Consider the following 111160-nt stretch of genomic DNA (forward strand, 5'->3'; position numbering starts at 1 on the left):
GACGGCAGTCAGAACATCCCCGTCTACGGCGACCTCCGACGTGGTGACGAGACCGAGTTTCGGCAGTCGCTGTCGAAGGTTCCGAAGGGGAAGACGGTTGTCACGGTCTGTAAGGCAGGTGTCGTCGCGAAGAAGGCAACAGCGGTGCTCGAGGCGGAAGGCTACGATGCCGTCACACTCGCCGGCGGCATGCGGGGCTGGAACGGCTACCAGAACGGCTCAATCGGCTATCGGCTCTCGTCGCTGCTCAGAGGGTTGCTCCCGTAACGACCGTTATGCCACCCGGAGTCGGATCGTGATGCCGTCCGGGTCCGTGAGTTCGATTCCTGCTGCAGCGTCGTCGACCGCCACGGTAGCGTCTTCGAGACGCTGCCGAACCGTTGTGAGCGTCGAGTCGTCCGGGACGATGAACTCGAACCAAGCCAGTCCACGACCGCCAGCGGGCTGTGACCGACCGTTCCACGTGTTCACGCCGAGATGGTGGTGGTACGTCCCGGCCGCGAGAAACACCGCTGAACGCACTTCCGTCTGGACGGTGAGTCCCAGGGTGTCGACGTAAAACGCCCGTGTCGCCTCGAGCGAGGACGCTTCCAGATGGATGTGGCCAACCGTCGTTCCGGGAGGGGCTTCCGTGCGTCCGTCTGACTGTGCCGCAATGTCGTCGAGATCGAGGGCCACGGTCCCGATCTGTACCGTGCCGTCGTCTGCACGTGGCCACTCCGCCTCCGGTCGGTCCGTATAAATCTCGATGCCGTTGTCTTCGGGGTCGGTGAGGTACAGCGCTTCGCTCACGTAGTGATCAGATGCCCCGTCTAACTGCCAGTGGGTTCTGATTCGCTCGAGTGCACTACCTAACGCAGTGTGCGAGGGGACCGTGAACGCGTTGTGAAAGAGCCCTGCCTGCTCCCGGCGTCGAGGTGGTGCGTCCTCGTCCTGTTCCAAGACGAGCAACGGCGTCCCGTCGACGCCGAGTGTTGCCGTCGTTTCCTGTCGCGTCTGTACCGCGAGGCCGACGACGTCTTGGTAGAATTCGATCATCGCCTCGAGATCCGTGACGACCAGCGCAGTACGGCCGATTCGTGCTGTCTCGGGAATAAGCGGGGACTCGGTCATTGACGGCTCAATGTTGGCGCGTGGCCCATATGGGCCTTTGCGGACAGTGCGTTTACCAGCTAACAGCCATGTTATCGGCTCGAGGGCTCGACGCACCGTCGACCGCCCGGCCCGGAGAGCACGAGCGCAGGACTTGGCTCGCGTGGGTATCCACGAACGTGCATGACAGACGCAAGGCGAAAGCGTTTTTGAGCACGGTTACGGGGTATCAGATAATGACTGGCTACACCGCGACGGTGACCGTCCGACTCAAACACGGCGTGCTCGATCCCGAAGCCGAGACCACACAGCAAGCCTTAGAACGGCTTGGCTTCGAACTCGAGGATCTGCGCGCTGCGGACCGCTTCGAGGTCGACCTCGAGGCCAAGTCGGCTGACGCCGCGAGCGAGCGCGCAAGCGAGATGGCAGAACGACTGCTCGCGAACCCGACCATCCACGACTACGACGTGGAGGTCGCCGAGCGGTAGATGACGGTTTCGATCATCCGCTTTGGCGGCTCGAACTGCGACCGCGACGCCGAACGCGCCCTCGAGCACCTCGACATCGACGCCGAGATCGTCTGGCACGAGGACGGCCTCCCCGAAGATCCCTCGGGGATCATGCTGCCCGGCGGGTTCTCCTACGGTGACTACCTGCGTGCGGGTGCGATGGCCGCGCGCTCGCCGATCATGGCGGAGGTTCGCGAGGCCGCCGCCGACGGCGTCCCCGTGCTCGGCGTCTGTAACGGGGCCCAGATCGGCTGCGAGTCCGGCCTCACCGAAGGCGCGTTTACGACCAACGAGAGCGCGCGCTTCCAGTGTGAGCACGTCTACCTGCGCGTCGAACGCGACGACACGCCCTGGACGGCCGCCTACGAGGAAGGCGACGTTATCGAGATCCCGATCGCCCACGGCGAAGGGCGCTACGAGATCGACGACGACCGACTGGCCGAACTCGAGGACGACGACCGCGTCATCTTCCGCTACTGCGACGAAAACGGCGAGACGGGGCCGGACACGAACCCGAACGGCTCGAAACACAACGTCGCCGGCGTCATCGGCGACCGCGAGACCGTCGCCGTGTTGATGCCCCACCCCGAGCGCGTGACGCTGCCCGACGTCGGCCCGACCGACGGACAGGGCGTGCTGCAGGGCTTCGAGTCGGCCTAGCACGGTCGCATCGCCGCGATATTTTTCGGTGTCTGCTTCGCTCAGCAGTCGTTCTAATCAGCTATCGGGACCGTCCGCGAGCCGTCGCTCCGCTCGAGATCCGGTAGAACCGTTCGAGCGCGAATCAAAAAGTGGTTGCAGACTCCGCGCGTTCGAGCGCTTTACCGCGTCAGTGGCTGGTTGAAGCTGCGTTCGCGTTCCAGCACGACCTCCCAGGTTCCTTCACACTCACAGGAGACCTGTTCGAAGACGGTGGGGTCCTGTCGGAGGTCGAAGTCCTTGATCGCCTTCTGGACGCGGTCGTCACAGTCTTGGCAGTTGTGGGGGCCGCGGTCGGAGCCGTGGCCGACGGGGTCCGAGACGACGATGGCGTCGACGTCGGCGGTCTGTTCGAGGACGTGGGCGACCGACCACAGCCACGGCGGCCGGTAGCCGTCGCGGAAGTAGAGTTCGTCAACCATCGTATACCGCTGGACGTTACACGGGTTCATCGAGACGGTGTGACAGCCATCGACGTCGGCACAGCGCTCGATCGAACTGATCATGTCTTCGACCGCTTCGGACTCTGTGAGAAACGGCGGCTTCATCAGCAGATACGCCTTGATCCCTGCGTCGGCGTCGTCACCAGCTTCTGCGTTGGCCTCGGCGGCTTCCGCGCAGGCATCTTCGAAGTCCGCGAAGTCGAAGTACTTGTTCACGCAGTCGTGTCGGACCCGGTCAGTCGCCGTCTCGAGGCCGATCGCGATGTCTGTGTCGATACTGTGGCGGGTGAAGTCGGCGATCTTCTCACGGTCGACGAAGTCGGGCAGCGACTCGAGGACGATGCGCTCGCGGTCGGCGAACGTCTCGCCGATGGCGCGGCGGGTTTCGGCACCGACCTCGCGCTCGTCGAGGAAGGAGCCGGAGGTGTAGATCTTGATGAGCTCTGCTGGCTCGTCTGCGTTGTCGGCCTCGTGCTCGAGACAGACGTCGATCTGGTTCATCAGGGCCTCGTGGGAGACGGAGCCGCCGTCGACGCTCTCGGCGACGTAGCCACACATCGTACAGCCGCCGGCGCGGGCCCAGCGACAGCCGCCGGTGTTGAGAATAATCGTCAGACTCCGTTTGACGCCACCGGGGGTGTTGTCCTCGTCGAGCCAGACGCGGGTCGGCTCGTGGGGGTCGTAGCTCGCCTCCTTGCGAGAGCGGATCTCTCGCATGACCTTGTTGTGGGCGTCCATGCCCTTGCCCTGCTCGTAGACGTCGGGCGTGGGTTTACTCATTGTGGAGAGAAAGCGGTCCAGCGCCTAAAGCGCCTTCGTCTAGCGACCGGCACCAGCGGTGCCGTCCTCGAGGTTTAGTCGATCACCTGTCGTCATCACTCACGAGACTCGTCACTGCTCGACAAGAGCGACGCCATTAGAGCCGCATCTCACGCGTCTCGATGGCGTCGCAGGTGGGACAGATGAACTGATACTGGACGCGGCTGCCCGCGGCGCTGACGCGCCAGCTTCCGTCGTCGTCGATGTACCCACAGGCCGAGCACTCGAGGTCTGTTTCGTTGAATCTGTCTCGGAGTCGCTCAAACGGTGATCGTGAACTAGACATGTGACAACATATGTCATGATCTAACATAATAGTTCGGGTCACGTAGCCGACAGGTCACTCGTCCGGATGATCCCCGTGGTTCTTAGGATGATGCCGCCCGAAGGACTGGGCATGGAACATGCCGACACGGAGTATGAGGGTGGCGGCGGTCGTCCGACGGCCGCGGCCAGCGCGCTCGAGACAGTCGTCGATCCGGTCGTCGCCGTCGCTGACGGGACGATCACGTACGCAAACGAGGCCGCGAGGGATGCGTTCGGGCTGTCGACCGACGAACGGACCGGTCACTGGGACCCAGCAACCGTCTTCGAGTCGTGGTCACAGCTCGAGGCGGCGATCGGCGAGACGACCGTCGGAACGGTTCGGACGAGCGTCCTCGAGGACGAGCAATACAACGCACGCATCCACCGATCCGCAGACGGTGCGACGATCACGTTCGAACACAGCGACCGCGAGACTGGCGAGACGAGTCGTGTAACCAACGAGTTCACGCCCATCGGCGAGAGCGACCGCGCCGTCAAGGATCGTGCGATCAACGAGGCCCCGGTCGGGATCACGATCTCCGATCCCGACCTCGAGGACAACCCGCTAGTCTACGTCAACGACGCCTATCGGGACATGACCGGTTACAGCTTCGACGAGGTCGTCGGCCGGAACTGCCGATTCCTGCAAGGTGAGGACTCGAGCGAGGACGCGATCGCCGAGATGGCGGCCGCAATCGACGAGGACCGTCCGGTCACCGTCGAACTCAAGAACTACCGCAAAGACGGCACCGCGTTCTGGAACGAGGTCACGATCGCCCCCGTCCGCGACGACGAGGACACCGTCACACACTACGTCGGTTTCCAGAACGAAGTGACGGCTCGCAAGGAGGCCGAACTCGAACTCGAGCGACGAACCGCGGAACTCGAGTATATCTTGGATCGCGTCGAGGGGCTGATTCAGGACGTCACCGACGTCGTCGCGGGGTCGACTACCCGATCCGAACTCGAGGCCGAAGTCTGTGACCGGATCGCGATGGAGTCGGCCTACGACGGCGCGTGGATCGGCGAACGCAACCCTGCAACGGGGAGCATCGACGTCCGAGCGAGTGCGGGCGGCTGTCCCGAAACGGGTGTTCCGGCTGACGCCGACCATCCGACTGCGGCCACACTCGCCGAAGACGCTGCAACGACCGAGACGCGCGAGGGGGTGACACACGCCTCGTTTCCGCTGACGTACAACGACATCGAGTACGGCGTGCTCACCGTCTGTGCCGGCGACGGTCGAGCGATCAACGAGCGTGAGACAGTTATTCTCTCTGCGCTTGCCCGCGCGGTCGCAAGCGGCGTCAACGCCCGCGAAACCAGTCGCGTGCTCGAGACCGACGCCGTCGTCGCTGTCGAACTCACGCTGACCGATTCGGCCGTCGCCTCGGCGGCCCTGTCGGACGCGGCGGACTGTCGACTCGAGTACCGCCGTTCGGTCCACCGCACCGACGACGAGACGGCATCGCTGTTTACTGTCACCGGGCCCGACGCCACCGCTGCCGACCTCACTGCCGCCGCCGACGAAATTCCCGATCTCGACTGTCGTATCCTCGTCGAACGCGATGACGAGTGTCTGGTCGAACTCTCCGGTGGCGACGATCTCGTCGGGTGGCTCTCCGAGCGTGGCGTTCGCACACAGTCGATCGAAAGCGAGGACGGGCACACCGACCTCACACTCGAGATCCCCCGCTCGGCCAACGTCCGCTCGGTCGTCGAAGCGGTCGAGGACCGCTACCCCGGGACCGACATCGTCTCGTTCCAACAACGTGATCGCGACCGCGAGACCCGCCAGGAGTTCGCCGCTCGGCTCGAGCGTGATCTCACCGAGCGGCAGTTCGCTGCGTTGCAGCGAGCGTACCTGAGTGGCTACTTCGAGTGGCCCCGGCCGACGACCGGCGAGGAACTCGCCCAGTCGATGGGCGTCTCGCGGCCGACGTTCCACGAACACCTGCGGACGGCGGAGTCGAAGCTGTGTCAGGCGTTCTTCGGCGACGAGTAGGCCGTGATCTGAAACGATCGGGGCGGCCTACTCTCGGCGTTCGACCGAGTCGTCGACCGACGCCGCTGATACGGTCTGCTGGAAGTCAGTTCCGGCGCGACCACGAGTCCGTCCGTGGTCGCAGGCTGAATGCCGGTCTTAACCCGCTGTAGTCCGACGTTAGGGACTGGACGGTCGCCGATGTTTATTTACCCCTCGGTGATAGTCCGGGCTATGTTCGAACACGTCCCGTCGGTGCCACTTCAGATCGGCGGCAGTGATTTCTTGTACTGGGCGGTGATATTCTTCGTGCTCGCGATCATCGCCGCGGCCGTTGGTGCTCGTGGGGTTGCCGGGATTTCGATGGAGATTGCTCGTATCTTCGTGTTGATCTTCATTATTCTCGCGATCGTTGCCTTGCTGCTGTAGGGCCGGGCTCGGCCAGCGTCTCGGTTCTCGATCACGACCGACATCGGTTACGAGTTGGCAGTATTTGACACGTCGATTCCCATCGGTCGTTCGATACGATTCGCCTTCCGACCGGACTGTCGGTGAGAATTTCCCTTGGCGTGGGTGTAACGGCATTCGGTTACATCAGGGTGGGAACGATTAACAGGATAGACGTCTAATTAAAGAGTGAGGAGTTATCATGACAGAACTCGGCGGTTTCCAAGACAGGGTTGCACGGGTCGATCTCTCGGAGGGGTCGGTCGCGTACGAGTCGATTGACGAGGAGGATGCGAAAAAATACATCGGTGCGCGCGGACTCGGTGTCAAGTACGTCTTCGAACAGGGGCCGGACGTCGACCCGCTCGGTCCCGATAACTTGCTTGCGTTCATGAACGGGCCGCTGTCGGGGACGCAAGTAACGATGAGCGGTCGGATCGCCGTCTGTACGAAATCACCGCTGACCGGTACCGTTACCGACAGCCATCACGGTGGTTGGTCGGGCGCTCGGCTCAAATGGGCTGGCTTCGATGGCCTCCTGTTCGAGGGCGAAGCCGACGAGCCAGTCTACGCCGTCGTCGAGGACGGCGAACTCGAGCTTCGGGACGCCTCCCATCTCTGGGGTAACGGCGTCCACGAAACCCGTGAGACGATCGAGGAGGAAGTCGACGGCTCGTATGGCAAGAACCTCTCGATCATGGCGATCGGTCCCGGTGGAGAAAACGAAGTCAAGTACGCCTGTATCATCAACGAGGACGACCGCGCTTCGGGTCGTGGTGGGACGGGCTGTGTTATGGGATCGAAGAATCTCAAGGCCGTCGTCGTCAAGTCCTCGACGAAGATGCCCCAACCCGCGGATCAGGAGACGTTCAAGGAAGGCCACCAGCAGGCGATGCAGGCCATCCAGGAGTCCGACGTCACCGCACCCAACGAGGGTGGGCTCTCGATGTACGGGACGAACGTTCTGATGAACATCGGCGAGGAGATGGACGGCCTCCCGACGAAAAACGGCCAATACACCTCGACTGAAGCCATGCGCGATGCCGAAGGCGTCGACATCGACGCCGAACGCGTCTCCGGCGAGAACGTTCGCGAGAACATCCTCGTCGACGAACCGACCTGCCACTCCTGTCCGGTCGCCTGCAAGAAGGAAGTCGAAGTGCAGACGATGCACAAAGGCGAGGAGATGAACGTCCGGATGGAGTCCTACGAGTACGAGTCGGCCTACGCACTCGGCCCGAACTCCGGCCACACCGACCGCGACGCCGTTGCGCTCATGATCGATCGCTGTAACGACATGGGCGTCGACACCATCGAGACGGGCAACATGATGGCGATGGCCATGGAGATGTCCGATGAGGACAAACTCGAGGAAGGCGACCTCGAGTGGGGCGATGCCGAGACGATGGTCGACATGATCGAACGGATCGGTCGCCGTGAGGACGACCTCGCGGACCTGCTCGCGGAGGGGCCACGCCGCGTCGCCGATCGCAAGGAGGCCCACGACAACTCGCTGGCGGTCAAAGGCCAGACGATCGCCGCCTACGACCCACGCTGTATGAAAGGCATGGGGATCGGCTATGCCACCTCGAACCGCGGGGCCTGCCATCTGCGCGGGTACACACCCGCCGCCGAAATTCTGGGCATCCCGGAGAAGGTCGATCCCTACGAGTACGAGGGCAAGGGCGAACTCACCGCTGCCTTCCAGGATCTCCACGCGATCAGCGACTCCTTCGACATCTGCAAGTTCAACGCCTTCGCCGAAGGCATCGAGGAGTACGTCCTCCAGTACAACGGCATGACCGGCCTCGACGTCACCGAGGACGAACTCATGGAGGCCGGCGAGCGCGTCTACAACTTAGAGCGCTACTACAACAACTTGAACGGCTTCGACGGCGCGGACGACTCCCTGCCCGCACGCTTCCTCGAGGACGGCATCCGCGGCCAGGGCGCAAGCGAAGGCGAGTACTGCGAACTCGAGGAGATGAAAGACGAGTACTACGACCACCGCGGCTGGGTCGACGGCGTCGTTCCCGACGAGAAACTCGAGGAACTCGGCATCGACATCGGGCCGGGGACGGGCGTCAGCGCCGACAGCGGCGGTGCGGCGGCCCCGAGCGACGACTAATCGACGACCGATCCCCCGCGGTCGGCGCCGGGGGCGACGGGTAGCGGTCGTTTTTTTAGCCCGATCGGCTCGAGCGGTCCTGCCGACTGTCGAGAACCGATCACCGCCGCAACGAGGATATGGACCTGTATCGGTACAATTTCGGCGTCTATCACTGGCGGCGACGATTCGCATCGATCGGCGCCGCCCTCTCGGCGACTGTGATCGCTACTGCGGTCGGTCGCCGGACGGAGCGCCGTCGCCGAAAACTCGCCGCCGCGGCGGTCGGTGCCGGGGCGGCACTGGGAGGTACTCGAGTGGCGACTCGAGCGCTCTCACCGCCGCCCTGGAAGATCGATCGGGAGAAATACGAGGCGCTCGCGAGCCGGCTTCCGCTCGACGACGCGGCGCGGCTCCTTGACGTCGGCTGTGGGACTGGTCGGTCGCTCGTTGGCATCGCACCCGCCGTCCCACAGGGATGCGAGACGATTGGCCTCGACGTCTTCGACGACCGAATCATCCTCGGTAATGGCCCGAGACTCGCGCGGCGAAACGGGCGTCGCGCCGGACTCACCGTGACGCCGATCGCTGGCGACGCGACGCGGCTTCCGCTGAGTGCGGGGTCGTTCGACGTCGTCACCGCCTGCCGGGTCTTACACGACCTCGAGGCGCCGGCCGTCGACCGGACGCTCCGCGAGATCCACCGCGTCTGTACCCCCGACGGGTCGGTCGGGATTCTCGAACTCCCGCTCGTTCCGACCGACGTCTCAGCCGATCCGGAGACGTACTGGCCGGATCGCGTCTCGGCGGCGGGGTTTCGGATCGATGCGTACGAGCGCATCGAACGCGGTGGCGGTGGCGAACCGTATCTGTTGCTCGTGGCGACGCCGCGTTCCGATCGCTGACTGCCACCACGGAGTGTGTCCCTGATGACGGTCATACGAGGGGGACTGCTTAACGATATGTACAAATGTTTTATTTCCGACTCCGTGGATAGCTGCCGAATGTGAGAGGTAATGACTCGCATAGATCATGCGCGCCGGTGTTTCCTAGCGGCCACGGGAGGGACGATCCTCGCCGGCTGTATCGGTGGGTCCGGCGACGACTCGTCCGGTTCGACGGCTGACGGCGAGCCGGACGTCGGCTCCGTTACGCTGTTGCTCAACTGGCGGATGAGCGGGCTCCACGCACCGTACGTCGCAGCCCGAGAGAACGGGTTTTACGAGGACGAAGGGTTTCAGGAGGTGACGATCGAAAGCGGGGACGGCTCCGACTTCGCCGCGAATCAGGCAGGCCTCGAGAACGTCGAGTTCGCGATCACGAGTAGCGATCAGCTCCTCAACGTCAACAGTCGCGGGCTCTCACCCCGCTGTGTCGCGGTCGTCATGCAGCGAAATCCGAACGTCGTCTTCGCCACCCGAGACGGATTCGGTGAACTGACCGAGCCCGCGCAACTCGAGGGCGCGACCGTCGGCAGCGGTCCCGGAATGGTCCGCCAGATGACCCAGGCCTACCTCGAGCACCACGACGTCCTCGAGACCGTCGAGTACGTCGACACCGGGTTCGACACCGTTCAGCAGTTACTCGCGGGCGATATCGACGCTGCCGGCGGCGTCTTCGGTGACGTCGTCGACGCCGAACAACAGGGTGGCACTGTCGACACCCTGTCGATCGACGAGACGATCCCGTCGTACGGGCATCTCGTCGCGACCGGTGCGGAGTTCGCGACGACCAACGAGACGACAGTTCGGTCCTTTCTCCGGGCGACTGCCAGAGGCGCTGTCTGGGCGTCCAATAACCCAGATGCAGCGGTCGACCTGCTGATCGAGGTGCAGCCGGAACTCGAGACGGTACGGGAGAATCAACTCGACAAGTGGAACCGGATGCGCTCGGAGTACATGCAGTCGGACTCGGTGGCCGAACACGGCTGGGGCTGGAACGAGCCATCGCCGTGGGAACGGACCTACGACACCCTCGAGGCGGCCGACGTCTTCGAGAACGACGTCGATCCGGAGACGGTGTGGACGAACGATTATCTCGACGATGCAGACGAATACATCGCCGACTACGCCGAACTGGTCGAGACCTAACCGCCCGCACTCGAGTTTGCGGCTGCCGGTGTCGACGACCGAACCACACGCTGTCGATGCTGGCGGGAACGAAGCCGTGAGGGGGCGATGACCGACGGCCGCGGCGATCGGCACTGGAGACAGCACGTCTGGCCCCGCTCGCGACCGTACTCGCGGGGGCTCCGCGAGCGCCTCGTGGCGGTGAGCGAACGTCTCGTGCCACCAGCCGCCGTCCTCGCGGCGTTGCTCGTTGCGTGGCAGGCCGCCGTCGTCGCCACCGAGCTGCCGACGGTGATTCTCCCATCTCCAATCGATGTCGCGAACGCATTGCTCGAGACGTACCCGACGCTGGCAGACGCCGCGATCGTTACGGGCACCACCGCTGCGATCGGATTAGTTGGTGGCGGCGTCGTGGGGCTCGTGCTGGCGTTCGCAATGACGTACTCGCGAACCGCGACACGGACCCTGCTCCCCTATATCGTCGCGTTGCGAATCGCGCCCCTGATCGCCATCGCGCCGTTGCTGTTTCTGTGGTTCGGCCGCGGGATCCTCGCGCGATCGCTGCTCGTCGCAACCCTCACCGTCTTCCCGATGACGATCGCCACGCTCGACGGACTGCGGAACACGCCGACGGCCTATCTCGAGCTCGTGGAGTCGGTCGGGGCGTCACGAACCACCGCGTTCCTGTTCGTTCGAGTGCCAGCGGCCGCGCCGAGTGTCATCGCGGGGTTCAAAATCGCCACGACGCTGAGCGTCATCGGCGCCGTCGTCGCGGAGTTCGTCACCCTCCAGTCCGGCCTCGGTTATCTGGTGTTCGACACCGCGGCGTACCTCCGAACGGCCGAGACATACGCCGCACTGGTCGTCTTGACGGCGCTCGGCGTCGGCTTCTATCTCGTTCCGGTCGCCCTCGAACGAGTGCTCTGGTCCGATTCGTGAACGCGCTACCGTCGTCCCGTCGAGCCGAATCCGAGCCACTGCTGGACGCCGCGCTGGGCGAGCACGATACCGCCGTACAGGGCGATTCCCTCGAGCAACAGGACGACGAGTGCTGCGAGCATGACATCCGGTCGGACGTTTTCCGAGCCGATCAGGACGAGAAAGCCGAGCCCGTCGTCCGCGATCACCCACTCCGCGACGACGGCGCCGACGACGGCGAGCGTCACTGACTGTTTGAGCCCTGCGAACACGTCCGGAAGCGCGTACGGGAGGTCGACGAACCAGACCCGCTCGAGGAACCCGGCGTCGACCGACCGCAGCAGTTCGTGGTGCGCCGACGACGCCCGGTCGAGACCCGCTGCCGTGTTCAAGACGAGTGGAAAGAACGTAATGAGCGCGATGAACACGACCGCCGTCGTCGTGCCCGTCCCGAGATAGATCAACAGCAGCGGTGCGATGGCGAGTTTCGGCAGGACCCGGACGGCTACGAGGGAGGGATACACCGCGGTTCGGAACCACGGGAGGTACGCGACGAGCACTGCCAGAACGAAGCCGGCGAGAACGCCGACGCTGCCGCCGTAGACCACCTTCTCGAGCGTCCGGATGGCGTTTTCGGCGTACAGCGCCGAGTTCTCGAGCAACTGTGAGCCAACGGCTGTCGGTGACGGTAACACGAACGACGGCACGTTGCCGAGAGCGGCCACCGCCCACCAGCACAGGAGCCCGATAGCGAGGGCGACGGCTGGATACACCACGTCGCCCACGATGGCGAGGTGTCGACTACGCATAATTTTCGTGAAGCGTCTGTCGGACCTGCGCCACCTGTTCTTGGAACGATCGGGTGCCGAACACGTCTTCCTCGCGGGGTTCGGGAAGGTCGACATCGAACGTCGCTTCGATCCGGCCCGGTTGGCCACACATGACGAGACACCGATCGGCAAGAAACACCGCCTCGGGAACGCTATGAGTGACGAACACCACTGTCTTCCGTTCCCGACGCCATAGATCCCGGATCTCGACGCCGAGTTCGTCCCGCGTGATTTCGTCGAGTTCCCCGAACGGTTCGTCCATCAAGAGGACGTCCGCGTCGAGATGCAGGGCTCGAGCGATCGACACCCGCTGTTTCATTCCGCCGGAGAGTTCCTTCGGGCGGGCATCCTCGAATCCCTCGAGCCCCATCGATCGGAGCAACGCCCGTGCGGCGTCTGCCTCCGGCGCGTTTCCGGCCGTCTTTCGAAGGAACGTGACGTTCTCGAGCGCGCTTTTCCAGGGAAAGAGTGTGTGTTGCTGGAACACGAAACCGATGTCCGCGTTCGTCTGAGCGGCCTCCGGCGACCGTCCGTCGATCCGCACACGGCCGCTCGTCGGCTCCTCTAAGCCGCCAATCGTTCGCAAGAGCGTCGTTTTGCCACAGCCTGACGGGCCGACGATCGTGACGAACTCGCCCTGCTCTACTCGGAGATCGACGTTCGAAATCGCAGTAAACCCGTCGAACGCGACAGTGACGTCCTCGAGGGAAATCATGCGGGATCGGGGAGGAGACCGCCGTGCTCGAGTGCCGTTCGAAGCCGATCCCACGCTGCTCGGCGCTGCCATCCCCATCCGTGTTCGCGGACGGCCTCGCTCTCGCCGAACGCCGAGACGGCCCGATCGAACGTCTGCCGGATTCGCTCCGGGCTGTCGTCGCTCGTCGCGGCGAGCCGATCGACTGCCGGGGCTGGATCCCGACGCGCTTGGGCCCACCCGCCGGTCGTCCCCGCCAGAAACCCCTCGAGTGGTGCCCGCTGCGCCTCGAGCGTCGACTCGTGGACGACCAGCGCCGGTCCGGCGACCGGAAAGTGGTCGGCGAGCCGGATGGTGTCGACGGTCCGGTCTCGCCGCTCCAGCGCGTCTGGATCCGAAAACGAGCCCGTCACGACGTCCGCCGTTCCGTGGCTGAGCGCCGCCCGCTCTTCGCCGTTCGTATCGACGATTCCGACGTCGTCGAACCCGGTCTGGGAGAGAAAGAGTCGCCCGAGGAGTCTCATCTCGGAGTCGGGTGGCATCCCGACGCGTCGCCCCTCGAGTTGCCCGACGCTCTCGAGCGGTTCGCCGAAGACGCTCCGGATCGTATAGAGCACCGTCATCGCGCGCTGGTAGAGCAACGCGACCGGGACGATCGGTTCGCCGGCGGCCCGCGCGCGAGCGACCGTCGCAGCCCCGACGACTGCGACATCGGCCACACCGGAGCGGACCCGCTCGAGCGCCCGTCGAGAGCCGTCGTGGTGGTCGAGCCGAACGTCGACGTCGAACGCGGCGTACCACTCCGCCGCGATCGCGGCGTGAATCGGCACGTGGAGGGCGTTCGGCCGCCAGTTGAGCGCGACCTCGAGCGTGTGTGACGGTGTGGCCTCCGCCTCGGATCGCGATCGGCGCGTGTCCTCACGCTCGTGACGGTCGTGACACTCGAGCGCGTGGTCGATCAGCGCGCTCGCGTGCGTCCGATACGTTCGCTCGATCGTCGCTTCGAGGTCGTCGATCGGCCCCCACGCCGTCTGCGGTCGGCCAGGATCGTCCGCTCGAACGGACGATCGGTCGACTAACTCGCGCTCCTCGAGGGTCGTCGTGGCGTCGTTGATCGTCGTTCGATTCGACTGGGTGCCAACCTGCAGGTGCGTACTCGTCGCCGGCTGCTCGACGCGGCGGTCCCGCAAGAGGAGGTACGCGAGGACTCGTGCCGGCGAGCGGCCCAGACCGGCCGCGATCCTATCGACGACCGGCGCGTCGTCGTCGTCGAGTACCCAGTAGGAGCGCGCGTGCATTGGGTCGTGGTAACTACCTGCGTGATACGTATAATGGTTTCCCGGCGGCGCAGTCAGCGGTTCGACCTGCCTACACGGGAGGTTCCCCCTCTCGAGTGCCGGCTGCTGGAGTATGCACTGCCTGTCGTCGATCCAGTGGTTGCGTCGCCGCCGAAATCACAGCGAACGGAACCGTATCCGACTCCTACACAACGGATGTTTCGAGCCCGTCGTTCACGCGCGAGCCACGGCGAGAGTGGTGTGAGTCGTATTATATGAATTTAGATATTGATTGTGGTATTGGAATTCTTTGATAATCATTATCCAATTCTACGGTGTCGTAACAAGTGTGGTGTTAGCATGCACCAAATATCTACCCAACCGAACGCGACGGCTGCGGATAGACGCAGTTTAGCCGCGACACTCGGTGTCGATACCGCTGGCGACGAGGCGGTAACGTGGGACCGGTTGGCGGGAACGGTCGAACCAGTAGCCGACTCGACATTTGCTTCTCGAGGCGAGGCGATACGGGCAGACCTCGCGGGGAAACTGGACGTGGAGTTACTCGAGCGAGAACGACGCGCGCTTTGGACGGAGCTCGAACGGCTCGCGGACGTCCGCGCCGCTGGCGTCCCGGACGAGCCGGGCGAATTGTACGACGAGGTAGCAGCCCCGGGGTGGCGACTGTATGACCACTTCCTCGAGATCGGATTCTTCGAGAGCCTCGACGAGAACCTGCCGCGGTTCACCGCCGACCACATCGAAGCGACGGCGCGCGAGTTGATTCTGGCGGCTCCCCTCTCGTCGGCGCTCGACGACGTCGGATTCGAAGAGCCCGAAAAGCTGGCACTGTTGAGCACCGTGGCGAACAACACCGAGCGACTCGCCCGGTGGGTGCCGTCGAATCAGATTCCGGACGGCGTCGAGTTCGATACCACGAACGTGCCGCCGCTCCATCAGCGCGCGATGGGCGGGGCGCTGCTGTGGATCGACGGCCTCGACAGACACCTCTGGCAGAACGAGGTGCTCGTCACAGACGACATCCTCGACGACGCCGCACGACACGTCAAGGCGATGCTAGGCGGGCTGTTCGTCTCGACGACCGCGATCCACGACCTCGCCACCGACGAGACGTTCACAGACGAGCAGTTGACCGCCGCGCTCACCGCCGGCACGGCCGTCCAGATCGTCAGCCAAGAGGAGTTGCTCCACGATGTCTTCTACATCACGGACGACATGCGCGCGCCGAGCGAACTGAGGTGATCCCGTATGGCACTTCGCAACGATAGGGCCGTTCAGGCCGCACGCGACATCGAACTGGTAGAGATCGAAGACGGCTATACGCTGGTCGGTGGCCCCGAGGACTCGGTCACCGAACAACACGACACGGACCGCATTCCGGAGGTGGACGTCGATCAGGAGATGCTGAGCAACACAGGGGAAGACCCCGAGTCCTGGCTCATGTACGGCGGGAACTACGAACAACACCGCGTCACACCCGCCGACGTCATCACGCCCGACAACGTCTCCGACCTCGAACTCGAGTACGAGCTGTCGGTCGGGACGGGCTCGAGCATGGAGGGGACGCCCGTCGTGATTCCGGGTGACCCGCCGGTCATGTACCAGACGAACGGGCCCAATCACATGAAGGCGATCGACCCCCGCGAGGGGGAGGTCCTCTGGAGTTACACCTACGCGCCGCCGGTCGGCGTCGAACTCTGTTGTGACGACAACAACCGCGGAGCGGCCGTCTACGGCGACAAGGTGTACATGACGACGCTCGACTCGGGCGTCGTCGCGCTGGATCGGTACACCGGCGAGGAGGTCTGGTACACGAGCACGGCAAACCACGAGGAGGGGTACTCCGCGACGTGGGCCCCGGTGATCCACGACGGGACGCTCTACACGGGCAGCGCCGGCGGCGAGTACGGCGTCCTCGGTTTCGTTGCCGCCCTCGACGCCGAGAGCGGCGATATCCTGTGGCAGACCGATACGCTCCCCGAAGACGAGTGGATCGGCGCGAGCCGCGAGCACGGCTGTGGCACGACCTGGATGACGCCGACGATCGACGAGGAACGGGGCGTCCTCTACACGGCGGTCGCGAATCCCGGGCCGGACTTCGACGGGACGGTCCGGCCGGGGCCGAACTTCCCCACCTGCGGGACGATCGCGATGGATATGGAGAGCGGCGAGCACCTCTGGGGCTTCCAGAGCAGCCCGCACGACGTGTGGGACTACGACGCGGTAGCCCCGCGGGTGCTCCTCCGCGACGTGGAGACCGACGACGGGACGATGAACATGGTCGTCGGCTCGGACAAGACCGGCTGGGTGTACATGATGGACGCCGAGTCCGGCCGGCTCCACGAGCGCAGTGAGGAGATCTGCCAGCACATCAATATGTGGGAGATGATCCCCCACATTAGCGAGGACGAGCGGATCCCGTTCGTCCCCGGCGCGCCGGGCGGCAACGACTGGCAGCCACCGTCGTACAATCCGGCGACCGGATACGTGTACGTCATCCACCAGAACTACCCGCAGGACCTCGTCTGGCGCTACGAGGAGTACGATCAGGGCAACCCCTACTGGGGCGGCGATCTGGACGATCCGGCTTCGGAGTTCCCCGACGAGTGGAACGGCTCGATCACCGCCTTCGCCGCGGTCGATCCAGCGACGGGCGAGCGCGTCTGGCGCGATTGGATCGAAAGCGAGGACGATCACTATATGTGGGGCGGCTCGATGTCGACCGTGACGGGACTCGTGTTCAACGGCACCCAGAACGGCACCTTCGTCGCCTACGACGGCGAGAGCGGCGAGCGCCGCTGGGAGCACGAGTTCGACGTGCCGATCAGCGCCTCCCCGATGAGCTGGTACGACCCCGGCGAGGAGAAACAGTACGTCGCCGTGCAGGTCGGTGGCAGCGGCTGGCTCCGACAGGGGCCACGCGGGAGCACGCTTGCCGTGTTCTCGATAGACGCCTGACAATCACTACCGAACGACAGACCAATGAGCAACCAACACACGCGCGAAGACGTTTCGCGACGCGGTGTACTGAAGGGAACGGCAGCGGTCGCCGGGACGGCTGCGACCGCCGGCACCGCCGGCGCCTACCGCGATGCGATTGATTTCCGACTCCCGGCGGCACAGAACGACGGCGATGGCCGAACCTTCTCACTGCTCGGTATCGTCGGCGGCTGGATCGGGGTCTCGCCCGCGGAAATCGACGGGGCCTCGAACCCGACGCTGCGACTGATCGAGGGCGAAGAACACGAAGTCATCTGGACGAACGGGGACGGCTCACGCCACAACTTCGTCCTCGCGGACGAGGAGGGCGACGTGATCGAGTCGACGGACTTCCTCGCCGAACAGGGCGAATCGCTGTCGCTCGAGTTCACCCCCGACGAGGAGATGGCCCAGTACTACTGTATTCCACATCCGGTCCAGATGCGCGGCCCGATCGAAGTGGTCGACGCCGAGGACGTCCACGAACTCCGCGTCCGCGTCGAGGACGAGGCGGGCGATCCACTCGGTGCGGAAGTATTCGTCGGGGACCAACACGCGTTCTCCAGCGTGGCGTCGAAGCCGAGTCCGGACGCCGAGGAGGAAGAAGATCCGCCCGCGGTCGCCCGCTTCGACATGCTCGAGGACGGCGAGTACGAGATCGACGTCTGGACGTTTGGCCACGAACGGGTGACCGACACGGTGACGATCGACGGCGACGACGCGGAACTCACCGTCACGCTGCCAGCCGTCGAACCGGGCGAGCCGACCGAGACTGTCTCGCTTCGACTCGAGGAGGGGCAGTGGGTCGGTGGCGACAGCGACGAGGCGAACCCGACGCTCGAACTCGAGGCCGGCGAGACCTACGCAGTCGAGTGGGAGAATACGATTGGGCGGCACCAACCCGAGCGAGAGAGTCGGAGCTTCGAACCGCTGCCCGGTCACAACTTCGCGATCGCCAGCGACGGCGAGACGAACGAGTGGAACACGTACGTTCGGTCGGCCTTCACAAGCGAGGAAGGGGCCACGCAGACGGTTGAGTTCGTCGCGAACGAAGACATGGGTGTCTACCTCGATCAGGCCCAGTTAGACGCCGTCGGAGAGATCAGCGTTACCGGCGACAGCGGCGGTACGGACAACGGCGGTGCGGTTGAAAACGGGGACGAGGCGGGCGACGACGAGTCCGCGGAGACCGACGACGACTGAGACGAACGGACGCCGGCTCCGCTTCGTTTTTCGAGAGTAGACACCGACTCACCACGTGTAGTTCGCGATCCAGTAGACGACATAGAGGGCGACGAGTGTCGCGCCGCCGAGACGGGTCACGCGACTGCGAGCCAACATGGCCGTCACGACGAGCAGACACGCCGCGAAGAACGGCCAGTGGACCGTCATCACCGCGCCGCTGGTGTCGATCGGGTGGAGAAGCGCGATCAGGCCGACGTTCGCCGTCATGTAAAACATCGTGCTTCCGACGACGTTGCCAACGGCGAGGTGCGGTCGACCCTGTCGTACCGGCTCGACGGTGAGCGCGAGTTCTTCGATGGAGGCGATGAAGCTCAGCACTGTCGCCCCGAACGCGAGCCCTGAGATGCCGAACGCGACGAACATCCGCTCCGCGCTGACCACCGTGATCAGCGACCCGACGGTCATCCCGACGATCGAGAGGATCGCAACCCCGAGCGCGAACAGTCCGCTCCGGTGTTCGAGTTCGGGGACGAACTCGTCCGGATCGAGGTCGAGATCCAACTCGAGCGGTCCGGATCTGCGCTCGTCGCCGTCCCCACCCTCGACGGCGGCCTCAGTCGCGCCATCGCCGTTCGATGCCCGGGGCCGCTCGGACGCTTCCTCCACGAGGTCGGCGTCGACGACCTCCTGAACCGCTTCGGAGAGCAGATAAATCGTCTCCGACCGCCTCTCACGCCAGAAGATGTACGCGAGCAGCGGGACAAACACGGCGACGAGCACTGCCCCGTGCTGCAACTCGATCGTCCCGTCGAGTGACATCGCGAACACCGGGAGCGGAACGAGCAGCAACAGCAACAGGTACGCTCTCGGGACGTCGATCTCGAACGGGACGAACAGGCCCGCGATACCGACGGCGACGGCGAGGACGAACAGCGACTCGCCGAAGACCGTCCCGATAGCGAGATCGGGCAGCGCGACGAAAGCGGCAGTGACCCCCAGTACGGCGTTCTCGAGGTCGACACCGGCCAGGATAACCGCGAGGAAGAACCCGGAGATACCGAGCGAGACGGCACTCTGTGCGACCGCGTCGATGAAGATCTCCACACACCAGATGACCAGGCCGACACCCAGGAGAAACAGGCCGACGAAGAGGCCGATCTCCACCTCCGCTGCGACCATGGGTAGTCACACGACGGTGGATTACTTAATTCGACGACCGGCAAAGCGGCTCGTGTCGGCCGCCGAAATCGGGATCTCAGAGTGGATCCGGGATCGGAACGCCGCCGAAGACGAGGACGGCGAGCACCCAGTAGGCGACGTAGAGGCCGAGAAGCACGTACCCATGTCGCCGACGAATTCGTCCGGTAGAGATGTAGTACGCGGCAACGGCGGTCAAGATAATAACTGCGGGGAGATGGAAGACGAGGACGTCTCGCGGAACGACCACATCGGCGACGAACGCGATGATACCGACGTTCGCCGTCACGGAAAAGATCACGCTGCCGATGACGTGACCGATTCCGATCTCCGGAACGCCGCGGCGAACCGGTTCGATCGTCAACAGCAGATTCTCGAAAGTCAACACGAGCGTCAGGATCGTCGCGCCGAAGACTGTTTCTTCGATCCCCCACGTTTCGGCGATCACCTCCGAACTCGCCTCGAGGAGTGCCGCTCCCGCGACGAGACCGAGCAGCGCGACGAGCGACAGCCCGATCCAGAAGAGCCCTTCGTACGACCGGTCCGCGACGAATCGGTCTTCCGGAATGTCTTCGAGGACCGCTCGGTTGTCGACGTCCGTAACGGTGAGTTCGTCGATTGGGACGCCGCCGTCAGCCTCGATCCGCTCTGCAATCTCCGAATCCCTGAAGACGGGGACGTCGCGCTGAATTTCACGATAGATGATATACCCGAACAGAACGACGAAGATCGCAGTGAGCGCAAGCCCGTGAACGAACGTGAGCGTGCCGACGAAAATGAACGGAATCAAGACCAGCGGCGACAGTACGAGCAGTAGCAGATAGTCCGGCGGGATCTCGACTGGAAACGGCTTGTAGATGGCGGCGACGGCCAGCGTGATCCCCGTGATTGCGAGTGCGGTTCCCAGCGCCGTCCCAAGAGCGACCTGCTCGAGGCCGCCAGCACCGAAGACGAGTGCGACGGCGGTGTCGTCGAATTCGAAGCCGGTGAAGACGATCGCCAGGCCGAAAATCGAGACACCCAGCCCAAAGGCAGCACGTGTCAGGTAGCTAATTAGCTTTTCGACGCTGTAGGTCAGGACGACCGCCCCGACGAGGAGCATGAGATACGCCATCCAGACGCCTTGTGACTCGATGAACCCCTCGATGAGCTCTTCGACCATAGCACCGTATATGAGTCATGATACCATATATCTATCATGTCGTGTATACGATTCCGTTGAACTCGTATACACGGATCGAGAATCGGGGTGCCGACCGACCGCTCGCCGATTCCGTGTGACGGTGTCGCGGGTACGACCGGGCCCGGTCATCGTTGGGGCCGGTCTTCGCCATCGATCGATTCAGCCTGCAGAAGGAACGTCCGTTCCGGCGGCGGCGCGATCTGCAGTTCGATGGTGGCAGCCAGTTCGTAGTACTTGCGGTTCCCGCGCATGTACCACTCGACCAAGCCAGCCTCCTCGAGCGTCGAGAGATGGTGGACGGCAGTCTTCCCGTCCATTCCGGTCGCCTCTGCGAGTTCCGAGACGTACTTCGGTTCTCGGGAGAGTTCACGTAGAATCTCGAGTCGCGTCCCGTTCCCCAACGTCTCGATGAGTGACATGCGCTCGTCTTCGGTCCCGGCAGCAAGAAGGATTTCGCCGGGTCGCACCGCTTGACGCTCGGTCTCTGATGGGTGCTCCGGGTTTATGAGACTATGTGTGGTACTGTACAGCATGTCCGATCGAGTCACCCTTCCGGAAGATCGAAATCACGAACGTCGTACGATCACGGACGGCTTTTTCGAACGGGAGGTGTACCTCTCCCGCGACGAGACGGCCGCGTTCCTCCGTGATCTCGCCGATCAGATCGAGGCCGAGACGACGGTAACAGTCGCGGGATCGGGATGGGAAATCCCCTTCGAGTATCGCGATCCGATCGAGGTCGAGATCGAGTTCACGAAACAGCGCGACCGCGAACTCGAGATCGAACTCGAATTCAGCGAGCCACGTGGCGGATCGGATCTCTCCATCCGGTGATCGACACCGGTACCTGGCCGTCTGTCACTCGAGCGGCGACGATGATTCGCCGCATCGTCAGTCGTCGGCCTCGACTGCGGTTTCAGTCGCCCCAGCCAGTTCGAGCCACGGCTCGGCGTTCGACTCGGCGACGGCGAGGTCGACGAGCGGCTGCTCACATCCGTCGCAGATGGACCGAACGACGACCGCCGACCGTCGACAGCAGTGTTCGAGCCGGTCTACCGTCGTGTGCAGTTCTTCCCCGCAGGCTGGACAGCGGTCGCGGAGCAGTCGCACTCCCATCAGGAGGTCCCGACGCTCGCTCGTCTCGAGCCCGTCCCACCCCTCGAGTCGGGTTCGGAGGACGGCCACTGCAGTGGCGTCTGCCCGTAGCGCTGCAGTCGACTCCCAGCGAACCCGCTTGCGTCCGTCGAGAACGAACGCCGCGTCGTCGAGGCGCTCGATCTCGTCGGCAGCGAACAACGATTCGATCGCGTCTGGAATCGAATCGGCCTCGTCGCGATCGGTGAGTCGCTCGTTCCATCGCTCGCGAACGGACGGTCGCAGTTGGACCTCGCCGTCCCGTTCGGTCGCGACGTCGGCGGCGAGCAGCACGCTCTGTAGATCCGCGGCCGACACCGTCTCGATCGTCGGCCTACTCGGCACCGGTTTTCCAAGGCGTTTGAGGACCCTGGCGGGAAGATATCGACGGGTGATCGTCGGCGTTCTCGGGAGCAGGTAGCCCCGGAGGCGGATGATCGCCAGAAACGCGCCGAACGCGAGCGTACCGACGGGAACGGAAATCGCGATACCGATACCAGTCGCGAGCACGACCGCGATTACGACGTTTACCACCGTACACGGGAGACAGCGGTTTTCCCCGGTGTACTCGGGTTGCTCGAGCCGTGCGATTACGTCTGAGACGGTCACTGGTGTCTAGTGTCATACTAGTGGTGTCGAACGCCGAAAAACCGCCCCCTGTCCATCCCTCGCTCGACGTTCGCTCGAAGACGACCGTCTCCGACGCCAGTCTGTTTTACAAACCAAACGGATCGTCGGTAAATATTGTCCATCGAGCGTTCATACTCACAGTAAGATTTACATCGGTGTTTGTGGTTCCCCGAACGAGGTTTGATACCAAATGTCAATGGACGCAGTCGTCTATCAGGGACCGCACGACGTCGCTATCGAGGAGGTTGGCGAACCCGAAATCGAACACGAGAACGACGTTATCGTCGACATCACGACGACGTGTATCTGTGGTTCGGACCTCCACATGTACGAGGGACGAACCGCAGCCGATCCGGGAATCGTCTTCGGACACGAGAACATGGGAACCGTCACCGAGGTCGGCGACGCCGTAACGACGCTCGAGGAAGGCGACCGGGTCGTCATGCCGTTCAACGTCGCCTGTGGCTTCTGTCGGAACTGTGAGAACGGCTATACCGGCTTCTGTACCAACGTCAATCCCGGTTTCGCCGGCGGCGCGTACGGCTATGTCGCGATGGGGCCGTACAAGGGCGGTCAGGCGGAGAAACTCCGCGTCCCGTTCGCCGACTTCAACGCGTTGAAACTGCCGGAAGGCGACGAACACGAGGATTCCTTCGCGCTGCTTGCGGACATCTTCCCGACGGGGTGGCACGGCACCCGACTCGCCGATCTGCAACCCGGCGAGTCGATCGCGATCTACGGGGCCGGCCCCGTCGGCCTGATGGCCGCCTACAGCGCCAAGATCCAGGGGGCTGCCGAGATCTACGTCGTCGACCGCGTCGAGAGCCGCCTCGAGATGGCCGAAGACCACTGCGACGCCCACGCGATCAACTTCGAGGAGGGCGACCCCGTCGAGCAGATCGTCGACGCCCACGGCGACGAAGTCGACAAAGGGGTCGACGCCGTCGGCTACCAGGCGATCGACCCCGAGACCGATCCGGGTGACGACGCCTATGATCCGGCCCGGGAGAACCCCGCAATCGTGCTCAACCAGCTCATCGAGACCGTTCGACCGACGGGGCAACTGGGTATTCCGGGACTGTACGTCCCGTCCGACCCCGGCGCACCCGACGAGATGGCAGCCCAGGGCCGACTCGGCATCGACTTCGGCAAACTCTTCGAAAAAGGGCTGAAGCTCGGAACTGGCCAGTGTAACGTCAAAGAGTACAACCGGGAGCTGCGAGACATGATCATCGAGGGTCGTGCCGACCCGAGCTGGGTCGTCTCCCACCGCGTCGACTTAGACCGTGCACCCGAGATGTACGAGAAGTTCGACGAGCGCGAAGAAGGTGTCATCAAGGTCTTGCTCGAGCCGTAGCGCCCCTGCTATCGAAATTCGATTCCGTTTTTCAGTCCGATACCTGCACATCGAACCAGTTACGATCGACGGCTGTTTCTCGCTCGGCCGAACGAGCTGTCGTGTTAGCTTCGCACCCAGGCCATCGGGTGGTCGTCGCGAAGATGGTCGTGGTACTTTTTGACAAGCTTCGGGTACGAGCCCGCAACCGCATACCAGTCGCAGTGCTTACAGCCCCGTTCGACCGTGTCGCTCGCCCGTTGTACGTACCCGCCGGTTCGGTTCATGCCCAACGCGGGCCGTCGTGACAGCATAACCTTTCTGTATCGGCCGCCACGCGTCGGTCCTCGAGTTCGAGCCCCTCCCATCGGAGAAACAGGTATGCCACTAAGCGACATACTCCGATATATGTGCCAGTACTGCAGCTACTCCCTGCACGACGGCTGGACGCAACTGCTCGAGTACGACGACGTCTATCAAAACGCCCTTCCCGACCGGTTGACCGACCAGTCGACCCACGGCTTTCACGAATCCTGGGAGGAACTCAGCGACGAACTCGCGCCGTAGGCATCACAACGGGAACGGATCGACCGTCGCGTCCGCGTCCTCGAGGTCGTCGCCATCGATCACACACGCCTCGAGCGCCTCTCGAATGCGCTGTTCGTCCATCTCGCGGCCGATGAACACCAGTTGCGTCCGCCGGTCGTCGGTCGGCCGCCACTCGCCGATCGGGCCGGCTCTGACCGATGGCCCGGCCTGACTGACGCCGATCACCTCGTCGCGATTCGCGACGTAACAGACGCCTTTCGCTCGGATGATCGCACCGTCCCAGTCTTCGGCCTCGAGCCAGGCGGCAAGTCGCGTCGGGTGGAACGGTCGGTCGGCGCGGAAGACGAACGACGAGACGCCGTGACGCTCGGCGGCGCTCGGCTCCGCACCGTGGTCGTGCCCGACGTCTGCCTCTCCATCTCGGCTCTCGTCTTCGTGTCCGTGATCGTGCTCGCCGCGCAGGTGGCGTTTCCACCCTGGCGAGCGCTTTGCCGTCTCGAAGTCGAACTGCCCGGTGTCGAGGACGAGTTCCGGGTCCACCTCGCAGTAGCTCGTTCGGCGCCGCGTCGCCCGCGGCTGGAGTCGGTCGACGACGGTCTCGATCTCCGCTACGACGTCGTCGGGGACCATGTCGGTCTTGTTGAGCAACAGGACGTCACAGAACTCGATACCCTCGATCAGGACCTCGCTCAACGGGCGCTCCGCGTCCGGCTGTAGCCCCTCGGGCAACTGCGCGCCGGCGTCGAACTCCTTCCAGAAGCCGTACGTGTCGAGGACGGTGACCATGGTATCCAGCCGAAACAGGGTCGTCGGGTCCACGTCGCTCGCGTCCGTCCCGTCGGTGAACACCTGTGCGATGGGGATCGGCTCGCTGATCCCCGACGCCTCGACCAGCAGGGCGTCGAACTCCCGGCTTTGTGCCAGCCGCGTCGCTTCCTCGAGCAGATCACCGCGTAGTCGACAGCAGATACAGCCGTTCGAGAGGTCCACGATCCCGTCGTCCTCGGTGGCTCGCTCGAGTCGATCCGCGTCGACGTTGATCTCTCCCATGTCGTTGACGATCACCGCGACTTGCCGCCCGCCGGGGTTCGACAGTACGTGATTGATCAGCGTCGTCTTGCCCGCCCCGAGGTAGCCGCTGACGACGGTGACGGGAATCACACCGGAACCAGTCATATGCTACCGAGGACCACGATACGGACGGTACTAAGTGACCAGGGTTACTCTCACGGTGCGTCTCGAGCGCTCGCTCCCAACTGCCAGAGCGCCCGGTACAGCGTCCACATGTCACAGTCGAAGCGCTCGCCCAGTGAGCGGCAGGTCTCGAGGTAGCGGTCGTAGGCTGCGGGCGACAGCGGGTCCGGGTACGGGTCGGCCAGCTCTCCGGCGTCGTACAGCACCGTCCACTCGCGCTCGCCGACGACGAGACACGACTCGGGACCGACGAACAACAAAAAGGCGGATGCAACCGGGACGTCGACGCCCTCGAGGGCCGTCAACCGGTCGATGTGAGTTACCGGATCGTCCGCCGTGGCCACGTCGATGAGCGCGTCGCGGATGTCCTCGAAGTCGTTGCGGTCGAACTGTGCTTCGCGTTCGCGGCGCGTGGCGTTCGGAATCGCGCCGAGGAATCGTCTGTAGTGCCACCTGACGACCCACTTGGCATCCCGCCAGCCGAACTCACCTGTTCGGAAAGCCGTCGGCAACGTCTCGACTCCCTCCTGTTCGACGGGATACAGCGGGTGCTCGTCGCGGTACTCGTCGGCCGTCGATTCGACGAGCGACTGAGAGAGGTCCATCGTATGAGGGTATTTGACACATAGGCTGGTGAACGTTTCCCCGTCTGCGGCGTCGTGGCGCGCTGTGGAATCGCGTCTCGGCGTCTCACTTCGCTGAATGCTAGAAAGACTCATGCACGTGGACGAAGACCGTACACATGTCAGATCGGACTCCACTCCGAGATCACTACTCAGAACAATGTCCAGTGACAAACAAGACACAGTCAAGACGATCTGCCCGTACTGCGGCGTCGGCTGCGGGATTCAGGTCAGTCAGGGCGACGAGCCCGGTGATGTACAGTTCATGCCGTGGGGAGATGCTCCGGTCAACGAGGGGCGCGTCTGCATCAAAGGCGGCGCGGCGACGGAGGTCGTCGACCACGAGGATCGACTCACCGACCCACTGATCAGAGACGACGACGGTGAGTTCCGCGAGGCAACCTGGGAGGAGGCCTACGAGTACATCGTCAGCGAACTCGAGCGAATCCGCGACGAGTACGGCCCGGACGCGATGGGCTTTTTCGGCTCCTCGAAGACGATGAACGAGGAGAACTACCTGCTGCAGAAACTCGCCCGCCGGTACGGCACCAACAATGTCGACAACTGCACACGGATGTGTCACGCCTCGACGGTCTGGGCGCTGCGGACCAGTCTGGGCGCGGGGGCGATGACCAACAGCATGCGTGACCTCCGCGAGGCGGCCGACGTCTTCTGGATTCAGGGCGCAAATCCCGGCGAGCAACACCCCATCGCCAACAGCCAGTACTTCCGGCAGGCAGTGCTCGAGGGTGCGACCGTCATCCAGGTCGACCCACACGCGAACAAGACGACCCGGTCGTTCCAGATCGACGACACCGATCGCCACCAGCACCTCCAGTTGAATCCCGGAACCGACATTCCGCTGTTGAATATCGTCCTCAAGACGATCCTCGAGCACCACGCGGACCATCCCGAGGACGGCTGGGTGGACGAGGCGTTCGTCGAGGAACGGACGGAGGGGTTCGACCACCTGAAAGCGACGCTCGAGGAGTTCGACAAAGAGGCCGCGGCCGAGGAGTGTGGCGTCGCGCTCGCCGCCATCGAACTCGCCGCCGAGAAGTACGCGACCGCCGACAACGCGGCCATCTTCACCGGGATGGGGATGAGCCAGCACGCCTGCGGCGTCGACAACGTCCAAAACGAGATCAATCTGGCGCTGATCACGGGCAACCTCGGTCGGCCCGGCACGGGCGTCAACCCGCTGCGCGGCCAGAACAACGTCCAGGGAACCTGTGACGTCGGCGCGATGCCGAACGTTTTACCGGGCTACCAGCTCGTCGACGACGACGCGGCCCGCGAATCGGTCGAGGACGTCTGGGGATTCGAGGTTCCCGACGAGCCGGGGCTGACGAACGTCGAAATTTCCTACGAGGCGGGCGACTCGGTCAAAGGCCTCTACGTTATGGGCGAAAACCCCGTGATGAGCGAACCCGACGCCAACAGCGTCGCCGAGCGGCTCGCGGATCTCGAGTTCATGGTCGTCCAGGACATCTTCATGACCGAAACGGCGGAGTACGCCAACGTAATTTTGCCGGCCACCACCTGGGCCGAGCGCGGCGGCACTGTCACGAACACCGACCGCCGGGTCCAGCGCATGCGCGGCGTCGGGAAAGTCCACGAGAACACCAGACATGACCGCGAGATCCTGACCGAAGTCGGGACGCGCCTGTTCGAAGAAGGGTTCGACTTCGAGAATCCCGAGGAGATCTTCGAGGAACTCCGGCAGGTCTGTCCGAGCTACCACGGGATGACCTACGACCTGCTTGGCGAGGAGGGACTGCACTGGCCCTGCTACGAACTCGGCGACGAGGGCGATCCGTTCCTCTACGAGGACGAGTTCGACACCGAAAGCGGCCTGGGCCACATCGAGGGCGTCGAACACACCCCGCCCGCAGAGACGCCCGACGACGAGTACCCGCTGATCCTCACGACCGCGCGACTCGAGGAACACTACAACACCGGGACGATGAGCACCCGCTCGCCGACGCTCAACCGGCAGACGCCGGAGAACTTCGTCGACGTCCACCCCGACGACGCCGCCCGCTACGGGATCGAGGACGGCGAGTACGTGAAGCTGCGCTCGCGGCGTGGCGAGATCACCCTCGAGGCCCACGTCACCGAAGACACCAAAGAGGGCGTGGTGTGGACGACGCCACACTTCGCTGCCGCCTCGGCGAACAAACTCACAAACCACGTCCTCGACGACCGGGCGAAGATCCCCGAGTACAAAGCCGCCGCCGCGGAGATTGAGGTCGATGTCGAACCGCTGGGCGAGACTGCCGATCCCGCGGCCGACGACTGAGGTCCCGTCAGTCGGCCGTGTCGACCGGACGGCCGCCTCGCGTTCCGTCGGGCACGGACGGTTTCCCGTCGTGGAGATCGGTGGCTACTTTTCTCCGCAGTATGTTGGCTCTTCTATATGTCCCCGAGTCGGTCCCTTCGTCTCCAGATGGTCGTCTCGATCGGCCTCCTCGTCGGGCTCACGCTCGGTTTTCTCCTCGGTATCTGGCTCGTCAGTTACGGCCTCCTCGAACTGCTCGAGACCGGCGCACTCGAGGTCGTAACAGTCGGCTCCGCGGCGTTGTTGACCGTGGCTGTCGTCGCCGGCTCCGGGCGACTCGAGGCGCTGCTCGCCTTTCCCGTCGTATGGCTCGCTATCTACGCCCTCGCCGTGTTCACAGCACCCAGTTCGTGGGTGCTCGCGACGGTCGGGAGCGCCAGTCTGCTTGCCGCGATTGCCACCCTCGAGTACAGACAGGTCGGGACGATCGAGCGTCTCGGCGGCGCGGTCCCGATCGAGCCCGACGATGCCCCATACGTCCATCGGACGGCGACCCGGGTTGCGACGCTGTACGATGTCCCCGTTCCGACGATTGCGGTGTCCGAACGTGAGGCTCCCGAGGCGATGGCCGTCGGGCTCCGTCCCGGGAACATCCACCTCGTGCTCTCGCTCGGGACGCTTCGGGCGCTCTCGGACGACGAACTCGAGGCGGTAATCGCTCACGAACTCGCACACGTCGCCAACCGCGACGCGATAGTGATGACGGCCGCCTCGGTGCCGGTCGTCCTCGCCGAGGGTATTCGGACGCATCTCGACGACGATAGTTCGGGAACGGGTGTGGTCGTGACCGTCCCGCTGGTGGTCGTCGCCGGCGCAACGGCGCTGCTCGGTCGGGTCGTCACCGCGGGCCTCTCGCGGACCAGAGAGCGCGCGGCCGATCGGGCCGCAGCCGAGGCGACAGGCTCGCCAGCGGCGCTCGCAAGTGCCCTTCGGACCCTCGACGAGCGAATCGACGAGACCCCATCGCGGGATCTCCGGGCGGTCTCGAGTGTCTCCTCGCTGTCGATCCTGTCGCTCGAGGACGACACCGTCGAGAAACTGATGCTCGGCCCCGATGGCGACGTCGAACCCTCTTACTGGTGGCTCAGGAAGCGACTGCAGCGGCTGTCGAACTGGCTCGTTCGAACGCACCCGCCGACGACGGCCCGCCTCGAGTCGCTACGAGCACTCGAAGACAAGTACCGGTGATCAAACGGAGACAGAAACGCTCGAGAATCGTAGTCCGCTGTGGCCGCGTGGCCCTCCACAACACGTCCCTCGAGCAGTGCCGTGACGACACGTCGTGGACGCGTCGAATCGATCAGTCGTCGGCGACAGCGTAGGTGCCGGCGTCCGCCTCGGCGTCGGGTTTCGTGATTTCGATCGTGACGTCGCCGCCATCGACCGAGACGAGCACGTCGTCGAAACACTTGCGGTACTCAGTCGCGTGTTTGCCGGAGGTGTTGATCCGGACTCGTTCTTCGACGAGGTCGGCATCCGTCAGTTTCTCCACCTTGCGATAGGCTGTCGACATCGGAATCTCACACTGCTCGGAGAGTTCCGTCGCGGTCAGTGACTCCTCGCTCGTCGCCTCGAGGATGGCTCGACAGGCAGTGTCGTCCAGGGCGGCGAGTACCGCCTCCGTGTCGACGGCGTGGTCATCTGCCAGCCAGCCTCGCTTCGGAGTAGAGTTTGTCGCGGACATTGTGTTCACTCCAAGAGAGTGACCCTGCCCCCTCCAAATGAATCCCAATAAATATAGGGTGTTTTATAAGCAGTGTCGAGTCTCGGCCTCAAGGCGATGGTGAGACCGGTCGCGTGCGCGGCGAGGGTGGACTTTTATTGGAACGACTAAGCCGGGTGACACCCCATTGCAGAGCCGTCGGGCGATGGGCTGTGTCGCGATCGTGAGTGGCACGATAGCTCGTATCCGTCACAGGGTTTAGGAGGTCCCACTCCCAACAGTCGTTGATGACCTCGGGGATTCGCGCGGAAATAACGATCGACGATCCGGCTAGCTGTGTCGTCACAGCGGCTGCTGAGGCGGCACAGGGTCGTGTCCAATCGGTCTCGAAGAGTACGAATCCGAACGCGCCGACGCGTGTCTCCGAGGAGTTCATGCTCGAGGCCGAGGCGTATCCGGACACCTTCGACACCGACGTCGATCTGTCGCCGATCTTTTCGTATGGCTCGAGTCGCGTGTATCGATTCAGTCGCGAACTCGGCCGTGGCTGTCCCTGTGAGTGTATCGAACGCCACGACTCGCCGGTGGTCGACGTTCGAACGCGGGGCTCGTCGCTCTTTCTGACGTTCCATGCGTCGGATATGGAGACGTTACAGGCGATTATCGGTGACCTGCAGGACCAGTACTCGAATCTCGACGTGCAGCGACTGCTGCAGTCAGAGCAAGCCCATACAGAACAACAGCTCGTCTTCGTCGACCGGAACGAACTGACCGCTCGGCAACTGGAGGTGCTCGAGACGGCCCATCGGATGGGCTACTTCGACCATCCAAAGCGAGCCAACGCCGGCGAGGTCGCCGACGAACTCGAGATCGCCAGCACCACGTTCGCCGAACATCTCGCGGCCGCACAGCGGAAACTGCTCGATTCGATCCTCGAGTACGACGAGGGCTGACTGACGGGGTAACCGCTCGGCCATCCACTGAGATCGTGGGACAGTCCAGTGTCCGTGATCTTTCTAATGGGGTGTACAGTGACGAGCTGTGGCTACTGTAGCCTTCGTCCAGAGTGAAACAGGGATGGGTGGCAACGAGTCGCTCCCACTCCTGGGTCAAGAAACCTTCGACAACTACTGAATTTCGGATCCGAACCGTAACCCTATATATATTCCACACACAGCTATGCACGTAGACACACAACGTTTCACACGAATGTCGTCCCCCTCATGAGCAGATACGAATTTACCTGTCCCGACTGCGGACAAACAATCGAAGTCAACGAGTCAATGCGTGAGGCCACGTTGACACACGGGTGTCCGGTCTGTGGTGCCGATGTCTCCGCCGAGGATTTTGCCGCCGAACAACCAACGAACTGATCGCCGGACAGATAGGTACCCGTTCGAGACACAATCGCTAGTGTCGTTACTCCTCGCGATCGACGTCCGTTCGCCGACCGTTGAGCGAATCCGGTGTGAGTCGATAGAGTTCGATATCGAGTGCGTCTTTTTGCTGTGCCCAGATTTCGAACAGCGGTCGTCTTGCGTCGCCGTACTGGGCGATCTGCTCCGCCGTTAGCTCCGCCGGTGGGATGTTCTCGAGCGTTCCCGCCGCGATCACGCTTCGGTAGCTCGAGTCCTGTTCGTCGTAGACAACGAGCCGTGCCGACGGCGCGGCATCGAGAAACTGGCGTTTCTCGCTTTCCGGTGTCGATACGAGCCGCATATAGAACACCCGATTCTCGTCATCATATCCATACGAGATCGGAATCGCATAGGGATCGTCGGTGCGTGCAAGCGACAGTACCCCCGTCTCGTGACGAGCGAGGAACTGATCTATCGCCGCATCAGTCATTTCGGTCTCCTGATCGATGGCCATCGTCTCAGTGCATCGAGAAAGGGTGAACACGCTCTTTATAGTTGTCATCGACTCTGGGATCCCTATTCATCCGGTATCGGTACAGGAGTCCGTCTCACACGTCGCCGCCGTCGTCTCCATCGATCCCGATACAGATCGGCTCCCGAATCTCGAGTGCCGTCTCGAACGTCTCCTCACGGTCGGTTCGTCGGCCGATCCGTAACAGCTGTTCCTCGTGGGCACGGCGGATCGCCGACAGCTCACGGTCGGTAACGCCGAGTTCCTCACTGATCGACGACCAGTGGCCCCACTCCACGGCGAATACCTCGCGGTCGTCGTCCACAGCGAGGCGTTCGTACTCGCGACGGTAGCGCTCGAGTTCCGGCTCGAGCGTTTCCTGTGCTCGTTCGACGAGCGCTGGCAGCCGGGACGGCGGGACGCTGGCTTTCGCGGCCGTGAGGATGAGTACCTGCCCGTCGATCGGCTCGCCCGCCATCTAGCCACCCGCTCGCATCGCCTTCTGTGCGAACTCGTCGACGAGTGGCTCGAGGGTCTCCGTTTCGCCCTCGAACACGATCGTGATCTCGGTCAACGTCAGCGAGGGACCGATAGCGACCGTCTCCGAAGCGAACGTCGCCGTCCAGTTGTCGCCCTCGACGGTGTCGTCGGCGACCTGCTCGCCACCCAGATTCGTCAGATACCGAGCCGTAAGCCGCTCGGAGATGCCGCGAAAAGATCGTTCAATGTGTGTTGTCATACGTCGAATTCGACCGCCACACCAATAAAGTCGAGGATGACGGTATCCGGGCTGCTGGCGGTCACACGACGGTTCTTAGTATCACGACGGAGACGACACCGGCACACAGCGCCAGCAGGATGTTCTCAACTCGCCACATCACGGCCAGCACGACCGCCGCACCACCCCACTCCGCGGGACCGCCGGCCGCAAGCTCAGGCCCGATGACGGCGATTACGATCGCGCCGGGCAAGACGTCGAGACCGGCCTCGAGTCGATCGCTCACCTCGACTCGGCGGACGAGCCAGGTCCCGCCGACTTTCGCGAGGAGCGTGACGGCGGCCATCGCGAGGATAACGGCGATCACGAGCGGGTCGAGCGAGAGCGCCCCGCCGAACGGTGTCCCGAAAGCGAGCGGGTCAGTCCTCATGACGGACCACCTCAACGAGGGCCGCGGTGAGTCCGCCAAGCAGGATATACCACTGGCCCGGGAGGACACCTGCAGTGACGACGCTCGTCCCGAGCGCGACGACCCACGGCACCAGCGTCGACCGGCCGTCCCAGAGTTCGGCCACGAGCGCGACGAAGACCGCGACGAGGATGAAGTCGACGCCGTATCGGGTCGGATCGCCGATCGAGCCACCGGCGACGGTCCCGAGGATCGTCGAGGCGACCCAGAACAGCCAGAGCGCGATGCCGCTGCCGAGCAAGAACGCACCGCGTCCGTTGCCGGCTCTGAGATCACGCATCGTCAGCGCCCAGTTCTCGTCGGCCATCAGAAAGAGGCTACTGTAGATTTTCGCTGGCGAGAGCCGACCGATCCAGGGCTGTAACGCCACTCCCATCAGCGAGTACCGCAAATTGACGACGAACGTCGTCACGACGAGTGCGGCAACCGGAATCGGATCCGCCCAGAGTTCGACCGCGATGATCTGTGCGGCACCAGCGAACACCGCCGCACTCATTAGCGTCGCTTCCGCGACGCTCAGCCCGGCCTGACTGGCCAGGATGCCGAACGCGACCCCATAGCCCGCGACGCCGAACGCGATCGGGATGCAGGTGAGAAAGCCAGCGCGGATACCCGATAGCTCGAACGTCACGGGCTCGTTTTCGGATTGCCGTGTGGGGTCCGTTGGCTTCTCGCTGGTCGTCACGCCCGACTCTCGAGGGGGCTTCCTGCTCGATTCCTGTTCCATCACAACGCTCTATGTCACTCTCGGAGCGTCGTCGCCTAAATCGTTCTCGGAATCGCCGTCCGGCGGTCGGATTCCCGCGTTCCAAAACGGGAGTTCCCCGTCGGCACCATCACCCACCTGCAACCGGTGGAAACACCGACAGCGTATCCCCGTCCTCGAGTACCGTCTCGGGGCCCGCCATGTGGACCACGTCGCGGCCATTTTTCAGCACGCTCAACTGCGGTCTGATTGCCAGTCCATCCGCGCCGTCCTCGAGCAACTGGCCCTCGAGGCCCTCGTACTCGGTCTCGAGAGCGCCGAGCACGTCGCCGACCGTGGCCTCGTCCTCGAACCCACGTGTCCGTGTCTTTTCACCGACGGCCTCACGAAAGGTCGCGAAAAACCGCAACTCGATCTCCATACAGGATGCTCGGGGGCAATAGTGATAAGTTCGGGTGCTCGCTCGCCCGGTCATACGGTCTACTGTCCATCAGTTCCGGCGTGACCGCCATCCCGCGTGCGGTTGCGCCGGGACACAGGGACAACCCGTCTCAGTCCGCGGACGCCGCTGGCGAGGAGGTGTACGTAAGCGGGGTGACGTCGGCACGCTCGAGAACGTCGTCGATCGCGCTGGCACCGATCGACGCCGCTTCATCTGCGTCGTCGGCCTCGACGACCACGGTAATCGAGAACTCGAGCGTGATCGTGTACGGATCGAACGGGGCGGTCGGCTGTTCGTACACCGACGCATCATCGATCTCCCACGCGGAGATCGTGCCTTCAGCCTCGAGCCGCTCGAGGATCGCAGCGAGTTGCTCGGTAGCTTCATCGCGAGCGGTGGTATCACTGCCCCCGTGTAAGGTGATGAGCGTCGTTCCGTCCCGCGACACTGCAAACTCCATACCGTCTTCTATCAACTCGAGGGATTTGAACGCTTGGGATATATTCACAGTTCACGATCCAGTCTTTCGGATCGTCTCTTCCGACGAACGTCGTCGTAACACCGTCATGGTCGGGCCGCTACAGGTCCTGCATCCGAATCCCGTCTTCGACCAGCCGTGCGTTTCGCTCCCGATCGAGGTGCTCACCGAGGTCGTCGTGGGCGTAGAGTTGAGCGATCACGTCGGCATAGAGTGTCCGCCACGCGATGGCGTAGATCGGCGACTGCCCCCACGCGCGCAGTTCCGGCACCAGATCGTCGTACGTTTCGTGGCGCTGTTCGAACCGATCGATCGCCTCGAGCACACGGGCCGCGGCCTCCCGGTCGTCGTCGGCATCGTCGACCGCCTGGTTCAGCCGTTGTTCCCAGCCAGCGACTGCCTCTTGCATGTCCGTACCGGCAACCTCGTCGTCTGCTGGCAAGCGCTCGAGCACCGGTTTCGGCACGCCGAGTGATATTTCGTCCATACCGCGAGTAGGCCGCCGATTGTCAAGAAACTACGGCCATGTCGCGAGCATAATTTCGTCGACGAACGCGTCGTCGATGCGGTACTGGTCCTCGTGTTCACCCTCGCGTTGCCAGCCGTTGGCTTCGAGGAACTCGATCGCGCCCTCGTTGGTCGCGGGGACGTTCTGGTACACCTTCCGATAACCGGCGTTTTTGGCCCACTCGAGGCCGTACTCGAGGAGCTGCGAGCCGATCCCGTCGTGGCGCATGTCGGCCGCGACGCCGACGGTGAGTTCGGCGGTGTGGGATAGCGACGGGAGTTCGTTGGCATCGATGTGGAGCCAGCCGACGACGCGTGCGTCGCCGTCGGCGTCGTCCGCCGTTCCGTCCTCGTCGTCGGCCGCGGCCGACGGCTCGAACACCGCGACGAAAAAGACTCGCGAGCGGTCCTCGTTTGCCCGAACCAGCGCCGACTCGCCCTCGAGTTGGGTCGCGACGTTCTCGGCGACGATGTACGTGCCTTCACGTGCGACCGCACGCATCGTGTCGATGACGCCGCGTCGGTCTTCCTCCTGTGCCGCCCTGATCGTTACTGTGCCGTCCTCGAGGTCGACAGTAATCGGCGTCGTCGAGAGCGCAACCCGGAACTTCCCGTCGGATTCGGCCAGATAGCCCTGTGTCTGCAGCGCCTCGAGACAGGACTCGAGGTCGTCCATCGAGGGACAGATTGACTCGGTATACGACCCCGATCGGGCGGGTTTCGAGTGGGCTGGCTCCGACTCGAGTTGGATCGACCGCGCCAGTTCGTCGGGTTCGACGGCACCGTTTCGTTCGACGTACTCGTAGACCGCTCGCTGGAGTTCGGTGTCGAACGATAACGTTGGGTGAACGCTCATACGAGCCCCACCGCCGACGAACGACATTAGTATGGGCACTGTATCCGCAAGCAACGGTCGACGATGGATCTCCGCGAGGCCCCTCACTGCCGTTTGGACCGCAGCCCGGAACGTCGGATACCGCCACGCACGACACCGTACTGATACGAATCTTTTTACTCAGCGCCAACATTGTGAGATGTGGACACACATCATGTTAGTAGCCACTGGCGTTTTCATCGCCGAGTCGCTTGTTCACGGAGCGGTGTATCGATGACCGAACACGACATTACGCTGTCAGTCAACGGCACCGAACACGAGCTGACCGTCGAGCCGCGCACGCTGCTCGTCACTGCGCTCCGAGAGGACCTCGGCTACACTGGCGCGAACGTCGGCTGTGAAACCGCTCGCTGTGGCGCGTGTACTGTCCGCGTCAACGGCGAGGCGATCAAATCCTGTATGCGCTTTGCCGTCCAATCGGACGGGGCGGAGATCGAAACCGTCGAAGGACTCGCCGAGAACGGCGATCTCGCGCCGCTACAAGAGCAGTTCCAGGAGAATCACGGGCTTCAGTGTGGCTTCTGTACGCCCGGGATGCTCATGACGGCGGATACGTACCTGAAAGACGCCGACGACCCCTCCCGCGAGGAAATCCGCGAGGCGATCGAGGGCAACCTCTGTCGGTGTACCGGCTACCACAACATCGTCGACGCGATCGAGGCAACGCTCGAGCAACGGGAGGCAAGCCATGAGTGAGAGCGATCAGCCAGCGGACAAACGCGGCTTCGGCGATCCGATCGAACGTGACGAGGACGTCCCGCTGCTAACCGGCGAGGCGACCTATACCGACGACATCCAGCTTCGAGGGACGGCACATCTGGCGATTCGTCGCTCCGATCACGCACACGCCCGCCTCCTCGAGGTCGATACGAGTGCGGCCGAGGCGATGGACGACGTCGTCGCGGTCTACACCGGCGCGGATGTCGAGGACAGTGGCGTCCCGAACACCATTCCGACCGCCTGGATGTTGCCCGGACTGGTGACGCCGCAGTATCGCATGCTCGCCGTGGACAAAGTCCGCCATGAGGGCGACGGGATCGCCGCCGTCGTCGCCGAAACACCACAGGCGGCCCAAGATGCACTCGAGGCCATCGACGTCGAGTACGAGGCACTCGAGCACGTCACGGACCCCGTCGAGTCGGTCGATCGCGACGTGCCGCCGGTCCACGAGGAGGCCGAGGACAACGTCGCCTTCGACTTCGAACTCGGCGACGCGGACGCCGTCGACGAGGCGTTCGCCGACGCCGACCGGGTTGCGAGCGTTGACCTCCGCCAGCCGCGGCTGATTCCGAACGCGATGGAGCCGCGGTCGGCGCTGGCTGACTGGGACGTCGCGACCGAGAAACTGCGCCTCTGGATGACGAGCCAGAACCCCCATCTGCACCGAATGCTGTTGTCGGCCGGCACGCTCGGGGTTCCGGAGAACAAGATCCAGGTGATCGCCCCCGAAGTCGGCGGCGGCTTCGGGAGTAAGATCTACCACTACCCCGACGAGGCCGTCACGGCCTGGTGTTCGATGCAACTCGGCCGGCCGGTCAAGTGGAAAGCCAGCCGGATGGAAGGCTACGTCACCGACTGCCACGGTCGCGACCACACGACGAGCGCCGAAATCGCCGTCGACGACGACGGCACCGTCCGCGGGATTCGCGTCGAAACCCACGCTGGACTGGGCGCACAGCTCTCGCAGTTCGCCACCGCGACACCGTCGTATCTGTACGCGACGATCCTCTCCGGCGAGTACGCAATTCCGGCCATCCACTGTCGAGTCATCGGCGCGTTCACCAACACGACGCCGGTCGACGCCTACCGCGGGGCCGGCCGCTCGGAAGGGATCTACGTGATCGAACGGCTCATGGACGTCGCCGCGCGGGAACTCGAGATGGACCCTGCCGAACTCCGGCGGACGAACCTCGTCCCGCCCGACGAGTTCCCCTACGAGACCGCCGCGGCCGTCGTCTACGACAGCGGCGAGTACGAGCGGGCGATGGACACGGCACTCGAGCACGTCGGCTACGACGACCTCCGGGAGCGACAGGCCGAACTCCGCGAGGAAGGCCGCTATCTCGGCATCGGTGTCGCCAACTTCGTCGAATCGGCCGGGCTCTCGCCGTCGGGACTCGCCGGCGACCTCGGCGCGCAGGCCGGCGGCTGGGAGAGTTCGATCGTGCGCTTCGACTCGACGGGAACCGTCACGGTCCTCGTCGGCACGGCCGATCAGGGACAGGGCCACCGGACGACGTTCGCCCAGATCGCCGCCGAGGAACTCGGCGTCGACGTCGACGCTATCGACGTCGTCGAAGGCGACACTGACCAGATCCCACAGGGGTTGGGAACCTACGGCAGCCGAAGCGCCTCCGTCGGCGGCGGGGCCATCGCCCGCGGCGCACGCGAGGTCCGCGAGAAAGCCCGCGAGATCGCCGCCCACCAGCTCGAGGCCAGCGTCGACGACATCGAGTTCGACGACGGCGAGTTCCACGTCGCGGGTGCACCCGACCGCTCCTATCACATCCAAGAGATCGCCGCCGAGGCGTATCTCGGCCACGATCTCCCCGAGGAGATGGATCCCGGGCTCGAGGCGACGAACTTCTACGACCCGGAGAACTTCACGTTCCCCTTCGGCACGCACGTCGCCGTCGTCGAAATTCAACCCGAAACGGGTGAGATCGACCTCGAGCGCTACGTCGCCGTCGACGACTGTGGCGAGATCATCAACCCGATGATCGTCGAGGGGCAGGTCCACGGCGGGATCGCCCAGGGGATCGGCGCGGCGCTGTATGAGGGGGCCGCCTACGACGACGATGGCCACCTCCTGACCCGCCGGATGGACGAGTACGCCGTCCCACACTCGACGTACGTGCCGGACTTCGAGACCGACCACACGGTCACGCCCAGCCCGCACAATCCCATCGGCGTCAAAGGCGTCGGCGAGTCGGCGACCATCGCTGCCGCTCCGACCGTCGTCTCCGCCGTCGTCGACGCCCTCGAGCCATTCGACGTCGACCACCTCGATATGCCGATCACACCAGAAACGGTCTGGCAGGCCATGGGGGGCGAGGAGTGATGTACGCGAACGATTTCGAGTACTACCGCGCCGAAAGCGTCGACGAGGCCGTCGACCTGCTTGGCGACCACGAGGGGGCCGAACTGCTCGCCGGCTCACACGGCTTGCTCCCCCGAATGCGGACCGGTGAGGAGGCCCCGCCAGCGCTCGTCGACATGAACGCAGTCGACGGGCTCTCGAGTATCGAACATATCGACGGCGACCTCTCGGTGGGCGCGCTCGTGACCCACGCGGAACTCGCCGAGTCAGAACTCGTTCGGGAACACGCGCCAGCGCTTGCCGACGCTGCGGGCGAAGTCGGCGACATTCAGGTCCGAAACGGGGGCACCATCGGCGGCAACCTCGCCCACGGCGACGCCCGAACCGACCACCCCGCTGCCGTCCTCGCACTCGGCGGCTCGCTCGACGTGACGGGCCCCGACGGCGACCGCTCGATCGACGCCGCCGACCTCTTTACCGGCCACTTCGAGACCGCCGTCGGGGAGCAGGAAGTCGTGACTGCGCTTCGGGTTCCGCTCGAGGACGACGCCTCGAGTACGTATCACAAACACCGCAACCCCCTCTCAGGCTATCCGCTGATTGGGGTTGGAGCGTGGGCACAGACCGACGGCGAGACGATCGAGCGCGTTCGCGTCGCTGCAACGGGCAACCTCGCCCATCCCAAGCGGTTGGCCGCTGTCGAAGACGCACTCGAGGGCGAATCGCTCGAGGCGGACACGATTACGGCCGCAGCAGAACAGGCGACGTCGCTCGGCGACGACGAGTTCCGACCGGACGTGCAAGCGTCGCCGACGTACTGTCGTCACCTGCTGTCGGTCTACACCGAACGAGCCCTTCGGGACGTCCTCGGTGTCGACGGCGAGTAATCGTCCTGCGCTGAACCGCTGGATGCCGTCACGCGTACAAGCGGTCGGCTCGAGTCGTCCTTGACACCGGTTGCCGGTGTGTTGCGCTCTGTTTCTCACGATCTAAGTTTCGCTGCGGGATACGTTCGAATCGCCCCCGAACGGATTCGATTCAGACGAATCGTTGGGAGTTGCTGCAATCGCATATTTGATATCGCAATATATGATTTATCAGAGCCGCTCGTTGCCGATCGTTATGATGACTCACCCGATCGGTTCTCGAGCGCTCGACTCGAGCCGAATAATCACGGAAGAACGTTACCCGATCGACATGCAGCAACGATTGGTAGCGACACCGGATCTGGAGGCCGATCAGTGTCGGATGGATTCGCAACTGATCATGATGGTGAGTTCCCCGTCGCTCGAGGTCCGTGCACGTTCCGGCTCGGAATTGTGAGAGAAAAGAACACAATGGGTCGCTTGTCGGTCACCGAAACCGTATCGTCTCGGTACTCTCTCGTTGACGATGTGCCACGTTGGGTAATTCATCAGGTGGAATGTGGTTTTCTCAACTGCGAAGGCAGGGGTACAACCCCATCGGAGGACGGCCGGCAGCCGACAGGGTATCGTAACGACTGATATGGTTACACTCGGTCGCACGACAGCTGTTCGATCGGGTATGCACTGACTGTCAGTGGCTACCGCCGTTCGGACTCACCGATGTCGGATCAACCTCCAGGTGGCCCCGTTCGACGACAGATAACGCACGCGCCACGAGTGCAGTATCTCATACTGCCGGACAATAGTCAGTAACCACCTGATCGCGTCTCATGGCTCGTCGCCGAAGGCGATGCTCGTTCGCGTAGGTCGGTGCGTGAATCGTTTTGCCCGGCAGTATCACTGATCCACACCACTTTTGCATCCAGTGACGTCGTCGATATCCGACGCTAGCGTTCTCAAGCGAGACGCAGTCGTCCCAACTGTGTGATAGTGCCAGTCGGGAGGCAACCAAGTCGATAGCTGCGACTCTGGGTCACGGTCACAATGTTTTCGTGGTAAATCGGTGTCACCACTGTCTCAATCGTCTCTTTATCCCGCTTCTGTCCGTTTCGTCTCCTGCCGGATTCGCATCAATAAATTCTATACTGCGATATAGAATTTCGCTCAAACCGACCAGTGCGGACCTATGATCGAACGCGGACGGCGGAAGTGGTCTCTCAGAGTCGTCTCTATCGGTGTCATTGGCCGGCAGTATCCGAATGGAGGAATAGAGCTGTCAACGACGTGCCGTCGCTGCGGGCTCCCAAACAAAATGAGCGGCAACGAACGTTACGAGACAGCGGATTCGGTTGTCACTGGAAGCGCTCGATATTACCCTGAGCCATCACTTGAACGACCAGTGAGAATCGTCAGAGAACCCGAACTCGTCGTCGGCTGTCGTCGGCACCTCATCTGCCGACGTCTGGACGCTCTGATAAAGGTGCTCGAGGTGCTCGAGCGTGCGCTGGATGTCATACTGGTCGACGGCCGTCCGGGTGTCGCGGTCCGTCTCGAGACACGTTTCGATCGCGGCGGTCATCGCCTCGAGGTCGCCGTATGCGAAGCGCTCCCCGTTGTCCGCGTCGATTGTCTGGTCGAACGGGGCCGCGTCGGCTGCGGCGACAGGCGTCCTGCAGGCGTTGGCCTCGAGCGTGGAGAGGCCGAGCGTGTCGGCCGTCGAGGCGGTGACGAAGGTATCGATCGACGAGTAAAAGATCGGCAACTCCTCGCGGGGGAGGAACGGTCGCAACTCGACGTTGTCGGGGGCGTCGCGCTCGAGGGAGTTTCGGTAGGGCCCTTCGCCGACGATGACGAAGTCGTAGTCGGACAACTCTTCGGCGGCGCGCAGGATCTCGCTGACGTTTTTCTCCATACTGAGCCGCCCGCTGTAGCCGATGACCGTTCGATCCGGATACCAGTCCGCTGCGGTCGGCTGGAAGAACTCCATGTCGATCCCCACCGGGAGCTGGACGTGTTCGACGTCGCGTTCGATCCGTCCGGTCGAGGCGGTCACAATGTCGAAGCTTTCGAGGAACGCGTTTTCCAGCGGAACGTACAGTTTCGAAAGGGCGTTTGCGACCGACTCGAGTTTGACGCTCTGGTGGAAGTACTCCTCGATCGGCGTGTGGTGGGTGTAGATCGTCGGCAGGTCGTGTTTCTTGGCGTAGTAACGCCCGAGGATGCCGACCGGTGCAGGACCGTGACAGTGGACGACGTCGAGGTCCGGGAGCGTCGACGGGCGTCTGAAAAGCGGGATCCGATAGCCGGCATAGAACGGGTTCGGCAGCGATTGCACCGGAATCTCGCGGTCGCCGGGCTCGTAGTCACCGTCGGGGTAGACGACGTAGACCTCGTGGCCTTTCCGCTCTAATTCCTCGCGCCAGAGTTTGATCGTATACGTTACACCATCGATCTCGGGGAAGTAACTGTCTGTGAAGAATCCAATTTTCATTCAGATCACCTCCTCGTACAGCGATCGATACTGGTCTGTGACCGCCTCGAGCGAGAAGTCCTCGCTTCGAGCGGCCGCGTTCGATCCGAGTCGACGCCTGAGTTCCGGGTCTGTGAGCCGCTCGAGGGCCGCTTCGAACCCGTCCACACCCGACCCCGACACTTTCAGACAGTCCTCGCCATCCTCGAGCCACGAGAACGTCTCGATGTCGCGGACGAGGAGGGGTTTCCCGGCGGTCATCGCCTCGAGCAGCGCGATGCCCTCGTTTTCCTCGTGGGTGGGGAAACAGAAGATGTCGCCGGCCGCGTACGCACCGCGGATGTCGTCGACGTAGCCGGTGAACGTGCAGTTTTCGGGTGCGTCTTCGATCAGCGCCGTCGTCTCCCGCCCTTTCAGGGAGAGATCCAGCGGGCCGAACCAGGCGAAATCGACGTCGGGCAGCCGACGGGCCAGTTCGACGAACGTTTCGAGTCCCTTGCGCTTGATGACGTGGCCGACGAGGAAGACGGTCGGCGACTCGAGGTCGTATCGTTCGCGGTACTCGTCCTCGAGCGCGTCGAACCCGACGAGTTTCTCGCGATCGACGCCGTTCGAGATCACTGTCGTCGGCGTGTCCGTGTAGGTCTCGATCAGTCCCTGATTATACGCGGAGGGACAGACAAGCGCGTCGGCCAGTCCGTAGGCTCGCTCGAGATACGGCTTGAGCGGCTTCGCGAGGGTGTTCGTGAACCGAAAGCTGTCGCCGAAGTCTTCGGCGGTCACGTGCGTGTTCGCGACGACCGGGATGTCGCGTGCGCGTGCTCGTTTTGCGTACCAGACCGACCGCGGTCCCATGAGATTACAGTGAAAGATGTCGGCGTCGAGGTCCGGTTCGGTCGTGTACTGCAGGTCGAGTCGGTTCAGCATTTTCCGCTGGTGGACGACGGATTCACGAATGCCGCCGGTGACGTGGTCCTCGAATTCGAAGTAGTGGCTGATCTCCATCCGAGTGGGTTAGTCGCGAGTTCCGTTGGTGACACGATACGGCCGGACCGGTAGCGAACGCCGGGTGTGGCAGCGACCCCTTACTCGACTTCGAGCCACGGGACCTCCATGAGCGGCGAAATGTGTGTCTCGATGTGGTGTTCCCAGACGCCCTCCTCGCCGAAGGCTTCCCCGTGGTCGGCCGTCACAATGACTCGGCCGTCCAGTTTCTCGACCAGTTCGGCGACGGACTCGAGGGCGATTCGCAGGTTCTCCTCGTAGAGTGCCATCGCCGCCTCGCGGGTGCCGTTCGTGACGACGTCGGTGGGATCGAGTTCGAGCCAGAGGCCTGCCTTCTGGGCGAGTTCGCTGCCCTCGAGTTTGTCTTCGACTTTCGGGCGGAGCGTATCGCCGAGCGAAGCGAGTGCACCGCCGTTGTCTCCGCTTTCCTCGGCTTCTTCCTGTTTCCGAATCCCTTTCTGGATCTGTTTGAGCTTCTGGCCCTTGCCGCGGGCGAGGTAGGGGGCATGAGGTTGCATGTAGTGGAGGACCGTCCGATCGGCCTCCTTGACGGCGGCTTGATGGTCGTAAAACGCCTCCGTCAGTCCCTCCGGTGGAACCGTACCGAGGTCGTCGTCCCAGCCGCTTTTCCAGACGTCGAAGACGTTGCTGATGTGGTCGGAGGCCGTCCATTCGTAGTCGCAACTGGCCCCCCACTTGAGTTCGTTCAGCGGAATTCCGAGGTCGTTGATGAAGGGGTTCCCCGAAAAGTACGCGATGTCGTGATCGCCGGTAAACGTCCGGTAGGCCCACTCCGGCGTCGACGAGCCGGTGCTCCAGCGCTTTTCCAGCGTCCCGTCGAGGTAGTCGTCGTAGACCTCGCTGAATACGTCGTATCGGCACGCATCCAGCACCAGACAGTAGTCCCACTCCGACTCGAGGAAATGCTGGTCCTGCATTAATTGGCGATACCTTTCGAGTCTCCCTACGTATGCTTATTGGTTTTTGGACTTTCTCTGTGGCTGTCCGACGCGCGTCGAGCCGACGCGGCCGCGTTGGCGGTCACCCGTCGACCCGAGACCTTACTCGAGGTAGCCGAGTTCCCGAAGTCGGTCGCGGGTCTCCTCGTCGGCTTCGGCCAGCGCGTCGGCCTCGTCCGCGTCGGTCTCGGACGGATCGTCCCACGCACCGCCGGCGTGCTCCTCGAAGCGGGCGAGTGCCCGTTCGGTTGCGGCGACGACGTCGTCGTCGGTCGGGTCGACCGGTGACCGCTCTGCGGGGTCGTCGTCGAGTCGGTATCCCTCGTCGGAAATTCGGTCTGCGCGGACGTACTTGGCGTCCGTGCTGCGGGCTGCGCGCAGCCGCGAGTACGCGCGATGGTCATCCGAGAGGTCGATGCCGGCCTCGCTCGCTTTCTGTTCTAGGTGGTGGAGTTCGATGACCGGCTGGGCGTACTCGACGAACGCGTAGTCATCGGCTGTGTCCTCGCCCTCGAGGACGGCCCGTTGTCCAGCGTCGGGATCTGTGGCCCCCCCGAAAGTACGGTACTCGTCGGCGAGCAGCGACCGCGTCGAATCGCGAGAAACGGCACTATCACCGAACTGTCCGACTGTGTCAGGATCGACGTCCAGCGCGTCGAGTGTCGTGTGGTAGAGATCGAGCAACTCGACGAGGTCGTCGCGACGGTCGGCCTCGAGATCGGGATGTTTCACCAGCAGCGGAACGTTGATGAGCTGGTCGTAGAGGGCGAACTCGTGGCCGTAGAGGTCGTGTTCGCCGTGGAGTTCGCCGTGATCGGCCGCAACGACGACGGTCGTCTCTTCCCATTGCCCCGTTTCGCGCAGCCAGTCGAACAGGCGGCCGAGCTCGGCGTCCATGTGGGCGATCTCGGCATCGTAGAGCCCGCGGATGGCATCCCACTCCTCGTCGTCGATGTCTCGTGCGCCGGAGTTGTACTCCTTCGAATTCTGGCAGACGTCGTCCGGATCGACGCCGGGGGCGAACGCCTCGCGGTACTCCTCGGGCGGGTAGTACGGCAGGTGCGCGTCCATCAGGTTGATGAACGCGAACCAACCCTCGTCGCTGTCGCTGTCGTCGATGAAGGACTTCGTGCGGTCGATGACCGAGGGCGTCTTCGAGTCGGCACCCTCACCGCTGGCGAGTTTGGCGTGGGCCATCGCGCCGAGGTGAACGAGTTTCGACGCGAGTTCGCGGAGGTAGTCGTTGTCGTTGACTGCCTGCCACGCGCTCGCAAGCGGGCCCGAGAAGACGTCGCCGGGCAGCACCTCGAAAAACGAGTCCTGAGCATCAAAGCCCTCGGTAAGGCCAGTGTAAGGCGTGATCCACGCGTTCGAGGAGTAACACGCCGTATCGTAGCCGGCCGCCGACAAGACCGACGCGAGGGTCACGTCATCGTCGAGGTACGGACTCCCCTGATCGGCCCCGTGCTGACTCGGGTAGCGCCCGGTAAACAGCGAGGCGTGGACCGGCAGCGTCCACGGTGCGGGCGCGACCGCCGACTCGAAGACGGTCGCCTCCCGCGCAAACCGCGAGAGTTCGGGCGTCGTCTCCCGTTCGTATCCGTACGGACCGAGGTGATCCTTCCGAACCGTATCCAGAACGACGAAGAGGACGTTCGACTGCCGAGTTTCGTCCATTACTGGTGCCAACTAGGTCCATCCAGATAAAATGAGTTAACTGTTCCGTGTTACCATTCTACATTCCTCGTCCACCACGGGCCGAGGGAGTTGCCTCGAGTAACGGGCGAAACAGGCCATCGATACCCACTCTCGCTGGCAGCAACCAGACGTTTCAAGTTCGCTAACGATTCATATTCGCCATGGATACTCGAAACCGGCGCGCCTTTCTCCTCGGCGCCTTCGGGACGATTGCGGTCTTTGCCGTCCTCCTTTTCGTCGTCGGCGCGAGACGCGTCGTCGACTCGCTGCTGTCGGCAGACCCGTCGCTGGTCGCCGTGACGTTCGCGCTCGCGATCTGTTGGCTCGCCGCCTGGAGTTTGATGCTCCGGACCGTCCTCGTCACGCTCGGCGTCACCATCCCGGTTGCGAAGGCGTTTTTCGTTTACTCCGGAGCCGTGTTCGCGAACAACGTCACGCCGTTCGGGCAGGCCGGTGGCGAACCGGTCGCGGCGCTGCTCATCTCGAAAGTTTCCGATTCGCGCTACGAGACCGGGCTCGTCGGCATCGCGAGCGTTGACGTTCTCAACGTTGTCCCATCCATCTCGCTTATTTTCGTCGGTGTCGCGTACTACGCGACGACGGCCGCCATCGGTGAACGCCTCGAGACGGCCGTCAGTTCGGCTGTCGTGCTGATCTCCGCAGTTGTCCTCGTTATCGGCCTCATCTGGCGGTATCACGGGACGATTATCGACCGCCTCCCCGCCATCGTTGCCCCGCGACTCGAGCGACTCGGACTTGAGCGACTCGGACTCGAGCGATTCGACTCACAAACGCTGGAAGCAGATCTTGCGGACCGGTTGCAGCGGTTCTTCGAGAACATCGAACGCGTCGCGGTCGATCGCTGGCGGCTCGTCGCCGTGGTCGGCCTCTCACTGGCCGGTTGGCTCTTCCAGACGGCTGCACTCATGGCAGCGTTCGCCGCCCTCGGCTACAGCGTGCCGCCGTACGTCCTGTTGTTCGTGATTCCACTGGCCAACCTCGCCGGGGCTGCGCCGCTTCCGGGCGGCCTCGGCGGGATCGAAGCCGCGTTCGTGACGCTGCTCGTGCCGACGACCGGCGTCGAGGCGTCGGCTGTTACTGCGGCTGTCCTCATTTTCCGCGGCGCGATCTACTGGATGCCGGTGCTGATCGGCGGCGTGTCGGTGTCGGCCTTCGGCGTCCGCACGCTCCGGTGACTGCTCGAGCGATGTCGACCGAGAAGTTGATTCTCGTCCGTCACGGAGACGTACACTACGCGTCATGTATCGGGGAGGCCACGCCGGATTCAACGCGCTGTTGTACGCCCCGTTCGTCCCGCCCGTGAGCTACTACTGGTCGCTCAAGCTCGCGCTATTGGGTGCAGTGATTGCCGTCGGCGTGGCGAACCTGCCGGATGTCGACGAGCCGCTGCCGTGGCTTCGCCACCGCGGGCCGACGCATACGATCTGGTTTGCGGTCTTCGTTGGACTGCTCTCCGGCGCCGGTGCCACAGTTCTCGTGCCCGCGATGCCGCAGGCGTTTCAGTTTGGCTTCGTCGTCGGCACCGCCGGCATTCTCGCCCACCTCGCGGGCGACATCGTGACACCGATGGGAATCAGCCCCTTCGCGCCCCTCTCGAGCTATCATGTGACGCTCAACTGGTTCAAATCCAAGAACAGCCGCATCAACCGGGCCGTCCTGCTTGTCGGGACGGCCGCACTGGGCGCATCGCTGCTGCTCGCGGTCGGCCTGTCGACCGTGTTCGCCTCCGGCGGCTGATCGGACGGCATTCGACCGTCGATCGCTCGAGGCGTCCGTTATTGGGCCCGAGACAGCACGTCCGTCCGCCACGCGAGCACCCCGAGCGATAGCGTCCACAGCAGGATCGTCGCGCTCAGTCCATGAACGGCGAGTCCGGGACCCCACGTCGTCTCGAGCGGGAACAGCCAGGCGATCCCCGTCGACGAAAGCGAGTCGATCGCGAGGTGTGACCCCATCGCCAGCCCGACGGCGATTGGGACCGCTCGTTCCCGTCGGATCGCGTACGCACCGGCAACGATCCCCAGTGCGAAAAGCGGCGTGTGGGTGAGCCCGCGGTGAACTAGCGGCCAGTTCCACGCTGCGGGGAACAAAAAGTCCGCGTCCGGACACACACCGAGGACGACTCCGAGCCGCGGATCGGCGTCGGTGAACGCCCGAACGAGGGCGTACCCGACGACGGCATGGGTCGCGAACGCCCCCGCGAGATACAGCATCCGTACTCCCTCCATCGCGGTCACGTTCGACCGACGCCTCGACGTAGTTTGTGGCTGCTATCGCCCGGTTTGCGGCCCCGTGGCGCGTTCGTCCTCGGTCCCTCGAGCCGTCGCGTGGCGTTCGTTACCGCGGTTGACACCAACACTTACACTCGAGTCCATTGACTATCCACTAATGGTGCTGCTGCAACTCGAGGAAATGCCCTCCTGGCTCGAGTCGATGCTAACGTCGGAACTCGCCTTGCTCGTCCTGTTCGGGATCTGCATCCTCGAGGGCGCGATGATGTTGCGGTTCATGCCGAGCGAACTCGTCGTGCCGGGCGCGTTAGCGTTGATCGGCTCGTCGATGCCCGAACTGGTCACGATCGTCGCCATCGCGGTCGTCGGCACGACGATCGGGCAGGCCGTGCTGTTCGTTCTCGTTCGTCGTGCTGGCCGGGAGTACGTGCTCCAGAAGCGGTGGTTCCCGGTCACGGAATCGCGACTCGAGCGGTTCGACGGCTGGTTCGATCGTTGGGGGGCGATCGCCGTCGCCGGCAGCAACACGATGCTGTTCGTCCGCGGGCTGTTGACCGTTCCGGCCGGCCTCTCGGAGATGGACGCGCGGTCGTTCGTCGCCCTGTCGGCGATCGGCTCGCTGTCGTTCCAGTCGATCCTCACCGGGCTCTACCTCCTCGGTGGGCATCTGCTCGTCTTCGGATAATCACACCACGGTTTGGGACCGCAGCCGAGTTCAGTCGTCTCGCCGATAGACCGGCAGCCGGAACCGAATGCCGGCATCGCGGAGTTGCCACCTGAGCTCCGCGCCAGCCCATATCAACCCAGTCAGGAGGCCGATAGCGATCGCCGCGAACTCGGCCGATCCCATCCAGATCGGCGTCGCGTACAGCAGGCCGTTATACACGCGATGCGGGAGGAGTTCCTCGAGGAGGTCGCCGAAGAACTCGAGCGGGTTGACGCCGAAGCCGCTGTCGCTGGCTCCGCCGCCACCGCCGCCACTATCGGCTTCCGTGCGAGACTCGAGGCCGAGTTCGGCCGCGCTCTGGCCGCCCTCGCTTTCCTCGCCGGTCTCTAAGCGTTCCGCCTCGTAGGGGAGCGTCGAGCCGACTTCCCACACGATCTCGCCGGATTGGTCGACCTCCATCACGCGGTTGCCGTGGGAGTCGGCGATGAGCGTGTTCCCGTTGGGCAGGCGGTCGGCGTCTCTCGGCCACTGAATCTGGTCGTCTTCCCACTCCCAACTGCGGGTCCACTCGCCGTCCGCACCGCCCTCGCGCTGGAACTCTTGGACGCGTCCGTTCTCCGAGTCGGCGACGACGACGGCCGGGCCGCCCTGCGATTCGGGGATGTAGTCCGGGTTGTGCTGTTCGTACTGGACGTCGTAGTCGTTCTCGCTGCCGAGCGTCCAGTCGTCGACCAGCCCGTCTTCTTGATCGATGAAGACGACCTGATCCTGGTTTCGCAGACTGACCATGATCCGGCCGTCGTTCGGATCGCCCTCGGCTTCGATGTACGAGACGTCGTTGATGTGGGCCCAGTCTTCTGGATACGGGCCGGCCTCCTCGACGGGGAAGTCGCTCTGGGCATCCCAGAGCCACTCGACGACCTCCGTTTCGGTGTTCACGATGAACACTTGATCCGCGACGATGTCGGCGATCGCCACGCGCTCGTCGTCGATCCGCGTCGAGTCGTGCCACTCGCCCGCGGTCTCTTTGTAATCGTACCGTTCGTAGAGCACCTCGACCTCACCGGTCTCGAGGTCGACGCGCTCGAGGACGTTTCTCGCACACGGTGGATCGCTACACGTCGGTCCTTCGGAGTGAACGGTGTCCGTGGCCACGTACTCGATGGTCATCGGATCGTCTTCGACAGGATCGACGTCGAAGTACTTCGTGCGCGTGTTGTTGTAGTAGATCACCTCGCCATCGGGCGCGTAGGCGGTGATCGTCCCGGCACGGCCCGATTCAGTGATGACCGTGTGATTTTCGGTCTCCGGGGCGGTCGGCACGTCCGATTCGGACGCCGTCGAGAGACCGTCGTTCGACGACGCACTGACGACGGCCGCAGCCGATACGAGCAGTATCGCGACGAATACGATTCGGAGTCGGTTCCGCGAGATTGTCGAGCGAAGCCGCGCAAGCGACGGGCGAACGCGGTCGGTCACGGGGCGTTCACCCACGAGCGAGTTGACGCGGAGGAGACTGTTGAGTTCGACATATGGTTCGGCAGTTATGTTTGTATTCTGAGCAAGGCATTAGGATATTTGTTAATATATCTGATACGAATGGTGGCAGAACGGCTACCCGATGCCTGACATCCCTTCCAACGGACTGGTTACAATCCACGACTCGCTCCGCGGACCGGCATACACTGCTCGAGCACGAGACGTCGAGTTGTGGAGGCTGATTTGCTCGAGCGGCGACGTCTAGCTCCGATTGATCCGATCGGGCCAGCCGTCACACGTCTGTGCGTCCAGTCGGTCGTCGGTCATCGAGATCCACCGCACCTCGTTCCAACTCAATCGGTAGTGGCAGGTATCCGGTTGCAGTTGCTCCCAGTAGATGGTCTGCATCGACGGGACGTCCGCGTCGTCGGGCGTGATCGGGACGCTCCCCCCTGGCGTCGCCTCTTGCTCCATCGTCTGGAGCGTCGACTTCGGTGCCGGTGAGCCGATGTTCCAGGCTAACCCCGAGAGGATGAGCACACCGATCACGGCGACGACGATCCACCGATGGCGAGCCGTTCGGGTCACGTCAGGATCGGCGTGATCCATTTCAGTTCTCGTCGATTGCCACGCGATCACGCGCTCGACGGTGATGGCGACGCCGAGCGCGACGAACGAGAGCCACAGGACCGCATCGGTTGAGCCGTCCATGTCGATGTACAACACCTGAAAAGCGAGTATCGCGCCACCGACTGGCACCCACCACCGTACTCGAGGGTCGCAGACGGCTGCGTGTGCCCAGCCGTAGAATGCCACCGGAAGGAGCACCGAGCCGTAGCCGAACACCAGCAGTACCGTGTAGATGTGCTCGGCCCAACTGTGTGGCGAGCCGGCAACCAGCGGCGCAAGTATCGTCTGGACGACCATCGGAACGAGTGCGCCGGCAGCAGCGAACACGAGGACGACGATTCCGGTCACGACGCCACCACCTGCGACCGCCGAGAGGGCCCCGTTTCGGCCCCGTCGCTGATAGGCCATTCCAACGATCAGGAACGCGAAGACGGCCCCCGACTGCCACGAACCAGCGCTCAGCGCCGCGACAGCCCCGGCGAGAAACGGCCGGTCGCGGAGAACGAGTGCGAGCGAAGCGGTGCCGAAAAACAGCGCGTAGAACTGGGCCCGAACCCCTTGCAGCGGGAGGACGTAGAGTTCCGGGACGACGAGCATCGTGAGGCCGGCGGCGACCGCCGCCGCGTTCTCTTCGGTCACGAGATACGCTATCCACGCGACGAACACCACGCTCGCGGCAGCGACGAGCGATGTAAGCGCCGAACTGAGACCGTACAGGACGAGCATATTGCCGCCCGACAGCGCCGACAGAACAGCCGTAATGGCGAACGGAACGGGCGGGTTCACGTCCCAGACGTCGATGTACGGGACGCCGCCCTGGAGGACGTACCAGCCCGTGTGCTGGAAGAACGCTGGGTCGGTCGCAAGCGACGGCCACTCGAATCGGTAATACAGGGCGAATCCAGCGATGAACAGGACGACGACGATCGGACCGAGCGTGGTGAGCCACTCCGAACGCGATCGGAGGGATGTGCGTAGTGCCATGTGTGGGACTTACCGGCGTGCAGATCCGACCGATGGGACGTGACCTGATTCTTGGGGGTGCAGTGAAACGAGCATCATCGGGTTCGACTCCGTTTAGATGCGCTGTGAGACCTTCTTCGCGGCCGCGAGGGCACCCTGATCCCACGCAACGCGGTGGTCGAGACCGGTCTCGTCGGCCTCCTGGTCGGCGTCGTAGTGCTCCAGATACCACTTGTACGTCTCCACGAGCGCCTCCTCGTTCGAGTACTCGGGCTCCCAGTCGAGGCGTTTCAGTTTCTCGACGGAGACGTAGGAGTCCTCGTGGGCCGTCTCGTAAACCCACGGATATAGCGGGGAGAGGTTCAGCCGCTCGAGGACGCGAAGGACCGCGACCGTGAGGAACGCGGGCGTTCCGATGGTGCGCTTGTCCGTCCCCGCATAGTCGAGGGGGGCCTGAAAGTCCTCTTTCATCGTGCCGAACTCGTCGGTGCCGACGTTGAACGTGTCGTTCACGTCGGCTTCGTCGCCGGTGAGCATCAGTTCGATGGCGGTGACGAGGTCGTGGACGTGGAGCAACTGGTACTTGTTGTTCCCCCAGCCGACGAGCGGGACGTTCGCGCCGTCTTCGATCCAGTCGAACAGCACCTGGAAGACGCCGAGTCGCTGCGGACCGATGAACGTTTTCGGGCGGAGGATGGGGACGCACATGCCCATGCGCCGGAAGTCCTGGCAGATCTTCTCGGCCTCGATCTTGGCCTCGCCGTAGGGGCCGACTCCATCCAGCGACGACTCCTCGGTGATGGGGTGGTCGTCGTGTGTGCCGTACACCGCAGTCGAGGAGATGTAACAGACCCGCTCGACGCCGCGTTCGTTCGCCGCCCAGAGCACGTTTCGCGTCCCGTCGATAGTCGTCTCCCGGATGCGGTCGGCGTCCCACAGCGGAAGCGCGGCGGCCGCGTGGACGACGGCGGTCGCCCCGCTTTCCTCGAGCGCGTCGGCGACGGACTCCTCGCGCTGGACGTCGCCGCCGATGAAGTCGATACCGTCCGTATCGTCTTCCGGTTCGAAGGGTTTGAGATCGAATGCGGTGACGTCCCACCCCTGATCGCGGAAGTACTGGCACGTGTGCAGGCCGAGGAATCCGGTGCCTCCCGTGACGAGAACCGACCCGGTCGAGTCGTCGCTGGTGCGCTCACTATCGCTCATCGTGATGTCGGCCGTGACGTCAGTCCGATGCCTCAATAGTATGTCGACGTTTCACTGGGTGTATACCGTCCTTATTCTCACCGCCGAACGCAACGATCGACTGTCGCACTGTGTGATCGCGCGCCGTCGTCCTCACAGACACGGAACGGGTGGTCCCGTCAGCAAAGTCGTCGTTTACCCTGTAACAGTCGGCTCGGTGATCAATCGGCTCACCGACACGTACTACTCGAGTGGCCTCGACCTGTCAGCGCAGCCGAGCGCACATCTATACCAAAAGTTACCAGTCCCTGTATAAATGAATACTGCCGCGTAACGTTCTGATAACCCACTGTACCGAATAACGCAAGCCGGGTCTTTTTGCTATCTTCTCTGGAGGATGACAGATATAGATGGCCAGCGTCCACAGCACCCGGAATCGGGTCGTGGCGACCGCCTCCGGGCTGGTAAAGGAGATGCGTCCCTGGCAGTGGTACAAACAGAGCATTCTCCTTTTGGGGCTCGTCTTCTCCGGCAGCCTGTTCGATCCGGCTGCCGTCACGAACGTCGCCCTCGGCATCGTCGCCTTCTGTGCGATCGCGGGGACGACGTACATCGGCAACGATATCCTCGACGTCGAGGAGGACCGCAACCACCCGCGAAAGAAACACCGCCCCATCGCCAGCGGACAGGTTTCGATCACCGTCGCGGTGGTGTTTGCAGCCGTGTTGTTCGTCGGCGGACTCTCCCTCTCGTGGTATCTCGGCCCACTGCTCCTCCTCGTCGTGCTCACGTACCTCGCCCAGAACGCGCTCTACTCCGTCTTCCTCAAAGAGTTCGTCATCGTCGATGTGATGGTCATCGCGATCGGGTTCGTCCTGCGAGCGATCGCGGGCGTCGTCGTCATCGACGTCTATCTGAGCCCCTGGCTCGTCGTCTGTACGTTCCTCGGGGCGTTGATGCTCGCCCTCGGCAAGCGTCGCCACGAGATGGCCGTCAGCGACGATCCGGCCGCCTCGAGGGCCACCCTCGCCGAGTACACCGAGGAGATCCTCGATCAGCTCCTTATCGCCGTCCTCGCGGCGCTGATCGTCTCCTACTCGCTCTATACGTTCTTCCGCGGCGGGCTGTGGATGATGGCGACGCTCCCGTTCGCCTTCTTCGCGACCTTCCGATACCACTATCTCACGCACACCGAATCGCTGGGCGGCGATCCGAAGTTCCTCTTCGGCGACCGGCCGTTTTTCGTCAACTTCGTCGTCTGGGGCCTCGTCGTCGTCGCCGTCCTGTATCAGGTTCCGCCCCGACTACTCGAGGTGATTGTGTGACGACCCGCTTCCCGAGCCATCCATGACACGTCGATACGACCTGCAGGTCCACACGGACGCCTCGCCCTGCTCGAGTACCCCGCCCGAGCGCGTCGTTGCGGCGGCGGTCGACGCCGGCCTCGACGGCATCGCCGTCACCGACCACGACACGCTCGCCAACGTCGACGCCGTTCGTGCCGCTGCGCCGGCCGCCCTCGAGGTGATCGCCGCGGTCGAGGTGACGACGACCGAGGGCCACCTCCTGGCGCTCGACGTGACGGAGCCACCGCCGCAGGACGACCCGCTGACGGTGGTCGACCACGTCCACGAGCAGGGCGGCGTCGCCGTCCTCTCGCATCCCTTCGACACGTTGCGGCAGGTCTACGAGACGGACCTCGAGGCGCTCGCGACGGCCGTCGACGGCGTCGAGGCGATCAACTCCCGCTGTGTCCGCCGCCGGTTCAACGAGCGCGCGGCGACGTTTGCGGCCACCCACGGGCTGGCGGCAACCGGTGGCAGCGACGCCCACTTCCCGGTGGAGGTCGGCCGCGCGTACACCTGCGTCGAGGGGGACGGCTCGCTCGCCGACGCCATCCGCGACGGACGCGTCCGGCCGGGCGGTCGCGGCCGATATCTCTCGGGCCACGTCGCGACGAAACTCCACCAGTTTCGCACCGCCTCCGCTCGCGCCGTCTCGAACCTGTCGCTGGGGCGATCACCGTGACGATGAACGTCAAAGCCGTCGTCGACCGGAGTCGGGCGATCGTCCGCGACCACGGCATCTGGCTGACGGCGCTGCTGACGGTCGTCGTCTTCCTCGGCCTCGCCGCCTACACGGGCCTCGAGGATGTGACGAGCGCCCTCGTCGCGCTGGAGTGGACGACGTTCGGTGCCGTTGTCGGCCTGACGACCGTCGGCTACGGCTTTCGTTTCGCCAAGTGGCACTACTATCTCCGGCGGCTCGAGATCGACGTGCCGCTCGGTGCGAGCGCTATCACCTTCTTCAGCGGCCTGATGATGGTCGTCACGCCGGGCAAAGCCGGTGAGGTCTGGAAAGCGTGGTTCCTCCGCGACAAGCGCGGCGTGCCCGCGAGCACGATCACGTCCGTCGTCGGTGCCGAACGGATCACTGACCTCATTGCGCTCTGTGCGATGGCCGCGCTCGGACTGGTACTCTACAGTCGCTCGTCGCTGCCTGTCGTCGTCGTCCTCGCCGCTATCGTCGCCGTCGTCGGCCTGCTGCGGTGGCGAGCAGCCTCGCTCGCGGTGCTCGACCGACTCGAGTCGGTTCCGGTCGTCGGCGACTACGCAACCGAACTCGAGCAGTTCTACGAGAGCACGTACCGCCTGTTTCAGGTGCGTCCGCTGACCGTCTCGACTGTGTTCAGTCTCGCAGCGTGGGGGTTAGAGGGTGTCGCGCTCTGGATCGTACTCGAGGGGTTCGGCGTCGAAGCCAGCGTCGTGATCGGACTGTTCGTCTTCGGCCTCGGCTCGGTAATCGGCGCGATCTCGATGCTGCCCGGCGGACTCGCGGCGGCGGAGGCGTCGATGGTCGGCGTGTTGCTCACGTTTGGCTACCCCGAAGCCGTCGCGGCCGCGGCCACGATCGTGATCCGCGTCGGGACGCTGTGGTACGCCGCAGCGCTCGGGATGGTGGTGTTTCTCACGTACAAGACGACGCGCTGAGCGTCCGCATTCAGTGACACAGTGGGTCGTCTCGGGGTGGCCTTAGCCTCGTTGGCTGTGTTGTGCGCTGCATCGACTTCCGTCCCCAGTCCAGTATTCCTATATAAATTCCGTCGCAACCGGTTCGTATGCAGAACACTCGAGTGCTCGTAACCGGCGGTGCGGGATTCATCGGCTCGAACCTCGCAAACACGCTCGCTGCGGAGAACGAGGTTATCGCCGTCGACAACGGCTATCTCGGAACGGCCGCGAATCTCGACGATGACGTGACGTACGTGGAGGCAGACGTCCTCGAGGACGACCTGCCGACCGACGTCGACGTCGTCTATCACCTCGCCGCGCTCTCGAGTCGCCAGATGCTCGAGGAGAACCCGCGTCAGGGTGCTCGTGTCAACGTCGAGGGCTTTGTCAACGTCGTCGAACAGGCGATCGAAGACGGCTGTCGGACGACCGTCTACGCGTCGACGTCGTCGATCTACGGTAGTCAGACGACGCCAACAGCCGAAGACGCAGCGGTCGAGGCGGCGACGGGCTACGACGCCTCGATGCTCACCAGAGAGCGCTACGCCGAGTACTACAACAACGTGGCTTCCGAGATGTCCCTTGCCGGAATGCGATTCTTCTCGGTCTATCAGGGATACGGCGGGTCCGAGAAGCACAAAGGCGAGTACGCGAACACAGTCTCACAGTTCGCTGACAAGATAGCGAACGGCGAGTCGCCCGTGCTGTGGGGCGACGGCACGCAAACGCGGGATTTCACGCACGTCGACGACATCGTTCGCGGCCTCGAGTTGGCCGCAGACCACGACCTCGAGGGCGTCTACAATCTCGGTACGGGCGAGCCGTACTCGTTCAACGAGACCGTGTCGCTGCTCAACGACGTGTTGGGAACGTCGGTCGAACCAACGTACGAACCGATCCCGCTCGAGAATTACGTCCACGATACGTATGCGGACAGTTCGAAGTTCCACAGCGAAACGGGGTGGGAGCCCCAGGTCGACTTCGAGGAGGGTGTCAGGCGCGTCTGTCAGCCGTATCTCCCGGTCACGGAGTAACACTGTCGGGCAGAACGATTCGAAGGTCGGTGACCGGCCCCGCACGTATATCCGTGTTCACGGCGAAACACGACCAACAGTGACCACCCTTCGTTCGGGACGATGGGATCGGTATCGACCCCTGCGGAGTAGCTCGTCTCGTCGACGCGTTCGATCGGCTTTCGAACAGCACAACGGATGCCGGACCGGGACGGAGACAGTAAAACTGGCTCGACAGCACATCAGATCGCAATGAGTGATTCCAAACAGTTCGGACCGAAACCAGCACAGATCCTGTTAGTCGAAGATAATCCGGGAGACGTCCGACTGACCGAAGAAGCGTTCAAGCAGGGCCGTATCGAGAACGACCTTCACGTCGTGTCCGACGGCAACGAAGCGCTCGAGTTTCTCTACCAGCGTGGCGAGTACGCCGACGCGCCGCGGCCGGATCTCATCCTGCTCGATCTCAACTTGCCCCGGAAAGACGGCGAAGACGTCCTCGAGGAACTCAAAGATGATTCGGAACTGCGATCGATCCCGGTAATCGTCCTGACGAGCTCTCGGGCCGAAGAGGACGTCGTCAGATCCTATGAGCTACACGCAAACGCCTATCTCACGAAGCCGGTCGATCCGGACGAGTTTATCGAAACCGTCCGCGCATTCGAGAAGTTCTGGTTTTCCGTCGTTCGACTCCCGCCCGAGGATGAGCGCTCATGAGCGAAACGAACACACAGACTGAATCGAACGCTGATACCGAGACCTTAGCGATCCTCTTGATCGAGGACAACCCCGGTGATGCACGCCTGATCCAGGAGATGCTTCGAGGGACCGAAGAACTCGCCCAGCGTATTAGCTCTGACGAGTCGGCTGGACACGTCCCGGAGATCACCCGTGAAACCCGGCTCGAGGACGGCCTCGAGACGCTCGACTCGATGGCCGTCGACGTCGTCTTGCTCGATCTAAATCTACCCGATAGCGAGGGACTCAGGACGCTCGAGCGGGTTCATTCGGAAAGCGAGGAGACGCCAATCGTCGTCCTGACTGGCGTTCGTGACCAGCAAGTCGGCGTTCAGGCGATCCAGCGTGGTGCACAGGACTTCCTCGTCAAAGACGAGGTGACAAGCGAGTTGCTCGTGCGGACGATTCATCACGCAATCGAACGGGCCCGCCAAGAGCGCGAGCGCCGTCGACAACGCGAGCAACTGGAGGCGCTGAATCGTCTCAATCGGATCGGGCACGCGATCACACACGCCGTGATCACGACCGAGACGCGGCCAGACTTAGAACAGCGCGTCTGTGAGCGTCTTGTCGCGTCCGATGCCTACCGGTTCGCGTGGATCGGCGAGGTCAATCCGGGCAGCGATCGGATCGTGCCGAAGGCTGCGGCCGGCGTCGAAGAGGGCTACCTCGACGACGTCGAGATCAGTATCGATGAAGACGACGAAAGCGGGCAGGGGCCGGCTGGAATGGCGCTTCGAACCGAAAAAGTGCAGGTGATGAACGACGCGCAGATGGATCCCCAGTTCGAGCCGTGGCGTAAAGCGGCGCTCGAACGCGGCTACCACTCCTCGGTTGCGATCCCGATCATCTACGAAAATCTCGTCTACGGCGTGTTGAACGTCTACTCATCGTCACCGCGCGCGTTCGAGGGGGCAGAAACGACGATCCTCGCCCGGATCGGCGACGTCATCGCACACGCGATCACGGCCATCGAGCGGAAAGACGCCCTCGTCAGCGACGCTGTCATCGAACTCGAGTTCCGCGTCGATGAGATGGCCGAGCCATTGGTCGCGCTCTCGGCGGCCGAATCGTGTCTGATCGAACTCGAGCAACTCATCCGCGGCGATGAGGCGTTGCTCGCCTACGGGTCGGCACAGGGCGTCGATCAAGAGCTGTTTCGTGACGCAATCGCCGAGACTGACGGATTCAGCGAGGTTCGATTTCTCACCGTCAGACGCGACGAATTCGAGTTCGAACTCGTCGCCCCAACTGCGGTCTCGCTGTTCGAGACGATCGCGACCCATGGCGGCCGGGTTCAGTCCGCGACGATCGACGACGGCGAGTTCCGCTTCGTCGTCGAACTCCCGCGCGGCCGGGACACTCGCCAGATGATCGAACTCATCAACGAACAACGCGACGACGTCAGCTACCTCGCCCAGCGAACCAGCGAGCGTAGCGAGCACGAGGAGTCTGGGTCGTCATCGGTCCTCAAGGAGGAACTCACCGACAAACAGCGAGCGGCTCTCGAGACGGCCTACTTCGCGGGCTACTTCGACTGGCCCCGCGAGAGTACCGGCGAGGAGATCGCCGACCGACTTGGAATCGCGCCGGCGACGTTCAACCAGCACCTCCGGACGGCCGAACGGAAGTTCTTCGATTCGGTGCTGGGCGAGTAGCGCTCCACTCGGTCTCGAGGACCGAAGTCGGTCGCGCGCCTGGCGTCGAGGAACGAGAATGTGAGATCTCTCCTTCGAAGCCACTTTTCTGGTTTGATCGTCGAATTAATTCGACAACAGTACCAGATATGATTTACAACATCCCTGCGTTGGATGATGTATGGTGAAGCCAACTACGCCAGCGTACAGACGACGAACCCTCCTCAGTTCGATCGGCATCGGTACAGCAGTCGGTCTTGCAGGTTGTCTCGGTGGTGACGAGTCGGAACCCGAGGACACCGACGATGAGACTGCTGACAACGGTAACGGGGACGATACCGACGGTGATGGGGATGGCGACCTAGAACTCGAGGAAGCGGCGAGTTTTCCGGACGACCAGGAGTGTGCGGTGTGTAGTATGACTGCTGCCGACCACCCAGACTGGAACGCACAGGCGGTCCACGCCGACGGCCACCGAGAGTACTTTTGCTCGTCGGGCTGTCTGGCTGCCTACTACGCCGCACCCGAGGAGTTCGGCGGCCCCGACAGCGAGATCGAAGGCGTCTGGGTCACCGACTTCGAGACAGGGGAGTTGATCGACGGGACGGACGCGTCGTTCGTGCGCGTGACCGATCCCGATCACGTCGACGACATCATGATGCGGAATCCGACGCCGTTTGCCGACCGCGCAGACGCCGAGGCGTTCGTCGACGAGTTCGACGCCTACGACGAGGACGACATCATCACCCTCGAGGAGTTCGACATGGAACTGGCAGAACTGTATCGGAGTCAGTTCTTCGGCGACGACGATGGCCACGGTCACAACCACAATCTGAGTGCCGTCTAGCCCACCAGCTACCGAGTGAAAGGATCTCAAATGGTCGATGACAGCGGTATGGTGATTCCGGCTCTCGCTGAGCCGTTCGATGCTCGGTCACTCGAGACGTGGGATTTCCAGTTCTCGCTCTTTTCGTTCGGTGACTGGTTGGCACCCTCTCTGGCTCCGGTCCTCGTCGGTGTGATCGTCCTCGCCGTGTTGGGGACAATGATACTCTTTATCATTGGACTGTTCGGATACCTGCAACGACAGACCATGCAGTATCTCGTGTTGATGGTCGTCCTCGGTACGCTCGTAGCCCGATCGATCGTCGGCATGGGCACCGTGTTGGGTCTCGTACCGATGACCGCACATCATCTCATTGAACACAGTTCCGACGTGTTTATCGCGACGTTGTTGCTCTCGCTGATCTTCTGGTACGGGCCAGTTGGGAGGGGGATCGAGAGATCATCGGAGTAAGGCCACAGTCGGTGGTCAGGCCTTTGGGTGTGGACTGAACTCATCCTCACGATAGACGATTGCACCAGACGCTACTTGGGGACCTGCTCCATACCGTCCACCAATGACCCAACGCAGCGTTTCTGGGGGCGGGGCCACGGCCGAGCCGACCGCTGCTGTGGCTGTTCGACGGAACTGGGTGGGACCGACGCAACCGGAGTCGTGGCGTCAAGTCCACTGGAGGGTACTCGATATCGACGACGCGAACTGGTTGATTTCGGCGACCGGTAGCCCTGCGTTCGACCAATGAGTGATCGCTCCCTGACCTCGGCGCTCGAGCCCGTTTTACTCCAACAGTGTTACGACCCGTCGCTCGATCCGGCGGTGAGCGAGCCGGTGGGTCTGGCCGTCTTCGGGCTGATCGGGCTGCTCGGCGGTGCCCACTGTCTCGGAATGTGTGGGCCACTCGTGACGACGTACTCGGACCGACTGCGAGCACAAAACGACACCTCGACGAGGCGAAACGAGGTGACACTCGGCATGGTTCGCCAACATGCGCTGTTCAATCTCGGCCGAGCGGGGAGCTACGCCGTCCTCGGCGCAATATTCGGGCTCGCCGGCTCGGTCGTCTTCGTCACGCCACAAACGGTGACAGCGGTCGCCACCGACGTCCACGCAATCGCCGGCATCGTCGTCGGGACGATAATCATCGCGATGGGCCTCCACTACCTGTTGGGCCGCGGCTTACTCGGTGGGGCGGTCAGTATCCCATTTCTCGAGCCCGTGCTCAACCGCGTCCACGGATGGCTGATCGCCCACGTCGACTCGTGGGTCGGCAACACCCGGATCGCCGGGCTTGGGGCGGCCCACGGGTTGTTGCCCTGTCCGCTGCTGTACCCGGCGTTTCTGTACGCGTTCGTACAGGGCTCCCCGCGTGGGGGCTTTCTCGCGCTGGCCGCGCTCGGCCTCGGGACCGTGCCGTCGATGTTCATTTATGGCACCCTCTTCCAGTCACTCAGCGTCGAAACCAGAATCAAGCTCCACCGCGTTCTCGGGATCGCGTTCCTCGCGCTTGGCTACATTCCGCTCCAACACGGCCTCGCAACGCTCGGGATCTTTCTGCCCGCGATTCCGCTCCCACATTACCAGCCGCTGTGAGCGCTCGAGTGACTACGGAAGTCGAGCACTTCGGTAGATTCTCGCGGTATCCGTATCGACGTCCGAGAGGGTGATGATATCGTCTTCGTCGAGATCGTCGTACCGTTCGACGTACTCGAGTGCGGTCGACCGATCGTCGTACGGGCGCGGATCGATTCGCATCGGGTCGTCGGCACGCTGTTCGTTGTGTTCTAAGACGTAGACGGCGTCGTAGCCGTCGATGAGCCGCTGCATCTCGAACTCGGTGACCCAGACGCCGACGATCTCGGCTTCGGAACCGCCGAAATGGGTTGGTTCAGCGTAGTACGCAAACATACACCCGGGGCTACAGCACATCATGCCGACGCCGTCTTCGTGGGCGACCTGACAGTTCCGTTCGGGGTAATCGGTCACGGTCATCGAACAGACGCCACACATTTGATCGTCGCTGAACTCCTTTGGCTCGTCGACCGGGTGCTCGACGGTGAAATCGAAGCCCCTGTCCGGGTCAGCGACGTTCGGATCGGTCCCGTCGTCGCCGGAACAGCCTGCGAGTCCGCCCGTAACACCGACACCAAGTGCGGCGAGTAGCTGGCGACGGCTTCGTGGAGAGCCGTTCGACCCCATCATTTTCCGCTCAACTCACGCTCCGAGACTGTCAATCAGTTCCCGCGACACCGACTCGTGATCAAACCGCTCACCGCCGTACTCGTCGGCAAACGAGTCGGCGTCCTCACCCGACGTAAAGCCAATGAGTGACTCACCCATCGCACCGAAGACGTCGCTGTCGACGACGAACTCGAGGTCGGTCGCCGGGGCGTGAGCCTCGGCCTCGAGGTGGGCGCTAATGAACTCGATGCCCTGTTCGTCGGTGATTGTCCAGTCGACCGACGAGTAGTCGGTCAGGTACAACACGGTCGGTTCGTGGCCGGCCTCGAGCTGTTCGAAGTAGTACTCGTAGGCACAGGCGCTGCTGCAGTAGTGGACGACGCCGTCCTCGATACCGCGAAGGGTGTCGTCGTCGTAGAACGCGTGTCCAGACGGGCCGGGATGGTTCTCGATCACCATGTTACAGACGGCACAGTCGTGGTCACTCTCGATCGAAATCGGGTCGGGGACGTCGGTTTCGTCGTTGCCGCTACCGAAACAGCCGGCGACGACGACGGTGCCCGCGACGCCAGCCGATTGGAGGAACCGTCGCCGGGGGATGTCGGTCGTCGCGTTCGCCCAGCGGTCTGGTCGTTCCATGGTCGCGATTCGAACGCCGACACATTAGCGAATCTGGTACGATTGCCGTATCGAACCCTCCAAATGCTTCGATAACCGAACCAGATCCCCTATTGTTGGGTGTCACCCACGAACTGGTATGGCCGAGACCACGCGGTATCTCTTGCTCTCGCTTGCACTCGGCGTGGTGCTGGTCGGCGGTGTCGGGCTCTTCGTCGTCGATACCGGGTCGACGTCTCCTGATCCGGTCCTGTTCGAGGACACAGTCAAAATGGGCGTCACCTTGGAGAACGACCCCGACGCTGACGAGATCGAGATCCCGAAAGCGCAGGTGTTCTACTCCCAGTACGAGTACGTCGTCGGCTATCAGGGCCTCGAGCGGTTCGTCGACGACCGCCAGCAACCGGGCCACCAGGAACGGTTCGGGTATCCGATCACCGTCTACGTCTCCGATTTCAGCGAGACGACTGTCGAACTGACCGAAGACGGCTATCCGACTGCCGACGGACGGCTCGGCTGGACCGACGCCGAATCTGCCGCCTTCGTCGTCGGCAGTGACGCGGCTACACCCGCCGGCGAGACAGTCATGCCGTTTTCCGACCGGGACGACGCCGAGGCGTTCACAGCGGCCCACGGCGGCGAGGTGCTCTCCTGGGAGCAACTCCTCGAGTCGGACTTCGAGATCGATGACGCCGGGACCATCCGGGACCGCGTCGACGACCGCCATGCTCGTGCTGACGACCAGGTCGCGGCCTCGAGAGCCCTAGTCGATCGCCCCGAGGACGTCGTCGTCGGCGAGGACGCAGCCACGATTCAGGACGCAATCGATGCCGCGCCGGCGAACACGACGGTCGTCGTCCCCGAGGGAACCTACGAGGAACACGTTGAGATCGGCAAACCGATCACGCTCGCTGGCGAGGGGAACGCGACGATTCGGGGTGACGGAACTGGGACTGTCGTCGCCGTCAGCGCTGATCGGGCCGCCGTCACGGACCTCGAGATTACTGGTGTCGGAAACGCGACCAGTCCTACGGATCAAGAGACGACCGCAGACGGCAGCGAAGGCGTCCTCGAGATGGCTTACGGACGGGGCGACGCCGGTATCGAGGTCGACAGCGCGAACGAAACGCTGATCGAGAACGTGGTGATCGAGACGCCAGCCAATGGGGTTTTGCTCCGGGACAGTCCGGCGGCCGTCGTCCGAAACGCCTCCGTCTACGGTAGCGACTACTGGAGTGACGGCTACATGGGCGTCATGACGATGCGCTCACCCGACGGCGTCATCGAAGACTCACGGTTCGTCGACGGTCGGGATGGCATCTACACCCACCGATCACATGGCCTCGTCTACCGGAACAACACGCTCGATCGAAACCGAATCGGCGTCCACCTGATGTACACCTCGAACGTGTTGATCGCCGACAACCGGATCAGAAACGCGGGCTCGACCGGGATCGACGTCATGACCAACCCCGAACACAACGCCATCGTCGGCAACGAGATCCAGCACACGTCTCGAGGCCTCCTGATGGCGGGGTCGCGATCGTACGTCGCGGACAATCTCATCACCGATACGGACGTCGGGGTCGCGGCCGGTGCGGGCAACTCGATCTACGAGGACAACGTCATCGCCGGCAACGTCGACGGGATGCAGGCGAACCACCTCCTGCCGACAAATCAGGTCGTCGGCAACGACTTCGTCGGCAACTACCGCCACGCGACCGCGCGAGTGGGTGTCCTCCGAATCTGGACGGAAAACGGCGCGGGCAACTACTGGCACGGCGCGGTTGGACAGCCCGACGGAGCGGTCCTCCACCGGTCGTACTCGCCGACCGACCCCGTCGACGAACGGCTCCACCGCGTCGGCGGGACGCCCACACTCGCACAGGCACCCGCATCCAACGCCCTCGCCGCGCTGGAAGGCTCGGTCTCCGGGATGCGAACGCAGAGTATCATCGACACGGCCCCGCTCTGTGCACCATCGAATCCGGACTTGCTCGAGCGAACCGAGTGGGAGGCGCCCGAGCGCGAGTGTGGTGAATCGGCCGCAGAATAAGCGGGTGTCGCGAGGTCAGGCCCCGCGCGGTTCGGCTGCCGACGGACTTTCCTTCTCGAGCGAGCGGTTCGCGGCAGCGACGACGCCCATCGAGATACCGGTCGTCAGGAGGCTGATGCCGACGAGCAGGCCGATTGCCCACGCCGCACTGGCCGGGAAGCCGACCCAGAGCAACCCCGCGAGGAGCAACGAGAGGACGCCACTGACGGCGACCGCTGCACGGCCGGGGCGGTCGGTCATTCGAGTCGCCATCCACAGCTCTGCGACGCCGTCGACGAGCAGGTAGCCGACGAGCAAGAGCGTCAGACTCGCGAGTGCAACGACGGGATTGACGATCAAGAGGAGGCCGGCAACGATCGATACGATGGCAAGCGAGAGCTGCCAAAGTGAGCCGGACCAGCCACGGACGGTGAACGCGTGAGCCGCGTGGACGATCCCGCCGAGGACGAGGAGCACACCAAGACCGAGCGTGATCGAGATACCCGTCGCGAACGGGAACACGATCGCGAAGAGACCGATCAGTCCGAGGACACCACCGGCGATCGCGAGCGTCTGCCAGCTCTGTTTCTGGGGGTATTCATCGGCTGGGCTGTTTTCTGTTGTAACTGAACTCATTATTTGTCACCATTTACAAGGACGCAGTGTACGTATATAATAATAGTTTATATATTGACAGTAGTTCAGAACAATCGACCAGTCACGGGACGGGACGAAACCGGCAGGATACATCCTCGAGTCCGTCGTCAACGGCCGCGAGGATGGTCGAAACAGTTCGATTACTGGTTACAATAGTCGCCGGACTCGTCCGGAGAGGTTTTTTGCCAGCACCCGTCCCGAAAACGAGAGTGTGCGCCGCTGGTCTCGATAGTGGAACTCACCCAACTGCTCGTCGGGAACGGTTCGTGGCTCGAACGTTGGATCCTGCAAGTTCGTGATCCCCTCGGTCAGCAGCGTAATCTGGAGTGCCATGAGCCGATCGAAGACGTCCCAGAGGGTGTCACATCCCTCGAGTGAGACCTCGTCGTATGCGACAATTTCGCCGCCGTCGATCGATTCGTCCAGTCGCTGTAACGTCGCGCCGGCGCGGTCCCGCCCGTCGTGAAAGATGGCCGGGGGGCCCATGCCACGATACGTCCGGATATCTGCAGGATGGAAACTCAAGACGCCATATTTCGGGGCGGTCAGAACCGCTCCACGAACGAGCCCGAACCCGAAGCGGATCGCGACATCGCAGTCCGCCTCGAGTCGGTCGACGACATTGGCTGGGAACTCGGTCCACCCGTTTTTTGTCCGCGCCGCACACGGTACGTACTCGGCGTCGGCGAGACTGTCGATGGTCTCGACCGTGTGTCGATGCCAGAGTTGCTGGTCGTCGCCAAGCAACCGACCGAGATTGCGTTCAGCGAGGACGAGTGCCCACGCTCGTTCGCGTCGAACGACGTCGACGAACTGCATTGCCTCGTCGAGACCGGGCCGTGTTTTTGTGTTCCAGGACTCGGCCTCGGACTCCGTGTCGGCCGCGTTGTGTACGACCAGCGTCACGGTGACATCGGTCTCGTCCTGTAACCGTTCGATGGCGCGCACCTGCCATCCGTACAGAAACGGTTCAGTCAGAACACCAACCGTCGCTGGCTTGGCCTCGGACATGCCCACACGGATCGGACTGTACACCATAGTTACCGTCCGCATTCAGCGTGGATATCCAGCAAAATCGATACGCTACAGGCTGCCTACAGCAGGTGTTTCGACAATACAAGTCGGTCCGTCAACTATACTGTCTCTCCGGTTGTTCGTTCTTCGACACACCTGTGACCGAGAACACCGGCGAAAACCAAACGCACCGTGAATGCGAATACTGTGGCGAATCTGTCCCGGCAGCGATCTACCACGAACACCTGCTCAAAGCCTGTCCGGGCAAGTGAGACGCCACGTAGCGACGTCGACTCGCGCTGTCGTTACTTCTCTTCGACGTGGCGGATCTCACAGGCGATGCCGCGCGTACTCGATTGCATCTCGCGGCCGAACATCTCCGCGCGGCCAACGCCGAAGGCCTTCGGACCTTCGACGATCACTTCATCACCGACACGAATCTCCTCGTCAGCGTCGACGACGCCCGGTGCGAGCACGCTGCCGTGGGGAACGAAGCCGTCGATTTCGACTCGCTTGGTCGGGGCGTCGCTGTCAACCCACCGTTTCGCCCCCTCGAGCGTGAACGAAAGCGTCCCGTACTGGGGCACCATCGTGGCGAGCTGGGTGTCCTCGCGGTCGCGAACCTGGATCTTCGGGTAGCGACTCGTCGTCTGGATGTCGGTAAAGAGGTCATCACCCGCGCCGTCGCCGAGCAGGTAGTCCGCGATCGCGCGAACGGTGTTGTGTTCGCGTTCGCGCTTGGCGTACTTCAGTTCGCCCGACAACGCCGCCGAGAGGTTCGCAAGCGACTCGTCGTCGGTCGGGTGGCCACCCTCGGGAACAGTGTAGATAATCTCGAGGTCCAGTGCCTCCTCGACGCGCTCGACGATGTCGCGGTAGCCCTCGTCGGGGACGTGGGCGATAATCTTCGGGTACTCGTTGCGTTCTAGATAGCGCTCGAGGACCGAACTCACGAACCCTTTCTCGTCTTCGGACCAGCGGCCCGTGACGACGGTGTCGTACTGTTGGGCCGGATAGGTCGTCTCGAGTTCCTGTGGGACGACGCCGATCGGACTCGTCATCGAGACCAGGTGGCCACGCCACTGGACGGCGTCGTGGAACTGGCGGTGGCTCTGGGACTCGCTGTAGGGTTTCGTCGCCGAGCAGGGGACCAACACGAGCGGGTTCGAAAACCGGTTGCGATAGCGGGTCGTCACACGGTCGGCGAAGCGCTGGATCTCCACTCGACGAATGGTGTCCTCGGTCGCTGCGTTGATCTGGGCATCCCGGAGGATCGGCGTGCGCTCCTCGAGATACCCCCACTGGGAGTCGAGTTCGCGCATGGCGGCGGTGAGCCACTGGTCGTGACGGGCCTGCCCTTCCACGTAATCCCGGAGGCGGCCGTCACGGATGCGCCGACGGACGATGCCGAGTTCCGCTTCGAGGGCGTTGACGTTGTGTTCGGCACAGTCCTTGCGGGTGAACTCTTCTCGGGGCTGCTGGCAGGCCGGACACGAACAGGGGAGGTCCTCGAGGTCCTCGAGGAAGTAGGCCTCGTCGGTCGTCAGATAGCGGCCCTCCATCCCCTTGACGACGGCCGCGGTCTCGTCGAAGCAGTCGACGCCGGCGTAGGCGAGCACGGCGACGTTGCGCGGCGTCGCGACGCCGGAAAACAGCAGTGCAGTGTCGGCGGGAATCGCCTTGCGGGTGTTGACGACGGCCTCGACGAGCGCTGCGCCGTGGCCCGTGATCGACTGCACATCAGAGACGGCGTAGGCGTCCGTGCCGTGGTCTGTGGCGTGTTCGCTCGAGACGACGGCGACGCTCGGGTAGTCGACGTCGGGGTAGTCGACGGCGAACGACTCCTGGACCTCCGGGGCCGTGCCGCCGGGAAACGCTCGGTGAGGGAGGACGGTCAGCGTCGACTCGTCGCCCTCCGGAACGTCCCGGTCGGCGCTCCAGAGCGACCCCGCATCCTCGAGGACGTCGTCGACGAGTGCGGGCGTCGTGCGGGGCGACTCGAGGCGGAGTTCGCCCACGCGCGCGGCCCCGTCGCGAGCGTGTACTTCGAAGTAGTCGGTCATACCCGATATGACCGGGGAGCGCGAAAGAGACTGTCGATAGCGAGCGAGCGCGAGCAAGCGCTGGCGACGGCTTCGAGAGCTAAACCAGACCGCATACCACACCCGAACTCTGAGTGTTCGTATGGTCGCGATTTCACGGACGGGATGGCTGGTCGTCGCCATCGCCATCGTCCTGTTCGGGTCTGGCGCGCTCTTTGCCGCCGATGTCGGGACCTCCTCGCCCGATCCGGTCGAGTTCGATGACACCGTCCAAGTCGGCCTCTCGCTCGAGGAGCAGTTTGCACTCGAGGACGACGTCAAACTCCCACGAGCACAGGTATTTTACTCCAAGTATTCCTACGTCGTCGGCTACCAGGGCGTCGAGCGGTTCGTCGACGAACGCGCACAGTCGACCCACACCGAACGCTTCGGCTATCCGCTCGCGGTGTACGTCTCCGACTACAGCGCCGTCGACGTCTCCCTGACGGATGACGGCTATCCAGTCGCCGACGAAACGCCACCGTGGATCGACGCGGAGTCGGCCTGGTTCGTCGCCGGCAGCGATGCACGCTCGCCGGCCGGGGAGACGGTCGTGGCCTTCTCCGATCGGGACGATGCCGAGGCGTTCGCGGAGACCCACGGCGGTGAGGTCCTCGCCTGGGACGACGTCCTCGAGGCCGAGTTCGACGTCGACGATGCCGAGGTCGTCCGCGATCGACTCGACGATCGACTGGCTGAGGCCGACGAGACGGGCGAACGGGCCGAGACGCTCAGGGACCGTCCCGTCTCGACCGTCGTCGGCGAGGACACAGAAACCATTCAGGCAGCCGTCGACGCCGCGCCGGCGAACACGACCGTCGTCGTCCCGGCGGGACGCTACGACGAACGGGTCGAGATCGACAAACCGCTCACGCTCGCCGGTGAGGGGGACGCGACGATCGCCGGCCCTGGCTGGGGAACCGTTGTGACGGCGACGGCCGATCGGACCGCAGTCACCGGTTTCGATATCACCGGCGTCGGCGACGAAACGGCCGGAACCGATACGGTTCCGGATCACGGCCCCGAAGATCGGGAAGACCGAGGTGAGGGCTGGGACGAGGAACTGACCGACCACTACGCCGGCGGGGATGCTGGCGTCGCCATCGTCGGTGGGGCCGAGGGATTGGTCGCCGACGTCATCATCCGGACGCCCTCGAACGGCGTGTTGCTCCACGAAAGTCCGGATACCGTCGTCCGGAATGTCACCGTCGACGGCGCCGAAATTTCGCGCGAGGGGCGGGCGGGTGTCAACGCGATTCACTCGGCGGCAGTCATTGAAGACTCCACGATCCGCGACGGCCGTGATGGGATCTATACCCACGAATCCCAGGATATCGTTATCCGGAACAACACCATCGTTGGGAACCGCCTTGGTGTCCACCTGATGCACACCTCCGACGCGGTGATCGCCGGCAATGAGTTCCGCGAGCAGGATACCACCGGGATCTACGTCATGACCGGTCCCGAACGGATTGCGATCGTCAACAATACGATCCGAGACACTGAGACGGGCATTATCCCGGATAGCGACGACTCGTATATCGCCTCGAACGTCGTCGAAGGGACTCGTATCGGCATCCAGCAGAACACGGCTGCTTCGGTGATTGAACACAACGTCATCGCCGGCAACGCCGTGGGTATCGATGAACGGTCGGTGTTGCCGACGAATCGGATCGTCCGAAACGATTTCGTGGGCAACCGCGATCACGTCACCTCCTCGAACGGCCCCCTTCGAATCTGGAGTCAGGACGGCGTCGGCAACTACTGGCAGGGCGCGACGACACTTTCCGACACCGGCGAGCGCCCGCCGGCATACTCGCCGACCGATTCGGTCCACGAACGCCTGCACCTGACCGATGGCACCGCGATGCTCGCCCGTGCGCCGGCACTCGAGGCCGTCTCCGGCTTCGAGGGCATGGTCCCCGGCCTGCGAACCGGCGCAGTAACCGATTCAGCGCCGACCTGCGAGCCGAACAATCCGGAGCGACTCGAGCGCACGGCGTGGGCTGACCAGGCCTGGACCTGCGAATAGATGGCGAGATAGCCTATATCGCTTTGTGGGTTTTATACGGTCTGCTGTACCGATTTGCCACCGCTCACCAGAGGAGGGAGTCGGTGATCGGCGGTAAGTGACTACAGCAGTCCGTCTTAGACCCGATCGAGAAAGGTTGCTGTCGCGGACGTGTGGCCGCGGTTAAACGAGAGGACCTTGATTTCGATGACGTCGCCCACGTCGAGGCTGGCGGGAAGCGCTTCGACGAAGACGACGAAGCCTTCGATCTTGCACAGCGCCTGTTGCTCTCCGGAGTGGTGTTCGGTAAACTCCTGGATGGCGACCTGTCTGACGTCGCCGAGCTCGACCGGTGGCTCGCGCTGTTGGGCCTCCTTGTGGCGCTCGTATGAGGCCTGCGCTGCCGGCGATCGTGTCCCGCCTCGGAACCGCTTGAGCAGCCACGAGCCGAACAAGACGATGACGAGTATCCCGAGCAACAGCGACGTTACCCCAAGCATACTCGAATCAGATGTCGCCCAGACCTTTGGTGTTCTGGTGTCGTGACGGGCTCTCGTTGCGATGGCGTGTATGAACTGAGACGGTTGTTAGTAAGGGATACAGCCGATTTCGTCGCTATCCTTTTAGGCATTCGTCTGTTGGGAGACGATGTGAACAACCCTCCTATCGGTTCGGCTGACGGCGTGTCTGTAAGTGTCGCGATCGTGACTGCTGTTGCGTCCTATCGGAACGTCGTTTCGACCGAGCTGCCGCCGCTGTACGAGTGGATCGATCCCGACGCAGTGGATGCGCTCTTCGAGCCGACGCGAACTGGCGGGCCGCGGCACGGCCGACTCGAGTTTTCGTATGCTGGCCACGAAATCGTCCTCGAGTGTGATGACCGTCTCACGATTACGGTCGACGGGACGCCGGTCGTCGAACGGAGCTGCGCCACAGAACTCGAGTCAGTCAGTGTCTGAGACGGGCTGCTGTAATCGTATCACGGCGTATCCGCGACCCACCATGCAGGTGGGCTGGCACTGACTACTAGGTGTCCATCTGAACTCCGCCATCGCGACCGACGGATCGGTGACTGAGATCGTTTTGTAATGTACCGGAGAAAGAAACACCCTCAGCAACCCGTTCGTTCAGTTCGTGGCATCGATGACGGCTTCCAGATCCTCGCTGATCTGGTCGACGTTTGGATTCTCGCCGCGATAGCTTCGTTCGACGTACCCGTCGGGATTGACCAGGAACGTCACCGTAATATGCATGAACTCCGCCATCGGTCCCTCGCCCTCTTTTTCGAAAATGATTCCCAGGTCGTCGTTGACGACTGCCTTGGCTTCGTCGGCGTCTTCCGGCCGGAGATAGTGCCAGTTGCCTGCCTCGAGGTCGATGTTGACCATCTCGGCGTGGTCTCGGAGTTCTTCGGGTGTATCTCGCTCCGGATCGAACGTGATCGCCAGAAATCGGACCGAATCGTCGATCCCGCGCTCGAGGCTCCGGGCTTGGACCGACGAGATGGCGTTCATCAACGGGATACATTCAGCCGGACAGGTGGCATAGAAGGCCGTACAGACGAAACACTCGTCGTCGATCGTCTCGGTGTTGACGGTTGTCTCCGCCAGCGGATCCGGGAGTTCGATGGTCGGAAACGGGTCGCCGTACGTCGGATAGGCGTAGTCGTCGCTGTATGAGAGGTCGTCTTCAGGTGGCTCGAGCACTGCGTGTTCGGCCGCGTCGTCACCGCTGAGTCGCCCGGTCAGACAGCCGGCGACGAGTGCAGTGCTAAGCCCGGCCCCCGTAGCGAGAACGTCTCGTCGATGCATCACGCGGATGTATGGACGTGCCGATGAAGTACCGTCTGGTGCAACCGTCGAATACCGGGGGCTACTCCTGTTGAGACGCTATCACGAGCCCGGGGCGGGCGTTTTTGTTTCGTGAACTAAACCACATCTGGTTTACTCCGAGGCTTCCAAAGGCCAGTATGGACGAATCGACTGCAGGTACCGACCGGATCGCCACCCGCCGCGCCGTCTTGGGCGGCGTCGGGGCGGCCTGTCTCGGCGCGGTCGCAGGCTGTCTCGGTGACGATGGCGCGAGCGGCCCCGACCCGATCAGTATCGACGAGGATCACAGCTGCGATCAGTGTACCATGGTGGTCGGCAACCATCCCGGACCAGCCGGACAAGCTCATTACGAGAATCCAACGGACGTCCTCGACGAGGAGCGTCCAGCACAGTTCTGTAGCTCGCTGTGTGCGTACACATTCTCCTTCGACAACGAGTCCACCGCCGAACCAACGGCCATCCATCTGACGGACTACTCGACGGTCGACTACGAGGTCGACTCAAGCGGTGAAACCAACACGATCAGCCGCCATCTCGAGGCCGAGGCCTTCAAGAACGTCTCGGCGCTGACGCTCGTCGCGGACAGTGAGGTTGAAGGTGCCATGGGCTCGTCGCTTATTCCGTTTACCGACAGCGACGAGGCCGAGACGTTCCAGGAGGAGTACGGTGGGGAGATCTACGAGCATGACGATATCACACAGGAGTTCGTCATGTCCTTGATGTGACCGCTGTGTCGTCTCGCCCGTTTTGACCGTCGATCGTCGACTGCTGTTTTTGTGGGATTTCAAGTACTGGTCGAGAACACGAAAACCGAGTTTTTGCGGCGTCGTGGCTTCTGGCGCAATAGGGATACTCGAGGGAGACGGATCGGTTACCGACCGATCGCCCACGTCGCGATACCGAGCGCGGCGACGAGCCAAACGACGAGCCCGACGATGCTTGCGATCGGTGAGGCGACTGCGGGCCCGGTCCCCGCTGCGACGACGACGACGCTTTCGAAAACCAGGCCACGATAGGCGCTGAGCGGACTGATCGCGAGCGACTGGATGAGCGCCGAGTCGCCGATCAGACCGATCGAGAAGCCATAGACTAACAGCAGGTCAAGCCCGATCACCAGTCCGACGAGGGCCACGACCGAGAGCGCGAGCGCACTCCGGGTGCCGCTGACGACTGCCGAAATCGCGATCGCAACGGCGAGGATCGTCAGCGCGAACAGTAGCGTCAGGATGATAAACCGACCGAACAGGATCGGCGAGTCGGCACCGGAGTGTGTCGCATAGATCGAGAGTCCGTCGTCTTCGAACAGCACCACCATGGCCGCGACGGCCACGAGTGGCACGATAACCGTGGTGAGCAGTCCGATCGCCCTGCCGGCGTAGACTCCCAGGACGATCTCGCGGTTCGAGACGGGATACGTCTCGAGGACGTCAAGTTCGCCACGCTGTTCGTCGCCGAGGATCGCGCGATAGCCAAAGGCGATGGCGACGACCGGGACAAGCAACTCGAGTGGGGTGAGCAGGTCGACGACCGTCGGGACGTAGCCCGCTTTGACGCTGCCGCCGACCCAGGCGATCCCCAGCAAGACGGCGGCGAGCGCGATGCCAAGCACGAAGAACATCCGCGTGCGAACGATCGTCCGAAGTTCGCGACCGACGATCGTTTTGAAAAGCCGTCTCGAGCCGGGTGCGGTTGGACGCGAGTGCTCGGTTCCGGTGTCGCCGTCCTGGACGGCCGTGCCGGCACCCGTCGATTGGACGTCGCCGCTCATGCGCGCTCACCCTGCACGTGGACCGTATCGAGATTGCCGCCGATCGCGTTCCTGTAGACCGATCGCAACGAGTCAGCGCCCAGTTTTGACTGGAGTTCGGTGATCGAGCCGTGCTCGACGATTCGGCCCTCCGACAGGACCAACACGGCGTCTGCGATCCGTTCGACGAGCTCCAGATAGTGTGAACTCAGTAGGACTGCGATCCCGTCGTCGGCGAGATCCGCCGCGATGTCGAAGACGTGCATGCTCATCCCCGGGTCCAGTCCGCTGCCGGGTTCATCGAGGATGACGACCGGTGGATCGCCGACTGTCGCCTGTGCGATGCCGAGCAGTCTCGTCATCCCGCCGGAGAGTGCCTCGACCGGCCGATCGGCCGCGTCCGCGAGGCCGACTCGCTCGAGATACCCCATCGCGTCCGTCTCGTCTGCGCCGACGAGTGACGTGTAAAACTGTAGCGTTTCGATGACGGTAAAGCCGGGCCGGAACGACGGATGCTGGGGCAGATAGCCGATCCGCCGTGCAGTGTCGGGGCCGCGATACGTAATCTCGCCCGCCGTCGGCTCGTGGAGGCCGGCAAGGCCACGAATAAACGTCGTCTTGCCGGAGCCGTTCGGGCCGATAAGTGCCGTAACGGTTCCGCTCTCGATGGTCGCTGAGACGTCTTGGAGAACGGAGACCGTCCCGTAGTCGTGATCGATGCCGGTCGCCTCGAGTATCGCTGTCTGGTCAGTCATGGCTCGTCGTGTGTCGTTTCATAGCAGGTCCAGGCGTGGTCGGCCCACGCCGTGCGATCGAGTCGGTCCGGGTTGGTCGGCTCGCAAGCCGGCGTCTGGTCGACGATACTGCCGGTTCGCATCCCGGGTACCGATCCCTCGAGCCCGGAGAGGGCTCTGAGTGCCGGTGCTCGAGTGAGTGTCTGGACGCCGTCTGTCAGGTGTAACCGCTTGTCGACGTCGTCGGTCGGCGAGTACGAGAGATCGGCATGCCCGCCGTCGGCGATGGTGGCGGCACCTTGCCAGTAGTTGCCAACACCATCCTGGCTCCAGATCCGAAGCGGTCCCGACGTCGCGGCGGCGTGTTCGCCGTTGCCGACGAAGTCGTTGCCGACAACGCGGTTCGTTGGCAACATCGCGGAGACGTCTACACCGACGTCGTTGCCGGCGAAGACGTTCCCCTCGTAGATCGATGCGGTCGTATCGAGACGCATACCGAGTTCGGATTCGTCAACGAGATTTTCAGCAACGTACGTGTTGCTGCCACCCACACTGATGCCGATCGCTGACTCGGTGATCGTGTTGCCAACGATCGCGTTTCGTTCGGGGCCGGTCATAATGTAGATCCCGGCGCTGTGCTGGTTCTGGATGTCGTTGTCCGCGATGAGGGTATCGTCCGTATGCATCAGATGGATTCCCAGCCGGTGGCCATCGAACGAACTCGACCGGATGACCGTGGTCGGAGAGCGGTAGAGATAGATCCCGTTTTGGCCACCCTGATACGTCGAGTCCTCGATGACGCTTGGCGACTGGAACAGCAACATGCCAGCGAGTCCGTCGGTGGGATCGTCAGGGCCGTCGACCGCGACGTTTCGGAAGACTGCATCGGTGCTGTCGTAGGCGATGACGCCACTCGCCGGCGTCTCGATACGGACGTCCTGAACGAGCAGTTCATCGGCAGTGTAGGCTGCAATCCCGGCGTCCGTGCCGGCGTAGTACTGTGTGAACGTCGCATCCCACTCTTCGTCGATCTCGACTGGAAGCTCATCGCCCTCTCTGGTTACGTTGCCGACGCCGGTGAGTTCCAGGTTCTCGAGAGCGACTCGCTCCGAGGTAACCGTGACGACCGTGCCGTTGTCGTCGCCGCGAAGCGTCACGTCGCCCTCGCCGACGAGGGAGATTGGGCGATCGATCTCGACCGTCTCCGCGTACGTTCCCTCGGAAACCACGACCGTCGTGTTCGCCGGTGCGGTGTCGATGGCTTCCTGAACGGTCTCCGTGTCCTCACCGACGACAACCGACGTCGGCCGGTCGTCGTACGCCGCGGTGGCGTCGACGCGGTCGTCCGCCAGCTGTCGATGGTCGTCCACGCGGTCGCGGGCGACCGTCGCATCGTCACGGTCGAACGAGGTCTCGAGGACCGTCTCCCAGCCGTGGACGGTGCCGTTGTACTCTTCGGCGAACGCCGCCGCCTCGTCGCGGTCGGTAAACGGGATGACGGTCTCGCCGGCCGGCGTTCGAGCCTCACTGTCGACGACGAACCACGCCGCCTCGGCGTTAGTCCACGTCGGTCGTCGGTCAGTGGTTGGATAGCCGTCGTCAGTCAGTTCGAGTCCGGTGTCGCTGTAGTCGGAGACGTACACCGCCAGCGGATGACCGAAGCGCTGTTCGTGTTCTGTCTGTCGTTGGCTCTCGACGAACGTCTCGACGCCGTAGTAGCCGACGACGTACTGATACTGGGAGTAAAACACCTGTGCCCGCGGCAGCTCGACCTGATCGTCGAGTCCACGCTCGGCCTCGAGTGTGAGACCAACGGGGACCGTATCGTCGAACGAGACGGGGTCGGGTGTCGTCGATCCCGCATCGACGACGAACAGCCCGACACCGCCGAGTGCACCGATAAGAAGCACTCCCAGAAATATTTTCGTCGGAGACAGATCGAGCACGCTCGAGCGTTAGTTCCTGCAGGGAATATACAGTTTGGTTCACATCTCGAACGGTGAGACAACCGCTCGGACAGTCACACGAACGAGTAGTGGCGTGTTATCAGTTAGCGACGAGTAGATTACGCTCGATCAGCGGTCAGATCGATCAGTTCGACGTGGTCCGGAAGCGTCTCGAGGACATCTGCCGGCCACCCCGTATGGCCCAGCGTGATCTCCGTATCCGGATTCGAGTCGACGAGTCGGGCGACACCGTCGGCTGCAGCCGCGAGCGCGGCGCGGTCCGTCCGGTCGGGCACTTCGGCGGTCAGCGGGTAGCTCTTCGAGAGCGCCCGCGGAAAGGGACCAAACGGCGGTTCGACGCGCCAGGACTCGTCGAACTCGTCACCGCCTGCGGCATCCCCTTCAGTGAGAAACAGCGAGTCGGGGACCGAGAGCCGATCGAGACGCTGGTGGTGGCGCAGGACTTCGGGTCTGCGGGCGCTCTCGTGGGAGGTATAAAAGAACGCCCCCTTCGAAACGGGATCGGCGCGCTCGAGGTGGGCAGCGTGGTCGAGCAGGGTTCGGTAGCCGTCGAGCATCGTCGGGTGGGCGCGGGCGCGCTGTTCGACGAGTTCGAGAAGGTTGCCAGCGCGGATCGCCTGTTTGATCCGGCGGATCTCTTCGAAGGTGACGTGGAGGTTGTGTGCCGCGAGTGCTTCCTCGCGTGCGTCGTCGGGCAGCGCCCGGAGGTCCTCGGGCGAGTGGGTCGTACAGACCGGACACGAACATGGGAGGTACTCCAGGTCCTCGAGGTGGCGTGTCCCCCGAACCGTGAGATAGCGGTCGTCACGGGCGTAGAGTGCGTACGCAGCGGAGTCGAACAGATCACAGCCCATCGCCGCGGCGAGTGCGAACATCATGGGGTGGCCGGCACCGAAGAGGTGGACGGGTGCATCGGCTCCCAGCCCACGCTTGGCGGCGGCGACAGCGTCGATCATGTCGTCGTAGCGGTAGTCGTTCATCAGGGGGACGACCGCGCCGACGGGAAAGACGTCGAGGTCGGTGCCGTCGGCGTGACGTCCCGCCGCTTCGCGGAGATCCGGGTACGTCGAGCCCTGCACGGGCGCACTGACGAGCATCTCGCCCGTGTCGATCTCGTCGGCGATCTCGAGGCGTTCCTGCGTGGTTGCGAGTTCGTCTTCGGCGCGCTCGCGGGAGACGTCCGGTGGCGTCGGGATGTCGACTGGCGTCGCGATATCGGAACCGATCGCGTGTTGAAACTCGAGGATTTCCTCGGTCGTGACATCGATCTCGCCGTACTCGGAGAGCTGAAACGAGCCCGAGTCGGTCATGATCGCGCCGGGGAAATCGAGCAGGTCGTGGAGGCCGTCCTCGAGAGCCTGCTCGCGGACGTCGTCCGTCCCGTGGATGATATACGAGTTCGTGATGAGGATTTCGGCACCGAACTCATCGGCGAGTCGGCGGGGGCTGATCGTATCCAGATTCGGATTGATAACTGGTAGCAGTGCCGGTGTCTCGACGGTGACGTCGGCACGGGGAACAGTGAGTTCGCCGATTCGACCGCCAACGTCGGTATCCCGGACTTCGAAGCACTCGCGCATTGACCGTGTGTTGTGCCGTCCGACGTAAGTCAGTGCAGATTTGCGACCCGCCAACGACCCGACAGCTCGTTGTATCGGCGGCAAGCGATCACCGCTCCCAGCCGAGCAGCCGTTTCGATCGTTTCGGCCGTTCCGATCGCTACCGCTCGTACTCGCCGGCGTCGAACAGCTGGTAGTACGACAGTGCCAGGACGGCCCGCCCATCGCGAATCTCGCCGCTCCGGACGGCCTCGAGTACCTCATCGAATCCGAGCTGTGTCACGCGGATGCTCTCGTTGTGATCGAGCTGTTGGTCGGCCGTCGGTCGACAGTCGTGGGCGACAAAAAAATGCAAAACGGCATCGGCGATCCCGTTTGCTGGCTCGACGGTCATCAGCGGCTCGAGGCGGTCGGCCTCGTGGCCGGTCTCTTCGGCGAGTTCGCGACGGGCGGCGGCCTCGAGGTCGTCGTCGTCGGGTTCGATGCCACCGGCGGGGAGGCCACGGTTGATGCGGGAGACTGCTTGCCGCCACTCTTCGATACAGACGACGTCGTCGTCGGGAGTAAACGGGAGGATGCAGACGCTTTCGGGTTCGGACAGGTAGTCGTACTCGGTTTCGGTGCCATCGGGTAACTGAACGGACTCGTTAACGACATCAAATCCCGGACAGGTGTAGGCTACCTGCCGATCGAGGGTTTTCCAGGCGAGTGGATCAGTGGGAGGCATACCGGCTCCTACGGGGGTAGGCATCAAAAGCGCCGTGTCACACGCACGTCAGTGGCCCAATCAGGAGAGGGCGAGCAGATTGCGGTCCTATGTGGTGCGTTCTGGGCGTGTCGCTGCTCGTACCTGCTCTATAACAAAGCCACAGATCGGTGAAGGTCGTTACTCAGAGGGTGATCCATGGATCAGCTAACAGGGTTCCAACGTGACTTGCTGTACGTAATTGCAGGCAAAGACCGTCCGTCAGGACAAGAGATCCTCGACGATATCAACCACTACATCGACCAACCGGTCACCCATGGCCGGCTGTATCCCAATCTCGACACGCTCGTCGAGAAGGAACTCGTCGAAAAGGGGCAACTCGATCGTCGGACGAACTACTACGCGTTGACGCCGAAAGGCAGACGTGTACTCCAGCGCCGTCAGGAGTGGGTCGATCAGTACGTCGACGTCTGAACACTCCTAGCCGTTCTTATCGATCGCCAGTTGGCCTATAAAAAGTCACTCGAGGGAGGCCGACCGCCTGCGTGGTTTTCCGTGCCTAGTCGTCAGCCGCGACCGGCTCCTCTGCGCTGTCGTCTTCGTAGCCATTAGCATCGTCTGCTGGCTCCGTATCATCCGTCGTGTCGTCAGCGTCGTCTGCTGGCTCCGTATCATCCGTCGTGTCGTCAGCGTCGTCTGCTGGCTCCGTATCATCCGTCATGTCGTCAGCGTCGTCTGCTGGCCCAGCGTCGTCTTCGACCTCCCCGTCGAGTTCGTCATCTTCGTCGGCCATCGTTCCGTCGACAGCGACGCGGACGGTGAACGGTCGCTCGTCCTCATCGGTCTCGGCGACGTCTTCCGTGTCGGATTCGGCGTCAACGTCGTCGGCCTCGTCGTCCATCTCATCAGCAGCACCGTCCTCAGTCACGGACTCGTCTTCCTCGGCAGCGTCTCTCTCCTCGAGGTAGCCGATCGCGTACGCCGTGTACGCCGTGTTCTCCTCGAGTTCGAGATCGACCGAGGCGACTGGTTCAGCCTGGGCGTCCGATTCGTCGTCATCCAGTTCGTCCTCGGCGTGGTCGTCCCTCCCGTTGGACTCCATTTCATCGTTCGTCCCGTCGGTCTCTGCCCCGTTCTCCAGCTCGTCGTCCGCAGCTGGGGCAATATCGACGGTGTACGATCCCGGCTCGAGGGGGAGGTATCCCGATGGCTCGCCGAAGGAGATGTCTTCGAAGAGTGGCGTGTCGTCCGCGGCATTGAGTACGTCGACGGTTGGTGCGTCGGGTGAGGCGTGGACGACTCTGACATGTGACGTGCCTTCAGCGACGTCCTCCGGACTGTCATCGACGAGCAGCAAGACGTCGAACGTCCCCGTATCGAGGTCGTCGTCGGCCTCGCCAGATTCGTCTGTCGGCTCGGATTCACCGGCCATTTCGTCGTCGTGTTCACTTGCGTGCTCGCCGGTACCGTCCGACTCGCTGTCAGTATATTCGTCCGACTCGCTGTCGGTATATCCGTCCGACTCGCTGTCGGTATATCCGTCCGACTCGCTGTCTTCGACCGCATCGTCGTCGGCCTCGAGTTCGCCGATCGCAGCGGCCGTATAATACTCGGCATCGATGGCGACGGGTTGCTCGTAGACGACCGTCTCCGGATCGCCGGCCGCCGTGATCGTTACCGTGTACGTCCCGGGGGCAACCTCGAGATACGGCGAGAGCTCGTCATATGCGACGTCCGCGAGCACCTGCTCGCCGTCGATCAGCACGTCGACGTTCGGCGCGTCCGGTGAGAAGTGGCCAACGCGAAGCGCGCCGACGTCTTCGTCCTCGGGCAGCTCCTCGGGTTCCCGTTCATCGTCCTCGTGCTCACTGACGGCCAACGCCGTCCCGGTGAGTGTCGATCCAGCTCCAATAACACCAATCGCTTTGATTGTCGATCGTCGTGATAGCGTCATGCTACGAATCGAATGGGGTGCCAAACACCGAAAAACCGGTCAGTCAGTAGCCCTGATTGTCCGCCCGTTTACTTTCCCTGTTTTTGTGTAGAACGTCCGTAACGAATCGTAATGTCATCCTACACCAGAGTAGTATCACCCAACAGCGTACTGTTTATATATCTCAGTCGAACGAAACCTGTGCGAGGTCCGCCTCGAGGTCATCGACGTGGTCGTTGAACGCCTCGACGAACGCATCCACGTCGTCGACGAGCCGATGCACGTCAGTAGCTGACGGTGGGCCGTACTGTGAGAGCAGATACGTTCCGTCCGAGCCGCCGACCCGCAGATAGGCCGCCACGTCACCGTCCCACTTGAGTTCCCAGCGGGTTCCCGAGACCGTCGTCGCGTAGGTCCCGTACTCGCCGTCGTACCGATAGAGTTCGCTGGCCATCGCGTTTCCGACCTCGCGGATCCGTTCGCCGATCCGGTCGCGCTCGGCGACCACCTCGGCCGTCGACTCGACGGCAGGGAACTCGTCCGGGACGTCCGCTAAGATGTCCGCGACGGAGCGGGCGTACTCGTTGTACGCCGCGACAAACGCCGCGTAGTCGGCCATCGCCGTCTCGAGGGCCTCGGGATCCGGCGGCTGCTTGCTCGAGACGACGTACACTTCTGCGCCCGAGGTGGGCTCGAAGCGGAGATACTGGACGTCGCCGGCCTCGTACTTGAGCGTCCAGGTGCCACTGTCGGTCTCGAACGTCGCCTGTCCGTAATCACCACCCTCGAAAACGGCGAGTTCGCGCGCGATCTCCCCAGCGTGCGTTCGAACGCGGGCCGCCAGCTCGTTGCGTCGTTCGGCTACATCACCCATCTTGTCGACCGCAGCGTCCACTCCGTCGGTCATTGGTCGCGAGAGGGGCCGGTGACCGGTAACGGTTGCGCTCGAGGCGTCCAATCGAATCCCGCTCGCCTCTCGTAACAACTGAAACGATTGATACGGATCCCGTGACGACAGCCCGTCTCAGAGTTCGATCCGTTCGACCAGCTGCTCGTGGTTTTCGTTCGTGTTGACCGCGACGATCCGGATCTGTTCCTCGAGCCCGGAACCGTTGAGCTTCGCTTTTAACAGGTTGTCGACCTGGTAGACGCCGGCGGCGTTGGTCATGGCGATTTCGACCATCACGGGCGTCGTCTCCCCTTCGTGTAGTGAGACGCGACTGATCGCCTGACTCGAGAGGGTGTTGATGCCACGACCGCCGTGTTCGTAGGGGATCCGCGAGCGGCCACGCTCCATATCGAGCGCGTCGGCGACGCGGATGATCCCGGCCTCGGTCGTCAGCGGGGTCTCGGCAGTGTGATGACAGAGAATCGCATGGAGAATCTCGCCTTTCATTCGGACCGTCTCGGCGAGGTCGTAGAATTCGGGGAGGATTCGATCGAGGATATCAGCAGCGAGCGGAATCGAGTAGTAGACGTGCTCGTCACGGTGGACGACGTGGCCGACGTCGTGCAGCGTCGCCGCGATCGCAATGATGACCGACTCGTCTTCCTCGGCCAGTCCCTGCTGGCGCGCGCCGTTGAAATCGACGTTGCCGGCTTTGAGCAGGTCGTAGAGACACAGCGCCCGGTTGCGGACGATCTCGATGTGTTTCGAGCCGTGGTCGTTGTACTGCATTCGATCGACCGCGTTGACGTTCTGTGCCTCGAGATACGTCTGGATCTCTTCATCTTCGGTGATGAACTCGAGGACGTGGTTCAGCTTTGTATCGGGGAAGTTGTGATCGGCTTCAGGGGAGTAAATACGACGTGCAGTGTCGTCGGCAGAATCGCTCATACGCGAACGTCGACTGCGGGCTAAAAAAGCCCTGCGACGATCGGTGTCAGGTGCTGTGAAATATCCGTTGCAGTCGGTGCGTTACGCTGCGTCTTCGACGGCGGCTTCGACCTCGTCGTAGTCGGGCTCGACGCCGGGGTCGTCGCTGACCCACGCGTAGGTGACCTCCCCGTCGGCGTCGACGACGAACACCGAGCGCTTGGCGACGCCGTAGACGCCGAGATCGGCGAAGTCCATCTCGACGTCGTAGTCGGCGATGATTTCCTTGTTGTAGTCGCTAATGAGACCGAACTCGAGGCCGTTCTGGTCGCGGAACTCGTTGAGTGCGAACGGGGAATCCCGGCTGACGCCGTAGACGGTGGCGTCGAGGTCGTCGAACGCGGCGAGTCGGTCCTGGAACGTACACATCTCGTCGGTACAGACGCCGGTGAACGCGCCCGGGAAGAAGGCGAGCACGATCGGGCCCTCGTCCTCGAGACGCTCCGAGAGGCTAAAGGAGTCGACGTCGCCGTTTGCAAGCGGTGCGGTGAAATCTGGTGCGGTGTCGCCAGTTGTTGGCATCACTGGATGCTTATGGGCAACCCCGAAAGACAGTTTCGTTCGCGGAACTGTTCGCACGCGACCGAGCGGAACGACAGTTGCTGAAATCACTCGAGACAGTTATTAGATTACTCTGTTTGAATGGTTGTAATTAGTCCACTAATCCGGAGTAAACGGACTGTCGCCGAGACGGACGCTACTCAGTGGTCCAAAAAGGTTATAATTGCCAGCGGGTAAGCCACGTATAGAGATGGTAGCCGAAATCGCACCGCTGTTCATCCCCGGCGCACCCGGGGGGCCGGAACTACTGATCATCCTTTTCATCGCCATTTTGCTGTTCGGGGCGAACAAGATCCCGAAGCTGGCACGGTCGACTGGCGAGGCCATGGGCGAATTCCAGAAGGGGCGTGAAAAGGTCGAAACGGAACTCGACGAAATGCGTGAATCGGGCTTCAAAGAAGACGAGAGCGAGTTCGACGAGGACGACGACGACTTCGTCGACACGGAGCCGGTGACCGAGGAAAGCGAGACGGAGACGGAGACGGAAACGGAAACGGAAACCAACTAACGGATTTTTTCTCGAGGGGGCGTGTGGCCTAGCGGAGAGGGCAGAAGGTTCCTAACCTTCTGATCGTGGGTTCGAATCCCGCCACGCCCGTGCAGCGAGCCACGCAGTGGCAAGCGAACCGGATAGCGGGATTCGAACCCATACCCGACTACATAACTGGTCCTCGTCGAGCGATACCGTCTCCCAAAGTGTTTAACCTCGTTTGTCCGAAATACGAAGCAGTGCTCGTCCAATGATAACAGCCCACAATGTCCGTGAGGGGAACCGATGAGCGACGAGACGTATCTCGATCGACTGATCGACGAAGCGCAGTTACGATCGTATCTTTCCGACACACTCGGCTCGGCCGATCGCCTCGAGGTCGAACGCGTCGAGGCTGGTCACTCGAACGAGACGCTGTTCGTGACGTGGGGCGATCAGGAACTGGTCGTCAGACGACCGCCACCGGGGAAGACCGCCGACACGGCACACGACGTCTTACGGGAACACCACGTCGTCGACGCATTACAAGGGACTGCCGTGCCCGTTCCGAGAACCGTCCTCGCGTGCGACGATCACGAGATCATGGGGAGTGATTTCTACGTGATGGAGAAACTCGAGGGAGACGTCATCCGGACCGAGGAGCCGGCATGGCTCGCGCGTCCGGACGCGCGCAAACGGCTCAGCACCGAGCTGGTCGACACGCTCGCTGCGATCCATGGCGTCGACTACGAGGCCGTGGGCCTCGGTGAGTTTGGCTACCCCGAGGGGTTCACACAGCGACAGGTCGACCGATGGCACGAACAGTTCGAGTGGGCACGCGAGACGACCGCCGATCGTCGCGACCTCCCGTCGCTCGAGCGAGTCACGGACTGGCTCCAGGCGAACGTCCCCGAGGAGCACCCGGAGACGCTCGTCCAGGGCGATTACAAACTGGACAACGTGATGTTCGCTCCCGCAGACGAGGGGACGGACGCCAGTGACGACAGGGCCGCCGGGAGCGATCCGGAGATCATCGCTGTCTTCGACTGGGAGATGGCCACGCTCGGCGATCCGTTTACGGATCTGGGCTGGATGCTTTCGTTCTGGCACGACGAGGACGACCCCGAGCCACCGATCTCGGATCTGTATCCGACGCTGACGGCCCGGGACGGCTATCTCACCCGCCAGGAACTGATCAGCCGGTACGAGGCCGAAACCGGCCGGTCGTTCGACGAGCCCCGGTTTTACATCGTCCTCGCGACGTACAAGATGGGCGCGCTCGGGGAGATGTTCTTCCGTCGGTATCTCGAGGGCAACAGCGACGATCCGATGTACCCGACGATGGAAGCCGGCGTCCCGCGACTGGTCGAGCAAGCGGCGGGGATCATCGACGGCGAGTACGAAATCTAGTACTCGCCCACGCGCCGATGGGGCTCGAATCGACAGTCGCTCACGAAAAAGACGCCTCGAATCGCCCGAACTGGACGTGGTCGACGGTCTAATACGGTCCGCTGTACGTCATTTCTGGCGCGATCGCGAGTCGTCCTGCGGTCGCGCCGGTACATCGGTACAGCAGACCGTATGACTACCGCGACGTCCAGCCACCGTCGACGGCGAGTACTGACCCGGTGACGTAGCTCGCGGCATCGCTCGCGAGGAAAACCGCCGGCCCGGCGATCTCCTCCGGCTCTGCGAAGCGCTCGAGCGGTGTCCGGTCGATGATCGACTGGCGGAGTTTTTCGTTTTCCTGCAGTCCAGTCGTGAGTTCCGTCGCGACGTACCCTGGTGCGATCGCGTTGACGCGCACGTCCGGGGCCCAGTCCATCGACATACTCTTCGTGAGGCCGACGAGGCCGTGTTTCGAGGCGACGTAGGGGTGCTGGCGCGGCAGTCCGACCAGCCCACCGACGCTGGCGACGTTGATAACCGAGCCGCCGTCGCTCTCGAGCAGCGAGTCGGCGGCTGCCGTCGTCACCTCGTACGCACCGTTTAAGTTGACATCGAGAACCCGGTCGAAGCTCTCGGTCGAGACGTCCTCCGGTCGACCGAGGGCGTCGTCGGGATTGAAGCCGGCGTTGTTGACGACGACGTCGACGCTGCCGAACTCGCCCTCGACTCGCTCGATCACGTTCGCAACGGCGTCCGGATCGGTCACGTCGGCCCCAACGGCGAGCGCATCACCGCCGTTGGCTTCGATCTCGTCCGCCACGGCCTCGATTTCGTCGGTCGAGCGGGCTGACGGAACCACTGCGGCCCCGGCATTTGCGAGTTCGACGGCAATCGCGCGGCCGATCCCGCGCCCGCCGCCAGTTACCAGTGCAACACGTCCCGAGAGGTCGAAGAGGTCACTCATCGTCTTTCATCATCTCAGTCCGATCGCGTAACTCTTTCTCGTCGATCGTCTCATACGGGCTGCTGTCCGTCAGTTCCGGCGCGACCGGGAGCTGTCCCGTGGTTGTATCGGGACATCGGTACAGCAGACCGTCCCAGTCATGGGTCTCGACTAACCCACGGGTCACAGGTCCATTAATTGATAGACAGACGACTAGTGTGGTATGATCAATAGCCTTCTCACACAGATTCTCAATCGTTCACAGTAGATACGGATATCGACTGTGGCTCTCGAACATCTATCAGGAGTACGAACAGTCGACAGCGAGGTTATCAGATGTGGTAATATGCACGTGACTTTTTTGAAGGGGGAAAGATAGGTTGAATTCAATGGCTATTGACGAGGCCGACCAGTCAGATGCCGGGAAATTTTCTGAGGACGAGGCATCTGAATCAGTGTCGGAGGATGAAAAATCCCACGGGTCAGACTCGGATTCGAGCGTCCGTGTCGGTGAGTACACGTGGGCGGACTTCATGGCGGAATACGGATACGGTGACGAAGTCTCTGCACTCTATCCCGACGATCCAGAACCCGAGACCGACGATCAACTCGGACTCGACACCGACGAAACGGTCGAACCAACAGTCCCGCGCGGGGACGACTGGAATCAGGTCGAGTTCGATCCCGAATCCTACCTCAGTAGACATCCGGACACCCTCGAGTCGATCATCGCGGACCCGGCGAAACCGAACGCCGAAACGCTCCAGGAGATCTTTCTCGAGTACGTCGATCCGGAGACGACACCCGTCACGAAAGACGTCTGGACCTGGGAACACTACAAGTGGGAGTACTACTACGAGGACGACGGCTCCCGGCCGCGTGACAGCAACGGCGAGATCGTTCGCCACGACGAAGAAGACGCACTCGGGTTTGATCCTGACACCATCGAACAACGGCTGTTCGCCGGCGACGAGGCTGCGATGGAACTGGACGAACTCGTTGAGGAACGAACCGTCAACATCCAGGATGAGATCGACGAAGACGAGTTCTTTTCGACAGCCGCGGGCAACACCACCGTCTCCAACCGCTACGATCTCGAGAAGTCCGTCCCCATGGACAAGAAGACTCACTTTCAGGAGGTCGAGCGCTACTGGGTGAACAAACCCTACGCCTACGTCGTCATCTTCCACTCCGAGAAGGAAAACGAAAAGAAGTACTATATGATCGAGCCGTACCGAAACGAGATCGAGCAGGAAATCCAGGAGTTCCTCTCGGGCAAACTCAGAACGGCGATCAAGTACTCCGAGGATGGGATCAAAGAGAAGACGACCGAGGATGGCCGACGGACGGTCATCGAAGACGAAACGCGACGTCTGCTGAAACGATACGATCTTTTCAAAAAGGTTTCCGGAAGCACTCAAAAGAGCCTGCTCGAGACGCTGAAGACGCTGCTCGACGACGAAGACGACGCCGACGAGGACGAGGCATCCGGTCCTGATCCGCTCGAGGGAATCTCGGTCCGACCCGAGCCCGCGATTCTCGCGGACGATCCGGACACGCTGTCGGAGTATCAAGTCGAGAAGCTCCTGTACCAGCTCAAACGGGACTTCATCGGCTACGAGCGGATCGACGGCATCAAACACGACATCAACGTCGAGGACATCTCCGTCGACGGCTACAATTCGCCGGTCTTCGTCTACCACTCGGAGTACGAACAAATCATCTCGAACATCTACCACGGCGAGGACGAACTCGACGACTTCGTCGTCAAACTGGCCCAGCGGTCGGGCAAGGGGATCAGCAAGCGGCTCCCACAGGTCGACGCGACCCTCCCCGACGGGTCGCGTGCCCAGCTTACGCTGGGCAAGGAGGTCTCCGACCACGGGACCAACTACACCATCCGTCAGTTCAAGGACGTTCCGTTCACGCCGATCGACCTCATCAACTGGAATACGTTCAGCCTCGATGAGATGGCGTTTCTCTGGCTCGCCATCGAGAACCACAAGAGCCTGATCTTCGCTGGCGGGACAGCATCCGGGAAGACGACGAGCCTGAACGCCGTCTCGCTGTTTATTCCGAGCAGCGCGAAGATCGTCTCCATCGAGGACACTCGTGAAGTCGAACTCCCACAGCGTAATTGGATCGCAAGCGTGACCCGGCCATCGTTTGCCGACGACGAACAGGGTGACGTCGACGAGTTCGACTTGCTGGAAGCCGCACTGCGACAGCGCCCCGACTACATCGTGATGGGTGAGATCCGTGGTGAGGAAGGCCGGACGCTGTTCCAGGTCATGTCGACGGGCCACACCACGTACACGACGTTCCACGCCGACTCCGTCGACGAGGTCCTGAAGCGATTTACGACGGACCCGATCAACGTCTCGAAGACGATGTTCACGGCGCTGGATCTGGTTTCGATCCAGACCCAGACGCGGGTGCAGGGCCGGAAGGTCCGTCGGAACAAGTCGCTGACCGAGATCAACCACTACGAGGCCGAACACGACGAAATCAACGTCCAAGACGTCTACCAGTGGCAGGCCGAAACCGACGAGTTCCTCAAGATGGGGGACTCGAACACCTTAGAGGAGATCCAGTTCGACCGTGGCTGGAGCAAGGAGAAACTCGAGGAGGAGTTGTTCAAACGCGAGGTCATCATCGCCTACCTCATTAAAAACGGGTTGAACACGTACGCGGAGGTCGCAGCGACGGTTCAGGCCTTTATCAATGATCCGGACACAATTCTGACGCTCATTGCGAACGGCCACCTCGAGGATAGCCTTGATGACTTGCGTGAGATGGAAAGTGTCCTGATCGACGTCGATCAGGAAAAAGAAGAGCTCGTCCCGCGGCCGGAGGCGACCGACGAGACCTACAACCTCTCGATGGACCTCTTAGAGCGGGCCGAAGAGTCGCTGTTCGAGGAGTATCGCGGGAAGGTTCCGAGCGGCCTCGCCAGCGCGCTCGGAGGGGACGCGGAAGCGGAGACAGTCGAGGTCGATCGGGCTAATACCGACGAGTTCGAGTTCGCCGGCGAGGTCGACGCCAGTGTCGACGAAGACGAGTGGGAACTCGGCAACAGTTCGACCGCGTTCGGCACCGACTCGAGCGGGGAAACCGACGAGCCTGCATGGCTCAGTGATGACACTGGGTTCGATATCAGCGACGACGCCGGGGCGGAAGCCGAATCGAGTCCCGACGAAACCACGGCCGAGACGACGACCGACGAGGCGGCCACCGACGAACCGACTGTCGATGGAGCACTGCCCGCGTCGACAACGGCGACCGATTCGGCACCGTCGACACCGGAAGTGGACGACGAGAATCCGGACATCGAGAGTCCGGACGAAGTCGAGACGGACGACGACCGCAACCCCACGGCCATGCCGTCGGACGACTCCACTGACGATGAACTCGGCGGTCTCTTCGATGATATCGATGAGACGGTCGGCGAACTCGAGGACACGGGCGCCACCACCCCAGACGACTCTGCTCTCGAGTCGACCCCCCAAGACGATGGGACCGACTCTATCTTTGATCCCGAGACGGCCGACGATACTGCAGGTGATTTCAGCGATCAACTCGAGCCGGCTGACACGGACGATCGATCACCTGCCGCTGGGGACGAGACCGACTCGATCTTTGCCAGTGACGCCGATTCGATCTTCTCCGACGACGATACGGACGGGACAGACGACGGCTCGCTGTTCGACGACAGTGGTACGCCGGCCACGGCGGACGACTCGATTTTCAGACAGAGTGAGAATACGGATGATGACGGTGACGACAAGGGGCTGTTCGACGATACTGATGGGGACACCGACGCATGAGCTTACAAACCGACACGAGCGGAGGGGGTGACGGAGTCACGGGCGGCTCCGACGTACTGGGGGAGACGTTCTATCCCCTGTACGATCGGCTGTTCAGCGAGGACGGAGAGTTCGTCAGCGACGTCGAGACGAAACTTGCACAGGCCCGAATGACCGATACGGTCGAACTCTATCTTTCCAGAGCACTCGGAATCGGGTTCATCAGTGGGCTGGCTCTCTGGCTCCTCGGGCTCTTGCTCGGCTATGGACTGTTCGCGACCGGTCTCATTCAGGTCGACGAAATCATCGGCTTCCCCGTTAGCAGCCAGGCAGTCCTCGAACTCATCGAAACGCTTCGAGTCCCGGCGCTCGTCTTCGTCACCGGCCTCGTCTTCGGCTCGGTCGGCTTTGGGCTCGGTTTCGGCTCGCTGGTCGCGATCCCCTACTCGCGTGCATCGACCCGCAAACGCGAGATCAACATGCTCCTGACCGACTCGGTCTCGTTTATGTACGCGCTGTCGGTCGGCGGCCTCAATCAACTCGAGATCATCGAAGCGATGGCCCAGGCCGACGACACCTACGGCGAGGTGGCACTGGAGTTCCAGAGCATCGTCAAAGAGACCGAATACTTCGATATCGACTATCGGACGGCGATCCGAAAGCAGGCTCTCGAGACCCCGAGTGACGAACTGTCGCAGTTCCTGACGGACATGCTCTCGATCGTCAACAGCGGCGGCGACATGGAGAGCTTTCTCGAGGACAAGAAAGAAAAGCACATGCGGACCGCAAAACAAGAGCAGGAACTCACCCTCGAGACGCTCGAACTGTTCGGTGAGATGTACATGACGCTGTCGCTGTTTCCGCTCTTGTTGATCATCATTATGGTCGTCATGCAGATGATCCCACAAGCGGAAGTGACGGATCAGATGCTGTATATGACTGTCTACGGCTTGATTCCGCTGATAGGGGTCGGCTTTCTGGTGTTGGTTTCGACGGTCAAACACGACGAGCCGGGTGATGGCTATCTCTCGATGGGGAAGACAGAGCAGCGTATCGAGACCCAACAAGACCAGGGCGTGTTGAATCTCGGCCTCATCGAGCAGTTCACGGGTGAATACAGCGTTTTCGACCGTATCAAAAACCGCGAGGGGACCTACGAGACGAAGGAAGTCCTCCGCAGGCCACACGTGTTCTTCCGGGACAACCCGCTCTTTACGCTCGCGCTGACACTGCCCGCCTCGCTCGTGATCGTCTCCATCGCGATGGTCAACGGCTCGGCCCCTACGTCGTGGGACCAACTCCTCGGTAACGCTGTCTGGGGGACGTTCATCTACGTCTATGTCCCGCTGTACATCATGGCGATTCCGCTCGCGATCTTCCGTGAGTGGAACGTCCGCCACAGAAACGCCGTCGTCAGCCAACTCTCCGAAGACCTGCGAAAACTCTCGAGTTCGAACGACACCGGATTGACGCTGCTTGAGTCACTCAAGTCCGTCTCGGAGACGACCAGCGGGAAACTGGCCAACGAGTTCGAGATGATGCACACGAAAATCAACTACGGAACGAGCCTGAAACAGGCGTTTATCGAGTTCAACAACAAGTACCATATCCCTCGCCTCGCCCGAACGACCCGGCTGATCACCGAAGCCCAGGAGGCGTCGAACCAGATTTCAGACGTCCTTCGGACGGCCGCCCGCACCAGCGAAAACCACGACGACATCGAGCGGGAACGGAAATCACGAACCCTGATGCAGGTCGTGATCATCATCATGACGTTCATGACCGTCCTCGCGGTGATCGCGATCCTCAAAACCCAGTTCATCGACACGATGGCGGGCCTCGAGTCCACCGGCGGCGACACGGGTGGCGGTGGTGGCGAACTCGCACAGGCCGACCTGAGTGACAACATCCAGGTCGATATGCTGTCGGTGTTGTTCTTTCACGCCGTGACGATGCAGGCGATCATCTCCGGCATGATCTGTGGTTATATCCGGGACGCCGACCTTCTCAGCGGCCTCAAATACGCCATCATACTGGCGACAATCGCACTCGTTGGCTGGACTCTGGTGGCCTAAGATGACTCGGAAACGACCCCACAACGAGCAAAAGCGGACTCGAGGTCGACGCCAGCGGACGGTCTCGATCTCACTGCGTGATCGTGGCCAGACGACGCAGGATTTCGCCGTCGGCATCGGCGTGTTCATCCTAGCCGTTGCCTTCGTCTTCACGTTTTTGCCGACGATTCTGACACCGTTCGATTCGTCGGTCAGCGGCGGCCAGACAGCACAGGCGGATCGGATCGCGGATCGGTTGGTTCACAATCTGTCGGATTCGGATACGTCACCAAACACCATCAACGGGACCACATTCAACGAGACTGATGGTGGGTTAGAAGACCGCGTTGGCCTTCGAACGGCAGGTGATCGGGTAAACGTTCGTATCGAATATCTCGACAAGCGCGAGATCGTTGGCGATCTGGCTATCGGTAACGAATATACTGATCAGTCAGCTGCTAGTTCGGCTCGAATCGTGACAATCAACGAACCGCCATCAGGCGTGTCACTCGGCGACGAGGCGGCGTACAGACTCGTAGTGAGGGTTTGGTAACCATGTCCCGAATCGACTCCACGAACGACAGTGATCGAGGACAGGCCTACACTCTCGAGGGATTCATCAGCGCGATGGTCGTCCTGATGGCAATTCTGTTAGCACTGCAGTCGGTCGTCATCACGCCGACAACCGGTGGGTTAGCGGATCGGACGGTCAAATCCCAGGTTCAACAGGAGGCACAGGATGCGCTGGTGGTTGCCGCAACAACGGACCATGATAAAAAGAAGAACCTCTCCGAGATGATTCGCTACTGGGACAAAAATGAAGGAGACGACGGAGAATTCCACAAGGCGAGTGAAAGTAACGACGTACCTGGCTACTACAACGCGTCGAACCAGACGGAGTTGTACGAGCAGTTCGTTCTCGGCGAAATCCTCTCAGATCGATTCACTGAGCGTGGGATGAGCTACAACATCGAACTCGTTTACTGGAACCAATCAGAAGACGAATATCAAAGTGAGTATCTCGTCTACCAGGGCGAGTCCGAAGCGGTGACAGCGAATTATATGGTGACCTTGTTTGAAGATGATGAGTTACTGAAGAGTAACAACGACGTCGGTGACGACACCAACTATCCGATCGCTCGAGGAACCAAGGATGACAACGATGATGACTCCAAAGTCTACAACGTGGTGGAGGTGCGCGTCGCCGTATGGTAACTGATCGCCTTCGAGAACGCCGAGAGCGAGATCGCTCGTGTGAGTCTAGTCGAACCGAGCGAGGACAGGTGATCCTCATCGGCGCGATCGCGCTCGCGTTCATCATCCTCGGTGTCGTCATCGTGTTCAACGGCGTCGTCTACACCGAGACGCTCTCATCGGCTCAGACAGGCCAGAGTGCGACCACTGCTGAAGCGACCGAAACCGAGATTCAACAAGGGATCGGATGTCTGATCGACAAGCAGGACGACGACGAACAGCTCGAAGAGAACATCACGGCGTTCAATGATCTGTACCAGAATTCGACTGCCCACTCGAGTCCAGCAGTGGTGGATATCAGCCCGAAGCCTGGTGAGATCCATGCAGGCGACAATGCGACCGTCACGATCACGTACGACTCGAACGAGCTCCACTACGAACAAGAACGAACGATAGAAGCCGACTGCCCAGAGGACTCATGATCGGACCCAGACACGAGACGGACCGCGGGATGTCGATCGCGCTCACACACGTCCTGACGATCGGGATCACGACGATCCTCATTGCCATGCTGTTGATGTCCGGGAGTACGATGCTCGAGACGGAGACCGAACGGTCGGCACAGACGTCACTCGAGACCGTCGGCGAGCGACTGGCGGGTGAGATCGATAACGTCGATCAGATCGCAAACGATAGTAGCGATAGGGTCACGCTCACAGGGGAGCATCCACGATCTGTCGCGAACTCACAGTACACTGTGGCGTTGAAACAGGACTGTAGTGAGGTGGATGCCTCATTGCTTAATGATTCGACGACCTGTCTACGACTAACTGCCCAGGACATCGATGTAACGGTCTACGTACCCGTCGCAGTCGACGGTAACCAGATTAAGGAACCACCACAGTCTGTTCAAGGCGGGACGATTGAAATCAAATACGAGGGTGACGGTATCGAACTGGAGGCGGTGGACTAATGAGACAACACAAGCCAGACACTGACGGACGACGCTGGAACGACGATCGGGCAGTCTCCGAAGTCATTGCCTTCGTCCTCGTCTTCGCGATTATCCTCGGCTCAGTTGGCATCCTGTATTCGACCGGATTTCAGGCGATGGACGACTATCAGGAGAACGAACAGCTCGTCAACGCCGAGCGGGCGATGGACGCGCTCGCAGACAACTTCAACGACGTCATGCGGTACAACGGCGTCAACCAGCGCTACGGTGAACTCTCGCTACGAGATGGGACGATCACGACCAGTGATAGTGGAACGAAGCTAAACCTCTCGGTGGAAATTGATGGGACCAATGAATCGATTGTTCACAAAGATCGATTTTCCCAGTACGAAGATGATGGGAGACTTGATTTGGGTGAATTTACCTACACCGCAAACGGCGACCGAATCGCCTACGAAGGTGGTGGTCTCGTTCGCGGCGACAACTCCGAAGACTGGAGTCTCGTTCGTAAACAGCCCCACATAACGTGCAGCGATGATCGCGAGGCAGCGGTCATCTCACTCGTTACGATCTCGGCAGACGATCGGTCGGTCCAGAGCAGCAGCGGACTGGGCGTCACGATGTCCGTCGAAAACCGCAATAGTTCGGTTTACACCGACGATGTCGGCAGCGTGACTATTACCATCGACGACGGTGATACCAAATACAACGACGCGTGGAACTCGACTCTCGACACTGATCGTGGCTGGTCGAACAACGACAACGGAGACAATCTCAGACGAACGTGTACTGCCGACCGAGTCGTCGTCACCATCGTCGAAGTCGACCTCGAGTACTGACCGCTATGGCTTATTCTCGCTCCCAGTCGCCAGTCAACATCGCTCGCAAGCCCGCCCGAGCCACGAGCGCCTCGACGCGAGCGGCATGGTCGTCGACGGTGCCGGCGGTCTCGAGGTAGAGCCCGTTCGAGAGCTGCTGTGGAGACGTCATCGGCGAGCCATCGGCGTGTGTTGGTGAGTCGTTCAGAATAGCACGGTCGTCGGCTGTCTCGTCGGGCTGCCAGGGGATGGAGACGCCAGAAAGGCCACGATCGAAGAGATACTCCGCAGTGCCGAGCAACGCCTGGTCCGAACTCGAGTGACCGATCGCGCCGATGGAGGTGTGATCGTTGAAAAACCGGACGACGTACTCGCCATCGTCAGTGGTCGCTGACTCGCCTGAATCCCCGGCATCGCTCTCTCTCGGCGTCGGTGAGTCGGTGTCGGTAGCGTCAGCTTTGGAGTCACCACTGGCAGCACCAGCGGTGTCGTCACGTGACGGTTCGGTTTCGGTCATCGGCTGCTGGTTGGCGGAAGACGCCTCCGAAACATCGGTTTCGGAAAACCGAACCGAGACGTCCGTGCGACTGGGCGACTCGAGGTCGCCAGCAACAGGCCCATGAGTGTCATCTGCAAACGAGGCGACGAGTTGCTCGAGGAATCGTTCGGTGGCAGCTTCGAACTCCGTGGTGTACGCGTCGCCCTGTTCGGTTGCACTCGTGAGGGCTGTGACGATCGACTCGAGGAGTGCCGGCCGCTCGACGGCGAGTTGGCGGGCGACGAACCCACGGGAGTGGCGCTCGAGGCGACGCGAAACCGCCGCCTGCGAGTAGTGTGTGAGTGCGGATTCGTGGTCGGAAAGCGACGACAGCTGGCATGCGAGCTGTTCGACATCGGTCGTGCCGGCGAGGAAGAGAAACGCCTGACCGTTGGTGTAGATTGCGCGGTCGATGCCTGTCCAGGCCATCGTCTCGAGAAGCGCCACGGCGCGGGATTTGTCCAGTGAGTCGCCGAACGGTTCGGTGGCAACGAACAGAGCCGGAACCCCATCGACCGAGCAAACGTACTCGAGGGCTGTGCCGTCGACGGTCGTATCGGTCACACACGAGTCGGCGTGGACGTCCCAGCCGAGCGTCTCGAGGAAGGGGTCGACGAGCCAGATACGCGTTTCCCGACCCGTCGCGGGGGGTGTCGAATCGACGAGCACTCTGGAGCGAGCGACGAAGGCGTGAAGATCGAGTGCACTCATCGTACGGTAGTATTCACAACAGCGGTATGTAAGCTCCCGTGTGTGTTTCAGCCGCCGCGCTCGCTGTGTAGAGAACGTCGAGTCGTGGCCTTACAGGCTCGAGTCCGGTTCCGACTGCTTGCGGGTCAGTCCGTTCGTTTCCATCGGCTCCCGGTGATAGATTCGGAGTCGACTGTCACGAACGGTGAACGCGGATTTGAGAGTTGGCGGGATCGTTTCCGCCTTCCCGATGACGAGTACGCCGTTTCGGCGGATCGATTGAGCGATCGTCCGAATCATCGACTGCTTGTACTCGTTGTCGATGTAGATAAACAGGTTCCGGCAGATCACGAGATCGAACCCCGTTTTGGGCTCGTCGTTGATCAGGTCGTGGCGCTCGAAGGAGACGTTACGTTTGATCTCGCGTTTGATCTGAAACGTGTTGCCGTCTCGGTCGACATACTCTGTATAATCGTCGAGAAAACGGAGTTGATCATCGAGGTCGATGGTTCGAGACGCCTCGTAGACGCCGTTTTTGGCCGTCTCGAGCGCCGGTTCGCTGATATCTGTCCCAAGGATTGTGACGGCAGATTCGTCGATATCAGGGTCGTCGTGGGCGAGCATCGATACCGAGTACGGTTCACGACCGTCAGCACACGCGGCACTCCAGACACGAACGGTGTCGTTGGCGTCGCTGAGAGACTGCAACACCTCACGGATTCCGGACCAGACGTCGGGGTTTCGGAAGAAGCCGGTGACGTTGATGCTCAGTGCCTCGAGCAGCGCCGTCTGTTCGTCGGTATCAGCTCGAAGGGTGTCGAGGTACGCCGCGTACGTCTCACTTTGGGTTCGACGCATTCGCGAGGAGATGCGCCGGTCGAGATAGCTATCGTTGTAGTGACTCGTCGCGAACGCCAGTTCGTCCTCGACGTACGCCAACAGCTCGTCGAACCCGTCGTCGGTCACAGCTCGATCACCTCGTGGTCAGCGTTTTTGTCGGCGGTTTTGACGACGAGTGTTCCCGTTTCGGGCGTGAACTCGACGGTCCGGCCGTGTTCGCCGCCGACGTCTTCGGCGACGAGCGGAACGCCGAGTTTCTCGAGTTCCGCCCTGGCTGCGGCGACGTTTCGCTGGCCGACACCCTCGCCAAAGCTTTCGAACTCGAACATATCGCTTCCGCCAGCAATTTTCGCTTCGACGGCGGTGTAGTTGGCTCCCGCTTCGACCATCCGCCGAAGGAGTGCGCGAATCGCGGTATCAGCGTACTTGCCGGGTTTGCGGTCGCTGTGTTCGGCGGCGTCACCGTCCGGCAGCATGACGTGTGCGAGGCCACCGATATCCCTGTCCGGATCGTACAGCGCGATTGCGAGACACGACCCCAGCCCATAGGATTTGAGCGTATCGTCGCCCTCGCTGACAATCAGTTCGGAGATCCCGACCTGGACCGGCGTCGGTGCGCCCGGTTCGCTTCCGTACGTCTTCATGTGTTATCGAGTTCCTGGAATTCAGCCGTCGTCGGCGTCTCCTCGATCCGGTCGACCTCGAGGTCGTTCAGCGCCCGCTCTAAGTCGCTTTCGTCCGGGATCGCGTACACTTCACAGTCGAACTCCCGGCCGTCGGCCATGACGACGGTGTCGAAGACGAACGTGAACTCCTGGTTCTCGCCGAGTTGGATGATGACCGGATCGACGGCTGCAGCACCCATATCGTGGATGAACTCCGGTGGGGAGTGGTCGATCGTCGTATCCAACACGTTTGCCCAGCCGTCGAGGAAGCCACTCGCCATGATGTTGCCGAGTTCTTTGATGGCACTCGTCCCCATCTCGCCGAAGCCATCCTCGTCGACGTCCATCGGAATCATCGCATCGACGATTTCGTGAGCCGACTCCTCGTCAAACAGGAAGATGAGATAGCCGCTTGGCATCCCATCGAACTCGAAGGCGACACCGACGAGTGTTTCGTCCGGCAGCTGTTGGGGAATCGCCTCGAGCGAGACGAAATTCAGCCGCCGAATCTCGACGCTGGTGTCGATCCCGGTCAGTGTCGTTGCAGTTTCGGCGATCTCTTCGGCACCGCGCTCGGCCATACGGTCGAAGCCGTCGAGTTTGTCGTACTCGATGCCACCGCTGGTTCGCAGCCGATCGAGCAGCGACGCCATCGACGTCCGTTTCGGGAAGAGGTAGTGGCTGAACCCGATCTCGGTGCCGACGGTCTCGATCCGACTCTGGAAGAGCAACGCGAGGTCGTCGTCGTCGGGTGTCTCGTCGATGTCGCCGAAGAAGGGCTCGGCGGACTGGCCCTCGACGAACTCGGGGGTCGAGACGTCGATCACCGCTTCCAAGACGTCGGCCCAGCCATCGACGAACCCGCTGTTCATGATGTGGCCGACTTCGGTCGCGGCGCTTTGGGTCATCTCGTCGAATTCGCGCTCCTCGATGTCGACGGCGTCGTCGGAACTCGATTCGGCGAGTAACGTTTCGATGATACGAAACGCGTTCTCCCGTTCGAAGACGATCATCGAGTAGCCCTCGATCGCGCCAGTCAGTTTGACACGGACGCCGACTTTCTCCGTCGAGTCCTCGAAATCGCGGCGGATCTCCTGGCCGCGCATGAAGTTGAGTTTCGTGACGCCGACCTGTGTCTCGACGTCGGTCATATGTGTCAGCCGGCCAGCGGCGAGTCCGGCACCTTCTCGAGCCATCCGGTAGAACGTTCCGAGTGCGTTGACGTCGAGTTTCATGTCGTCGGCGTTTCCATGTTGTTGACCATTTCGACGAACTCCGCTAACTCGGGGAAGGCGTAGATTTCGGCCTCGATCTGATAGCTTGGGACAGTCAGATCCGAGTCGAAAAACAGCGCGAGGTCGTCGTTACCGAGGTTGGCTGTTCGGGTGACGACCTCGCCCGTCTGTGCGTAGACGAGTTGCGGGGCTGCGATGTCGATCGCACGCCCGAGGACGTCGGCCCAGCCGTCGATGAAGCCACTCGCCATCATGTTTCCCATCTCTTCGACGGCGCTTCTGGCCATCTTGCCCGAGACGTCGGAGATGTCGTCGACGACGTCACGGAGCATGATCGCCGTGATTTTCTTTGCACTCGCCTCGGGGAAGAGGATGAGAATGTGTCCATGTGGCGGATCGAGCAATCGGACGCGAACGCCGACTCGCTTCCCGGAATCGAGCTGTGATTCGATGTCGTCGACGTCGATGAAGTTCGTTTTCGTGACCTCCATCTGGGCGTTCTCGCCCGTCAGTTTGCTCATGTTATCGGCGACGCCGTTCGTCCCGACTTTTGCCATTTCGTTGATGAAGCTCAGCTTTCGAATATCGACCTTTAGCGTCATGAATTCCTCCGTGGGTGTGGGTGTTCGTTTATTGTCATAATGTATTCACGTCAAGAATGTTGACTACCTCTCCCCGTCCCCGTACCGTTGCGCCGCTGAGCCCCGGAATGTCGCCCATGAATCCCTCGAACGGTTTGACGACGACTTCCTGTTGGCCGCGGACATAGTCACAGTGTAACACGACTGGTCGGACGTCGTCTCGAATACGGACGAGCATGCCATCGCCGTTGGCTCTCGGTTTCGGCGTCTCGAGTGCGTCGTCGAGTGGGACAACCGAGTACTCGCCGTCGCTTTCGGAGAGGGCAAGACGGCCGTCGATCTCTTCGAGACCGTCGGCGGGTTCGATGTCCAGAACCGCTTTCGTCGGGATACCGAACTCCTCGCCGCCGCTTTCGAGGAAGAGCACGTCGTCGATCGCCACCGTCACCGGCAGCGTCATCGTTACCCGTGTTCCCGAACCAGGTTCGCTTTCGACCGCGACCGTTCCCTCGAGGTCTTCGACTGTCCGCTTGACGACGTCCATCCCCACGCCCCGGCCGCTGACGTCCGTCACCTCGTCGGTCGTCGAGAGCCCGGGATGGAAGATGAGGTCGTAGGCCTCCTCGTCCGACAGCGCAGTCGCTTCCGCTTCGGTCAGCACGTCGGCGGTGACGGCCTCGGAGCGGAGCCGATCGGGATCGAGTCCACTACCGTCGTCTTCGACCGTAATCGTCACGCTGTCACGCGAGCGATCGGCGTGGACGTCGACGGCTCCAGTGCGAGGTTTGCCCGCACGCTCGCGGTCTTCGGGCGACTCGATCCCGTGGTCGACGGCGTTGCGGACCAGATGGATCAGCGGATCGCCGATCCGATCGAGGATACTCCGGTCGAGTTCGACATCCTCGCCGGACATCTCGAAATCGATCTCCTTGTCCTGCTCGCGTGCGATGTCACGGACCACGCGCGGAAGCCGGTTTACAACCGTTTCCAGCGGGACGAGTCGAATGTCCATCACCGTCTCCTGGAGTTCCGTCGTTACATCCGACAGATCGTCGAGTTCCGTCTCGAGTGCAGCGGTATCCTCCCCTTCGGAAACCGCATCCCGGAGTCGAACGCGTGTCGTGACCAGCCCTTCGACGAGGGTCAGCAACGAATCGATCTGTTCGACGTCGACCCTGACCGACTGGACGTCGTCGGTTTGTTGGTCGGCAGCCGGTCGATCGGTCGTTTCGGGGATTTCGATTTCCGGTGTTTCGAACGTCGGCTCGTCGATCCGACGGACAACGTCGTCCTCCTCCGGTTCTGTTTCGACTGCATCGTCACCGAACGACGCCGTAGAGCTACTCGAGGACGCCGACGACGCCGAGTCAGCGCTGTCGTCGAGATCGAAATCGTCGCCAAACGTATCGTCGAAATCGTCGTCGCCGAACGAATCATCGCCGAACGCGTCAGCGAAGTCGTCATCGAACGTGTCGTCGTCGAACTCAGAGAGCCCGCTTGCGTCCGCATCGAACTCGTCGTCCGACGCCGTAAGCTCGGTGTAGGTCTCGACGGCTGCATCGCCGGCAAACGGATCCTCGGCCGTCTCATCGTCGGTCGAATCGTCGGTCGAGTCCGCAGCAACCGGCTCCGCGGTTGCCGCATCCTCGAGCGAGTCCGTCGAATCGGACTCGTCTTCGAGGCTCGCATCCGTCGCGGTCGGCGACTCGGTGTCGATATTGGGCTCGGTGTCGGCCTCGACAGTGGCGTCCGTCTCGGCTTCGGGTAAAATCCCAGACGCGGGTGTCGCCGTTTCGTCTCCCGGCTCACTGGTCTCGTCCGACTCGAGATCCGTTTCAGCCTCGAGGTCGGCCGCGTCGGACTCGACCAGCATCTCGTCGATGTCATCGTCGGTTGGCTCCGTCTCGTCGAGAAACGAGTCGTCGTGGACATCGACGTCCTCGCCGATGAGTTCGTCCATCCCGACTTCGTCGTCGCTGTCGAACTCGTCGAACTCGAGCTCATCGAGTTCGTCCTGCAGTTCGTCGAAACCGACCATCTCGACTTCGTCTTTGAGTTCGTTGAACACGGCACCGGCGTCGTCGACGTCGTCACTGGACGCGTCGGCTGTCGACTCCGAATCAGCAGTCGACGGCTCAGTGGCCGGCTCGTGGTCGGCTGCAGGCTCGGTCGACGCCTCGGCTGGGGCCAGTTCGTCGTCGTCGATGAGGTCGTCGAACGAGCCGGCGTCACCCATGTCGTCGAACATCTCGAGGTCGTCGTCCTCGATGTCTTCGACCATCTCGTCTAAGTTGTCGAACTCGTTGAATTCGTCGAGCAGTTCGTCGACCTCGAGGTCTTTCGCCTCGTCCGATGAGATCCCGTCACCGGGACCGGCTGCTGGCGGCTCGGTCGGTGACGTTGCATCCGATGGCTCCGTGTCAGCGAGGGCTTCGAACCGATCGGTCACGGTACGGAGTTCGAAATCGGCCACCGCTTCGACTGGCTCGAGACCGGAGATGATCGCGGCTTCACCGACCGCGCTGGCGAAGGCGGCGTCGATCCGTCCCTCGTCGTCACCGGCTTCGATATCGCTTCGGGGTGGCTCGGTCGCGAGCAGGTCGAACGCATCGACCAGCGCATCGACGACGAGCACGCCGTTGTTGACATCGTTGCGCTCCGTGAGTTCGAGTCGGGTAAAGTAGATCTCGTGATCGTCGTCCGCCGGCGGATCGAACCGCTCGAGGACGGCGTCGATGGCCTCGGGTGAGGGGGCCATAACGGACGTTGAGTCGGTCTGGTGTTCGAGGTATTCACGGAGTGCCTCGATCGTCGCCGACGGATCGGTTTCGGTCTCGCCGTCGGCTGCGACCTCGTCGATCAGCGTCTCGAGTTCGTCGACCGCGTCGAAGATCACGTCCATCAGTTCGGGCGTTACCTCGAGATCGTCCGTTCGGACGGCATCGAGGAGGTCCTCGATCGCGTGTGCGAGATCGCTCGCAGCGTCGAGTCCCATCGCACCACAGTTGCTCTTGAGCGTGTGTGCGACGCGGAAGATGCTTTCCATCGCCTCGTCGTTGGTCGGCTCGCGCTCGAGAGTGAGCAACGCGTTGTTCAGCTCCGTAATTCGTTCTTCGCTCTCTTGAACGAAGTCGGTCAAATAATCAGTCATCGGTCTCACCATCCGTGTTGAACGCATCGACGATCGTCTCGACGAGTTTCGTCGAGGGTACGACGGCGTCGACACAGCCCGTTTGAATTGCCTGACAGGGGATTCCAAAGACTGGACTCGTCGCTTCGTCCTGTGCGATGGTGTGCCCGCCGGCGGCCTTGATCGCCTCGATCCCGTCTGCGCCGTCGGCTCCCATGCCGGTCAGAGCGATGCCACAGAGCCGGTCGTCGACCTGTTCGGCTGCCGTCTGCATTGTGACATCGATCGCCGGCCGCACGCCGTGAATCGGCTCACTCTCGTCGAGACGGACCCGAAGTCGTCCGCCGATATTCGTCGCCACCTCGAGATGGGCACTCCCCGGTGCAACCGCGACCTCTCCCGACCGGATTACGTCGCCGTCGGTCGCCTCGCGGATATCGTATGCGCTACGTGAATCGAGGCGGTGGGCAAAGCGGTCGGTAAACTCGGCGGGCATATGCTGGACGACGAGAATCTTCGCGTCGAGGTCGATCGGGAGCCGTTCGAACAGCGCTTCGATGATCTTCGGGCCACCGGTCGACGCACCGATGACGACGGTCGGATTCTCGGCGAGACTGTCGACGTCGGGTTCGGTCGTCGTCTCGAGATCGGGACCGGGTGGTCCAGACCGTGATGGTTCCGTTTGAACTCCCGTTTCGGACTCGGTTTGGCCGCCGGTCCCGGCGACTGCCGGGCTTGTCCCGGCCGACTGTTCCGTCCGCGTCGCGTATGCGGACGCGGCAGCGCGAGCGAGCGCGATCGACGAGGCGTTCGCATCGGCGAGTTCGTCGACTTTCTCGACGACGTCGGCAGTAAGATGGGTCACCGTTCTCGAGTCCGATCCGTCGGGTTTGTGGAGGAAGTCGACGGCACCTCGCTCGAGGGCGTCGAGCGTCGCCTCCGTCCCCCGATCGGTGTGGACGCTGAGCATGAGGATCAGCGTCGGGTTCGTCGCCATGATTCGTTCGACGGCGTCGATCCCGTCCAGTTCGGGCATTTCGACGTCCATCGTGATGACGTCGGGGTCGTATGTCGCGGCGGCCTCGATGGCCGCTGAGCCGTTCGCCGCCGTCTCGACGTCGTAGCCGGCCGTAGTGAGCGCGTTGCCGATGACTGTCCGCATAAACTGTGAATCGTCGACAACGAGTACTCGCGTCATGCCGCAACGACGTCTGAAAGGGCCTTTCTGACGCTGTGTTCTTCGAACGGCTTCGTGACGTACCCGTCTGCGCCAGCCTTCACGGCGAGTTTCATTTTCTCACGTTGCCCGACACTCGTACACATGATGACCTGGGCGTCCGGATCAATCTTCTTGATCGCCGCGGTCGCCTTGATGCCGTTTGCTTTCGGCATCACAATGTCCATCATGACGATATCGGGATCGTGTTCTTTGTACAGTTTGACTGCTTCGGCGCCGTTGGACGCCTCTCCGAGAATGCGGTAATCCTGTTCCAAAATCTGGCGCAGTAAGTTCCGCATAAAATGAGAGTCATCCACGATGAGCACCCCTGTCGACATTCAGTAGTACACCACCCGCTGATAGCAATACGACTACCATAAATGCTGTCTCCCTGTTATCAAGTGTGATAAACAACGAATACGGAACGGAGAGCACACTCAACGCCGAGATCACCCTCTCGGTCCCATCGCGATTTTCCTACGGTCGTTGTTTCCGGTGTCCGGACGCCTGCAGCAGCGTCTCCACATCGATGAGCGGTGTCACCTCGATAACGACCTCTCGAGTCAGTCCTCCGTCGTCGAACGCTTCTGACTCCGTTTCATTCGATTCGAACGTAAATGGATCCCCGGCGTCGTCGCTGGAGCGACCATGGAGCGAACCCCGTGTCGCCGACGCCATCCCGGTATCGCCGGCGTCGACCGCTGTGCCAGTCCCGGACGCGCTATCGGTTCCCGGTCGGTTCGTGGCGACGACCTCGTTATCGGCAGCCTCGTACTCGTGTTCTTGCTCGAGGAGTGCGGTCACGAGTGGATGTGTGAGTGCATCGCCGGAGAATGGCCGGTCTTCGACGGCCGCTTCGTCGAGGATGTCGCTCTCGGCAATCGTTTCGACGCCGATGACGTCATCGACGCGGATCGCTGCGGACTGCTGATCTGTCGGACGATCGAGGACGAGCAGCCGTTCTCGGCCGGAGTCGGTCACACTATCGCTCGGAAAGTGGACGCTAGGATCGATTACTGCAGTGACCTCACCACGGAGATCGACCATCCCCTCGATGGCAGGTGGTGTCCGAGGGACCCGTGTCAACTCGTCGGGGACCTCTGCGAGCGTTCCGACAGCGTCGACCGATACCGCGAGTCGGTGCTCGCCACTCTCGAAGAAGACGAACCGCTCGAACTCTTCCGCGTTTTCGTCCGCGTCGTCCGTCTTCTGCCGCCGTTGGTCGTCGGTGCTGTCGATATCGATTCCCAGTAGCTTTTCGGAGAGATCCGGGGCCATGTTCCTGGTCGTGTATCAAGTTCCATGACTAAAACGTTGACTCCGAACACTGGTCGCCGCGATATCGTCTTACAATTGCCCAAGCGCGTTGTTTACGACGTTATTGCAGCGTTCTCATCTCGAAATCTTTATTTTGCACCTCTGAAAGTATACGCCAGAATGGCCTCGGCTGTCAACAGTGACGATCACGTTACCGTTCTCACGTTCGACCTCGAGAACGACCGCTACTGTGTCAGGGCCGCTGCCGTCGCATCCGTCCTCGGCGTGACGGACGACCAATCCATTGCGACAGCGGACGACCCGTGGAACGCAGGGTCGGTTACGGTCGCCGGCGAACGGGTCCGAGTCGTCGACCTCCCGCGGGCGTTTACCGCCACCTCACGGACGACTGCACGGATCGATGACCCGAAACTGCTCGTCTTTACCGCCACCAACGCCGACGATGCCCACTACGGCTGGCTCGTCGACGAGGTCGACGCCACACGAACGGTCCGTCCGAACAGCCTCGAGCCGACACGAACGAGTTCCCAACTGGCACACGTCAAGGGGCGTCTCGAAATCGACGGCGACGATGTTATTTGGCTCGCTGAGCGGACGATTCACGGCTGAGACGGGCCGACTACCGCATTCCCGGCGGCGGTCCGTCGTCGGAGTCGTCCTCGAGTTCGACGTCTAACCCCATCTCCTCGCGTTGTTTTCGAAGGCGCTTGACCTGCCGGTAGTAGTAGGCAGCGCCAGCACCGCCGATCACGGCGACAGTGGCAACGAGCCCGATAAACAGCGGAATGTCGCGAGTCAGATAGTATCGCAGTGAGATGGTGCTGTCTACCTCATCCCACGTCAGCCGTTCCTGGTCGTCGACAATCTCTCGCTCGTAGCCACTCGGGGTGACGTCGCCGAACAGGAAGTTCGACGTCCGATGGTCTTCGGGAATCGTTATTTCGTACGATCCCTCGACGTACGCCGGCAGACTGAACGTTTTGCGCCCGGCTTCGCCCGAAAACGCGACCGTACCGTTGCCGTCGGGAACCCGAACGTCGGTGCTCGTATCGCCCTGTTCGATATCCAGTTCCGAGCCCGTCACCTCGGTCCCGTTTGGATACCAGTAGCGGACGCTATGGATCTCGAGTGCCTGATCGCTGTAGATGTTCGATCGATACAACGACAGTTCGTCGGTGTCCTCTAAGTCGTAGACGGCACGGAACTCGCCGTTGCTGGTCAGACTGCCCTCTTCGATGTCGATAGCGACGTCTGCGTCGCTGTCGCGCAGATCGTCGTACTCCTGCTCACGATCGAGGTCTTCATCGGGAATGCCGCCGGAGAACGCCGAACAGCCGGCTCCGACGACCAGCAAGCCGACCACGAGCACTGCAAAAACGAGCCGTCGGTTCATTTACGGAACAACACAGCGGAGTTCCGCTGGGAGATACTCGCCGACGCTCGCCAGCAGTCCCGGTGGATCGGTGTCTTCGGTACAGATGACACTCTGCTCCAGCAGGCCGAGACGCTCGACGGTGACGTAGTCCTGGGCGTGTCCAGCACGGTTGAGCGTCGCCCGGACCTCCGCACGGGTGGCGCTGTTGACGTTGAGTCGGCCGTTGCCACGCGTCCACTCGTAGAGTCGGTCCTGAGCTTCCTCGGCGAGCCGTGATGGCTCGTCGTCGCCGCCATAGACGAACTCGAGTGGCACGTGCTGGACTAACCCGTACCGTTCGCGGATCTGTGCCGGGGTGCCCTGTCCGAGTCCGAGTTGGTCGGTCGGAATTCGGACGCCGTCGCCCTGTCCGGCATCGAGCACGAAGCCGTCGTCATCCCAGGACTCGAGGGTGCCGATGTACGTCTCGCTGGCCTCGAGGTCGGGGACGATTTCGCCGAACTCCTCGCCGAGGACGTTTCGTGCGACGGTGGCGTCGTCGCCCTCGATCGTGACCGAGGGGAAATCGTCGTGACGGATGCCGATATCGAACTCGACGTCGAGGTCGCCGATCTCGTTGTCGACCAGCGAGCGCAGCGAGTCGAGCGATCGCTGACGCGCATCGCCGTCGACGTAGAGTTTGGTTGCGAGGACAACCATTAGGCGTCCGCGTCGATGTTGAGTTCGTCCTCGAGCGCGTCGAGACGGTCGTCCATCGAATTGACGAGCCGGTTGTTGTCCATCGATTCCAGCGGCGAGCCACATTCGGGACACTCGAACCCGAAGTCCATCGCTTCACCGAACTCGAAGCGGATGGAACAGATCTCACAGAGATAGAACTCGTGATTGCGCTCGTACTCCCGGCGATCCTCCAAGGCGTCGTGGAGGCGGTACATCTCCTCTTCTAGGTTCTCCGGAATGTTGTCGTACTCGAACGTCCAGAGATAGGTGAGCCACCCCGAATCCTCGTCGCGTAGCCGTCGGTAGGTGGCGAGGTCGTTTTCGTACAGGATAAACAGCGCGCGCCGCACGTCGTTCAACTCGAGATCCAGGTCTTCTGCAAGCTCCTCGTCGGTCACTTCCCCGTCCGGCGGCGCTGCCGCGACGGGCATTCCCGTGGGACCGACCAGCTCGTGTAGGTACTTCTGGATAACCGGGTCCTCGAGCAGGTCCTCAAAAGCCATTACCTACGTGTAACGCCGTGTGTCCATTAAGTCTTGTCAACTACCCCGCGTCGGGGGAACGTACAGGTGGCTGGACAGCGCTTCTCGAAACGATGACCACCGAGACCGGCGGTCCCTTGCAGGGCGATCACGTATTCTCGACGATTCATCGCCTCGAGTTCGACGTCCCCTGGCCGCCAAAACACGTCGCCGCGTACGTGATCGACGGCCCCGAACCGATTCTCATTGACGCCGGTGCACCGGGCGAAGAAGCCGCACAGACCCTCGAAGCTGGCCTCGAGCGGGTCGGCTACACGGTCGCCGATATCGACCACGTGCTCGTGACCCATCCCCACAGCGACCACGTCGGGCAGGTGCCGACGCTCCGTGCTACCGGCGCGACGGTCCATGCCCCAGCAGTCGCACTCGAGCGACTCGAGCGCGATCCGAGGACTGTTCGATCGACTGTCCGCGAGGTGGCCATGTCGGCTGGGTATCGCGGAGAGATCCTCGCGGACGTCGTCGACGACCAGCTCGAGTCGTTCCGGCGGAGCAGCCGACTGCTCGATCCTGAGGCGACAGTCCCGATCGTCCCGGACACGCCGGTTTCGGTCGGTGGCTACGACTTTGAGCCCCTCGAGACGCCGGGTCACGAGACGAGCCATCTGTGTTTCGAGAGCGACCTCGAGGGAGAGACGGCACTGTTTACTGGCGACGCACTCATCGAGCCGTTTCGCGCCGGCGCGTTCGACGTCGGCCTCGAGTGGGGTGCCTACGACGGCCTCGAACGGTACGTAACGGCGATGGATCGCCTCGAGAAGACGACGGCGACGTACGGCTATCCCGGTCACGGGCCCGTCTTCGAGGAGCCACGCCGAGTCGTCGAACGCACGCGCGAGCGGATCGAGACGCTGATTTCGGAGACCCGTGACGCGCTGGCCGCGATCGAACCCGCCACACCCCTTGCGGTGGCCGAACAGCGGGTCGGCAGCGTTCGCTATACCGCACCCGTAATGGATACGATGGCCACACTGGGGGCGCTCGAGCGACGGGGGACGGTCGCCTTCGACCTCGAGGACGGCGTTCGGCGGTATCGGACGGCCTGAGCGAACCGGTTACGTCGCTCACTCGGCGGACTCAGCGTCGGCGCTGTCGCTGGCCTCGCGGTGCGTGTTCCAGACGGTCGCGACGATGACGAGGACGAGTGCCATCGCGAACCCGTAGAAGACGCCCATTGCAACCGCTTCTGGAAGCGTGTGGTTGGTCGCGAGCAACACGACGACATTGAGGACGACGAGGACTGGTCCGAGCATGAACCACTCGATCGGCGTCCGTGGAAGCGACATCGAGGAACCCATACTGGATCTGCGTCTCCCGAGCAGAAAAACTATACTGTCGGCTGTGACTGCTCGGCAGAGCCGTCACCGGTCGTCGCCGTCGGCGCGTGCGCGGTCTCGCGGCTCCAGTCCTGTCGTTCGAACGATCTGGAGACCGTTTTGCGATCCGTTTCACTTGTTTCGGCTGTCCGACTGCGGTGAGTTGTCCGACTACTCCTCGTCGACCGACTCGACGCGCTTACCGGTTTCCATCGGGATCACCTGCCGATCCGCGGCGGTCCACTCACGCTCGAGTTCGCGACCCTCGAACAGTCGATCTAAAAAGACGGCCAGTCCGGCGACCTCGGAGTGGGGCTGGTTGGTAACGCCGACGTTCCAGTCGGCCTGTTCGTAGACGTCGAAGGGGACCTTTTCAGCGCCGACGACGACGAGCAGTGACTCACCGGCGTCCTGATGGGCGGCTCGAATCTCGGCTTCGACGTCCTGGACGCGCTCGCCGTACATCGTGAGGTGGACGACCTTTCCGGCCCAGTTGCGGAGCATCGCCTGGGGAGAGTCCGTTAGTTCGACCTCGAAGGGGCCGCCGAAACGGTCGGTGATGTCCGCGACGGTTGCTTTCGACTGGCCGGCGTTGTCGGGAAAGCAGACCCGGTCGGCACCTAACGCCCGTGCGGTCAACCCGACGTGGGTCGTCATCCGCTCGTCCCGGCCGGGCCGATGACCAAGCCGGAGGACGGCGACTTCGGCTGTTCCGTTCATACCAGAGTATATCCCTGTCGTGCATATGTGGATTCGGATTCAGCGACTCTCGAGAGATCGAGTATCCGCAGATATTTGGTCACACATCACGAATGCCACGTATGAGCAATGAGAAGGCACCGGTGTTTTCGGACGGGTTCGTCGTTCCGATAACCGGGCTTTTGGCGCTCCTGTTCGCGGTAATGGCCGGAATGACGGTGCTTCCAGCGCTATCCGGTTCACCAGGTGATATCGCGTTGCCAATCATTTTCGGAATCGCGAGCCTCCTGTCGTTCCGTCTGCGACAGCGAGCACGCGCTGGGAAAGAGGGGCGCTGAGAACGGCGGTGTGTAGCAGTAAACGCCGACCGCGTACCGCACGGCAGTCGATTGGTGACTCGATTCAGCCGCCGATCTCAGAGCCGA

113 protein-coding genes and 1 tRNA gene (1 of these 114 only partly in view) are annotated in these 111160 nt (G+C 62.5%); 52 read left to right on the forward strand and 62 right to left on the reverse strand.

Annotated features, from left to right (window positions below; translation table 11 throughout):
• Nucleotides 1–267, forward strand: the 3' portion of a protein-coding gene (locus tag BW940_RS03335; protein ID WP_076607779.1) for a rhodanese-like domain-containing protein. 105 nt of this gene lie to the left of the window's left edge; the window shows 267 of its 372 coding nt (coding positions 106–372); its start codon lies off the left edge, out of view; the stop codon is at nucleotides 265–267.
• Nucleotides 268–273: 6 nt separating this feature from the next.
• On the opposite strand, the gene BW940_RS03340 is transcribed toward BW940_RS03335, so the two are convergent.
• Nucleotides 274–1113 carry a VOC family protein gene (locus BW940_RS03340; protein WP_076607780.1) on the reverse strand — a complete coding sequence of 280 codons (840 nt, stop codon included), beginning with the start codon at nucleotides 1111–1113 and terminating at the stop codon, nucleotides 274–276.
• A gap of 215 nt (nucleotides 1114–1328) precedes the next feature.
• Between BW940_RS03340 and purS the strand changes: the two genes are divergently transcribed.
• Together purS and purQ are read left to right on the forward strand one after the other, a co-directional pair.
• The gene (purS, locus tag BW940_RS03345; RefSeq protein WP_076607781.1) at nucleotides 1329–1580 is read left to right on the forward strand and encodes a phosphoribosylformylglycinamidine synthase subunit PurS; all 252 of its coding nucleotides are present in this window, start codon (nucleotides 1329–1331) and stop codon (nucleotides 1578–1580) included.
• Nucleotides 1581–2261 (forward strand): phosphoribosylformylglycinamidine synthase I, encoded by a 681-nt coding sequence (purQ, locus tag BW940_RS03350; protein WP_076607782.1) that lies wholly within the window; start codon nucleotides 1581–1583, stop codon nucleotides 2259–2261.
• A 161-nt stretch (nucleotides 2262–2422) separates the two neighbouring features.
• Here purQ and BW940_RS03355 read toward each other — a convergent pair whose 3' ends face one another.
• Both BW940_RS03355 and BW940_RS03360 read right to left on the reverse strand, forming a co-directional pair.
• A complete protein-coding gene (locus BW940_RS03355; protein ID WP_076607783.1) occupies nucleotides 2423–3523 on the reverse strand; it encodes an archaeosine biosynthesis radical SAM protein RaSEA in 1101 nt (366 codons plus the stop codon).
• Nucleotides 3524–3659: 136 nt separating this feature from the next.
• A complete protein-coding gene (locus tag BW940_RS03360; RefSeq protein ID WP_076607784.1) occupies nucleotides 3660–3848 on the reverse strand; it encodes an HVO_0649 family zinc finger protein in 189 nt (62 codons plus the stop codon).
• 111 nt (nucleotides 3849–3959) lie between these two features.
• Here BW940_RS03360 and BW940_RS03365 point away from each other — a divergent pair, with 111 nt between their 5' ends.
• The 6 genes from BW940_RS03365 to BW940_RS03390 all read left to right on the forward strand — a co-directional run bounded on the left by BW940_RS03365 (nucleotide 3960) and on the right by BW940_RS03390 (nucleotide 11414).
• Entirely contained in the window at nucleotides 3960–5873 is a 1914-nt protein-coding gene (locus BW940_RS03365) for a bacterio-opsin activator domain-containing protein (protein WP_076607785.1), read from the forward strand.
• A gap of 213 nt (nucleotides 5874–6086) precedes the next feature.
• The gene (locus BW940_RS03370; RefSeq protein WP_076608109.1) at nucleotides 6087–6281 is read left to right on the forward strand and encodes a DUF1328 family protein; all 195 of its coding nucleotides are present in this window, start codon (nucleotides 6087–6089) and stop codon (nucleotides 6279–6281) included.
• 220 nt (nucleotides 6282–6501) lie between these two features.
• Nucleotides 6502–8427: an aldehyde ferredoxin oxidoreductase family protein gene (locus tag BW940_RS03375; RefSeq protein WP_076607786.1), complete on the forward strand. Its 1926-nt coding sequence runs from the start codon at nucleotides 6502–6504 to the stop codon at nucleotides 8425–8427.
• 119 nt (nucleotides 8428–8546) lie between these two features.
• A complete protein-coding gene (locus tag BW940_RS03380) occupies nucleotides 8547–9311 on the forward strand; it encodes a class I SAM-dependent methyltransferase (RefSeq protein ID WP_076607787.1) in 765 nt (254 codons plus the stop codon).
• 111 nt (nucleotides 9312–9422) lie between these two features.
• Complete coding sequence (locus BW940_RS03385) at nucleotides 9423–10496, forward strand: ABC transporter substrate-binding protein (protein WP_076607788.1); 1074 nt, start codon at nucleotides 9423–9425, stop codon at nucleotides 10494–10496.
• An 87-nt stretch (nucleotides 10497–10583) separates the two neighbouring features.
• Entirely contained in the window at nucleotides 10584–11414 is an 831-nt protein-coding gene (locus tag BW940_RS03390) for an ABC transporter permease (RefSeq protein WP_076607789.1), read from the forward strand.
• Between the two features lie 5 nt (nucleotides 11415–11419).
• Here the strand turns inward: BW940_RS03390 and BW940_RS03395 are convergent, their stop codons facing one another.
• The 3 genes from BW940_RS03395 to BW940_RS03405 are packed head-to-tail and all read right to left on the reverse strand — an operon-like array spanning nucleotide 11420 to nucleotide 14215.
• Nucleotides 11420–12202, reverse strand: a complete 783-nt coding sequence (locus BW940_RS03395; protein WP_076607790.1) for an ABC transporter permease — start codon at nucleotides 12200–12202, stop codon at nucleotides 11420–11422.
• Entirely contained in the window at nucleotides 12195–12938 is a 744-nt protein-coding gene (locus tag BW940_RS03400) for an ABC transporter ATP-binding protein (RefSeq protein WP_076607791.1), read from the reverse strand. Before BW940_RS03400 ends, BW940_RS03395 begins: the two co-directional genes overlap by 8 nt.
• Nucleotides 12935–14215, reverse strand: coding sequence for an ABC transporter substrate-binding protein (locus BW940_RS03405; RefSeq protein WP_076607792.1), 1281 nt, complete (start codon nucleotides 14213–14215; stop codon nucleotides 12935–12937). The genes BW940_RS03400 and BW940_RS03405 overlap by 4 nt, the downstream gene beginning before the upstream one ends.
• 339 nt (nucleotides 14216–14554) lie before the next feature.
• Between BW940_RS03405 and BW940_RS03410 the strand changes: the two genes are divergently transcribed.
• From BW940_RS03410 to BW940_RS03420, 3 genes are read left to right on the forward strand one after another with little or no spacing between them, the layout of a single operon-like run.
• Nucleotides 14555–15457: a hypothetical protein gene (locus BW940_RS03410; RefSeq protein ID WP_076607793.1), complete on the forward strand. Its 903-nt coding sequence runs from the start codon at nucleotides 14555–14557 to the stop codon at nucleotides 15455–15457.
• A 6-nt stretch (nucleotides 15458–15463) separates the two neighbouring features.
• Nucleotides 15464–17173, forward strand: a complete 1710-nt coding sequence (locus BW940_RS03415; RefSeq protein WP_076607794.1) for a pyrroloquinoline quinone-dependent dehydrogenase — start codon at nucleotides 15464–15466, stop codon at nucleotides 17171–17173.
• Between the two features lie 24 nt (nucleotides 17174–17197).
• Complete coding sequence (locus tag BW940_RS03420) at nucleotides 17198–18397, forward strand: cupredoxin domain-containing protein (RefSeq protein ID WP_076607795.1); 1200 nt, start codon at nucleotides 17198–17200, stop codon at nucleotides 18395–18397.
• A 48-nt stretch (nucleotides 18398–18445) separates the two neighbouring features.
• Here BW940_RS03420 and BW940_RS03425 read toward each other — a convergent pair whose 3' ends face one another.
• The 3 genes from BW940_RS03425 to BW940_RS03435 all read right to left on the reverse strand — a co-directional run bounded on the left by BW940_RS03425 (nucleotide 18446) and on the right by BW940_RS03435 (nucleotide 21178).
• Nucleotides 18446–19558 (reverse strand): sodium:calcium antiporter, encoded by a 1113-nt coding sequence (locus tag BW940_RS03425; RefSeq protein WP_076607796.1) that lies wholly within the window; start codon nucleotides 19556–19558, stop codon nucleotides 18446–18448.
• A 76-nt stretch (nucleotides 19559–19634) separates the two neighbouring features.
• Complete coding sequence (locus BW940_RS03430; protein WP_076607797.1) at nucleotides 19635–20738, reverse strand: sodium:calcium antiporter; 1104 nt, start codon at nucleotides 20736–20738, stop codon at nucleotides 19635–19637.
• A 146-nt stretch (nucleotides 20739–20884) separates the two neighbouring features.
• Nucleotides 20885–21178 (reverse strand): ArsR/SmtB family transcription factor, encoded by a 294-nt coding sequence (locus tag BW940_RS03435; RefSeq protein ID WP_076608110.1) that lies wholly within the window; start codon nucleotides 21176–21178, stop codon nucleotides 20885–20887.
• 112 nt (nucleotides 21179–21290) lie between these two features.
• Here BW940_RS03435 and BW940_RS03440 point away from each other — a divergent pair, with 112 nt between their 5' ends.
• Nucleotides 21291–21593: an amphi-Trp domain-containing protein gene (locus tag BW940_RS03440; RefSeq protein WP_076607798.1), complete on the forward strand. Its 303-nt coding sequence runs from the start codon at nucleotides 21291–21293 to the stop codon at nucleotides 21591–21593.
• Nucleotides 21594–21650: 57 nt separating this feature from the next.
• On the opposite strand, the gene BW940_RS03445 is transcribed toward BW940_RS03440, so the two are convergent.
• Complete coding sequence (locus BW940_RS03445) at nucleotides 21651–22502, reverse strand: hypothetical protein (RefSeq protein ID WP_076607799.1); 852 nt, start codon at nucleotides 22500–22502, stop codon at nucleotides 21651–21653.
• Nucleotides 22503–22719: 217 nt separating this feature from the next.
• On the opposite strand from BW940_RS03445, the gene BW940_RS03450 reads away from it, so the two are divergent.
• The gene (locus tag BW940_RS03450; protein ID WP_076607800.1) at nucleotides 22720–23880 is read left to right on the forward strand and encodes a glutathione-independent formaldehyde dehydrogenase; all 1161 of its coding nucleotides are present in this window, start codon (nucleotides 22720–22722) and stop codon (nucleotides 23878–23880) included.
• Nucleotides 23881–23984: 104 nt separating this feature from the next.
• Here BW940_RS03450 and BW940_RS21660 read toward each other — a convergent pair whose 3' ends face one another.
• A complete protein-coding gene (locus BW940_RS21660; RefSeq protein WP_173834837.1) occupies nucleotides 23985–24146 on the reverse strand; it encodes a hypothetical protein in 162 nt (53 codons plus the stop codon).
• Nucleotides 24147–24267: 121 nt separating this feature from the next.
• On the opposite strand from BW940_RS21660, the gene BW940_RS21665 reads away from it, so the two are divergent.
• Complete coding sequence (locus BW940_RS21665) at nucleotides 24268–24426, forward strand: hypothetical protein (RefSeq protein WP_173834838.1); 159 nt, start codon at nucleotides 24268–24270, stop codon at nucleotides 24424–24426.
• Between the two features lie 3 nt (nucleotides 24427–24429).
• On the opposite strand, the gene BW940_RS03455 is transcribed toward BW940_RS21665, so the two are convergent.
• Both BW940_RS03455 and BW940_RS03460 read right to left on the reverse strand, forming a co-directional pair.
• Nucleotides 24430–25584 (reverse strand): CobW family GTP-binding protein, encoded by a 1155-nt coding sequence (locus BW940_RS03455; RefSeq protein WP_076607801.1) that lies wholly within the window; start codon nucleotides 25582–25584, stop codon nucleotides 24430–24432.
• Between the two features lie 50 nt (nucleotides 25585–25634).
• Nucleotides 25635–26207: a hypothetical protein gene (locus BW940_RS03460; protein ID WP_076607802.1), complete on the reverse strand. Its 573-nt coding sequence runs from the start codon at nucleotides 26205–26207 to the stop codon at nucleotides 25635–25637.
• 178 nt (nucleotides 26208–26385) lie between these two features.
• Between BW940_RS03460 and fdhF the strand changes: the two genes are divergently transcribed.
• Together fdhF and BW940_RS03470 are read left to right on the forward strand one after the other, a co-directional pair.
• Nucleotides 26386–28527 (forward strand): formate dehydrogenase subunit alpha, encoded by a 2142-nt coding sequence (gene fdhF, locus BW940_RS03465; RefSeq protein ID WP_076607803.1) that lies wholly within the window; start codon nucleotides 26386–26388, stop codon nucleotides 28525–28527.
• 117 nt (nucleotides 28528–28644) lie between these two features.
• Nucleotides 28645–29754, forward strand: coding sequence for a M48 family metalloprotease (locus BW940_RS03470; RefSeq protein ID WP_235847766.1), 1110 nt, complete (start codon nucleotides 28645–28647; stop codon nucleotides 29752–29754).
• Between the two features lie 112 nt (nucleotides 29755–29866).
• Here BW940_RS03470 and BW940_RS03475 read toward each other — a convergent pair whose 3' ends face one another.
• A complete protein-coding gene (locus BW940_RS03475; RefSeq protein ID WP_076607804.1) occupies nucleotides 29867–30250 on the reverse strand; it encodes a winged helix-turn-helix domain-containing protein in 384 nt (127 codons plus the stop codon).
• 266 nt (nucleotides 30251–30516) lie between these two features.
• Here BW940_RS03475 and BW940_RS03480 point away from each other — a divergent pair, with 266 nt between their 5' ends.
• Nucleotides 30517–31182, forward strand: a complete 666-nt coding sequence (locus tag BW940_RS03480; RefSeq protein ID WP_076607805.1) for a helix-turn-helix domain-containing protein — start codon at nucleotides 30517–30519, stop codon at nucleotides 31180–31182.
• Between the two features lie 270 nt (nucleotides 31183–31452).
• Nucleotides 31453–31602, forward strand: a complete 150-nt coding sequence (locus tag BW940_RS03485; protein ID WP_076607806.1) for a DUF7560 family zinc ribbon protein — start codon at nucleotides 31453–31455, stop codon at nucleotides 31600–31602.
• 46 nt (nucleotides 31603–31648) lie between these two features.
• Here BW940_RS03485 and BW940_RS03490 read toward each other — a convergent pair whose 3' ends face one another.
• From BW940_RS03490 to BW940_RS03530, 9 genes are all read right to left on the reverse strand, one after another.
• Nucleotides 31649–32101, reverse strand: coding sequence for a pyridoxamine 5'-phosphate oxidase family protein (locus tag BW940_RS03490; protein ID WP_076607807.1), 453 nt, complete (start codon nucleotides 32099–32101; stop codon nucleotides 31649–31651).
• A 94-nt stretch (nucleotides 32102–32195) separates the two neighbouring features.
• Nucleotides 32196–32576: a hypothetical protein gene (locus tag BW940_RS03495; protein ID WP_076607808.1), complete on the reverse strand. Its 381-nt coding sequence runs from the start codon at nucleotides 32574–32576 to the stop codon at nucleotides 32196–32198.
• Nucleotides 32577–32837, reverse strand: coding sequence for a hypothetical protein (locus tag BW940_RS03500; protein WP_076607809.1), 261 nt, complete (start codon nucleotides 32835–32837; stop codon nucleotides 32577–32579).
• Between the two features lie 61 nt (nucleotides 32838–32898).
• Nucleotides 32899–33246, reverse strand: a complete 348-nt coding sequence (locus tag BW940_RS03505; protein ID WP_076607810.1) for an AzlD family protein — start codon at nucleotides 33244–33246, stop codon at nucleotides 32899–32901.
• Nucleotides 33236–34012: an AzlC family ABC transporter permease gene (locus BW940_RS03510; RefSeq protein WP_076607811.1), complete on the reverse strand. Its 777-nt coding sequence runs from the start codon at nucleotides 34010–34012 to the stop codon at nucleotides 33236–33238. The genes BW940_RS03505 and BW940_RS03510 overlap by 11 nt, the downstream gene beginning before the upstream one ends.
• A 109-nt stretch (nucleotides 34013–34121) precedes the next feature.
• Complete coding sequence (locus BW940_RS03515) at nucleotides 34122–34412, reverse strand: ubiquitin-like small modifier protein 1 (protein WP_076607812.1); 291 nt, start codon at nucleotides 34410–34412, stop codon at nucleotides 34122–34124.
• Between the two features lie 130 nt (nucleotides 34413–34542).
• Entirely contained in the window at nucleotides 34543–34893 is a 351-nt protein-coding gene (locus BW940_RS03520) for a hypothetical protein (protein WP_076607813.1), read from the reverse strand.
• 118 nt (nucleotides 34894–35011) lie between these two features.
• Nucleotides 35012–35398, reverse strand: a complete 387-nt coding sequence (locus BW940_RS03525) for a hypothetical protein (protein ID WP_076607814.1) — start codon at nucleotides 35396–35398, stop codon at nucleotides 35012–35014.
• A gap of 30 nt (nucleotides 35399–35428) precedes the next feature.
• Nucleotides 35429–36274, reverse strand: a complete 846-nt coding sequence (locus BW940_RS03530; RefSeq protein WP_076608112.1) for a GNAT family N-acetyltransferase — start codon at nucleotides 36272–36274, stop codon at nucleotides 35429–35431.
• A gap of 252 nt (nucleotides 36275–36526) precedes the next feature.
• Here BW940_RS03530 and BW940_RS03535 point away from each other — a divergent pair, with 252 nt between their 5' ends.
• Genes BW940_RS03535 through BW940_RS03545 form a run of 3 tightly spaced genes read left to right on the forward strand, consistent with a single transcriptional unit; the run spans nucleotide 36527 to nucleotide 40240 of the window.
• The gene (locus BW940_RS03535) at nucleotides 36527–37009 is read left to right on the forward strand and encodes a (2Fe-2S)-binding protein (RefSeq protein WP_076607815.1); all 483 of its coding nucleotides are present in this window, start codon (nucleotides 36527–36529) and stop codon (nucleotides 37007–37009) included.
• Nucleotides 37002–39374 carry a xanthine dehydrogenase family protein molybdopterin-binding subunit gene (locus tag BW940_RS03540; protein ID WP_076607816.1) on the forward strand — a complete coding sequence of 791 codons (2373 nt, stop codon included), beginning with the start codon at nucleotides 37002–37004 and terminating at the stop codon, nucleotides 39372–39374. Before BW940_RS03535 ends, BW940_RS03540 begins: the two co-directional genes overlap by 8 nt.
• Nucleotides 39374–40240 (forward strand): FAD binding domain-containing protein, encoded by an 867-nt coding sequence (locus tag BW940_RS03545; RefSeq protein WP_076607817.1) that lies wholly within the window; start codon nucleotides 39374–39376, stop codon nucleotides 40238–40240. Before BW940_RS03540 ends, BW940_RS03545 begins: the two co-directional genes overlap by 1 nt.
• A gap of 1363 nt (nucleotides 40241–41603) precedes the next feature.
• Here the strand turns inward: BW940_RS03545 and BW940_RS03555 are convergent.
• The 4 genes from BW940_RS03555 to BW940_RS03570 form a co-directional block, all read right to left on the reverse strand.
• Entirely contained in the window at nucleotides 41604–42710 is a 1107-nt protein-coding gene (locus BW940_RS03555) for a glycosyltransferase (protein WP_076607819.1), read from the reverse strand.
• Nucleotides 42711–43694, reverse strand: a complete 984-nt coding sequence (locus tag BW940_RS03560) for a glycosyltransferase family 4 protein (RefSeq protein WP_076607820.1) — start codon at nucleotides 43692–43694, stop codon at nucleotides 42711–42713. It lies immediately after the preceding gene.
• 80 nt (nucleotides 43695–43774) lie between these two features.
• Complete coding sequence (locus tag BW940_RS03565) at nucleotides 43775–44632, reverse strand: hypothetical protein (RefSeq protein WP_076607821.1); 858 nt, start codon at nucleotides 44630–44632, stop codon at nucleotides 43775–43777.
• Between the two features lie 123 nt (nucleotides 44633–44755).
• Complete coding sequence (locus BW940_RS03570) at nucleotides 44756–46330, reverse strand: sulfatase (protein ID WP_076607822.1); 1575 nt, start codon at nucleotides 46328–46330, stop codon at nucleotides 44756–44758.
• Nucleotides 46331–46512: 182 nt separating this feature from the next.
• Between BW940_RS03570 and BW940_RS03575 the strand changes: the two genes are divergently transcribed.
• The gene (locus BW940_RS03575) at nucleotides 46513–47547 is read left to right on the forward strand and encodes a lysylphosphatidylglycerol synthase transmembrane domain-containing protein (RefSeq protein ID WP_076607823.1); all 1035 of its coding nucleotides are present in this window, start codon (nucleotides 46513–46515) and stop codon (nucleotides 47545–47547) included.
• A gap of 64 nt (nucleotides 47548–47611) precedes the next feature.
• The gene (locus BW940_RS03580) at nucleotides 47612–48109 is read left to right on the forward strand and encodes a metal-dependent hydrolase (protein WP_076607824.1); all 498 of its coding nucleotides are present in this window, start codon (nucleotides 47612–47614) and stop codon (nucleotides 48107–48109) included.
• Between the two features lie 38 nt (nucleotides 48110–48147).
• On the opposite strand, the gene BW940_RS03585 is transcribed toward BW940_RS03580, so the two are convergent.
• Complete coding sequence (locus BW940_RS03585) at nucleotides 48148–48600, reverse strand: metal-dependent hydrolase (protein ID WP_076607825.1); 453 nt, start codon at nucleotides 48598–48600, stop codon at nucleotides 48148–48150.
• 160 nt (nucleotides 48601–48760) lie between these two features.
• Here BW940_RS03585 and BW940_RS03590 point away from each other — a divergent pair, with 160 nt between their 5' ends.
• Nucleotides 48761–49288, forward strand: a complete 528-nt coding sequence (locus BW940_RS03590; protein WP_076607826.1) for a DedA family protein — start codon at nucleotides 48761–48763, stop codon at nucleotides 49286–49288.
• 30 nt (nucleotides 49289–49318) lie between these two features.
• Here the strand turns inward: BW940_RS03590 and BW940_RS03595 are convergent, their stop codons facing one another.
• From BW940_RS03595 to BW940_RS03605, 3 genes are all read right to left on the reverse strand, one after another.
• Nucleotides 49319–50749 (reverse strand): aryl-sulfate sulfotransferase, encoded by a 1431-nt coding sequence (locus BW940_RS03595; RefSeq protein WP_076608113.1) that lies wholly within the window; start codon nucleotides 50747–50749, stop codon nucleotides 49319–49321.
• A 261-nt stretch (nucleotides 50750–51010) separates the two neighbouring features.
• A complete protein-coding gene (locus BW940_RS03600) occupies nucleotides 51011–52363 on the reverse strand; it encodes a DolP-mannose mannosyltransferase (protein WP_076607827.1) in 1353 nt (450 codons plus the stop codon).
• A gap of 93 nt (nucleotides 52364–52456) precedes the next feature.
• Nucleotides 52457–53548 carry an NAD-dependent epimerase/dehydratase family protein gene (locus BW940_RS03605; protein ID WP_076608114.1) on the reverse strand — a complete coding sequence of 364 codons (1092 nt, stop codon included), beginning with the start codon at nucleotides 53546–53548 and terminating at the stop codon, nucleotides 52457–52459.
• Between the two features lie 389 nt (nucleotides 53549–53937).
• On the opposite strand from BW940_RS03605, the gene BW940_RS03615 reads away from it, so the two are divergent.
• The 9 genes from BW940_RS03615 to BW940_RS03655 all read left to right on the forward strand — a co-directional run bounded on the left by BW940_RS03615 (nucleotide 53938) and on the right by BW940_RS03655 (nucleotide 62360).
• Nucleotides 53938–54852 carry a decaprenyl-phosphate phosphoribosyltransferase gene (locus BW940_RS03615; protein ID WP_076607829.1) on the forward strand — a complete coding sequence of 305 codons (915 nt, stop codon included), beginning with the start codon at nucleotides 53938–53940 and terminating at the stop codon, nucleotides 54850–54852.
• Nucleotides 54853–54874: 22 nt separating this feature from the next.
• Nucleotides 54875–55555, forward strand: a complete 681-nt coding sequence (locus tag BW940_RS03620; protein WP_076607830.1) for a PHP domain-containing protein — start codon at nucleotides 54875–54877, stop codon at nucleotides 55553–55555.
• 2 nt (nucleotides 55556–55557) lie between these two features.
• Nucleotides 55558–56517, forward strand: coding sequence for a lysylphosphatidylglycerol synthase transmembrane domain-containing protein (locus BW940_RS03625; RefSeq protein ID WP_076607831.1), 960 nt, complete (start codon nucleotides 55558–55560; stop codon nucleotides 56515–56517).
• 128 nt (nucleotides 56518–56645) lie between these two features.
• Nucleotides 56646–57572, forward strand: coding sequence for an NAD-dependent epimerase/dehydratase family protein (locus tag BW940_RS03630; RefSeq protein WP_076607832.1), 927 nt, complete (start codon nucleotides 56646–56648; stop codon nucleotides 57570–57572).
• A 231-nt stretch (nucleotides 57573–57803) separates the two neighbouring features.
• Complete coding sequence (locus BW940_RS03635; protein ID WP_076608115.1) at nucleotides 57804–58268, forward strand: response regulator; 465 nt, start codon at nucleotides 57804–57806, stop codon at nucleotides 58266–58268.
• Nucleotides 58265–59947, forward strand: coding sequence for a bacterio-opsin activator domain-containing protein (locus BW940_RS03640; RefSeq protein WP_076607833.1), 1683 nt, complete (start codon nucleotides 58265–58267; stop codon nucleotides 59945–59947). Before BW940_RS03635 ends, BW940_RS03640 begins: the two co-directional genes overlap by 4 nt.
• Nucleotides 59948–60107: 160 nt before the next feature.
• Complete coding sequence (locus BW940_RS03645; RefSeq protein ID WP_076607834.1) at nucleotides 60108–60773, forward strand: nitrous oxide reductase accessory protein NosL; 666 nt, start codon at nucleotides 60108–60110, stop codon at nucleotides 60771–60773.
• A gap of 48 nt (nucleotides 60774–60821) precedes the next feature.
• Nucleotides 60822–61223 carry a DUF7471 family protein gene (locus BW940_RS03650; RefSeq protein ID WP_235847767.1) on the forward strand — a complete coding sequence of 134 codons (402 nt, stop codon included), beginning with the start codon at nucleotides 60822–60824 and terminating at the stop codon, nucleotides 61221–61223.
• 285 nt (nucleotides 61224–61508) lie between these two features.
• Nucleotides 61509–62360 carry a sulfite exporter TauE/SafE family protein gene (locus tag BW940_RS03655; RefSeq protein ID WP_076607835.1) on the forward strand — a complete coding sequence of 284 codons (852 nt, stop codon included), beginning with the start codon at nucleotides 61509–61511 and terminating at the stop codon, nucleotides 62358–62360.
• A 12-nt stretch (nucleotides 62361–62372) separates the two neighbouring features.
• On the opposite strand, the gene BW940_RS03660 is transcribed toward BW940_RS03655, so the two are convergent.
• Entirely contained in the window at nucleotides 62373–62969 is a 597-nt protein-coding gene (locus BW940_RS03660) for a nitrous oxide reductase accessory protein NosL (RefSeq protein WP_076607836.1), read from the reverse strand.
• 12 nt (nucleotides 62970–62981) lie between these two features.
• Nucleotides 62982–63587: a nitrous oxide reductase accessory protein NosL gene (locus tag BW940_RS03665; protein WP_076607837.1), complete on the reverse strand. Its 606-nt coding sequence runs from the start codon at nucleotides 63585–63587 to the stop codon at nucleotides 62982–62984.
• 118 nt (nucleotides 63588–63705) lie between these two features.
• Here BW940_RS03665 and BW940_RS03670 point away from each other — a divergent pair, with 118 nt between their 5' ends.
• On the forward strand, nucleotides 63706–65622 hold the full coding sequence (locus BW940_RS03670) for a NosD domain-containing protein (protein ID WP_076607838.1): 1917 nt from the start codon (nucleotides 63706–63708) through the stop codon (nucleotides 65620–65622).
• Between the two features lie 15 nt (nucleotides 65623–65637).
• Here BW940_RS03670 and BW940_RS03675 read toward each other — a convergent pair whose 3' ends face one another.
• The 3 genes from BW940_RS03675 to arcS all read right to left on the reverse strand — a co-directional run bounded on the left by BW940_RS03675 (nucleotide 65638) and on the right by arcS (nucleotide 69335).
• Nucleotides 65638–66237, reverse strand: coding sequence for an HdeD family acid-resistance protein (locus BW940_RS03675; protein WP_076607839.1), 600 nt, complete (start codon nucleotides 66235–66237; stop codon nucleotides 65638–65640).
• Between the two features lie 168 nt (nucleotides 66238–66405).
• On the reverse strand, nucleotides 66406–67269 hold the full coding sequence (locus BW940_RS03680; RefSeq protein WP_076607840.1) for a formyltransferase family protein: 864 nt from the start codon (nucleotides 67267–67269) through the stop codon (nucleotides 66406–66408).
• Between the two features lie 308 nt (nucleotides 67270–67577).
• A complete protein-coding gene (gene arcS / locus BW940_RS03685; protein ID WP_076607841.1) occupies nucleotides 67578–69335 on the reverse strand; it encodes an archaeosine synthase subunit alpha in 1758 nt (585 codons plus the stop codon).
• A 121-nt stretch (nucleotides 69336–69456) separates the two neighbouring features.
• On the opposite strand from arcS, the gene BW940_RS03690 reads away from it, so the two are divergent.
• Complete coding sequence (locus tag BW940_RS03690; RefSeq protein WP_076607842.1) at nucleotides 69457–71385, forward strand: NosD domain-containing protein; 1929 nt, start codon at nucleotides 69457–69459, stop codon at nucleotides 71383–71385.
• Nucleotides 71386–71501: 116 nt separating this feature from the next.
• On the opposite strand, the gene BW940_RS03695 is transcribed toward BW940_RS03690, so the two are convergent.
• Nucleotides 71502–71864, reverse strand: coding sequence for a TRAM domain-containing protein (locus BW940_RS03695; protein ID WP_076607843.1), 363 nt, complete (start codon nucleotides 71862–71864; stop codon nucleotides 71502–71504).
• A 150-nt stretch (nucleotides 71865–72014) separates the two neighbouring features.
• Between BW940_RS03695 and BW940_RS03700 the strand changes: the two genes are divergently transcribed.
• A complete protein-coding gene (locus tag BW940_RS03700) occupies nucleotides 72015–72323 on the forward strand; it encodes a HalOD1 output domain-containing protein (protein WP_076607844.1) in 309 nt (102 codons plus the stop codon).
• Nucleotides 72324–72491: 168 nt separating this feature from the next.
• Here BW940_RS03700 and BW940_RS03705 read toward each other — a convergent pair whose 3' ends face one another.
• Nucleotides 72492–73175 (reverse strand): SCO family protein, encoded by a 684-nt coding sequence (locus tag BW940_RS03705; RefSeq protein WP_076607845.1) that lies wholly within the window; start codon nucleotides 73173–73175, stop codon nucleotides 72492–72494.
• 158 nt (nucleotides 73176–73333) lie between these two features.
• On the opposite strand from BW940_RS03705, the gene BW940_RS03710 reads away from it, so the two are divergent.
• On the forward strand, nucleotides 73334–73921 hold the full coding sequence (locus tag BW940_RS03710) for a nitrous oxide reductase accessory protein NosL (RefSeq protein WP_076607846.1): 588 nt from the start codon (nucleotides 73334–73336) through the stop codon (nucleotides 73919–73921).
• 146 nt (nucleotides 73922–74067) lie between these two features.
• Here BW940_RS03710 and BW940_RS03715 read toward each other — a convergent pair whose 3' ends face one another.
• The 5 genes from BW940_RS03715 to BW940_RS03735 form a co-directional block, all read right to left on the reverse strand.
• Nucleotides 74068–74964 (reverse strand): ABC transporter permease, encoded by an 897-nt coding sequence (locus tag BW940_RS03715; RefSeq protein ID WP_076607847.1) that lies wholly within the window; start codon nucleotides 74962–74964, stop codon nucleotides 74068–74070.
• Nucleotides 74961–75698 (reverse strand): ABC transporter ATP-binding protein, encoded by a 738-nt coding sequence (locus BW940_RS03720; RefSeq protein ID WP_076607848.1) that lies wholly within the window; start codon nucleotides 75696–75698, stop codon nucleotides 74961–74963. Before BW940_RS03720 ends, BW940_RS03715 begins: the two co-directional genes overlap by 4 nt.
• Nucleotides 75695–77623, reverse strand: a complete 1929-nt coding sequence (locus tag BW940_RS03725) for a NosD domain-containing protein (RefSeq protein ID WP_173834839.1) — start codon at nucleotides 77621–77623, stop codon at nucleotides 75695–75697. Before BW940_RS03725 ends, BW940_RS03720 begins: the two co-directional genes overlap by 4 nt.
• Before the next feature lie 119 nt (nucleotides 77624–77742).
• Nucleotides 77743–79224, reverse strand: coding sequence for a tRNA guanosine(15) transglycosylase TgtA (tgtA, locus tag BW940_RS03730; protein ID WP_076607850.1), 1482 nt, complete (start codon nucleotides 79222–79224; stop codon nucleotides 77743–77745).
• A 139-nt stretch (nucleotides 79225–79363) separates the two neighbouring features.
• On the reverse strand, nucleotides 79364–79930 hold the full coding sequence (locus BW940_RS03735; RefSeq protein WP_076607851.1) for an NUDIX hydrolase: 567 nt from the start codon (nucleotides 79928–79930) through the stop codon (nucleotides 79364–79366).
• A 177-nt stretch (nucleotides 79931–80107) separates the two neighbouring features.
• Here BW940_RS03735 and BW940_RS03740 point away from each other — a divergent pair, with 177 nt between their 5' ends.
• Nucleotides 80108–80383 (forward strand): PadR family transcriptional regulator, encoded by a 276-nt coding sequence (locus BW940_RS03740; protein ID WP_076607852.1) that lies wholly within the window; start codon nucleotides 80108–80110, stop codon nucleotides 80381–80383.
• Nucleotides 80384–80468: 85 nt separating this feature from the next.
• On the opposite strand, the gene BW940_RS03745 is transcribed toward BW940_RS03740, so the two are convergent.
• The 4 genes from BW940_RS03745 to BW940_RS03760 form a co-directional block, all read right to left on the reverse strand.
• Nucleotides 80469–81863, reverse strand: coding sequence for a DUF4397 domain-containing protein (locus BW940_RS03745; protein WP_076607853.1), 1395 nt, complete (start codon nucleotides 81861–81863; stop codon nucleotides 80469–80471).
• A 163-nt stretch (nucleotides 81864–82026) separates the two neighbouring features.
• Nucleotides 82027–82749: a hypothetical protein gene (locus BW940_RS03750; protein ID WP_076607854.1), complete on the reverse strand. Its 723-nt coding sequence runs from the start codon at nucleotides 82747–82749 to the stop codon at nucleotides 82027–82029.
• Nucleotides 82750–82866: 117 nt separating this feature from the next.
• On the reverse strand, nucleotides 82867–83679 hold the full coding sequence (locus tag BW940_RS03755; RefSeq protein WP_076607855.1) for an HD domain-containing protein: 813 nt from the start codon (nucleotides 83677–83679) through the stop codon (nucleotides 82867–82869).
• Nucleotides 83680–83760: 81 nt separating this feature from the next.
• The gene (locus BW940_RS03760; RefSeq protein WP_076607856.1) at nucleotides 83761–84240 is read right to left on the reverse strand and encodes a redoxin domain-containing protein; all 480 of its coding nucleotides are present in this window, start codon (nucleotides 84238–84240) and stop codon (nucleotides 83761–83763) included.
• A gap of 229 nt (nucleotides 84241–84469) precedes the next feature.
• Here BW940_RS03760 and tatA point away from each other — a divergent pair, with 229 nt between their 5' ends.
• The 3 genes from tatA (at nucleotide 84470) to BW940_RS03775 (ending at nucleotide 86158) form a co-directional block, all read left to right on the forward strand.
• Entirely contained in the window at nucleotides 84470–84787 is a 318-nt protein-coding gene (gene tatA, locus BW940_RS03765) for a twin-arginine translocase TatA/TatE family subunit (RefSeq protein WP_076607857.1), read from the forward strand.
• Nucleotides 84788–84804: 17 nt separating this feature from the next.
• Nucleotides 84805–84877 (forward strand) — tRNA-Arg (locus tag BW940_RS03770).
• 177 nt (nucleotides 84878–85054) lie between these two features.
• Entirely contained in the window at nucleotides 85055–86158 is a 1104-nt protein-coding gene (locus tag BW940_RS03775) for a phosphotransferase family protein (protein ID WP_076607858.1), read from the forward strand.
• Between the two features lie 175 nt (nucleotides 86159–86333).
• Here BW940_RS03775 and BW940_RS03780 read toward each other — a convergent pair whose 3' ends face one another.
• A complete protein-coding gene (locus tag BW940_RS03780) occupies nucleotides 86334–87101 on the reverse strand; it encodes an SDR family NAD(P)-dependent oxidoreductase (RefSeq protein WP_076607859.1) in 768 nt (255 codons plus the stop codon).
• A 368-nt stretch (nucleotides 87102–87469) separates the two neighbouring features.
• Here BW940_RS03780 and BW940_RS03785 point away from each other — a divergent pair, with 368 nt between their 5' ends.
• The 7 genes from BW940_RS03785 to BW940_RS03815 are packed head-to-tail and all read left to right on the forward strand — an operon-like array spanning nucleotide 87470 to nucleotide 95928.
• Entirely contained in the window at nucleotides 87470–90907 is a 3438-nt protein-coding gene (locus tag BW940_RS03785) for an ATPase, T2SS/T4P/T4SS family (RefSeq protein WP_076607860.1), read from the forward strand.
• Entirely contained in the window at nucleotides 90904–92961 is a 2058-nt protein-coding gene (locus BW940_RS03790; protein WP_076607861.1) for a type II secretion system F family protein, read from the forward strand. The genes BW940_RS03785 and BW940_RS03790 overlap by 4 nt, the downstream gene beginning before the upstream one ends.
• Before the next feature lies 1 nt (nucleotide 92962).
• Nucleotides 92963–93493, forward strand: coding sequence for a DUF7287 family protein (locus BW940_RS03795; protein WP_076607862.1), 531 nt, complete (start codon nucleotides 92963–92965; stop codon nucleotides 93491–93493).
• A gap of 2 nt (nucleotides 93494–93495) precedes the next feature.
• Complete coding sequence (locus tag BW940_RS03800; protein ID WP_076607863.1) at nucleotides 93496–94155, forward strand: DUF7288 family protein; 660 nt, start codon at nucleotides 93496–93498, stop codon at nucleotides 94153–94155.
• Nucleotides 94149–94616 (forward strand): hypothetical protein, encoded by a 468-nt coding sequence (locus BW940_RS03805; RefSeq protein ID WP_076607864.1) that lies wholly within the window; start codon nucleotides 94149–94151, stop codon nucleotides 94614–94616. Before BW940_RS03800 ends, BW940_RS03805 begins: the two co-directional genes overlap by 7 nt.
• Nucleotides 94613–95107: a DUF7266 family protein gene (locus BW940_RS03810; RefSeq protein WP_076607865.1), complete on the forward strand. Its 495-nt coding sequence runs from the start codon at nucleotides 94613–94615 to the stop codon at nucleotides 95105–95107. The genes BW940_RS03805 and BW940_RS03810 overlap by 4 nt, the downstream gene beginning before the upstream one ends.
• Nucleotides 95107–95928, forward strand: coding sequence for a DUF7289 family protein (locus BW940_RS03815; protein WP_076607866.1), 822 nt, complete (start codon nucleotides 95107–95109; stop codon nucleotides 95926–95928). Before BW940_RS03810 ends, BW940_RS03815 begins: the two co-directional genes overlap by 1 nt.
• 10 nt (nucleotides 95929–95938) lie before the next feature.
• Here the strand turns inward: BW940_RS03815 and BW940_RS03820 are convergent, their stop codons facing one another.
• The 9 genes from BW940_RS03820 to BW940_RS03860 all read right to left on the reverse strand — a co-directional run bounded on the left by BW940_RS03820 (nucleotide 95939) and on the right by BW940_RS03860 (nucleotide 106083).
• Complete coding sequence (locus BW940_RS03820) at nucleotides 95939–97156, reverse strand: hypothetical protein (RefSeq protein ID WP_076607867.1); 1218 nt, start codon at nucleotides 97154–97156, stop codon at nucleotides 95939–95941.
• Between the two features lie 90 nt (nucleotides 97157–97246).
• Complete coding sequence (locus BW940_RS03825; RefSeq protein ID WP_076607868.1) at nucleotides 97247–98101, reverse strand: CheR family methyltransferase; 855 nt, start codon at nucleotides 98099–98101, stop codon at nucleotides 97247–97249.
• Nucleotides 98098–98619, reverse strand: coding sequence for a chemotaxis protein CheD (locus BW940_RS03830; protein WP_076607869.1), 522 nt, complete (start codon nucleotides 98617–98619; stop codon nucleotides 98098–98100). Before BW940_RS03830 ends, BW940_RS03825 begins: the two co-directional genes overlap by 4 nt.
• Entirely contained in the window at nucleotides 98616–99875 is a 1260-nt protein-coding gene (locus tag BW940_RS03835; protein WP_076607870.1) for a chemotaxis protein CheC, read from the reverse strand. The genes BW940_RS03830 and BW940_RS03835 overlap by 4 nt, the downstream gene beginning before the upstream one ends.
• Nucleotides 99872–100477: a chemotaxis protein CheC gene (locus BW940_RS03840; RefSeq protein WP_076607871.1), complete on the reverse strand. Its 606-nt coding sequence runs from the start codon at nucleotides 100475–100477 to the stop codon at nucleotides 99872–99874. Before BW940_RS03840 ends, BW940_RS03835 begins: the two co-directional genes overlap by 4 nt.
• Nucleotides 100478–100511: 34 nt before the next feature.
• The gene (locus BW940_RS03845; protein ID WP_076607872.1) at nucleotides 100512–103607 is read right to left on the reverse strand and encodes a chemotaxis protein CheA; all 3096 of its coding nucleotides are present in this window, start codon (nucleotides 103605–103607) and stop codon (nucleotides 100512–100514) included.
• Nucleotides 103600–104784 (reverse strand): chemotaxis-specific protein-glutamate methyltransferase CheB, encoded by a 1185-nt coding sequence (gene cheB / locus BW940_RS03850; RefSeq protein ID WP_076607873.1) that lies wholly within the window; start codon nucleotides 104782–104784, stop codon nucleotides 103600–103602. The genes BW940_RS03845 and cheB overlap by 8 nt, the downstream gene beginning before the upstream one ends.
• On the reverse strand, nucleotides 104781–105143 hold the full coding sequence (gene cheY / locus BW940_RS03855) for a chemotaxis protein CheY (RefSeq protein WP_076607874.1): 363 nt from the start codon (nucleotides 105141–105143) through the stop codon (nucleotides 104781–104783). Before cheY ends, cheB begins: the two co-directional genes overlap by 4 nt.
• A 139-nt stretch (nucleotides 105144–105282) precedes the next feature.
• Nucleotides 105283–106083 carry a chemotaxis protein CheW gene (locus BW940_RS03860; protein WP_076607875.1) on the reverse strand — a complete coding sequence of 267 codons (801 nt, stop codon included), beginning with the start codon at nucleotides 106081–106083 and terminating at the stop codon, nucleotides 105283–105285.
• Nucleotides 106084–106242: 159 nt separating this feature from the next.
• On the opposite strand from BW940_RS03860, the gene BW940_RS03865 reads away from it, so the two are divergent.
• Nucleotides 106243–106692 carry a chemotaxis protein CheW gene (locus BW940_RS03865; RefSeq protein ID WP_076607876.1) on the forward strand — a complete coding sequence of 150 codons (450 nt, stop codon included), beginning with the start codon at nucleotides 106243–106245 and terminating at the stop codon, nucleotides 106690–106692.
• Nucleotides 106693–106702: 10 nt separating this feature from the next.
• Here BW940_RS03865 and BW940_RS03870 read toward each other — a convergent pair whose 3' ends face one another.
• Genes BW940_RS03870 through BW940_RS03880 form a run of 3 tightly spaced genes read right to left on the reverse strand, consistent with a single transcriptional unit; the run spans nucleotide 106703 to nucleotide 108681 of the window.
• Nucleotides 106703–107476 carry a DUF5803 family protein gene (locus tag BW940_RS03870; RefSeq protein WP_076607877.1) on the reverse strand — a complete coding sequence of 258 codons (774 nt, stop codon included), beginning with the start codon at nucleotides 107474–107476 and terminating at the stop codon, nucleotides 106703–106705.
• A complete protein-coding gene (locus BW940_RS03875; protein WP_076607878.1) occupies nucleotides 107477–108157 on the reverse strand; it encodes a DUF2110 family protein in 681 nt (226 codons plus the stop codon).
• Nucleotides 108157–108681: a transcription factor gene (locus tag BW940_RS03880; RefSeq protein ID WP_076607879.1), complete on the reverse strand. Its 525-nt coding sequence runs from the start codon at nucleotides 108679–108681 to the stop codon at nucleotides 108157–108159. The genes BW940_RS03875 and BW940_RS03880 overlap by 1 nt, the downstream gene beginning before the upstream one ends.
• 92 nt (nucleotides 108682–108773) lie before the next feature.
• On the opposite strand from BW940_RS03880, the gene BW940_RS03885 reads away from it, so the two are divergent.
• A complete protein-coding gene (locus BW940_RS03885) occupies nucleotides 108774–109766 on the forward strand; it encodes an MBL fold metallo-hydrolase (protein WP_076607880.1) in 993 nt (330 codons plus the stop codon).
• An 18-nt stretch (nucleotides 109767–109784) separates the two neighbouring features.
• On the opposite strand, the gene BW940_RS03890 is transcribed toward BW940_RS03885, so the two are convergent.
• Nucleotides 109785–110018, reverse strand: coding sequence for a hypothetical protein (locus BW940_RS03890; protein ID WP_076607881.1), 234 nt, complete (start codon nucleotides 110016–110018; stop codon nucleotides 109785–109787).
• A 189-nt stretch (nucleotides 110019–110207) separates the two neighbouring features.
• Entirely contained in the window at nucleotides 110208–110756 is a 549-nt protein-coding gene (locus BW940_RS03895) for a tRNA (cytidine(56)-2'-O)-methyltransferase (RefSeq protein WP_076607882.1), read from the reverse strand.
• A 92-nt stretch (nucleotides 110757–110848) separates the two neighbouring features.
• Here BW940_RS03895 and BW940_RS03900 point away from each other — a divergent pair, with 92 nt between their 5' ends.
• Nucleotides 110849–111073, forward strand: a complete 225-nt coding sequence (locus BW940_RS03900; protein WP_394329394.1) for a hypothetical protein — start codon at nucleotides 110849–110851, stop codon at nucleotides 111071–111073.
• The last annotated feature ends 87 nt before the right edge of the window (nucleotides 111074–111160 follow it).

Origin of the sequence: Natronorubrum thiooxidans (assembly GCF_900156475.1) — an archaeon.
Taxonomy (GTDB): Archaea; Halobacteriota; Halobacteria; order Halobacteriales; family Natrialbaceae; genus Natronorubrum; species Natronorubrum thiooxidans.

Coding starts and splice junctions, on each gene's coding strand:
- BW940_RS03695 (WP_076607843.1), bottom strand. CDS start 71,864: ATGCTTGGGGTAACGTCGCTGTTGCTCGGGATACTCGTCATCGTCTTG.
- BW940_RS03395 (WP_076607790.1), bottom strand. CDS start 12,202: ATGCGTAGTCGACACCTCGCCATCGTGGGCGACGTGGTGTATCCAGCC.
- BW940_RS03845 (WP_076607872.1), bottom strand. CDS start 103,607: ATGACTGATTATTTGACCGACTTCGTTCAAGAGAGCGAAGAACGAATT.
- BW940_RS03830 (WP_076607869.1), bottom strand. CDS start 98,619: ATGAAGACGTACGGAAGCGAACCGGGCGCACCGACGCCGGTCCAGGTC.
- BW940_RS03490 (WP_076607807.1), bottom strand. CDS start 32,101: ATGGCCATCGATCAGGAGACCGAAATGACTGATGCGGCGATAGATCAG.
- BW940_RS03370 (WP_076608109.1), top strand. CDS start 6,087: ATGTTCGAACACGTCCCGTCGGTGCCACTTCAGATCGGCGGCAGTGAT.
- BW940_RS03655 (WP_076607835.1), top strand. CDS start 61,509: ATGAGTGATCGCTCCCTGACCTCGGCGCTCGAGCCCGTTTTACTCCAA.
- BW940_RS03495 (WP_076607808.1), bottom strand. CDS start 32,576: ATGGCGGGCGAGCCGATCGACGGGCAGGTACTCATCCTCACGGCCGCG.
- BW940_RS03575 (WP_076607823.1), top strand. CDS start 46,513: ATGGATACTCGAAACCGGCGCGCCTTTCTCCTCGGCGCCTTCGGGACG.
- BW940_RS03750 (WP_076607854.1), bottom strand. CDS start 82,749: ATGACCGACGGAGTGGACGCTGCGGTCGACAAGATGGGTGATGTAGCC.
- BW940_RS03365 (WP_076607785.1), top strand. CDS start 3,960: ATGGAACATGCCGACACGGAGTATGAGGGTGGCGGCGGTCGTCCGACG.
- BW940_RS03535 (WP_076607815.1), top strand. CDS start 36,527: ATGACCGAACACGACATTACGCTGTCAGTCAACGGCACCGAACACGAG.
- BW940_RS03460 (WP_076607802.1), bottom strand. CDS start 26,207: ATGGACCTCTCTCAGTCGCTCGTCGAATCGACGGCCGACGAGTACCGC.
- tgtA (WP_076607850.1), bottom strand. CDS start 79,224: ATGCGCGAGTGCTTCGAAGTCCGGGATACCGACGTTGGCGGTCGAATC.
- BW940_RS03410 (WP_076607793.1), top strand. CDS start 14,555: ATGCACCAAATATCTACCCAACCGAACGCGACGGCTGCGGATAGACGC.
- BW940_RS03570 (WP_076607822.1), bottom strand. CDS start 46,330: ATGGACGAAACTCGGCAGTCGAACGTCCTCTTCGTCGTTCTGGATACG.
- BW940_RS03405 (WP_076607792.1), bottom strand. CDS start 14,215: ATGCACGCGCGCTCCTACTGGGTACTCGACGACGACGACGCGCCGGTC.
- BW940_RS03630 (WP_076607832.1), top strand. CDS start 56,646: ATGCAGAACACTCGAGTGCTCGTAACCGGCGGTGCGGGATTCATCGGC.
- cheB (WP_076607873.1), bottom strand. CDS start 104,784: ATGACGCGAGTACTCGTTGTCGACGATTCACAGTTTATGCGGACAGTC.
- BW940_RS21665 (WP_173834838.1), top strand. CDS start 24,268: ATGTGCCAGTACTGCAGCTACTCCCTGCACGACGGCTGGACGCAACTG.
- BW940_RS03520 (WP_076607813.1), bottom strand. CDS start 34,893: ATGGAGTTTGCAGTGTCGCGGGACGGAACGACGCTCATCACCTTACAC.
- BW940_RS03795 (WP_076607862.1), top strand. CDS start 92,963: ATGACTCGGAAACGACCCCACAACGAGCAAAAGCGGACTCGAGGTCGA.
- BW940_RS03380 (WP_076607787.1), top strand. CDS start 8,547: ATGGACCTGTATCGGTACAATTTCGGCGTCTATCACTGGCGGCGACGA.
- BW940_RS03385 (WP_076607788.1), top strand. CDS start 9,423: ATGACTCGCATAGATCATGCGCGCCGGTGTTTCCTAGCGGCCACGGGA.
- BW940_RS03470 (WP_235847766.1), top strand. CDS start 28,645: ATGTCCCCGAGTCGGTCCCTTCGTCTCCAGATGGTCGTCTCGATCGGC.
- BW940_RS03690 (WP_076607842.1), top strand. CDS start 69,457: ATGGTCGCGATTTCACGGACGGGATGGCTGGTCGTCGCCATCGCCATC.
- BW940_RS03670 (WP_076607838.1), top strand. CDS start 63,706: ATGGCCGAGACCACGCGGTATCTCTTGCTCTCGCTTGCACTCGGCGTG.
- BW940_RS03645 (WP_076607834.1), top strand. CDS start 60,108: ATGGTGAAGCCAACTACGCCAGCGTACAGACGACGAACCCTCCTCAGT.
- BW940_RS03820 (WP_076607867.1), bottom strand. CDS start 97,156: ATGAGTGCACTCGATCTTCACGCCTTCGTCGCTCGCTCCAGAGTGCTC.
- BW940_RS03810 (WP_076607865.1), top strand. CDS start 94,613: ATGATCGGACCCAGACACGAGACGGACCGCGGGATGTCGATCGCGCTC.
- BW940_RS03340 (WP_076607780.1), bottom strand. CDS start 1,113: ATGACCGAGTCCCCGCTTATTCCCGAGACAGCACGAATCGGCCGTACT.
- BW940_RS03715 (WP_076607847.1), bottom strand. CDS start 74,964: ATGAGCGGCGACGTCCAATCGACGGGTGCCGGCACGGCCGTCCAGGAC.
- BW940_RS03515 (WP_076607812.1), bottom strand. CDS start 34,412: ATGGAGATCGAGTTGCGGTTTTTCGCGACCTTTCGTGAGGCCGTCGGT.
- BW940_RS03705 (WP_076607845.1), bottom strand. CDS start 73,175: ATGCATCGACGAGACGTTCTCGCTACGGGGGCCGGGCTTAGCACTGCA.
- BW940_RS03635 (WP_076608115.1), top strand. CDS start 57,804: ATGAGTGATTCCAAACAGTTCGGACCGAAACCAGCACAGATCCTGTTA.
- BW940_RS03510 (WP_076607811.1), bottom strand. CDS start 34,012: ATGGAACAGGAATCGAGCAGGAAGCCCCCTCGAGAGTCGGGCGTGACG.
- BW940_RS03665 (WP_076607837.1), bottom strand. CDS start 63,587: ATGGAACGACCAGACCGCTGGGCGAACGCGACGACCGACATCCCCCGG.
- BW940_RS03415 (WP_076607794.1), top strand. CDS start 15,464: ATGGCACTTCGCAACGATAGGGCCGTTCAGGCCGCACGCGACATCGAA.
- BW940_RS03875 (WP_076607878.1), bottom strand. CDS start 108,157: ATGGTTGTCCTCGCAACCAAACTCTACGTCGACGGCGATGCGCGTCAG.
- BW940_RS03675 (WP_076607839.1), bottom strand. CDS start 66,237: ATGAGTTCAGTTACAACAGAAAACAGCCCAGCCGATGAATACCCCCAG.
- BW940_RS03740 (WP_076607852.1), top strand. CDS start 80,108: ATGGATCAGCTAACAGGGTTCCAACGTGACTTGCTGTACGTAATTGCA.
- BW940_RS03400 (WP_076607791.1), bottom strand. CDS start 12,938: ATGATTTCCCTCGAGGACGTCACTGTCGCGTTCGACGGGTTTACTGCG.
- BW940_RS03590 (WP_076607826.1), top strand. CDS start 48,761: ATGGTGCTGCTGCAACTCGAGGAAATGCCCTCCTGGCTCGAGTCGATG.
- BW940_RS03480 (WP_076607805.1), top strand. CDS start 30,517: ATGACCTCGGGGATTCGCGCGGAAATAACGATCGACGATCCGGCTAGC.
- BW940_RS03720 (WP_076607848.1), bottom strand. CDS start 75,698: ATGACTGACCAGACAGCGATACTCGAGGCGACCGGCATCGATCACGAC.
- BW940_RS03585 (WP_076607825.1), bottom strand. CDS start 48,600: ATGGAGGGAGTACGGATGCTGTATCTCGCGGGGGCGTTCGCGACCCAT.
- BW940_RS03355 (WP_076607783.1), bottom strand. CDS start 3,523: ATGAGTAAACCCACGCCCGACGTCTACGAGCAGGGCAAGGGCATGGAC.
- BW940_RS03450 (WP_076607800.1), top strand. CDS start 22,720: ATGGACGCAGTCGTCTATCAGGGACCGCACGACGTCGCTATCGAGGAG.
- BW940_RS03860 (WP_076607875.1), bottom strand. CDS start 106,083: ATGGCCCCGGATCTCTCCGAAAAGCTACTGGGAATCGATATCGACAGC.
- fdhF (WP_076607803.1), top strand. CDS start 26,386: ATGTCCAGTGACAAACAAGACACAGTCAAGACGATCTGCCCGTACTGC.
- BW940_RS03890 (WP_076607881.1), bottom strand. CDS start 110,018: ATGGGTTCCTCGATGTCGCTTCCACGGACGCCGATCGAGTGGTTCATG.
- BW940_RS03505 (WP_076607810.1), bottom strand. CDS start 33,246: ATGAGGACTGACCCGCTCGCTTTCGGGACACCGTTCGGCGGGGCGCTC.
- BW940_RS03605 (WP_076608114.1), bottom strand. CDS start 53,548: ATGAGCGATAGTGAGCGCACCAGCGACGACTCGACCGGGTCGGTTCTC.
- cheY (WP_076607874.1), bottom strand. CDS start 105,143: ATGTCGACAGGGGTGCTCATCGTGGATGACTCTCATTTTATGCGGAAC.
- BW940_RS03475 (WP_076607804.1), bottom strand. CDS start 30,250: ATGTCCGCGACAAACTCTACTCCGAAGCGAGGCTGGCTGGCAGATGAC.
- BW940_RS03555 (WP_076607819.1), bottom strand. CDS start 42,710: ATGAAAATTGGATTCTTCACAGACAGTTACTTCCCCGAGATCGATGGT.
- BW940_RS03785 (WP_076607860.1), top strand. CDS start 87,470: ATGGCTATTGACGAGGCCGACCAGTCAGATGCCGGGAAATTTTCTGAG.
- BW940_RS03780 (WP_076607859.1), bottom strand. CDS start 87,101: ATGAGTGACCTCTTCGACCTCTCGGGACGTGTTGCACTGGTAACTGGC.
- BW940_RS03525 (WP_076607814.1), bottom strand. CDS start 35,398: ATGGACGAAATATCACTCGGCGTGCCGAAACCGGTGCTCGAGCGCTTG.
- BW940_RS03660 (WP_076607836.1), bottom strand. CDS start 62,969: ATGATGGGGTCGAACGGCTCTCCACGAAGCCGTCGCCAGCTACTCGCC.
- BW940_RS03650 (WP_235847767.1), top strand. CDS start 60,822: ATGGTGATTCCGGCTCTCGCTGAGCCGTTCGATGCTCGGTCACTCGAG.
- BW940_RS03790 (WP_076607861.1), top strand. CDS start 90,904: ATGAGCTTACAAACCGACACGAGCGGAGGGGGTGACGGAGTCACGGGC.
- tatA (WP_076607857.1), top strand. CDS start 84,470: ATGGTAGCCGAAATCGCACCGCTGTTCATCCCCGGCGCACCCGGGGGG.
- BW940_RS03560 (WP_076607820.1), bottom strand. CDS start 43,694: ATGGAGATCAGCCACTACTTCGAATTCGAGGACCACGTCACCGGCGGC.
- BW940_RS03680 (WP_076607840.1), bottom strand. CDS start 67,269: ATGTCCGAGGCCAAGCCAGCGACGGTTGGTGTTCTGACTGAACCGTTT.
- BW940_RS03840 (WP_076607871.1), bottom strand. CDS start 100,477: ATGACGCTAAAGGTCGATATTCGAAAGCTGAGCTTCATCAACGAAATG.
- BW940_RS03600 (WP_076607827.1), bottom strand. CDS start 52,363: ATGGCACTACGCACATCCCTCCGATCGCGTTCGGAGTGGCTCACCACG.
- BW940_RS03900 (WP_394329394.1), top strand. CDS start 110,849: ATGCCACGTATGAGCAATGAGAAGGCACCGGTGTTTTCGGACGGGTTC.
- BW940_RS03455 (WP_076607801.1), bottom strand. CDS start 25,584: ATGACTGGTTCCGGTGTGATTCCCGTCACCGTCGTCAGCGGCTACCTC.
- BW940_RS03390 (WP_076607789.1), top strand. CDS start 10,584: ATGACCGACGGCCGCGGCGATCGGCACTGGAGACAGCACGTCTGGCCC.
- BW940_RS03800 (WP_076607863.1), top strand. CDS start 93,496: ATGTCCCGAATCGACTCCACGAACGACAGTGATCGAGGACAGGCCTAC.
- BW940_RS03805 (WP_076607864.1), top strand. CDS start 94,149: ATGGTAACTGATCGCCTTCGAGAACGCCGAGAGCGAGATCGCTCGTGT.
- BW940_RS03565 (WP_076607821.1), bottom strand. CDS start 44,632: ATGCAGGACCAGCATTTCCTCGAGTCGGAGTGGGACTACTGTCTGGTG.
- BW940_RS03580 (WP_076607824.1), top strand. CDS start 47,612: ATGTATCGGGGAGGCCACGCCGGATTCAACGCGCTGTTGTACGCCCCG.
- purQ (WP_076607782.1), top strand. CDS start 1,581: ATGACGGTTTCGATCATCCGCTTTGGCGGCTCGAACTGCGACCGCGAC.
- BW940_RS03755 (WP_076607855.1), bottom strand. CDS start 83,679: ATGAGCGATTCTGCCGACGACACTGCACGTCGTATTTACTCCCCTGAA.
- BW940_RS03540 (WP_076607816.1), top strand. CDS start 37,002: ATGAGTGAGAGCGATCAGCCAGCGGACAAACGCGGCTTCGGCGATCCG.
- BW940_RS03710 (WP_076607846.1), top strand. CDS start 73,334: ATGGACGAATCGACTGCAGGTACCGACCGGATCGCCACCCGCCGCGCC.
- BW940_RS03865 (WP_076607876.1), top strand. CDS start 106,243: ATGGCCTCGGCTGTCAACAGTGACGATCACGTTACCGTTCTCACGTTC.
- BW940_RS03640 (WP_076607833.1), top strand. CDS start 58,265: ATGAGCGAAACGAACACACAGACTGAATCGAACGCTGATACCGAGACC.
- BW940_RS03760 (WP_076607856.1), bottom strand. CDS start 84,240: ATGCCAACAACTGGCGACACCGCACCAGATTTCACCGCACCGCTTGCA.
- BW940_RS03620 (WP_076607830.1), top strand. CDS start 54,875: ATGACACGTCGATACGACCTGCAGGTCCACACGGACGCCTCGCCCTGC.
- BW940_RS03615 (WP_076607829.1), top strand. CDS start 53,938: ATGGCCAGCGTCCACAGCACCCGGAATCGGGTCGTGGCGACCGCCTCC.
- BW940_RS03870 (WP_076607877.1), bottom strand. CDS start 107,476: ATGAACCGACGGCTCGTTTTTGCAGTGCTCGTGGTCGGCTTGCTGGTC.
- BW940_RS03530 (WP_076608112.1), bottom strand. CDS start 36,274: ATGAGCGTTCACCCAACGTTATCGTTCGACACCGAACTCCAGCGAGCG.
- BW940_RS03835 (WP_076607870.1), bottom strand. CDS start 99,875: ATGAAACTCGACGTCAACGCACTCGGAACGTTCTACCGGATGGCTCGA.
- BW940_RS03375 (WP_076607786.1), top strand. CDS start 6,502: ATGACAGAACTCGGCGGTTTCCAAGACAGGGTTGCACGGGTCGATCTC.
- BW940_RS03420 (WP_076607795.1), top strand. CDS start 17,198: ATGAGCAACCAACACACGCGCGAAGACGTTTCGCGACGCGGTGTACTG.
- BW940_RS03775 (WP_076607858.1), top strand. CDS start 85,055: ATGAGCGACGAGACGTATCTCGATCGACTGATCGACGAAGCGCAGTTA.
- BW940_RS03880 (WP_076607879.1), bottom strand. CDS start 108,681: ATGGCTTTTGAGGACCTGCTCGAGGACCCGGTTATCCAGAAGTACCTA.
- BW940_RS03430 (WP_076607797.1), bottom strand. CDS start 20,738: ATGGTCGAAGAGCTCATCGAGGGGTTCATCGAGTCACAAGGCGTCTGG.
- purS (WP_076607781.1), top strand. CDS start 1,329: ATGACTGGCTACACCGCGACGGTGACCGTCCGACTCAAACACGGCGTG.
- BW940_RS03895 (WP_076607882.1), bottom strand. CDS start 110,756: ATGAACGGAACAGCCGAAGTCGCCGTCCTCCGGCTTGGTCATCGGCCC.
- BW940_RS03425 (WP_076607796.1), bottom strand. CDS start 19,558: ATGGTCGCAGCGGAGGTGGAGATCGGCCTCTTCGTCGGCCTGTTTCTC.
- BW940_RS03360 (WP_076607784.1), bottom strand. CDS start 3,848: ATGTCTAGTTCACGATCACCGTTTGAGCGACTCCGAGACAGATTCAAC.
- BW940_RS21660 (WP_173834837.1), bottom strand. CDS start 24,146: ATGAACCGAACCGGCGGGTACGTACAACGGGCGAGCGACACGGTCGAA.
- BW940_RS03435 (WP_076608110.1), bottom strand. CDS start 21,178: ATGTCACTCATCGAGACGTTGGGGAACGGGACGCGACTCGAGATTCTA.
- BW940_RS03625 (WP_076607831.1), top strand. CDS start 55,558: ATGAACGTCAAAGCCGTCGTCGACCGGAGTCGGGCGATCGTCCGCGAC.
- BW940_RS03500 (WP_076607809.1), bottom strand. CDS start 32,837: ATGACAACACACATTGAACGATCTTTTCGCGGCATCTCCGAGCGGCTT.
- BW940_RS03485 (WP_076607806.1), top strand. CDS start 31,453: ATGAGCAGATACGAATTTACCTGTCCCGACTGCGGACAAACAATCGAA.
- BW940_RS03440 (WP_076607798.1), top strand. CDS start 21,291: ATGTCCGATCGAGTCACCCTTCCGGAAGATCGAAATCACGAACGTCGT.
- arcS (WP_076607841.1), bottom strand. CDS start 69,335: ATGACCGACTACTTCGAAGTACACGCTCGCGACGGGGCCGCGCGCGTG.
- BW940_RS03885 (WP_076607880.1), top strand. CDS start 108,774: ATGACCACCGAGACCGGCGGTCCCTTGCAGGGCGATCACGTATTCTCG.
- BW940_RS03815 (WP_076607866.1), top strand. CDS start 95,107: ATGAGACAACACAAGCCAGACACTGACGGACGACGCTGGAACGACGAT.
- BW940_RS03735 (WP_076607851.1), bottom strand. CDS start 79,930: ATGCCTCCCACTGATCCACTCGCCTGGAAAACCCTCGATCGGCAGGTA.
- BW940_RS03745 (WP_076607853.1), bottom strand. CDS start 81,863: ATGACGCTATCACGACGATCGACAATCAAAGCGATTGGTGTTATTGGA.
- BW940_RS03545 (WP_076607817.1), top strand. CDS start 39,374: ATGTACGCGAACGATTTCGAGTACTACCGCGCCGAAAGCGTCGACGAG.